We start from the raw sequence: 115,343 nt of genomic DNA, 5'->3' as shown, positions 1-115,343 counted from the left end.
ACGCTGCTTGAAATGACTGAGTATGACACTACCGGCAAGGTGCTGAACAAAGTGAAACTAAAAAACGGTACCGGTAAATTCACTTCATTGTATATAACCGGTAAATTGTGCAGCGAAGGCAATTATGTAAATGGCAACCTCGAAGGTTTGTATAAACATTATTATTTCGATGGAAGTACCCAGGTGCTGCAATACTTTAAAAATGGCTTGCGCGACAGCATTTACAGATCCTATAATTATGGCGGAAAGCTGAGTGCAGAAGGGATGTACAAACTGGGCGATAAAACCGGTACCTGGAAATATTACCACGAAGACGGCTCGCTGTCACGCACAGAAGAATTTAAAGGCGGTAAGTTGCATGGCACACGTACCTACTTCTTTAAAAATGGCAAGCCCGATACGGAAATAGCTTATAAGAACGGCGACCGCGATGGGCTCTACAAAAAATACAGTGAAGAGGGCGTGCTGGTATACCAGATGCGTTATGATGAAGATGTGTTGGCAGGGTATAGCTACCTGGATAAGAACAATCAGTTAGTGCCTGAAATTCCGCTGGTGCAGGGGAATGGCGCCGTAAGATCATTTTACCCGAATGGAAATGCCGCCGTAGCAGTAGAGTATGTAGAAGGGAGCCAGCATGGCAACTATAAACTGTATCATACGAACGGAAAACTGAGCCTGGAGAATACAGAGAACTATGGCAACTCGGAAGGCCAGTTGAAAGAATATTATGCCGATGGCACGCTTCGTTCAGTATACAGTTATCTGCACGATAATACGCATGGGCCGTATAAAGAATACAATGAGAAAGGCGTATTGATAGAAGAAGGCGGTTCGTATAATGGCAATGACCATGGCGAGATCCGCTATTATGATGAGAGCGGTAAATTGAAACAAACAAGGATCTATTATTACGGAAACTTATTAAGTGTAAAATGAGAAGTGAAACAGGCCTGAAATTCTTATTGATCGCAGCCACATTGATCGCATCGAATGCAACCATTGCACAGAGTGTCGATGAGTTGAAACGTAAGTATCCCGGCGATGAAGCCGTTATGCTCAATTCATCGGCCCAGTATAAGATCAAATTAAAGGATGGGGAACCGTATGTGGAAAGCAAAGAGTCGCAACAGCTGATGTTCCTGACCGCCAATGCCGCAGCGTACCTGAGCCAGTATGGTTTTGGCCATAGCAGTTTTCATGAAGTGAAGGAATACGAGGCCTATACCCAAACGGCCGATAACAAAAAAATAAAGGTCACTAATTTCAAGACCAGCAGCAGCAATTCGTCGGGCGTTTTTTATGACGATGTAAAGGAAACCCTATTCGACTTCCCGGCCATTGGCCAGGGCGCCACCGGTAACCTGAACATGCAGGTGGTCCATAAAAAGCCCTATCTGCTTTCGCCCCATTATTTTGCCCGCAGCATTCCGGTGATCAATGATGAGCTGCGCATCTCTTTCCCGAAGGATATGTCGGTAAAATACATCCTGAAAGGACAGGATACCGATAAGATCAAATTTACGCAGGACAGCAGGGGCGGGGAGATCACCTATTCCTTTAGGGTAACCGATCAGCCGGCTGAAAAAGATTATGCCGATGCACCGGGCGTAGCTTACTATTCGCCCCATGTGGTCTTTTATATTGAGAAATATAAAAATGACAAGGGGCAGGAAATATCCTACCTGGCCGATACAAACGATCTTTTCAAACTGAACAGCAGCTTTATAAAGGATATTAACAAAACCGCAGGGCCTGAACTGAAACGGCTCGTTGACTCCCTGACAACCGGCGTTTCGTCGCAGGAAGAAAAAGCCCGGCGCATCTACAGCTGGGTGCAGAACAATATCAAGTATGTGGCATTTGAAGACGGCATGGAAGGGTTTGTTCCGCGTGATGCCAACTTTGTTTGCAGCCGCCGTTTCGGCGATTGCAAGGATATGGCCAGCATCCTGACCCTGATGTTGAATACGGCCGGGGTACCAGCCTATCATACCTGGATAGGTACCCGCTCCCTGCCATATACTTACCGCGAAACACCGCTGCCAATTGTCGACAATCATATGATCTGCGCCATTCAATTAAAGAAAGGAGAATTCACTTTCCTCGATGGCACCGACCCTACCTGTGTATTTGGCATTCCTTCCGGCCATATTCAGGATAAGGAAGCGCTGATAGCACTGGAAGATGGCAGGTACACCATTGCCAAAGTGCCTTCACCGCCCAAGGAAACCAACCAGCTGGTTGATTCCTGTTTTCTGCAGCTGACCGACAAAGGGATCACCGGCAGCATAAATATTCATTTGAGCGGCTATTATGCCATGAACACCAACGCCACGCTGAATTATATCAATGGAAAGGAGAAGGACAAATACATGCGGGCGCGCTTCTCGCGCGGTTCCAACAAATTTCAGCTCATCAGCTATGAAACCGGCGACCGCAGCGATAAGAACAACATTGCATTAAGCGGAAAATTCGAGTTGCAGGATTATGCCCGCCGCATTGGCGACGAATGGTACCTGAACATCAACCTGCTGAAATTATATGAACACGAAGAGATCGATTATCCCAAACGCAAAATGCCGGTGGAATACGATTTCCGGTTCATAAAAAAATACGTGACCGTACTCACCATACCCGATGGCTATAAAGTGAGCTATTTGCCACAAAGCAATTCGTTCAAAAACGATGTGTGGGGCTTTACCATGAACTATGAGCAAAAAGGGAACACGATCGTCCTTAGCCAGGAGTTTTACAACGATCACCTGTTGCTGACAGCAGATATGTTCAAAGCCTGGAACGAAGTACTGGAACATCTTTTTCCCCTGTATAAAGAATCTATCAGTCTTTCAAAAAAATAGACCTTACATGTTACATTGGAATAAACAAGTAATAGCCGCCTGTTTCCTGGTATGTAGCGTACCGGTATTGGCCCAAACGGCTCCGGCCATTGAACAGGAGCAATGGAATGGCCAGCCAACGATACAAACCCCCGATGCCAGATACAGCAGTGAATCGGCCGTCATCCTTTTCGAAAAACGGCGCATAGAATATATTGATGAAAAAACCGACCTGGCGTCTTATAAAACCTTTCACACCCGCATTCATATAAACGACGACAAGGGAATTGAAAGTTTCAACAAGATCTACCTGCCGGTAAATAATAACGCCGATATCGTTGACATCAGGGCCCGTACCATATTGCCCGGCGGCAAGGTCATTGACCTGGATAAAAAGAATATCAAAGACATGCAGGAAGATGATCAGCTGTACAAGATCTTTGCCATGGAAGGGTTGGTGAAAGACTGTGAAATTGAATACTATTATACCTATAAGGCCAATGTGTCGTTCTTTGGCCGCGACGTGATACAACGGCATTTTCCTGTGCTGGATGAAAAGGTGGAAGTGGTATCGCCGGCCCGCCTGATCTTCGAAGCAAAAGGATATAATGAGGTGAACGCGCCTGTTGATACGGTCCTTGGCACCAAACGGTTCATCACCGTTCATCAGCAAAATATACCCGGCGCTGTAGATGAAAAATACGCAACGCTCACTGCCAACCTGAAACGGGTAGAATATAAATTATCATATAACAAAAGCAACCAGACCGATAGCCGGCTGTTTACCTGGAATGAACTGGCCAAACGGGCTTATTCCATTTATGCCACGTATACCGATAAAGAACTGAAAAAGGTTGATGGATTAATAAGCAGCAATGGCTGGAAGAACACCGGCAATGAAGCCGCGGTTGTAATAGCAGTTGAACATTACCTGAAGACGAACATCAGCACCCGCGAAGATATTGCCGACGATAATGCGGAAAACCTGGAATGGATCATTAAGAATAAAATTGCCAGTTACCGCGGCATTGTACGCCTATACGGCGCCATCTTTAAAGAGCTGGCCGTAAATTATGAGTTCGTAATGTGCGGTTCGCGCGATGATTTTTCGGTTGATAGATCATTTGAGAACTGGAACAACTGCGATAACCAGCTGATCTATTTTGCAAAACTGAATAAATATATTGCCCCAACTTTATTGCAAATGCGTTACCCGCTCATCGATCCATCGTGGGTGGGCACCAATGGCATACATTGTAAAGGCACGGTGATCGGTAATTTTGCCACAGCGGTTGCGTTTATTCGCCCGGTAGCAGGAGAAGACTATACCCGTAGCGGCAATAATATTGAAGCAAAGATCCGGTTGAATAAAACCCTCGATACCCTGGTTGTAAACAGCCGCCAGTTGTATTCGGGCTATTCGGCCGTGTACTACCGCACCAGCTTTAACTTCACCTCAGAAGAAAAACAGCGGTTGTTGCTGAAAGAGCTGGTGAAATTTGGAACCAGTTCAGAACAGGTGGTTTCCTCAAAGATCGAGAACAAGGAAATGGAAAGCTACCAGGATAACAAACCATTTATACTCGATATGGTGGTAAATGCCAGTGAGCTGGTTGAGAAGGCCGGTAACAAGATCCTGGTAAAGATCGGCGAGATCATTGGGCCCCAGGTAGAGATGTACCAGGAAAAGCCCCGCCAGTATGGGATGGATGTAAATTATCCGCATGTGCTCGACCGCACCATCGAATTCACCATCCCCGACGGATACAAGGTAAAGAACGCCGACGATCTTAAAATGAGTAAAGTGTATAAAGATAATGATGAGCTCGCCATGGGTTTTGAATCGACGTATACCCAGGAAGGCAATGTGATCAAAGTGCATGTGGTAGAGCAGTACCGGAAGATCCAATACCCATTGGCCTGGTACGAAGACTTCAAGAAGATCATCAATGCCGCAGCGGATTTCAATAAAGTAACGCTGGTGCTGGAGGCGAAATAAGAAGTAAGAAGTAAGAAGTAAGAAGTAAGAAGTAAGAAGTAAGAAGTAAGAGGTAAGAAGATCCTGTATTTCCTACTTCTTACTTCCTACTTCGTATTATTAAAAAGTAAGAAGTAAGATACAAAGGGTGGGCCCTCTTTCAAAGAGAGCTCACCCTTTGTATTAATATACGGTTACCCGCTCCAGTAATACCGGAACCAGCGCTGTTAATTTTACCGGCAGTCAATTTTATTTAATCATCTAAAACTCAAGTCACATGAGTAAAAAAAATTTATTCTCCCTTATGGCCGTACTGGCCATAAGCTTTGCCGCGTGTAAAAAAACGGGCACCACCGAAACACCGCAACAGGATGATAATGCTGCAAAGGTATATGCGTACATCCTTGACCTGGGCTTTCCCGCCAGCCAGATCGTTGAAAAACCTGGCGAGTTCATTGTAGAGGAAGATATCGTATTCTCCAAGAATATGATTGTGCCGGCTGAAAAGGTTAAGCCCGAGCAGTATTACACCGGCAGCCTGGTTAACAGCACCAAAGTAACAAACATTAGATTAAAGGTAGATGCGTCCATGACCTCGATGCAATCTGAAATTAATTCGGCCATCAGCCAATGGAACAGCGTGTCTGGCTGCCGTATTCACTGGACGGTGGTTACCGGAACCTCTTATGATGTACTGATTGTAAACTACAACCTGGGAACGGGCGTATGCGGACAGGGTACTTTCCCTTCTGGCGGAAATGCCGGTGGTACTATCCGGATCAACAAAAACTACATTGCCGGAAATAGCTTTGCACAACGGGCACGTACTATTTGTCATGAAATGGGCCATAACGTTTCATTCAGGCATACCAACTGGGCAGCAATTGGCGAGTCTTCTGCTACTGCTGTGCCAGGGGTAGGGGGTACCGATGCGTCATCGATCATGAACGGCGGTCAATGCGGAAGCGGGGCTACGGTGTTATCAACGAAAGACAAGCAGGCTGCTGCGGTTTTATATCCGCTGTAGTGTGTAAATGATCACGTTGACCTGTAAGGTGCACCGCAGCAATTTACGGGGCTGGTTGGCCCATGTGCACCTGACAGGTCAACCTTTTGCAGGTTGGCTTATAAAGCGCAGGTTAAATCCACCCTGGCATTCATAGTAATAACTTCTACGGTCTTTGCAATAAGCGATCGGCGCTCCCTGTTCCTTCATGAACGACAGGTATTCATACAACAGACTTTCAGAAATATGAAGCCGTTGCGCCAGTTGTTTGGGCGTTCCGGTACCCCTCACGCGAATAAGGCGGTCGATGTTTTGTAAACGGTTGAAATAATGTTTTGGCATATTTTGAATATTACGTCTTTCTGGAATAAGAAGTAGCACATAAGTGATTACCCGCACTAATAATAGAAATCATCTATCCCTTACCGTTGTTTACCTTTGTCTGAATATCCCACAAACTTTCCCGGTTCCCAAATTATAGATTATAATCCTGATTTGGGACGTTTTCCCGCAGAATACCCACTTGCCAGTTGAGCACAGCTGAATTTATTTTAACTACTAAGGTTTTTTTATTTGACTGTATTTGAAAGGTTTATAGGTGTGAGTTGTGCAAATGGCATGCTGGAAACCGTTCCGTGCCAAAAACAGGTATGCCGTTGGAAACAGTTACCATGAATTCAGCAAACAAAAAAAGTTTACCTTATGAAACAGATCTACACCCTCATCGCAATCCTCTTCATCACATTTTCTGCAGCAGCGCAGTCAAGAACCCTTATTACATTTACCGCTTCATCGGGCGACTGGTCAAAGGCTTCCAACTGGAGCCTGAACCGTATTCCGCAGTCTAATGACTCAATAGTGATCCCGCAATCAAAGAGCGTGAGTTTCGATAAACCCGATACACTGGCCAATGTATATATTAAAGTGATGGGCGTGTTGACCATCCAAAAGAAAATGAGATTGAGCATTACCTCGGTTATTGAACTGTCAGCAACCGGTAGCATCAAGGCTGATGGCGCTCAACGCAATGTGGAGCAGGTTACGATAGATGGTGTACTTAAATATGATGAAAATGCACCTGCCATTCAATCCGGACTCGGTTATGCATCCAAAGCTTCGGGCATTTCCCCCAATGGTTTTAATTTAAGCATTTTGCCTGTAGTCTTTAACAGCTTTTATATAACAAGAAATAATAACAACGTTATACTGAACTGGAGCACTGCCCAGGAATTGAACAACAACAGTTTTGAAGTGCAACGGAGTTTTGATGGCAGCAATTGGTCGGTAATGGCCATCGTACTGGGCGCAGGAAATTCGAACACAGTACAACAATACAGTTTTACCGATAAGAATATGACCGCGGGGGTGGCTTACTATCGCATCAGGCAGGTTGATATGAACGGTCAGTTTGAATATACAACCACAAAGAGCATCAAAGCAACTGAAGCTGCACCGGCTACCCGCATTTATGCCAGCAACAATACGGTGAACATTGAGTTCAATAAAGAAGTAAAAAATCCCATCACCATACGCATAATAAGCATGAATGGACAGGTAAAAGCACAACGCGACCAACAGCAGGCTGCCTACCGTATTACCATGCCGGTAAATAATTTGAAAGGAGTATACGTGGTACAATTGAATGATAATGCAGGATGGAATGAAGTAAGAAAAGTAATTTTTTGATCAGGGTACGTTTCATTGAGTGTTTGCATTTCCCTTCCGGTTCGCCGGGAGGGTTTTTTGTTTTATTGACTTTAACGAAGGCGAGCTGAAGGGGAGAGCGGTTGGCTAAAATAAAAAACCACATGCCTTGTGACATGTGGTTTCAAAGAATTTTATTACGGTTGCTTATTTCTTCTTTTTAAAAGATTCTGGTAATCCATGTTTCTTTAAAAACTTAATAGCATCTTCAGCCTTTTTCTTAAAGACGGGATCGTTACTATAATCCCTCAATTTCTTGACGATTGTAATATTATTTATTTGATCCTTTTTTATAGATGCTGCTGGCATAAAACCTCATTTTCGATTAATTCAAAATTACAATATTTATTTGAGCCTCACCAGAAAAGCCTGGTAATTCTGTAGTTTTTCAAAGGGGTGCCAATCGTCGTTCATATACCCCTCTACCACAAATATTTGACTGATTTCGTGTAAGTTAGCAAAAATTCCTATTTGATAAAGTCTTGTCCTGGCTTGCGTGCTCCCTTTAGCAAAGATCCTTGCATCAGGATAATGGGTTATGAAGTCCAAAACAGCAGATGCCACCGTTGCCATCACTTTATCCCGGTCATGGTTATTACTTCTGGCTTTATCATCAATTCCCTGCTCGTTCTCATTCCAATCACCAAACGCCAGGTTAAATAGATTTTCTTCTACTTCCTGAAAATATATTACTTTCTTAATAGTACCATTTGGACCTTCACTTAAGAATTCATATGTCCGGTGTTCATTGGTTGATATTACAGGATATTTTTTAAGGTTCATTTCTTATGTATAGAAAAGGCGCTTTCTTGTTTGAAAGTTCAGAGTTAACAATAAAAAATATGCGGGGGGAATCTTTATTAGAATGGTTGGAATGGGAAAGATACAAAACTGTTTTGGGATAGGCAAAAAGGATATATTTATTCTGATAGAAAACATTCTATCATAAAACGTTTAACATTCCCATAACCCCTTATCCTTATCTTAGCAACTTTGATTAAACTTACGCTTATGATACGCACCTTCTTTGTTGCCGGGCTATGTGTTGTTTTGACCTCTTTTCTGTTCATTGATATAAACGATTTGCCCATCAATAAGATCCAGGTGATAGGGTCGCACAATAGTTACAAACAGGCTATTGATCCGCCTTTGTTCAACCTACTTAAAAAGGAGGATTCTGCACTGGCCCGTCATATCGACTACAGTCATATTCCCATAACAGACCAGTTGAACCTGGGACTGCTGAACCTTGAAATAGATATCTATGCCGATACAAAAGGTGGCAAATACGCGCACCCGAAAGGGCTCGAGTGGGAAGGGCATGCCAGCAATTTACCACCCTACGATCCCGGCGGCATAATGAAAGAACCGGGTTTTAAAGTGTTGCATATCCAGGATATTGATTTCAGGAACCATTGTCTCACCTTCAGGAATTGTTTGCAACAGCTTAAACAATGGTCCGATGCGCACAAAGATCATTATCCGGTCTTCATTACCATGAATGCCAAAGACGATACCATCAAAAAGCCTGATTTCACCATACCCGAAAAATTTACGCCGGCTATATACGATCAGCTGGATAGCACCATTGCGCATGACCTCGGTATGCAACATGTACTTACCCCCGATGAAGTAAGAGGCAGTTATGCAACGCTTGAAGAAGCGGTGCTGAAAGGCAACTGGCCTTTGCTGAAAAACGCCAGGGGTAAATTTATTTTCATCCTCGATGAAAAAGGGGATAAAGTAAAGGACTATGTACAGGGACATACATCTTTACAAAAACGCCTGCTATTTGTGAATGCGAAGCCGGGTTCGCCCGAAGCGGCGATCCTGATCATGAACGATGCCATAAAAGATGGAAAAGCCATAAAGAAACTGGTGAAAAAAGGATATATAGTACGTACCCGAGCAGATGCTGATACCGAAGAAGCCCGTAGAAATGATAAGAGCCGGTTCTTCGCAGCCTGCCAGTCGGGCGCGCAGATCATAACGACCGACTATTATGCGAAGAGCACGCATTTCCCTTCTGATTACATGATCAGTTTTGATGGCGGGAAATATTTAAGAGAGAATCCGGTGATAAAGTAATTGTTAGATATTCCAGGTTTTTATGGTGCCGTCATACGAAGCGCTGAGCAGGGTATGGTTGTTCAAATACGATGAGGTCGCCCTGTTTGGGAATATAGGAGGCCCACACCTCATCGGTCTCTTTTGTTTTGAAGAATAAGGTTCGTCCGCCCGTGAATTCTGTGGCGTTGTGTTTGTCTTTATGACGATCGACTTACAATTTTGTTAGTCTCTTACATTAATTACAGGTGCCATAAAATTAACTGCTGCAAATTACTTTTGACAGCAAATTAATTACAATAGTATGGATTTGTATTTGAAAGGAAAAACAGCAGTGGTCACCGGCGCCAGTCAGGGTATGGGCCGCGCCATAACAAAAGAACTGGCATTGGAAGGGGTAAAAGTACTGGCAGTAGCGAGAAACGAAAATTTATTGAATGAACTAAAGGAGGAAGTGGTTGCAGCGGGTGGGGTAGAGCCGGTTACGCTGGTGCAGGATCTTATAGCCATGGATGCGCCGCAAAAAATAGCAGCAGCAGCGCTGGCTGAGTTAGGGAATGTTGATCTGCTTATTAACAATGCAGGCCGAAGCCGTCCGCTCGATGTAGTGGGACCCGAAGAAGAATGGCAGGCCGCACTCACGCTCGACTTCGACCGGCACCGGCAGCTGACGCAACAACTGTTACCACATTTTATGGAACGGAAGCAGGGTTCCATCCTGAATATTATCAGTACCTACGAATTGCGGACCATCAATGCCTCGGCCGTTTTTAAAGCAAGCGTGGTGGCATGGTCGAAACAGCTGGCAGGGGAGTTGGGCCGTTTGGGCATCAGGGTAAATTGCCTGCAACCCGGATTGATCGATACCGAGAACATCCGCCGGTTCTTCCCGGGCGATGAACGCCGCAATTTTGCAGAACGCGAGATCCCGTTAGGTGATTTTGGTGAATCGCAAGACGTTGCCAATATGGCTATCTTCCTGTTATCGCCCCGGGCGAGGTACATTACCGGAACAGTTGCGGTAGTAGATGGCGGCTGGCGGCATTATGCGTTTTGATGCGCATAGTTTAGGCGCGCTGAAAATTTCTGCCGTAACAACAGGTACCTATAGCCGGGTACCTGTTGTTATGGCAAATCCTATTACCGGGTTACTGACCGGTGTGTCGATCACTGTTACTGATTAATTACCCCCACTACATTGCTTGGCTGGTCGCGCCGCCACTGCAGCGGGGTGAGCCCGAATTCATTTTTGAACGATTTTATCAAAGCGCTCTTGTCCTTGAAGCCTGTTTCCTGGGCAATGGTCTTTAAAGGTTTATCCTCCATCAGAAGGCCTTTGACTTTATTCCACAGCAATCCATACCGGAACCGGAAAGCGCCCGTATGAAATAGATACTTGAAACCTGCTTTTAATTTTTTTTCGGGAATGTCGACCAGTTCGGCCAATTCCGGGATGGTATAATGATGCTCTATCCTGTCGGTAATGATCCTGGCGGCATCGTGGATCTTATCCAGATCCTTTACGGATAAGTGAATCTGATACATGGAAAAGGTTTAATTGATTTATTAACTCCCTTCGTAAGGGCTAATGAAGGAAAATTAATGAATCCGCCAAATTTGCCGTTATGAAATCAGGAATAAATTTTGGCGCGTGATCAGTGACCAGTAACCGAACATGGGCCTGAGTGTCACGGTATTGCATCAATCAGATTGAATTACAGTGAAATTGTGAGCAAATGCGATGACTTTTAACTTTGTTTACGAGGTGCAAAGTATGTACCTTTATCCGGCTTCAAATATTTTACTGTTAAATATCTTCTTGGTAGCGGTTTCCCGGTTATATAGTGCATCCTGATCCCTGATAACAAAGTTGGTTAATTAAATCATTGTTTAAAACTTCACATGATGGTCAGCGCCATTCAAAGGGAAGATAATGCGCCGGCTGAGATCTCCATCAGGCCAGTAGCGATCCCGGATGATATCCGGTGGTTACAACAATGGACAGGCGTAGCAGCCGAAGCCCTTACCACTTTTTATGAGAACACTGCATCGGGCAGTTTTATGCAGTGTATGATGGTATGGGAAAATGAACAACCCATTCTTCAGGTAGACATTTGCGAAGCCCTGTTCGATGACCTCGGCGCCGGCGATGCCGTTGGCCCCGGCGATTATACCCTCCGCCTGCAATTTGCCCCCAATGCGGCCGACAGCTCCATTTGGCGTGGCTTATATAACTGCCTGGATTATGTGTTTGTGACCAGGAAAGCCAACCGCATATTGATACCGGTATATAAAAGCAACCACATGCTGCTGGAATGGGTGAAGGAAGCCCACTTCACGTTATCGGCCGGTACCATGAATACCCCATTACATAAGCTGTATATGCTCACGAAGGCGAGCTGAGTGCCTCCAGCCGGAATAGTCGTAATTTGCAGCCATGAAATGGATAACAAGGGAACGGCCTAAAATTGACCGCATTGCCTGTCCCTGGCTCATCAGGCGGTTTATTGATAAGGAAGCCGAATTCATTTATGTTCCTTTTGACCAGGTGCTCCCCGAAGCAGCCAAACAAAATGCCATTCCATTTGATGTGCCCAATGTTCAATTTACCCACGCCGGACCACTTTGCACATTTGACGCCCTGATAAAAGAATATAAAATAAAGGATGATGCCGTTCATACCATGGCCGTGATCGTAAGAGCCGCCGATACCGACCGGCACGACCTGGCTGTTCAGGCCTCCGGATTATGGGCTATATCAGCAGGGCTTGCGTATAATTATCCCAATGATCATGAATTGCTGGAGAAGGGAATGCTTCTGTACGATGCGCTCTACAGCTGGGCAAAACACCTGCAGCAGGAAAAGCATACCCAGCAACCCTTTGAAGACCTGCTGATCTCTGTACTGAACCGGTATCTTAAAAATAAGCCGGGCTCAAAGAAGAAAACACCCGCCTGGGCGCAGGAGTTAAAAGATATTATCCAGGACCATATCGATGCTAATTTGAGCCTGAAAGAATTATCGAAAGGACTCGACATCAATCCATCCTATTTGTCAAGGGAATTCTCCCGGTATTTCGAGAACATGAGTTTTGGCGAATACATCCGCAAACAGCGTATTGAAAAAGCCATAGCGCTCATGAAGCAGCCATCGTATTCATTAACGGAAATTGCCTACCTCACCGGTTTTTCAGACCAAAGCCATTTTACGCGCATCTTTAAAAAGCACACCGGCCAAAACCCTTCGGTATACAGGAAAAAGCTGGTAAAAAAGTAATCCCCGTACAAATAGTTATATCCATTCTATTTCAGGCATTGCGGGTTAAGGAAATTGCACAAAACTTTCGGGTATGAAGTGGATAACAAGGGAAAGACCCAAAATAGACCGCATAGCCTGTCCCTGGCTAATTAAAAATTTTGTAGACAAAGAAGCGGAATTTATTTACGTTCCCGCAGCGCAGGTGTTTGATAAGGCGGCGGAACTGCAAGCCATTCCTTACGATATACCCGGGGCGGAATACTCCCATTATGGCGATCACTGCACATTCGATTATATAGTTCAGAAGCATGCCATCACCGACCCGGCCGTATTGCAGATCGCCACTATTGTAAGGGGCGCCGATACGGCCTCATTTCACCTGGCGCCACAGGCGGCCGGGTTATGGGCCATTTCTGCCGGATTATCTTATAATTTTACAAACGACCATGAGCAGCTGGCCATTGGTATGAAAATATATGATGCGCTGTATAGCTGGGCAAAATATGTGCAGGCAGAAAAACATACCTGGGACCCCGATCTCTTAAAATAAGAACTTTGTAATAAATGAATGGACCTAATTATACATTACGCGAGCTGACATTGTATTTTCTGAAACTGGGCGCCATTGGTTTTGGCGGACCGGTTGCATTGGTAGGGTATATGCATCGCGACCTGGTTGAAAAACGCAAATGGATCACAGAGGAAGATTATAAAGAAGGACTTGCGCTGGCGCAATTGGCGCCTGGTCCGCTGGCGGCGCAACTGGCGATCTATCTGGGCTATGTTCATTACCGGATCATCGGCGCCACCCTGGCTGGCATCGCATTTGTGCTTCCTTCATTCGCAATGGTACTGGCGCTTGGCTTCGCTTATGTAAAAGCCGGCGGCCTGCCCTGGATGCAGGCGGTTTTTTACGGTATTGGCGCAGCGGTGATCGGCATCATTGCCATCAGCAGCTATAAACTGTCGAAAAAAAGCCTGGTTAAAGACTGGTTATTATGGACCATTGCCATTGTGGTAGCAATGGTTACGTTTTTAACGGAAAGAGAAAACCTTTGGCTGATCCTTACAGCCGGAATTGTTGTGTGGTTGTATAAGTCGCCCCCTAAGTTGAGTAAAAGATTGCCCGTTGTAGTGCTTGTTCCTGTTTTACTGCAAGCCAGTGCTGTGCTGCTCAATGAAAAGCTGATCCAGATCGCCTGGTTCTTTTTTAAAGCCGGCGCATTTGTATTTGGCAGCGGACTGGCCATTGTGCCTTTTTTATATGGCGGCTTGGTAGCCGAATATCATTGGTTGAATGAACAGCAGTTTTTAGACGCCGTAGCGGTTGCCATGATCACCCCGGGACCTGTTGTAATAACTGTAGGCTTTATTGGTTACCTGATAGCCGGTACACCCGGCGCCTGTATAGCGGCCCTGGCCACATTTTTACCCTGCTATTTGTTTACTATTCTTCCGGCCCCTTACTTCAAAAAATATGGAAAGCATCCAGGTATCAGGGCGTTTGTAGATGGCGTTACTGCTGCAGCTGTAGGCGCTATAGCCGGCGCGGTTTGTGTACTGGCTAAGCGGCAACTCACTGATATGATCGCTGTGGCAATGGCTGTTATCACCATGCTGCTATTGTTAAGGTTCAAAAAAATTCAGGAACCGTTTGTTATATTAGCAGCTGCAATTTTGGGACTGATCATAAAAAATTACCTGTAAATACAACATCATGAAACGTAATTTCATATTAGCATGTAGCCTTGTTAGTTATATGGCAGCTTGTAATGATCCGGAAGTGCAAATCAAAAGCGCTACCAGTTCAGCACCGAAAAAAGATACCATATCCTGCTTGCCCGGAAGCAGTAAACTGGATATTCAAAAGATAGAACAGATCACGGGCATGAAAGGAACGGCGAAGAATAATGAATACAAGATCACTGTTCCGCAACATGATCTGAAAGTAGTGGTTGATGGTTTCAAAATAATTCCACCCATGGGGTTGGGCAGTTGGGCTGCATTTACACCCTGTGCCGATAGCGCCATGGTAATGGGCGATATCATTGTAACGGAGAATGACCTGAAGCCGGTGCAACAGGAAGTGATCCGCCAGGGCATGATGATAAGCGCTATCCATAACCATTTTGTGCGGAACCATCCCAATATCCTGTATATGCATATAGATGGAAAAGGCACGGTAGAAAAGTTGTCGGCCAACGTAAAAGCGATCTTTGATAAAGTGAAGGAGGTAAGAGGCAAGGACCCGAAAGAAGGCAAGCCCGACAGTGTGGTGAATACGATCGATATAGCGAAGCTGGATGCTGTTATTGGCGCAAAAGGGGAGATGAGCAAGGGCGTGTATAAATATACCATCGGGCGGCCCGATGTACAATTACAGGAACATGGTATACCGGTGAGCACGTTTTTAGGATTCAATACCTGGGCCGCCTGGCAGGGAACACCCGAGAAAGCAGCTGTATGTGGCGACTTCACCATGCTCGAAAACGAAGTGGCGCCCGTGATAAAAGCGCTGGTTGAAAATGGGATAGAAGTAGTGGCCGTGCATAATCATATGGTTTATGAAACGCCCCGCATTTTCTTCCTGCATTATTGGGGTGTAGGGCCTGCAGATCAACTGGCGAAAGGATTAAAAGCGGCGTTGGACCAAACGGGGAAGAAGGGGATGGGGCATTAATGAGATGGACCTTTAAATTTCTGAAAGCTTCCCGACTTGTCGGGAGGCTTTTTTATTTAGCGGAGATGCCAATCCGCAATTTATACCGGGTGCAACCTCTATAATCTTTACACAATAAAGCGTTCGGATATCCGGATGGCATTCAAAGTCCTACTGTGCTTCTTTTTTTTGACTTTACAGAAATTATATATATTTATGCATTTCCGGTATCACGGAAGTTTTGTTAACCCAATAATTAACTTTTATCAACCTTCATTAGCTTTATGCAAATTTATCTTTTCAGATTCCTTATCGGGAGTCTTATTGTCATTTCTTTTTCAATAAATGTAAAAGCGCAGGATTTTCCCGGAAAAGGGCAAATCGGTAGTATGCTCCCTATTGATGACAACACAGCTGTTGGACATGTAGTTTATGGCTCTTTAAATGAGGCATTTTTAGTTGTGGATCAAAAAGGCCAATTATTGTGGAGTGAACATGTCAGGGGTTATATAAAAGGTGAAGGCAAATGGAATGGCAATGTTATTTTTTTCTATACTGAAAAATCAAATGGTGGACCATTACATGCAACAATTGTTGATCTAAAAGAAAAGAAGATCAGCAAAGACAAGATTATTTATGATATTCCAAAGGATGGTAACATATCTGTTGAAAATGACTCCCGTTATAATTTTAGCAGTCTTTTATTTCGAAGTAATCGGAGTGAACCGCTGATCAATATGATAACACTGTCTGCAGATCTGGAAATTTACACGAAAATGCTAATGCCTGCTGATAGCAGAACTTTTATTGACATTCATACATCAAAACAGGGCGACATATTTCTTACCAGTATGGTTAATAGTAAGTTGATTGCTGAAAAATTCGACAAAGAAGGCGAGGTAAAGAGCAAACTGCAAGTTGACATTGACGTAAGAAATAAAAGCTATTTTACGGCTGTAAGCCGGCTCGATACGTTTGCTAATAATACACTGGTTGCCATACAATATGTGAATACGGATAAAGACAAAGCAATCAGTTTGTACCGCTTTGATTTTGACGCCGAAAAGGTGAAAACGGCGCCTCCTGTATTGCTCGATAAAGTATATGCCGGAACTTTAGAAGAAAAGGAGCCTGATGCTAAAAAACGATTAAAGTCGATAGATGAAATGGTACCGGTCGATATTTTGACCACCCATGATAAGGTTATACTGGTAAAAGAAATCCGCACTTTATATAGCACCCCCAACGCTGTGGCAGCGCTCAATAACGCAGCCGTTGTTTCTGTATTTAATAAAGAGTTGAAACCTTTACATGAAACCGTTCTGAATAAATATTATCAGGCTTATGCCTCCTTTAATTCGCATTTGGTCAGCTTTATTTATAATGAAAAGTTATACGTTCTTTGCGAGGAATCGGAAGGCTTAGCAACCTTTTACGATTATTGTTATATTATTGATTTATCAGCTAATAAAAAAGAGAAAAAGAAGCTTCCCCAGACAGGAGGCCTTATCGATGCTGCCTCCACCGTTTGGTTTAAAAATAGTTGTATCCTTGGATATTTGGATAAAGAATTCGGTGGAATGAAAGGGAAAACGAAGTTAAAGGCAATGACGTACGAAGAGATTGATAAGCTGGTAAATGTTGAGCGGTAAAGTAACATAATGGCGCTAGAGTTAGCTTGTGCTGTGCAGGATTATATTAATATCAAGTGCTGCTTATCAGAAATTGTGATAGCAGCACTTGGTTTTTTGTTTTCTACCAGTCGGTTGATCCTGGCTTGTTGGAGATTTAGATAAAGTCGCATCTGACAATGCTTTTTTAATGGGCAAAAAAGATCTTGAGGTATTAATTGGAAAATTTATTTCTCATGGAGCAATTTCAATATTAAATCAATGAAACAAGAAATCATTCAACAATTAGAGGATGTATGGGAAGTTGATTCGGGCTTTTTTTGGAAATTACGTCAAGGTGATTTTGACAAAGAGCTGTATAATAAGTTTTTAGTCTTGCTTAAATCGATTTCTTTTGAAGGAAGAGTTAATTTCAAGCCGAGTCGTTTCATTATTATGGTACATACCATTATTTATGGTATGGCAAAAAGAACGGGTACAAAACGATATAAGTCTTGAGGAATATAGTATTCTAAAGACAAATATTGAGAATGAATTAGAGAGAATACTTGGAGTTCCATAAGACTATGTGTCGTCCATCTCCACGATTTTTCCACAATATAGCCTCCGGATAAAATTCGACAGATTGCAAAAGAATTGACATGATCAGGTTCTAAAGCACCAAAATAAATTATTCAAATGAAAACTGGAATTTATAAAATTGCTGAGCAAATAGGCAATTATGGATTTTATGGAGAAATTGAAATTGAGGTTGAAATAACCAGTAGGTATCAAAAAGTTGAGTTGGAGTTCGATGATGAGCTCGAACGCTGGCAGTCAGGTGTTTTATTTGGGGCTACTTATTTTCTAGAACATTGCATGAGCAGAATAGGGCTAAATATTAGGGTGAAAGAAATAAAATATAATGAATTAGATACTAGCAATACAATTGTGGCGTATTTGACTTTTAAGGCATTAGTAAGTGCCACTAATTTGGAACTAAAATCCGATATTCTGTTTGATAAGGAATTCAAAGCTTTTGTTTTCCCTAAGTAAATAGGGGAATGTATCAAAGTAGTTGGTGTGTGACCTACGCGAACGCAAATCAGGTTATGGACCTAAGGGATAGAGGAAATTTCCTTAATCTAATGGTCTGGCACAAAAGGATTATAAGAGGGTAAAGCAAATCAAAAATGAGGATAATAATGAAGTGTGGTTGGTTTTTCTGCATAATTGGTGTTTTTTTCATTTGTTGTAATTCGAGTTATCAAAAAATGGAAATTGACAAAGACGAGTATAAGTCCTTCTTCGGAAAAAATATCAATGAGTTTAAAGCTATAGGTTTTAAAATAGATAGTTTAAAATCGAAAGATCCTGCAATTTCATCAAGAAAGCTTTCTGAGTATTTAAATGCTGAAGTAGATTTAAAAAATCTGGATGGGACTAATTCTATTTGGTGGGTCAAGTTTGATTCAATTAGTAACAATAGAAGTATTACTATTATTGATATAAATATGCCAGGTTTAAGAAGTAATTGCACTTCATTTAGCTTTTGCTATTCTGATGCTGGTAGTGATTTAAAAACGAGGTCAAAGAGAAATATAGAATATGAAGCACTTGAAAGAAAATGGTTTTTATTGATCGATAATTCAAATCCTTGTGTTGATTAATAGCGCTGTAACTTCCACGAATTATAGATAGTCGAGCGTCAGGAGTCGGAGCAGGGCTTAGTAGGAATAAGCGAAATTGCCAGGCTGGAAAGGGGACTAAATGACATTTTATGGGCTATGACTTACATATTACCCGAAGAGAGCACTGGAGTGATGAAGATCCAGCTGGGATGCCTAAATAAAGTGATAGGTTCCTGATCTTTAGCATTTGACTGGCAATAAAAAAACTGTATATTAGTGCGGCTACTCAATATTGAATGCCGTAAACCCTATTTTTATCATGAACTCTATTACTTATTTTGCCTTTTTGCTTCCTTCTTTTTTCTTGTCATGGTCTAATGCATCGATCAAAACAAATTATACGCCTCAACCTGCTTTTGGGTGTACAAGCTATTATGATACGACGCTTAAACTAACTGTTTATACCGGCGTAGAAAAAGAACCTGAATATCCTGGCGGCGCGGCTGCCTGGGCACGGTATATAGATAGAAACCTCAGAACTGAAAATATTGATGCCTCAAAGTACTGCAATGTCAGGATCAAAATGATCATAGATCCTACCGGCGAGATCAGAAAAGTAGTACCAATGCGTGGCGATACCGAGGTAAAGGAGCCGAATGCTAATGAAAAGGAAGTATTGCGCGTTTATCTTAAATCAAAGTTTTGGGCGCCGGGTATATGCAGTGGAAATAATGTAACCACTGAATTTTTTCAATCTTTTAATCCTTGTAACAGGTAAAATAATCTTTGTTAGCGAATCAATTGGAGGAGGTCAATACGGCCTCTTTTTTTATGTGCGTCAGGTATATATATCAGCTATAGGGAGCCTGGAAACCTGTACGGGGCAAGGCCGATATAAGGAGATCTTAACAGCGAATTTTCGCCTGCTTCTGCACGTCTATTGGCTTAATTGCACGGTTATTGAACAAAACGACGCAGTTATCGGCTTTTAACGTTTTGACAATAATTATTTATTACCTTTGCCCCTCTTCATTTTAACTGCATCCAATCTTCTATAAAAAGGCACCGTTGTTTTTACCTGTTCAGTTATCACAAAAGCATAGAAACTAATCTTTTATTATTAACCAGATATACGTCTGTCTTTCAAAACAGAGGAATGTCATTGTACATCATTATGCGTAAACCAGTTTCCTTATTAATTATTTTCTTTTTTACGGCTGTTTATTATTGTAATGCCCAGCGAAATGCCCCAGTTATGAAATGGCAAAAGATCTTTGGAGGAACAGCTACTGTAGCAGAGTATATCGGGCCTGGTAAAACATCTTTAATTGACAGGGATGGCGGCTACCTTGTCGCAACCACCAGAATTGGCAGCGGAGGATATGGTGAAGTCGACTTTAAAGTTTACAAATTGGATACCTCAAGAAATATAAAATGGTCTGTCTTGTTAGGTGGATCAGCCTCTGACAAACTTGGTACTTTGCAGTTGGCCCATGACAGCGGTTATATCCTGACTGGTTATACAAAATCTAATGATATCAATGTCTCCGGAAATCATGGCGGAGAGGATGCCTGGGTGGTTAGGTTAAACGACAAAGGAAATATTATCTGGCAAAAATGCTACGGCGGTACTAGTGATGAAACCGGAACGTATATTGAGAAAACAAGCGATGGGTATATACTATTAGGAGAGGCTAAATCTAACGATGGGGATGTTTCCGGCGTGCATCAGGGAAGTAGAGATATATGGGTAGTGAAGCTCGATAAAAATGGCAACATTCAATGGCAAAAATGCCTTGGTGGTAGCGGAGTGGAATTTCCCACTGCCTTAAAACAAACACCTGATAGCGGTTTTATCATAACCGGAACAACAAAATCAAACGACGGCGATGTGCAGGGGCTTCATGGAACAGTAGAGGATATATGGGTTGTTAAAATTGATAGAACTGGTAACATAGAATGGCAAAAATGCCTGGGCGGCACAAACTATGAATATGCAAACGATATAAATATCTCTCTGAACGGAGGTTATATTGTAGTGGGACTTACTGCCTCTACAAACGGAGATGTGACAGGATACCACCCCACGGCACCCGATGAGCAGTACCAAACTAATGATGCGTGGGTTGTTAGTTTGTCTAAAACTGGTCAACTTCAATGGCAAAGGACTTATGGTGGTGATCGGGACGAAATGTTCAGGGGTATTCAGGTATTACCCGATCATACCTATTTGGCAGTTGGCCATACAAGATCTTCCAATGGAGATGTGTCATTTTCATCAGGCGATAACGATTGCTGGCTGGTAAAACTTGATACTTCCGGCCAAATAATCTGGGAAAAGACCTATGTGTCTTCCGGTCCTTACCCAATTGAAAATGGAGTATGCAGTGCAGTAAGGCCTAATGGCAATATTGTTATTGGTGGTAATAACACCAACGGAGGTAATTCTGCCGCATGGCTGTTTGAAGTAGGCTCTAGTAATACTATCGCCGGCTACGCTTTCTACGACGCCAATAGCGATGGCATAAAAAATAATGGCGAATCATTTTTTGACAAGGTTACTATAAAGTCAGGGAAGAATGGCGACACCACATCTGCTATTCCCAGGAATGGGTATTATACAATGGATGTAGATACCGGAACCTATTCCACAAAAGCTGTTCCTTATAACAACTATTATACTATTTCCCCAGCAGCAAAAACTTCTACGTTCAATAGCTATTTCAATACCGACTCCATATATTTTGCGGTTCAGCCATTACCGGGCATCCGGGATGTAACAGTAAGTTTGCTCCCACTTACACCCGCCCGCCCTGGTTTTGCGGTTCAATATAAGCTGGTATATAAAAATGTTGGCACCAACAGTGTAGGGGCAGGTACTATTAAACTTACAAAGGATACCCGGCTTAGTTTAAGCAGCACCGTACCGGCAGCAACTTCTGTTAACGGTAATCTCATTACCTGGGATTACAGTAACCTGGCGCCTAATGCCGAAGCTTCTATTACATTGAATTTTGTACTGGGTACGGCCCCTTCAGTAAATCTTGGCGATACAATAAAGTCAGTAGCAATTATTGAGTCAGATGCTATTGATGTAACGCCCATCGATGATACTTCCACTTTAAAGCAAAGAGTGATAGGATCCTTTGATCCCAACGATAAAACAGAAGCAAATGCCGGTGTAATTACCCCCGCCCAGGTAAGCAATGGGGAATACCTTAATTACCTCATCCGGTTCCAGAACACCGGAACTGATACCGCTTTCAATGTAACCGTTCGGGATACCCTGGAAAGCAGGCTCGACTGGAATTCCCTTCAAATGATCGCAGCCAGCCATGACTATCAGTTGTCTATCGAAGACGGCAACAAACTCACCTGGCAATTCAATAATATCAAATTGCCTTACACAGAACCCGATAGCCATGGATATATAGCCTATCGCATAAAACCCAAATCAACTGTACTGGCAGGGGATATCATAAAGAATACTGCGGGCATTTATTTTGACTATAACCTGCCGGTAGCAACGAATACGCAACAGACTCTGGTATTCCTGTTCTCCCCATTACCGGTCACCTTGTTATCGTTCCAGGCCGCCCTGGATGGCGCTGTGGTAAACGTAAGCTGGACAACCAGTCAGGAAGATAAACTGAAGCGTTATGAAGTACAACGCAGCACCAATGGCATTGATTTCACCACAATTGGTACGGTTCAACCGGGGAAAACGGCTTATCTGTTTAAAGATAAACAACCGGTAGCTGGTTATAATTATTACAGACTGCGGTCGGTTGATATTGATGGATCGCAAAGCTTCTCGACCATGGTGTTGGTGAATGTGAAAAATGGGGCAGACATTATTTCTTCCCTGTATCCTAACCCCGCTACAGGACATGCAACGCTGAAATTACAGGGTAGTGTGGATGGCAATGTATTGGTGCAGGTGCTCGATCAGCAGGGCCGGTTGATCACGACCAGACAATTCGGTGTACAACATACCAATGAATTCAAAATGCCGCTCGATCTGGGAAGCCTGTCAAAAGGAAGTTATGTATTGCGAATAACCGTAGATGATAAAACATACCTGCATAAATTACTGATCCAATAAAAATGAATAACTGATGGTAACTGCCCCGTCTCCAGGCGGGGCTTTTTTTGTGTTGAACAAAGATCCAAACGCACAAGAGTGCGACGCAACAGGTGCTGAGCTGCGATACAACAGCTGACCTCCATCAAAATCAAACCGTTTGTATAGAGGAGTAATGAAATAATATTGTCCATTGGGGTGGATTACCAAACCACCCTGGGCTGGCTGTTGATTTTGGGAGACCTGTTTCTCTCTTACAGCTGGTAATAGTACTGCAAGAATATCGGCTTCGTGCCATTCCTCCTTTAGTAATTGCATGGCCCAGGCGGTTAATTGTTGATAGTAACGCCGGCATTTGTACCGGGAACTTACATGAGCGTATAATTTTGAACCCAATTTTGATGCCCGCGCCAGCAGGCCGGCATTGTACAGTAATTTTTGTTGGTGAGCTTTACGGCGGTTGCGTTTGATGGTCTTGCCCCGCCAATAGGCGCCGGCCGATTTTCGATAGGGCCGTTTGGGTTGAATATGTAATGGGGCAGTAATTGGCTCCTTAAGTTGTTTGCTGGCGACTTCTTCCACATATCGCTGCAACAGTACCTGCTGTATTTCCTGTTCGCTTTTCCCTACTTTTAGCATGGTATAAGCTTCGCCGGTAAAAGACCGGTACATCCAGCCCTGGCGCCAATATTCGGGCAACTCGTTGTAAACCAGGGAGCCAATGCGGGAAGCTTTTGCCAATAATCCGGCATGATAGCGGGTGCGTTCAAATTCAGGAGAACGAAGCACCCGTTTTTTGGTAAGCGAGCTTTTTGTGCGCACAAAGTTCCTGCCCGCCATACTGTAAAATGTAAGGTTATGCATGGTGCGGTTAATGATAAATGGGGCAAAAACTTCGGCCATAAAATAAAGTTCAGAAGTTATAATACCCCCAATTTATGTATTTGACAAAATTGATCCTGATCAACAGCACAGATGCAGCAACAAGGGAACGTTATATGTGCCGTATACACTCAGGCATGTCCAGCCGTACCATAGCTATAAGAAAAGTTATGCTAAGCCGTAGTTGAACGCTGCCAGCTCCGGTGATGCTTCTACCACGCGAGGTATTTAAAGCGCATTTTCTAAAATGGTGGCAGGGTGGGGCAGCCGCTTTAAAGATTCTATGATGTTGATTAACAATACTCAGATTCTTCTTTGATTGTGTAGGCTTATCTCATCCAAAAATAGCTAGGAGATCAATGGGGCTAAGAATTGATTCATTGTGGTAATTGGGTGTATTGCGTACGCATTTGGGGCGGAAAAGTAGGAGTAGATCTGGCGTTTTGGGGGGACTTGACAAACGGTTATCATTATGTGCCTGAGAATCAAATTGTTTCGATTTTCGGCGAGCTCAATTCAATTAAACGATTTGCCTGTTCCGTTTAACGCCAAACACTTTTAATTAAATCGAAAGTCAATTCCGTTTAATTCAAAGGACTTTCGATTAAACGATTTGCCCGTTTCGTTTAACGCAAAACACTTTTAGTTAAATTGAAACACGATTTCGTTTAATTGAAGGATTTGTCCGTTTCGTTCAGGTTGGTTTGCCCGAATCAGATCTAACCAACGCAAAAGAACTCCTCCACCATCATGAATTTGGGTTAGGCCTTGACACAATTGTTACCCAGCTTTATGACTATAACATAGAAATCGACCGGGAGACTTATGAATTGATCGAGCGCATTGCCCACGACTTGCACCTGCCAACTGAAAGCTATTCATTTTTAAAGGAGTTGATAACAGATAATGGCTCATCCTGAGTGTGGATAATAGCATACGCAATAAGGGTTATGTTTTTATAAATCTTACTTACATTCGTATAGCAGCAGCCGGCAAATGAAAATGTAAGTTGTATGAAATCATTAAAAAAAATTGAGGCTACATATACCCCTGCAGAAATTGCCCAATCGTTTGTTTTTCCCGGGTCCAAAAATTCCAGGGAACGGGAGGCTTTGTTAGAAGCGTTTCGTGAACATAGAAGAAAAGTTTCCAGTAAACATTCTGAAAAAACAAAGCTCATTTCTCAACTGCTTCAATTAAAATTCAAGATTGAGGATCATTTGAAAGCAAATATGTGAACCAAAAACCTAACTTTTCTTTATAATTCACAACACATAGTAGTTTCTGGTTTTATCTGTATTTTTACCCCGCAATCACTATTACCATTAACCCCTTGCGCTTAATTCAGGTGACAATCGATAATCTTTCCGCTAAGGCAATCTTTACAGGCTTTTTATTGTCAATAACCACTGCTTCCATCGCACAGCCTCAACCGGTTGCTGATAATTCCACCCCAACAGGCAGGGCCGCCAACCGGCGCGTGGTGTTCAAACTGCATTATTAATTGCCACCATTTCTTTGTATTTTCAGGTAATCAGGTAAAATGAAAACAATCAAACAAGCGGCGCCAACCAGTAAAACAGGATTGGTGCTTATAAGTATAGCCATTTTGCTTGGGTGTAAACACCCGGTGACTAAGGTGACTAACTTGTCTATTGAAGGTGATTTTGTAGTAACCGCCGCCTCCATTTTTCTTACCGATGCTGTAGCTGAAAAGGAAGTGCTGTTCAATACCTGTGTTTCCAGGAAGTTTATTATAAAGGCCAATAAATTATATGCTGATACAACCTGTGTGTTTGAAGGGGTAAAAGATATTACTATAGTCGACAGCTTTCAAACGACCGTTGACAGCTTCCCGGTTAAGAATTCTACCTCATTTGCTTATTTTGTTGATGGCGATATTGAAAGCCATCGCCGCATCTGGGTTTACAGAGCCAGCCAGGTTTTTTCGGATGGAACCAGGGACTCCTTGTTTATCGTAAAAAAAACGATGGATACCATCATTCTCGCCCAGGACCCTTATTTTATTAAGCTGGTCAGGGTTAAACAATAATTCCCCACTTACGCCGCTTTCTTCATCCGTTGTTCCAATTGTGCTATCTGTTCTATAAGCGCCGCTATTTCATAAATAGCCTGGTGATGGTGTATCGCCAGCTGTTCTTTATACGATGGATTGCTGATGATCTCATTTACCCTTGCGGCTATACCTGCCGGCGTTGCTGAAACAATACCCGTTCTGGTTTTGGTGAGCCAGGCTTCATTGCCTTTGTGCAATGCGTTTTTGCTTTTTTGAACTATAAGCGGCGTACGGGTGATCAGTGATTCGGTAATGGTCATGGCGCCGGGTTTGCCTATGGCAAAATCGGCCAGCTGCAGATATTGCACCGGTGTTTGCGGCAGGTAATAATAAACGGCAGTAGGGAAGGGAATTTTCGTAGTGGTGAGCTGCCTGAATAATTTCTTGTTCTTACCGCACATAATGATCAGGTTCAGCTGTTGGTGCTGTTTGGCCAGTGCACGGGTTATTTGTAAAATATCCGGGCTGCCTTGTATTCCAAACGATATAAAGCCTACCGGCCATGCAGGGTTCAGCCCAATCGCTTTCAATTGCCAGTCGCGGTTGCGGGGGCGCGGTTCATAAGCGCTTTCTGCCACCGGCAAACCACTTATGCGAAAACGATAGTCGGCTGGTATACCTGCCTCGGCTGCCTGTTTATCTAACAGATCGGTGGCATTGAGGTAATATTGTTTTATTGATGGGGTGAACCAGGTGCGGCTGCCCACTTCTTCCAGATCGACCGGAATGGTGATGCATTGAACGGCCGGGTTGGCCAGCTGCGCACTGCGGTACAACACCGGATTAAAAATGGGCGCTACCGAAATAACGATATCTGGTAAAAACAGCTTCCAGTAAGCGGCTATTTTTTGAATGCCTTTTTCGCCAACCAGGTCATGGGCCAGGCTGCTCATCCGGTTCATACCGGTACGAACAATGGGGCCAAACACCCGGTGGTAATCAAAAAAGCTGGTAATTTTCACCAGGCGTACCTGGCATTGGGGCTGTCGTAATTGTAAAGCTTTTTGTAAAGCAACAGCGGCGGAACGGGAAGCGGATGCTGATTCAGCATACACGATGGCAATGTTGCGGGCGGCTTTCATACTAGCTGCTTGCATAAGCTGGTAGATATTGGGTACAGGATTATGGATGTCAATCAAAAATAACACTTCTGATTTCTTATGCAAGTTTTTACGCAAATTATTTGCAGGGAACGCCATTTGCGCCTGCAACGCCAGCCTGTTCCTTTTATTATAAATACCGGAAACTCTTCAAAAAGTCATCTTTGTAATTGCGGCCAATGGGGATCTGGTGCGGCCCAATGATGATCTCTTCCTCGTTAAAGCTGTCGATATTTTTGATGTTCACAATAAAACCGCGGTGCACCCGCACCAGCGCGGGATGATTGAACTTCTCTGCAATATATTGCAGCGACACCCGCAACGCGATCTTTTTACTGGTGGTCACCAGCTTTATATAGTTATTATCACTTTCGGCAAACAACAGTTCATCCAATGAAAATTTGTTGAACCGGTAATTGTGCTTTACAAAGAAATAATTATTGAAGAACAACAGGGTTTCCTTCCCCGTGTCGTCCCTGCTTTCGGCAGCCGGTTGGGGATCGGTTGGTTTGTTTACCAGGGCAAAATTGTGAATGGCGATCTGGATGCTGGTATGCAAACTGTCGTTATTGAACGGTTTTACCAGGTATGCCGAGGGATTTACCGATTTGGCCCGGCTAACATATTCATTCTGCGAAAAAGCCGTGAGAAAGATCAGCGGTATTTCCTGCACCTTCTTTAATTCTTTTGCCGTTTCAATTCCATCCTTGTTGCCCTTGATATTGATATCCATCAGCACCAGGTCGGGCTTTTGTTCGTTAAACAAGGCAAGGGCATCGTCGCTGTTGCTGGCAATGCCCACCACTTCATATCCTTCTTTTTGCAATCGCATCGACAGGTCCAACGCTACAATTGATTCATCTTCCACGATCAGGATCTTTACTTGGTCGTTCATGCGTGTACAGGTTTAACAGGAAAGGTGAACGTAAAAACAGCTCCGGCATCGCAATTCAATTGCATGGAACCTTCCAGTTGCATAGTAAGCGAGGCGATCAGTTGCCGCCCGAACGAGGCGGATTGTTTCCAGGCTTTTTCTGTAAGTTCCCGGCCATTGTCGGCGATGGTCAGTTGCAGCTTGTTCGCATTTTCCTGTAATGATATATATAATGATGGTTCGTTCACATTTTTGAATGCATATTTAAATGCATTGGTCACCACTTCATTCAGAATAAGGCCTACGGGAATGGCCATATCAGCCTCCAGCTCCTGCACCGTTACCTGTAATTGCAGGTTAAAATAGTCGTGCTTGTACCCATAGGCGTGCATCAGGTTCTCCGACAGTTCGGCAATGAACTCCCGGATATTCACCCGGCTGCTTGTTTGGGTTTGATACAGTTTCTGGTGTATCAGGCTCATGGCTTCTATGCGGTGCTGGCCTTCCATCAGCGCCTTTTGCGCTATGGGATCTTCAATGCGGGTGCTTTGCAGGTTCAGCAGGCTGCTCACGATCTGCAGGTTGTTCTTCACCCGGTGATGCAACTCTTTCATCAGGTAATTCAGGTGTCCTTCCTGTTTCCTGATCTTTTTATTCTGCTGCCATACCCAAAACAGCAATGCCAGGAATACACCCGAAGCGGCGAGTGAACTGAACAATAATTTTTTTCGCAAACGGTTTTCCTGGTCCAGGTCTTTTATCTGTGCATCTTTTTTACCCGTTTCGTACCGGGTGGCCAGTTCCTGCGCATGTCCGCTCTTGATGACCGAGTCCTGCATATTCTTCAGCTCCTTGTATTTCTCCAATGCCACAGAAGCTGAATCAAAATGGTTCAAACTGAATTCGAGCAGCGAGCGGTTGAGGTAATAATCTACCAGGTTGTCTTTACCGGGCGAGGTCACCGTCATCAAATGCTTCATGCTGTCGAGGTACATGGCCGCCAGTTGGTGTTGGGGCGAACCATGCCGCAGGTCGAGGTTGGCGATCACGGTATAAATAAGTCCTTTGGTAAGTGGTGTTACTTCGGCCAAACTGATATAAGGCTGCATTTCGGAAACCGTTTGAAATGCTTTTGGATAATCTTTCTTGCCATTATAGCAAAGGACCTTGTTCATATAAGCGCGGGCAAGCACATCCTGAAAATTACTGGACCGGGCTATTGCGATCGATTTATCGAGGTACACCAGCGCGCTGTCGTATTCGTTGAAGGCATTAAAGACGTTCCCGATGTTGAAGGCGGTGATGGCCATATCGTAGGGTTTGCCCGATTCGGTTGAATAGAACAGGGCATTTTTATTTGCGGCAACGGCTTCGGTATAATTTTCATTGTTGCGGTATACATAGCCTAATTTCCGGTACAGCGATCCCATGAGGTCTGCAGGCAATGGCGTGCGTTCACTGATCTTCAGTCCGTTTAATGCATACTCCAGTGTAAGGGCATTGTTGTCGCGGGTGAGCTGTACCCCGCTTTTAAGGGCATACACCATGGCCATAGCCGTATCATTGCCACTGCTTTCGGCAATGCTTTCAGCCTGGCTGCTCAACATTACCGCCGTGTCGGGTTTTTGCAGCAACATAATAAAGCCTGCGTCGGTGATCAGTTTCACTTTTTTTACCGTACTGGTAGCTGTTTTGGCCACCTGCAGCATGCTGTCGGTTTGGGTACGCCAGGTTTGTGCAATGCAATGGGGAGTGAAGAATACAATTCCTGTAAGCAGAACCAGTTTTTGGCAGCGGCGCATCATTGGTTAAAAATAAGAAATATGTACGTTATTTATAACATAGCTCCATTGAATAGGGTAGCATTTGGTTTCATAGGATTGTGAAATAGGAGGTAAGAGGTAAGAAGTAGGAAAACTGAAGTAGGAGGTAAGAGGTAAGAAGTAGGAAAACTGAAGTAGGAAGTAGGAGGTAGGAAGTAGGAAAACTGAAGTAAGAAGTAAGAGGTAGGAAGTAGGAAAACTGAAGTAAGAAGTAGGAGGTAGGAAGTAGGAAAACTGAAGTAAGAAGTAAGAGGTAAGAAGTAGGAAAACTGAAGTAGGAAGTAGGAGGTAGGAAGTAGGAAAACTGAAGTAAGAAGTAAGAGGTAGGAAGTAGGAAAACTGAAGTAAGAAGTAGGAGGTAGGAAGTAGGAAAACTGAAGTAAGAAGTAAGAGGTAGGAAGTAGGAAAACTGAAGTAAGAAGTAGGAGGTAGGAAGTAGGAAAACTGAAGTAAGAAGTAAGAGGTAGGAAGTAGGAAAACTGAAGTAAGAAGTAGGAGGTAGGAAGTAGGAAAACTGAAGTAAGAAGTAAGAGGTAGGAAGTAGGAAAACTGAAGTAAGAAGTAGGAGGTAGGAAGTAGGAAAACTGAAGTAAGAAGTAAGAGGTAAGAAGTAGGAAAACTGAAGTAAGAAGTAAGAGGTAGGAAGTAGGAAAACTGAAGTAAGAAGTAAGAGGTAGGAAGTAGGAAAACTGATGTAAGAAGTAAGAGGTAGGATTTACCTCAAATTCGAAACTCGGCACAAATTACAAAACCCGAAACCCCGAAATCTCAAAATCGCTATTAGTTACGAGCTACAACATTCGGCATTTTCTTACTTCCTATCTCTTACTTCCTACTTCGCAGACCTTGATTCACAGCAGTTCCAAATTTATCAGATATGACTTTGTTTGCATATGTTGACTTGTATTTAAAAAATGTTAGATTTACAATTGTTAAATAGCACCATCTTCCTGCGGCCGTCCTGCAGGAAAGCCGCGCGAGCGGCTCTAACGATTGAAACCAGCTAGCGCTTATGGGTATCTTCTGCAGATATATATTATTTGCCGTTCTGTCATTTTTAATTACCTGCCCGGCCGGGGCCTACACCGGTGCAACCATCACGCATTTAGGTATTCAGGAGGGATTATCGAACAACTCGGTTCAATGTATTTACCAGGACCATAACGGCCTCATGTGGTTTGGCACCTACGATGGCCTCAACAGTTATGATGGCTATGCCTTCAAGGTTTTCCGGAACCGGATCAACGATACCGCCTCTATTCCGCATAATTACATTTATACCATTCATGAAGACAAATTCAATAACCTGTGGGTGGGTACGGGGCTCGGGGTGGCGGTATACAACCGCATAGTTGACCGGTTTTCTCCGGTATATTTTCATCCTAATTGGGACGTAAAGCGCCGTGACCGCATCACCTGCAGCATCAATACCATTAAATCAGATGCAGGTGGCACTATTTATTTTGGCACCAATGGCTGGGGACTGTTCCTGAAAAAACAGGATGCCGATGCGGCCATTCAGATCCCGGTTAACACGGGCACTAAAGAAAGCTCTTATTATAATGTGCAGTCCATTTATGTCGATAAACCGGGTAATGTATGGTTGTTTATTGAAACAATGGGGCTTTGTTTGTTCGACCGCAGCCACAATACCATTCGTTTGGTGAATAATTCGTTGAAGTCGGTCATCCGTCTCGAGGCAGATAATGCCGGTAACATCTGGATGGGCACCGAAGGCGGGCTGTACCAATACGCCATTGCATCGAACACGATCGTCAATCATTTTATAGAAAAGAAAGGCCAGCTCACCAGCAATATGGTGGTAAGCCTGTGCAGCGATGCGCAGGATAATTTATGGATCGGCACCATGAACAGTGGCGCCAATATCCTCAACAAGACCACCGGCGCCTTTCAATACCTGATGCCCGGCGAAAGCAGGGACCAGCTTTCGAGCGAATCGGTGTATTCCATTTTTGTTGATAAGGAATCGCGGGTGTGGATGGGTACTTTAAAGGGCGGCATAAACGTCCTCGATGTACATAAAAGCAGGTTCCAGACAATTACGCACAATCCGTTCGATGCCAACAGCCTCATCAGTAATTTCGTTTATTCCTTTTATGAAGCCCCGAACGGTGAGCTATGGGTGGGAACCGATGGCGGCGGCCTCAGCATCTGGGACCGGCAAAAAAACACCTTCACCAATTTCAAACATCGGGTAAACGATAACAGCTCCCTCAGTCATAATGCGGTGAGCTGTATAAAGCAGGACTACCTCGGCAATACCTGGATCGCCACTTTCGGCGGCGGCATCAACCGCTACAACGCGGCTACCCGCAGCTTTGCCCATTACCAATGCATCAATGAAAAAAACGGGGAAGAAAATAAAAATGTTTGCCTGTTGTACGAAGACCATGATAAAAACCTGTGGGCAACCACGTTCGGGAATGGCCGCCTGTACCGCTTCAACCGCGAACAGGAACGGTTCCAACAATTTGATGCGCATTTAAACGATCTCATCGCCATTGCTGAGGACCATACCGGCGCTTTATGGGTGGGAAGTGCGCGGCAACTGATACTGCTCGATAAACAAAACGGCCAACACACCTATTATGAGACCGGTAAACCGGTGCGGGCTATTTTTGAAGATAGCCATCAGAACCTGTGGGTGGGAACCGAAGGCGGCGGCCTGCTGTTGTTCGACCGTAAAAAAGGAGCCGTGGCTACCCGCTATTCCATGGCCGATGGGTTAACGAATAATGCGGTGCTGAATATTTTGGAAGATGCAAACGGCCAGCTGTGGGTAAGCACCTTTAACGGCGTATCGAAATTTGACCCCGTAAAAAAAGTATTCCAGAACTTTTATCAAAGCGATGGCCTGCAAAGCAACCAGTTCTCGTACAACGCGGCGCTCAGGCTGCAATCGGGCGAGCTGGCTTTCGGCGGTATCAATGGGTTTAATTTGTTCTTTCCGCAACAGGTGAATACCCGCCGCTTCATGCCCGCCTTGTTGTTCTCGGGCATTTGGGTGAACAATAAACCCCTGTCGGAAGTGCCCAACTATATTGAGCAGGCCAGTCAGGACCGCATTGCCACGTTGCGCATACCTTATAATGAGGCGATCCTTTCTTTTCATTTTACGGCACTGGAATATTCTTCGCCCGAAAAAGTGCACTACGCCTATTTTCTGCAGGGGTGGGATAAGGACTGGAACTATAGCGGCAACGTACGCAACATTAACTATAATAACATCAGCGAAGGCACTTACTGGTTACGCATCAAATCAACCAATGCCGAAGGTGTATGGAATACCCGGGAAGCCACAATAAAAATAATCGTGCTGCCGCCCTGGTACCGTACCTGGTGGGCCTATGCGTTGTATTTGGCTATTGTGTCGTCACTCATTTATATGTATTACCGGTACCGGGCACGCCAGGCGAAACTGGAGTATGAGATCAAACTGGCGCACATCAATGCCGAAAAAGAAAAAGAGATCAATGAAAAAAGGCACTCTTTCTTTACCAATATCTCACACGAGTTCCGCACGCCTTTAACGCTTATCATCAATCCCATAAAAGATATGTTGCGTGAGAGCGGGGAGGGGGAGCCTTTGCCCGGGAAGGACCTCGGCATCGTATACCGCAATGCACGGCGTTTACTGAGCCTGGTTGATCAGTTGCTGATCTTCAGAAAGGCCGATGTGGAAGCCGATAAAATGACCTTTGCCCGGCATCATTTCTATAATTTGTGTAATGAAGTATATCTCTGTTTTGTGCAACAGGCGCGAAGCAACCACCTCACCTATACTTTTGAATGCAATAACCCCGACCTGGAGTTGTACGTTGACCGCGAGAAAATGGAGATCGTGTTGTACAATCTTATTTCAAACGCCATCAAGTTTACCCCGCCGGGTGGCGCCATTGCATTTAAAGTACAGGAGTTGAACGATACCGTTGTGCTGCAGGTGCAGGATACCGGTTGCGGTATTCCGGCCGAAGCAACCCCCCGCCTGTTCGAAAAGTTTTACCAGGTTACGGCGTCAAAAGCGCCACTTAAACCGGGCTTTGGCATCGGTTTGTACCTGGTGCGGCATTTTATTGAAGCGCATAAAGGCTTGGTGACCTTTGAAACAGCTGAAGGGAAGGGCACTACTTTCACCATCACTTTACAAAAAGGAAAAGCGCACCTGGCTAATGAAACCATTCTGGAAGCAGCGCAAAAAGAACCGGTGATCCTCGAAGAGCTGCTCGAAGAACCGGTTGAGGAACAACCAGCCGTTGATACCGTTGACAACAAGACCCTTTTGCAGGTGACTGACCGGCACAGCGTGCTCATTGTTGATGACGACAAGTCGATAAGGCATTACCTGCAACAAATGCTGAAAGATAAATATGAGGTAATGGAAGCCGTGAACGGACAGGAAGCGTTGGCCATGGTTCAAACAAAATTGCCCGACCTGGTCATCAGCGACATCAGGATGGATGGCATGGATGGCATTGCCTTATGCCGCACCATAAAAAAAGATGCGGCCCTGAACCATATTCCCGTGGTACTGCTGACCGCTTCGCAGAACACAGACACCGAATTGCAAAGCATTGAAGAAGGCGCCGACCTGTATATTACCAAACCCTTTGATAAAGACCTGCTGCTGGCGAAGGTGGAGAACATCTTTAAAACCCGTAACGAGCTGCGGAACTATTTCTTTAACGAGATCACGCTGAAGCAAAACAGCCAGAAAGTTTCTGCAGAGTATAAGGAGTTCCTCGATACCTGTATTGCCATTGTAGAGCGCCACCTTACCGATGAAAATTTTACCATCAAGGTGCTGGTGAAGGAGATCGGCATGAGCCATTCGAACCTGTATAAGAAGATCAGGCTGCTTTCGGGCCAGTCGATCACCAATTTTATTCGCTACATCAGGCTGCGCAAAGCGGCAGAGCTGATGCTCAAAGGCGAGTGCAATGTGAACCAGGCGGCTTTTGAAGTGGGCATCAGCGATATCAAGTATTTCCGCACCCAGTTCAATAAATTGTTCGGCATGAACCCTTCGGAGTATATTAAAAAGTACCGGCAGTCTTTTAATAACCAGTATAATGTTACCGGAAAGAATGTTAATAAGGAATAATATTACCAATTACACCCTCATTTAAAGCAAAATACCCCCTATATCTCCCGCTGAAAGGGGAATATTTTAGTACGACTGTATAATTATCCGAAACATCTATAGAAAAAGTTTAGCAATGTACAAGAAAGGAATGCATGGGACAGTCGTGTTCAGTTTATTGCTGTTCGTAGTACCGGTTACCGGTTGTTTTGCCCGGCAAAGTGCAAAAAGCCCAGTTCATGAGCGCTACAATGGATTCAACCCCGGCCAGTCCTGGTACGACGACAGGGGAGAAGTGATCAATGCGCATGGCGGCGGGTTGTTGTACAGCGGCAATACTTACTACTGGTTTGGGGAACGCCGCGGCCGCCAGGGCACCAGTGGCGTGAATGTATATTCTTCGCAAGACCTGTATAACTGGAAGTATGAGGCCCTGGCTTTACAAACCGATAGCGCCAATGAAGCCAGCGATATAGCAACCGGTTGTGTAATGGAACGCCCAAAAGTGATCTATAACGCCAAAACCGGTAAGTATGTAATGTGGTTTCACCTGGAGCTAAAAGGGAAAGGTTACAGCGCCGCCCGCGCAGGCGTGGCCGTGAGCGACCGGGTTACCGGTCCGTATAAATTTGTCGGTAGCTTTCGCCCCAATGGGAATATGTCGCGCGATATGACCCTGTTTGTCGATGACGACGGGGCTGCCTGGCAGGTGTATTCTTCCAAAGAAAATTACGACCTGCGTATTGTGCGGCTCACCGATGATTATTTACAACCCACCACCGAAGATAAATTGCTGTTCAGCGCGCATCGGGAAGCGCCCGCGCTGTTCAAATACCGGCAGGCCTATTATTTGATCACCAGTGGTTGTACCGGCTGGGCGCCCAATAAGGCAACGGTACACAAGGCTACCTCTTTAACCGGGCCCTGGACGAAAATGGACCATAATCCCATGACCGGCGCCGGCGCCGATAGCACCTTCGGGGCGCAATCGACCTATATACAACCGGTGGCCGGTAAAAGCGATGCCTTTATTTTCATGGCCGATAAATGGAACCCGCATGACCTGCGCGATAGCCGCTATTTGTGGCTGCCCCTGCATATGCGCGACGAACAACCGGTGGTTGAATTTATACCTGCCTGGGACCTGAACCAGTTTGCAAAAAATAATCCCTATGAAAAGGAAGGCTATCAACTGGTATGGGCCGATGAGTTTAACCGGGATGGACAACCGGATGCCGGTAAGTGGCGGTATGAAGAAGGCTTTGTGCGTAATGAAGAATTTCAGTGGTACCAGCCACAGAATGCCAGTTGCCGCAACGGCCAGCTCACCATTGAAGCAAAACGCGAACAAAAAGCAAACCCTAACTATACAGCCGGTGATAAAGACTGGCGAAAGAACCGCCCAGCGATCGATTTTACTTCTTCGTGTATGCTTACAGAAGGCAGGGCTTCCTGGCTATATGGCCGCTTTGAGCTGCGCGCACGTATCGATATCCGTAATGGCATTTGGCCAGCCTGGTGGACGCTGGGCATCAGCAAACCCTGGCCGGCCAATGGCGAGATAGATATTATGGAATATTACCGCGGAAAATTGCTGGCCAATATTGCCTGCCTTGGCAATAACAACCGGCCCGAATGGTATAGCAATACCTTCAACATGGATTCGCTGGGCGGTTCAACCTGGGCCGGTAAATTTCATGTGTGGCGAATGGATTGGACGGCCAATGAAATTGCCCTGTATGTCGATAACGTGTTGTTGAATAAGGTGCGTGTAGAAGCGTTGACGAACAAAGACGGCAGCGGGTTCAACCCGTTTAAACAACCGCATTATATGCTGTTGAACCTGGCCATTGGCGGGCAAAATGGCGGCGACCCGGCCCAAACCAGCTTTCCCTCGTTGTTTGAAGTGGATTATGTACGGGTTTATCAAAAAAAATAATCTGCACAATTTTAAAATACGTGTAAAAGGTTTATGCATTTAAGGCTGAAGCTATTATCGTGTCCTGAAAAAGTATGCATTTAAACGTAAAAAGTACAGTACAGAACTTTCTTCGTACGCATTGTACTATTATGCTTTAGATTGAAACATAATTATTTTCTTTGGTCATATGAACAAAGAAAATCGGTATAATATTGTCCGCATATTTATAGAAAAAGGAGATATTAAAACGATTCCCGAGATCTTCGATTACATACCCAAATCGGTGGTGAGTACAGAACTGAGAACGAACAACAACCGCTTTACCCGGCTTATAAATGATCCGCTTGAATTTAAATTGATAGAGCTGTCGAAGATAGCCCGGGCCATTGGTATAGAAACCAGGGTGCTGGTGAATATGGCTTTGCAGGATGAGCACCGGCGGCCCGGCCGGGGTAAGCGAACCGGTAAGTAACAACCTTTGTGTATTACTTTGTTAATTCGAACGAAAGAAAAAAAATACAAAATGAACTATCGGATGTCCTGACGGAACAAAAAAAATACGAACCGGTGTTTTTTGAGAATTAATGCATAATTCTTTTTTTCTTTGAATAATGAGTATGGATAAACGATATGAAAGTATCAAGTTCATGATCGAGACCGGACACATAACCGAATTCAAACAAATTTTCCATTACATTCCAAAAAGTTTACTGGGCAGGCATCTTCATACCAATAATCCCCGAATGACCCGCCTTGTAACAAATGTTGATGATCTTACCGTACAGGAGATCGTTAGTATCAGTACGTTGTTCGACGTTGATTATACCAAAATAACACACATCGTATTTGCGCAATACCTGAAAGATAATAAGATACCCCCCAGCCCCCTAAAGGGGGGGTAATTACCAGTTACTGGTTACCGTATCATTCGCCCCAGGCGCACCTGCTGTTTCGCCCCATGGGATTCCTGAATACCCGGAGGGGAGTATGAGCCATCCTGTAAACCAGCGATGGCTCTATTCTTTATACGGGATGCCAGTTACCAGGTGCCAGTTTCCGGTCCTTTAATTTCGATCACTCTGGTTGTAGTTAATATCTCCGAATTTTTTGTCCGGCAACCGGGACCCGGCAACCGGCAACCGGCAACCGGGACCCGGTATCTGAAACATTGCCCATTGAACACTAACCTTTAACCAATGTTAATTATAGGTTATGTGACCCTGTAAGATAAATTTGTTATTGTTCGTATATAATTTATTACTTACATTCGCTGCCGGTTAATCAATTAAAGCCCGGGATCACTGAAAGCATCATTTGAACTCTCATTTTATACGGCCTGGTTACTAGCAGATAACTGATACATACCCGTTCCACTTATTGATACGCAGGTGATCGTAAAGCCTGCACGAAACGAGATTCCCACATAGGCCGTAAATAATAATCAAATTTATCGGAGTGCTGACATTTGTCAACAACTGCAACGCATTACCCTCAGAAAGCCATTCCTCCTATCTGAACTAAAGCAGTGCTCTTTTGCATGCCCGTATGTGGCATGTGATCACTGATTGTTGTCAGTTATTCTGACGACCGGGGAAGGTTATTGAAATGATTAGCCGCACGTAGCTCTTGTTCCATTTCTTAATCTTTAAAAATTCTTTTTTATGAGAAAAGAGAAACAACATCAAATGCCGGTGGGCGGCATGTCGCAGGAAGAAACTGCCGCCATGGGTAAAATGCCTGGTGAAGCCATTGAAAAACAAACCCCGGGTGGTATGGTTGCGTCGGGTATGGAGGGAAGCTCCAAAGCCGACACTACTACACCTTCCACGGGCATGCCTATGTCTGAAATGTCTGCTTCAGCCAGCAATGGCGAAGGCGACATGCGGAATGTAATTGTAGAGATACGCATACCTTCTGCCAAAACAGCCTCCTTTGGTTTGCAAATGGGCGCCGGATTAACTTCTTATGGCTTTCAGTTAGATTATAACTATGAACCGGTACCCGTTAGCGGTGGTCCCAATGCCCAGGCCGGTGCAACTGAACAGGAAGGACAGATTGTGCTGGTACGCGGCACGGTTCCATCTTCGCGTATCAATGAGCTGGAACAACAGCCCAATGTTATAAAAGTATGGAACGATACCAGGATCGAACATTTTGAATATGATGCAGATGTGCTGGTTGAAGAAGAGCAGAAAATAAAGATAATGCCCATGGAAGGGCTGGGTACCTGCCCCATAGGCACCTGCGATTGTGCGCCCGGAACACCGAAGGGCACTATTGCCGATGTAGCCAATTACCTGGGCGTTAACCAGATCTGGGCTGCCGGCTTCAAAGGCGATGGTATTGTGGTAGGTATAGTCGATGGCGGTATAACCGCACAGGGCCGTACCATTAATAATAATGATACAAGCGCGCCCGGCTGGCCTAACAAACTGGTTCCCCGGGTTATTGGCGGTTTTCCTGCCGCTAACTGGGGCACTACCGGCGCCAGCTGGGGCTGGCATGGCAACATGACCTCAACCGATGTATTGGGTATGGCTCCCAATGCGCAGATCTATGATATTCGCATTGCCGCGCCCGATATTGGCGCCACCATTTCAAATGCCATTGCCGGTTTTCAATGGGCAATAGATCAACATAAAGCCAATGGCACCCCGCAAATTTTAAGTAACAGCTGGGGTATCTTCCAGGATAACTGGGACCCCGATTATGCCACCAATCCCAATCACCCATTCACGCGTAAGGTGGTAGATGCATTGAATGAAGGCATCATCGTATTATTTGCAGCCGGTAACTGCGGCAGTAGCTGTCCCGATGGCCGGTGCGGAACCGATAACGGTCCGGGCAAGAGCATTTGGGGAGCTAACGGTCATCCACGGGTTATGACGGTGGGCGCCGTTAACAAGAACGAGCAGTTCATCGGTTATAGCAGCCAGGGACCGGCAGCGCTCGATCCGCAAAAACCTGATTTCTGTTCTATCTCGCATTTCACCGGTTTCTTTACCAGCGATAGTGGTACCTCTGCAGCCACCCCCATAGCAGCGGGTTGCGTGGCCCTGTTGAAACAGGCCAAGCCTTCCTTAACCCAAGACCAGGTGAAAACAGCTTTAAAAAATACGGCCAAGGATATTGGTCCGGCCGGGTGGGACCAGCACTCCGGCGCCGGTATCATAAGGCCCAAACAGGCGCTCGATACCATTGCCGCATCACCATCTGCATCGGGACCTGTAGTGGCCTGGGGACCTAACCGGTTAGATGTATTCGTTGTTGGCTCCGATTCAGCGCTGTATCATAAATGGTGGAATGGTGCGGCCTGGGGCCCATCACTTACCGGTTATGAAAATATGGGCGGCGTTTGCATTAGCTCGCCCGAAGTAGTATCGTGGGGACCCAACCGGCTCGATGTATTTGTGGTGGGCACTAATTCAGCGTTATACCATAAATGGTGGAACGGCGCGGCCTGGGGGCCATCGCTCACGGGTTATGAAAACATGGGCGGTATTATTCAGGGACAACCGAAAGTGGTATCATGGGGGCCCAACCGGCTCGATGTATTTGTGGTGGGCACCGACCGTTCACTGTATCATAAATGGTGGAATGGCTCGGCCTGGGGGCCTTCGCTTACCGGTTACGAAAACCTGGGCGGAAAGATCGTTGGCAATCCCGAAGTGGTTTGCTGGGGACCCAACCGCATCGACATCTTTGTGGTGGGAACCGATAGCGCCCTGTATCATAAATGGTGGAATGGTTCGGCCTGGGGCCCATCGCTTACCGGTTGGGAAAATATGGGTGGAACCATTATCGGCCAGCCGAAAGTGGTATCATGGGGACCGAACCGGCTCGATGTATTTGTGGTAGGCACCAATTCGGCGTTGTACCATAAATGGTGGAACGGCTCGGCCTGGGGCCCATCGCTTACCGGTTATGAAAATATGGGCGGCATCATTAATGGTTCACCCGAAGTGGTATCGTGGGGACCGAACCGGCTCGATGTATTTGTGGTAGGCACCGATAGTGCCCTGTATCATAAATGGTGGAACGGCTCGGCCTGGGGCCCATCGCTTACCGGTTATGAAAATATGGGCGGAACCATTATTGGTCAGCCAAGGGTTGCCAGCTGGGGTTCGAACCGGTTAGATGTATTTGTGATAGGCACCAACTCGGCGCTGTTCCATAAATGGTGGAACGGTTCGGCCTGGGGCCCATCGCTCACCGGTTATGAGAACATGGGCGGCATCATTACCAAATTTTAGAGACTAGTAAATAGTAAGTTCCAGTATGAGAAATGGATCCCGCTAATAGCGGGGTTCATTTTTTTTTGTTACCGGTTACCTGTTTCCGGTTACCGGGACTTGAATTTCGAGAACTCTTGCAAATCGTCGGGTTTTCCGAATTTTTTGCCCGGCAACTGGTACCCGGTATCTGGTAACTTTCTTTCACCCATTTAACAAAAAATATATCGAAACATTTCGATCTATCTATTTATATTTGTGCTGGCAAATCAAACAAGCCGGTATGGACAGTAAAAAATTTGAAAAGGTTTCGCGGGCACTGAGTGATCCCAACAGGATCGTGATACTGCAGAAATTCAAAAAGAAGAAAGACTGTTTATACTGTTCTGAAATTCATGATATGCTTGATCTTGCCCAGCCCTCTATATCTCACCACCTGAAACAGCTGGTCGATGCCGATCTGCTGTTGCCCGAAAAAGAAGGCCGCAACCTGAAGTACCAGTTAAACGAAGCGGTGGTCAACGATTACATTGCTTTTCTCAATGCCCTGAAAGGGTAGAAAGCTCAAGGCTGAATGGTATACGCGCTGCGGCGAAACAAATGTTCGCCAGGGCAGTGCACGCGCTTCAGGCAACAAGCCACATAGTATTTTTTCCCCCGCATAGCGGGGAAGCCGGGGGCGAGGCCCCCATCAACAGGAAACTGCGGCAAACCAGGTTTGCCGGGACATTGCTTTGACTGAAAATATCGAAACATTTGAATATTTAAATTTATGAAGAAGTCGATCTACATTATGGCATTAGGGGCCTTTGGTATTATCACTACCGAATTTGGCATTATTGGAATTATGCCCGCCATTGCAAAACACTTTGGAATATCTATTGACACGGCCGGCTGGTTATTGAGCGGGTTTGCCCTCACCATTGCGCTTACCGGACCGTTCACCGTTCTACTAACTTCTAAAATAAACCGAAAATGGATGATGAGCCTGGTGTTGTTCATTTTTGTGCTATCGAACATGCTTTCGGCGGTAGCGCCCAGTTTTACGGTATTGATGATAGCGCGTATACTACCGGCGTTTTTGCATCCGGTATTCTGGGCAGTGGCTACGGTGGCGGCAGCCAAACAGGTTGAGCCGAAAGATGCACCAAAAGCCGTTTCGGTTGTGCTGGCCGGTTTAAGCGTGGCTACGGTACTGGGCGTTCCGCTTACAACTTATGTATCTGAATTAATAAACTGGAAGGCTTCGTTCTGGGTATCGGGTGTTATTAACCTGATCGCATTTGCGGCCCTGTCGGCCTTTGTACCTTCCATGCCCGTTACCGAAAAGCAATCGGTTAAAAGTCAACTGGTGATCTTGCGTAAAGGACAAATGTGGGTGAACCTTGTTGCCACCATGATCATGATAGCGGGCATCTTCGCCACCTATAGTTACCTGGCCGAATACCTGGGAAAGATCAGCAGCATGAATGGAAAACAAATAAGCATCATGTTGTTGTTGTTTGGTACAACCGGAATAGCCGGTAACTGGGTTACGGGGCTGGCATTAAGTAAAAATGTGATGCTCACCACGCGTTTCTTTTTACTTTCTCTTATTGCAGTACACGTTATGGCTTATTTATTCGGTGGCCTGTTTGTACCCATGGCATCCATTGTAGGGATATGGGGTTTTATTCATACCGGCGGGTTTTTAATTGGTCAAACCCGTTCTACTTCCGAAGCGCCCGAAGCGCCGGAGCTGGCAGCCAGCTTAATGGTATCGTTTGGAAATGCCGGGGTAACCCTGGGAACGTTTTTAGGGGGTATCATTATCGCGGGTTTTGGTATTCACCAGGTTATCTGGATAAGCATTCTGTTATTACTGGTATCGCTTGCCCTTACGTTTGTGGTTCTCAGTAAGCGGTCTGCTGCTGCCGGGGAAACAGCCGTTGAGCAACAACCAGCTGAAGAGGCATTCATACCCGAAGAGGAATGTGTGCTGGAGGTATAAAACATTTATTGGGGCCGGTAATCGTGCACGCTTATTGGCAAAACTGCGCGGTTATCGGCCTTTTCTGCACGGTTATCAAATGGAGCTTATAAGATTTCCTTTTCGGAATAATGAGTATTATTTTGCTTGTTAATTTAAAATAGTCTCGTTATGTCCAAAACCCTTTACTCGCTGGCAGTTCTTTCCATGGTGTTGTTCGTGGTAAGCTGTAAGAAAGATTTTGAAGAGAATAAAGTACCGGTTGCCGATGCCGGTCAGTCAAAGACGATTACATTTCCCGATTCAGTAGTGCTTTCAGGCACAGGAACAGATGCCGATGGTAAAGTGGTGGCTTATTTGTGGAGCCAGGTTTCGGGGCCTACCAATACTACCATTGTAAACCCGGGTTCGGCGTCTACTGCAATTAGATTCGTTGCACAGGGAAGTTATGTATTTCAATTAATGGTTACAGATGATAAAGGGGCTACTGGTGTTGACACGGTGGCGGTTTTGGTTAACCCGCCGGTGGTAACCACAAAAACGCTCACCTTACAACCCAATAACAACCCATTGGAATATACCATAGCCACATTAAATGGCAGTGATGCATCGGGTTTAACCCAGGCCTCGCTTGAAGCAGATGCATGGACCTCGGGTGGTCCTTTTACGCTGCGGGGAGTTGTAAAATTTGATTTAAGCAGCATTCCGGCCACGGCCACCATTAAAAGTGCTAACCTGTATTTATATTCAAACCCGGCGCCTACAACCGGTGACCAAATTCATGCGAATTATGGTACGGCCAATGCAATGTATGTACAACAGGTAACTTCAAACTGGTCAACTTCAACCGTTTCATGGAGTAATCAACCGACTGTAACAACCACTAACCAGATACTGGTACCGCATACCAATTCAAGCACGCTTGACCTGAACCTGGATGTAACGGCGATGGTTGGTTCAATGGTAAATAACAATGCCAATTATGGGTTTTTTTTAAAACTGCAGAACGAGGTTACTTATAACAGCAGGATCTTTGTAGCCAGCCACAATGCTACCTATCCTGATAAGCACCCCAAACTGGTGGTGATCTATCAATAACAACAGTTTTAATTGACGAATAAATACGCGTCCCGATTCATCGGGACGCCTTTTTTTTGCCCCGCGCGTGCGCGGGGGAATTAAAAACTTGTAAGGGGTAAATTTTGTATTGTATTCATTTAATCCCGATAATTGCGTATTAGTAAAAAACAATTATCTGCATGGAAAAGATCTATCTCAGCGATTCAGGACCCAAGGTATCACCGGCCATTTATGGTTTTTACAGATGGAATGAAGTAACAGGCGATGCTGCCCAAACCATGGAAAAGATCGTAAATCTTTGCCTGGAATTAGGTATTAACACGTTTGATCATGCAGATATTTACGGCGATTACCAGTGCGAAGAACTGTTTGGAAAGCTCATCAGCCGCAAGTCGTTCAAACGGGAAGATATTGTGTTATTCTCCAAATGCGGGCTGGTTGTACCGAATGCCGGTAAACCAGAAGTGCGCGTAAAACATTACAACACCTCCAGGGAGCATATTCTCAAAAGTGTTGATAATTCATTGCGTAAACTTAAGTCTGATTATATTGATATTTTCCTGCTCAATCACCTCGATCACCTGTCGAATGTAGAAGAAACGGCTTTGGCCTTACAACGCCTGAAAGATTCGGGCAAGGTGAAGAACGTGGGCGTGGTGAATTTCACTGTGTTCCAACACCAGCTGCTGGCTTCTCTATTAAAAACGCCTATTGTAACCAATCATATTGAACTGAGCCTGTTGAACACGGCGGCGCTCGACAATGGCCAGGTTGATTATATAAAACAACGGTATATGCGTCCGCTGGCTTCGGCGCCGCTGGCTGCCGGCCGTATTGCGAATGGCACCGATGCGCAGGCGGTAAAAGTGCGTACAAAGCTGGAAGAAATTGGCAAAAAATACAATGCTGATATAGAATCCCTTGCTGTTGCCTGGCTGGTAAAATTAGGCGCCCTGCCGCTTATTGGCACCATCAATGAACAACGCATTCGCAATATCGCCAATGCATTCACCATTGATCTCGATCACCAGGATTGGTACGAACTTTATGCCGCTTCACGAGGTGAACTGTAACATTGATTAACAACAGATAAATTACAATTAACAATACGTCGCCAGTTACCAGTTTGCGGGTCCCGGGAACCGGTAACTGGCAACCGGTAACTACAATTGAACTATCTTTGTGGCGTTTATGAGAACGTTTGAAGATACTTACCGGCATAAGGGATTGCGAAAACAACTGGTTGATCAATTAAAACAGAAAGGCATTACCGATGAACGGGTGCTTACAGCTATTTTACAGGTTCCCCGGCATTATTTCCTCGATTCAGCTTTAGACAGGGTCGCTTACGAAGACCGGGCTTTTCCCATTGCAGAAGGACAAACCATTTCACAACCTTATACCGTTGCTTACCAAACCCAGTTACTGGAGGTAAAGCCTTACGAAAAGGTGCTGGAGATTGGTACGGGCAGCGGCTATCAGGCTATTATCCTGGGCGAAATGAACGCCCAGGTATACACCATTGAACGGCAGAAAAAATTGTTTGAAGAACACCGCGGTTTTATTCTGCGGAGCAAATACCCCAACATAAAATATTTTTATGGTGACGGGTATGAAGGCCTGCCCACCTATGCGCCTTTCGATAAAGTGATCGTTACCGCAGCGGCGCCGTATATTCCGCCAAAACTGATAGATCAGATGAAAGTGGGCGGTAAAATGGTGATACCGGTAGGCGAGGGGCATGTTCAACGCATGTTACGCCTTACCAAACAACCGGATGGCAGTGTGGCCGAAGAATTGTACGATAAATTTTCGTTTGTGCCAATGGTTGAAGGAAAAAATCAATAGAAGTTACCAGTTACCTGGTACCGGTTACCGGGGCGCAAATCGATAGCGTTCGATTATTGGCGGGCATTCTTCGGGGAAGCCCTGGGAACCAGAAACCCCGGCAACCAGAAGTTAAAGAACTCAGGAATGTATAAATCATAGAACAAAGAATCAAGAAATTGAGAGTAGTCATCATAGGTACTGGAAATGTTGCCACAATATTGGGAAAAAGATTTTTGGCGGCCGACCACGAGATAGTGCAGGTTTGTGGAAGGAATCCCCTGCATGCCGAGGAGCTGGCCGATACGCTTGCTGCCTCCTTTACCGCCGATGTGAAACAGCTGACACCAGATGCCGATCTGTATGTGGTGGCAGTAACCGATACCGCGGTGGCCGGCATAGCTGCGAACCTGCGGCTGAATAATAAACTGGTTGTGCATACTGCGGGGGCGGTGTCGAAAGACGTATTAAGCGCCTGTAGCAGGAACTACGGGGTTTTGTACCCCCTGCAAAGCCTGCGCAGCGAATTAAATGAATTGCCCGATATTCCCTTCCTGGTCGATGGCAACACCGAAGATGACCTGGCCTTCATCACTGAGTTTGCAAACTCAGTTTCTCACCAGGTACAACAGGCCGGCGATGAAGAACGCCTCAAAATGCATGTAGCGGCCGTTATGGTCAGCAATTTTACCAACCATTTATATGCTTTGGCCAAAGCTTATTGTTTACACGAAAAACTGGATTTTACTATGTTGCTGCCACTGATCACTGCCGTGGCCGACAGGCTGAACGAATATGAACCGGCGGCTGTACAAACCGGTCCGGCCATAAGGAACGACGACGCTACTATTCAAAAACACCTGGCGCTTTTGCAGCAACATCCTTCACTGAAAGCCTTATACGCGTTGTTTACAGATAGTATCCGGAAAATGTATAAAGGATAAATGCCTGCCCGTCCATAGCGGAGCGAAGGCGGGGCAATGGCGAAGGTGGCTCGAGCATTCCAATGCGTTACAAGCCAGTACTACAAAAGATCAGGGGCCTTGTGTTCCTACCTAACAGTTCTCTTCTTCTTTTTCTTCTTCTCAATTTTTACTTTTTCCCTGGCCTTCACTTTCTTTCCTTTTACGGCAGGTTTCACCGGTTCTTCTTTTGCGTTTGCCGGCTGATCGTTCAAATACCTTTCCCTGATGATGCGCATGTGATGGGCCACATGACCCGCGCAAACAAATGCCAGTCCGGCCACGCTGATGGTATTGTTGTTTGCAGAACCGGTTTGCAGCAGCTGGTCATCGTCGAGCGAATTCAGGAACAGTTCATTGGCGCTGCGCAGGGCCTTGAATTCATCGACCAGGTCATTCCATTTACGTTTGGGCGCTTTGGCGGTAATGGCCCAGTTGTTCTCATCAAAACCGGGCAGGGGAGCGGGGTCCATACGGGCAAAGGTAAGCGCCCGGTAAATGAATACCCGTTCGGCATCGATGATGTGTTGCAACAGTTCCTTGATGGTCCATTTGCCTTCGGCGTACGCGTAGTTGATCTTTTTGTGGGGTATTTGTTTCAGTAGTTTGCGAAATCGGCGGGTGTTGTTGGCGAGGGCTTCGGGCAGGTTGTCTTCCTGCAGTGCGTTGATATAGGTTTTGTAAAAATCAGGTACGGTAATTTCCTTTTTATTAACCATACTTTTTGCTAAATGTACTTAAAAGTTGCCAGTTGCCAGTTACCAGTTACCAGTTACCGGTTACCGGTTACCGGGGCTCAAAAATTATTAGCGGTCTGATTATTGGCGGGCATCCTGAGCTGAAGGCCTGGAAACTGGCAACCGGTAACCGGCGACTGCATAGAATAGCAAAGGGCCCAAATAAGTGGTCATGCCAGTTATTTGAGCCCTGTTGTATATATCGGAAAACTATCCTTTCTTATTCTTCAACGTTGGTTTGGGCGATGGTTTTTTGGGGGTGGTTTTACCCGAAGGATCAAGCGTAGCTGCTACTTTAGCGGCTTCATACGCATTGATGATACCACCGCTTTCGCTCAGGTCGCTCAGGGCAACCAGCTCATCGGTACCTGGTTTTTTAACCTTGCCATCGGGCACCTGGGCCGATTTGGTGATGCAGTATTTTAACTGCTGCGGCGTGAGGTAAGGGAAATATTCCAGCAAAAAGGCGGCTGTTCCAACAACAACCGGGCAGGCCATACTGGTACCCTGTGCATTTCCATAGGTATTACCACCGGGAATGCTTGAGTAAATTTTTACACCGGGTGCAAATACATCTACCTCTTTTTTACCGTAGTTCGAGAACGAAGCGGTGAAACCGCCGGCCCTTGGGTCGCCACTGGCGCCTACGGTGATCCAGTTAGAGGCCTGGGTGTGCGTGCTTCTCATAATGGGGTTCGGGAAATTATCAGCGGTATCAACGTTCTTGGCATCGTTACCAGCTGCATGTACCAGCAACACGCCCTTGCTTTCGGCATATTTAACGGCCTCATCTACCCATTTTTTCTGGGGCGAGAAGTCTTTACCAAAGCTCATGTTCACCACTTTGGCGCCGTTATCAACTGCATAGCGAATGGCCAGGGCAATATCTTTATCGTGCTCATCGCCATCGGGCACGGCACGGATCATCATTATTCGTACGTTATCGGCCACGCCATCCATACCCTTGCCATTGTTGCGAATGGCGCCAATGATACCGGCTACGTGCGTACCGTGGAATGGGGTAGAAGCCATTACATCGGGGTTACCGTAGCTGCGGTCGTTGATATCCTGCTCGTTATCGTGGGTAATATCGCCGCGGTAGTTTTGGGGCGCTTTTTCCTTGGCTTCGGCCTTTCTTTCTTCACCGCTTACAAACTCTTCAAAACCATCGATGAACTCTTTGTTGGTGGTTTCCATCATTTGGTTGGCCTTGAATAAATACAGCAGGGCTCCTTTGGCCGATTTATCGGAACCTGAAACGGCATTGAAGGTATCTACATCGTTACCGGTGTAGGTTTCTTTATTCAACGCTTTACGCATAACGCTGTCGCTTTTTTGTGCGCTGATCAACGCTCTTTTCAACATTACCAGGTCGACCCCTTCCTCATTACCATCGCCTTCAATTTTCTTTTTGGCTTTCAGCCACATCGCATATTCGTCTTTATCGTCGGCCGAAAGTTGGGTGGTGTCAATGGTTTTGCCTTCATACTTACTTTTAAACATATGGTAAACCCGGGCTCCTTCGTAAGAGTCCTGTTTTACGTTCTTGCCATCTTTACCGCCAATAAAGTTCCAGCCGTGTACATCATCGATATAGCCATTGCCATCATCATCAATACCGTTGCCGGGTATTTCTTTGGGGTTTACCCAAAGAATGTCTTTCAGGTCTTCGTGCAGGGTATCGATGCCCGAGTCAATAATGGCCACCACTACGGTTTTGCCTTTGAGGTTTTTGCTATGAATAAACTCATAGGCTTTATTGATACTGATCCCATAGTATCCGTCTTTGGTTTTGTCGAGCAGGTGCCATCCCTTCGGCACATCTCCTGTTTTTATGCTTTTCTCTTGCTGCGCAAAGGAGGTATGGTCAGCAATCACAAGGGCAGTTACTAATCCTGCTACTTTTACCAGTTTGTTCATTTACGAGTGTTTTTTTCTTTACAGATGTGTAACGTAAGTTTATTTTTATTGCGGGATATAAGGTCCAAATATCTGGTTTTTTACTAATTCTTAACATTTTGAACCTTTTAACGCCTTAAGGCAGGAAAGCTGTTGTGTAAATTATCCCCTTTCGGGCTTTAACTAACGTTCATTTTCCCCCGGCACAAAATAAAAAAATTAAAGCCACACATGTATGTTATTACATGAGTGGCTGATAATTTGTTCATAAGTATTAGCTACAAATAGATTAAAATCAAATTATAACTCCTCCTCATCCCTATTGCTGTGAAACCCTCAGTTCAACCCTGCGGTTGGCTGCCCGGCCTTCGGGTGTGCTGTTATCGGCAACGGCTTTTTCCTGTCCATAGCCGGTAGCCTGTAACCTGCTGGCGTCAAGGCCTTTTTGAACCAGGTAATTTTTCACGGCATCAGCACGCTGCTGCGATAAGGTCAAATTGGATGCCGGTTTACCTACATTATCGGTATAACCTTCTACTACCAGTATCAGGGTACCATTGGCTTTCAGAATGTTCGCAACATTATTCAGCGCGGGATACGAAGCTGGTAATATTTTGTCGCTGCCGGTTGCAAAGAATATTTTTTTAGCAGCATAGTTCACTTTTTCAATGATCTCCTGCTTAATGGCCGGACAACCATTGTTTTCTTTCGTGCCCGCTAAGGTGGGGCATTTGTCGTCCCTGTCATTTACGCCATCTCCATCACTGTCGGGGATGGGGCAACCATTAAACTCTTTGGGACCTGGTTTATCGGGACAAAGATCTTCTTCATCGTTCAGGCCGTCGCCATCGGTATCGGGCGGCGGGCAACCATGGTATTTAACAAGCCCGGGCACATCGGGGCACTTGTCTTCGTCATCTATAACACTGTCGTGGTCGCGGTCGGGGACGGGGCATCCTCTGTAGCGGGCTTCTCCCGGCACATCGGGGCATTTATCAACTGCATCGGCAACGCCGTCGCCGTCTTTATCGGGGCAACCGCCAGCTTTGGCCGAACCCGGCACATCGGGACAGGCATCTGCTTTATCGGGAACACCATCTTTATCCCTGTCGTTGGTCAATACGGTCTTTTTGTTCAACCAGAAACCAAGAGAGGCGCCAATGACCTGATGTTTGAACGTGCCTTTGTACGAAGCATCGTAAAAGTTGGTTAACCCCTGGCTAATGAAACCGGTCAATAGTACATTGCCCAGTTCGAACCCGGCCCTGAAATTCACGCCCAAATCAAAGGTGGTAACTTTATTATCGTCCTTACCCACCTGTATATTCGATTCGTTGCTGGTATATTTAACGTCGGTACCATTAGCTACCCTTGTTTCGGTAGTTTGTTTTCCGCTATAGAAGAACGACAGGTAGGGACCGGCGCTGAGCAAAAAACTGGCTTTCCTGCTCATGTGTAATTTCAACGTTATGTTCAGCGGAACATCAATATAATTGGGTGAAAAAGTATTGTTGTGAAATAAGGTATCGGTTTTTACAGCGGCCGTGTCGAAGTAACGCTGGTATTTACGGCCCTTGGTCGAATAAAAAATGCCGGGCTGAAAAAAGACCTTATTCGAATAACCGAGCGGAATTTCGCCGATGATACCCAGGTTAAGGCCGCTTCTTTTTGAATAGAAGGGCTTAACGGTTGTTTCCCAGCCTGGTATGAAATTTTTTTCAATTACTGACGACGATTGCGGACCTCCCATGATCCCCAGCCGCATTTGTGAATTGGCGGCATACGTGATACTGGTCAATAACAACAGGGCGTAAAGTTTCTTCATACCGGTTTTTCAGCTTGTCAGACAGGTAATAACGTTTGGGAAACTGTAATATTGTTTGATTGGAGGCCTGTGTACAGGTAAGGGAAAAGAAATAGGAAGTAAGAAGTAAGATGTAAGAAGAGCTCGAATTTCAATGCTCGCGATTAATTAGGAAGTAGGAAATACAGGTTTCTTCTTACTTCGTACTTCCTACCTCTTACTTCGGTGTATTATACATGGAATTTAATTCCCTGCGCTAAGGGTAATTGTGTAGAATAATTGATCGTATTCGTCTGGCGCCGCATATATGCTTTCCAGGCATCGCTTCCGCTTTCGCGGCCACCGCCGGTTTCTTTTTCGCCACCGAATGCACCGCCGATCTCGGCGCCCGATGTACCAATGTTCACATTGGCAATACCGCAATCGCTGCCGTTGGCCGACAGGAATTGTTCTGCTTCGCGCAGGTTCAGGGTCATAATACTGGATGACAAACCCTGTGGCACTCCGTTTTGAATGGCGATGGCATCGTCGAGGGTATTGTATTTCATTAAATACAGGATGGGCGCAAAGGTTTCCTGCTCCACGATCTTAAAATGCGATTCCACTTCAGCAATACAGGGTTTTACATAACAGCCGCTTTCGTAACCATCCCCATCGAGCACGCCGCCTTCTACAATAAACCGGCCGCCTTCTTTTTTACAGGCTTCCAGGGCCTTATTATACATAATAACAGCGTCTTTATCGATCAGCGGTCCTACGTGGTTGTTTTCATCGAGCGGGTTGCCGATACGCAATTGCTGGTAAGCGGCCACCAGTTTGCTTTTTACCGAATCGTACACTTCATCGTGTATGATCAAACGCCGGGTGGTAGTGCAGCGCTGCCCGGCCGTGCCTACGGCGCCAAAAACCGATCCGCGGATGGCAATATCCAGGTCGGCATGTTTTGAAATGATGATGGCATTGTTGCCGCCCAGCTCCAACAGAGCCCGGCCCAGGCGGGCGCCCACGGTTGCCCCCACGGCTTTGCCCATACGCGTTGAACCGGTTGCCGAAACCAGCGGAATACGCGCATCGGCCGAAAGCCATTCGCCCACTTCACGGCCGCCAGTTACCAGTCCGTTTATGCCATCGGGCACATTGTTGCGTTTTAGTACTTCTGCAATAATATGATGACACGCCACTGCGCACAGGGGCGTTTTTTCAGAAGGTTTCCAGATGCACACATTGCCACAGATCCAGGCGAGCATGGCGTTCCAGCTCCATACTGCCACGGGGAAGTTAAAGGCGGAAATAATGCCTACAATGCCTAACGGATGCCATTGTTCGTACATGCGGTGCGAGGGGCGCTCGCTGTGCATGCTTAAGCCGTACAACTGGCGGCTGAGGCCAACAGCAAAATCGCAGATATCGATCATTTCCTGTACTTCGCCATAACCTTCCTGCAGGCTTTTACCCATTTCGTAGCTAACCAGTTTGCCCAGCGGTTCTTTATAGGTACGCAAGGCCTCGCCAATTTGGCGAACCACTTCGCCACGTTTGGGCGCCGGCCAGGTGCGCCATTCCAGAAATGCAGCCTGGGCTTTGGCTATTACGGTTTCATAATCATTTTTATCGCCGCCCTGTACAGTGGCAATGAGTTTGCCATCAACGGGGGAGTGTGAAGCTATGCGTTCGCCATGGGCGGTAAGGATGGTGTTTCCTGTTGAAACGCCCGAATTCAGTTCGTCTATTTTCAGCGGAGCCAGAAAATCCATATGGTGCATTTTTGGCCAAAAGTAACTAACATTTGTGAATGTCGTGGGGAAGAAGCTGCAAGCTACCCGCTTCAAGCTGTACGCTCAAGCTTCAAGCTGAACGCATAAAACGGCAGTCGGTTGTACCATCGTTGGCAAACACAGGCTGGCTTCTGGGCCAATTGTTATTTGCAGCACTAATTATATCTTTATATTTGTCATTTTTTATGTTAAAAGCCGATCTAAATTCTAAACCAATTCCGGTCATTGGGAGCCTGAGAGGAATAGCTGCTTCAATGGTTTGTTTCGATCACTTTATTTCAACGGTTGGATATATAGAGAATGAAAAAATAAAAAGTGCTTTTGCCCTTGGCAGAACTGGCGTTTTTATTTTCTTCGTGATATCGGGGATTGTGATACCGCTTTCAATGATCCGGGGCGGTTACACAATCGGGAATTGGGGAAATTTCATGCTGAAACGAGTAGCCAGGCTTGAACCTCCTTATCTGGCTTCAATTATATTAGCGCTTTGTTATTTTAAGATCAGAATGATAATAGCGGGCTCATCCGCAGTTCATTTACCTGTGTTTCCTTCCTCTAAGGATGTTGCGCTGCACATAGGTTACCTGGTGCCATTTGCAGGGGCTAAATGGATACAACCTCCGTACTGGACGCTTTGTATCGAATTTCAATATTATATTGCCTTATCACTATTATTACCATTGGCGCTGAATGGAAATAGTAAGAGCAGGTATTGCTTTTATTTTATATTTCTTGCAATCCCTTTTATTTTGCCTCATGATGCTTTTTTTCCTTTGTATGCGCCGCTGTTCCTGATCGGAATATTATATGCCTTTTCAATAATGAATATCATTGAAAGTAAGGAGTATCTGAATGTAACTGCGCTTTGTATTGTGGTAAGCTTTATAACATTACCTTTTGTAGATACTATTGCGGCAGGGTTACTTACTCTTCTTATTGTTCAGTATCTGCCCGGCCTGACCAATAAAGTGCTCAAATTTCTCGGAAATATTTCTTATTCAATTTATTTGATCCATAAGATAACAGGAAGTGCTTTAATCAATATCCTGTCGCACAGGTTCAGGGCCGGATATCAAAAGCCAATTGTAATTATGACAGGTTACCTGTTTACCATAGCTTGTTCATACGTTTTTTACCGGATTATTGAAAAGAATTCTCAAAAACTGTCTTCAAGAATAAAATATAAAAAGCACGACCCTTCTTTAAGTGTAGATGGAAAGATGGACCAGGTTGTTTGATTGTAATAGCGATTTAGTTGTTTAACTGTTTTCTGCAATAGTCATTGAACTCATCTTCATCTGCATCATCATCTTCATCGTCTTCCACTTCGCGTTGCAGAATTTTGTTATTGGCAAAGTCGAGGGTGAGCAAACCATCTTTCAGCACAATATTGGTGAATTGTTGCCAGGAGTATCTTCTTTTGAACAGGGAGTTAAAAACGATCTCATTATCGGCAAATCCGATCTCAATGGAGTATTTAGCCTGGTATTCGAGTAAGGCGAGAATGATAAAGATAAATGCCAGCCATTGAAACCAGGGCATCTTCATCCAAACAAGTGCGGCTATCAGTAAAGCGCGGCTGTAATACACTTTCCGGTTTTTTCGCTGCAGCACCAGGTTCCAGATAACAAAACCCGGCACGGCAATAACGCCGATAAGGCAGGCCAGGCTCACAGAACTGGCTTTCACCAGTTCAAACCCAAAACAAAACGCAGAAAAAACACTCAGTATCAGTCCCAGTATATCAATATACCGGCTTGTTTGATTTTTAAGGGTGACAACATATTGATATACCATAGGCCATTTATTGGTTGCTGGCCACCAGCAGATTGGCTAATCTCCATAAAATATGCGCGCCCACATTGGCATCCCACTCATTATTATCGCCCACGCCTATTTCAACAAGATCGAACCCGATGAACTTTCGACCGCTTTGCACTATTTTTTTAAGCAGGTAAAAGATCTGTTCGGTTTCAAATCCGCCCTGTACGGGTGTGCCTGTATTAGGACACAATTTAGGATCAAGCCCATCAATATCAAAACTTACCAGTACTTTTTCAGGTAATTTATTCACGATCTCATCGGTGATCTGTTTCCAGGTTTCGCCTTCGAACTGGCGTTCTTTTATATCCTTATCAAAATAAGTGATCACGCGGCCCTGGTTATTCTGTATATATTCATATTCCTGCTGGCAATAATCGCGTACGCCCAACTGTACCAAATGCGTAAGCGAGGGAATTTCAGTTAGCGCATTGTACATAACACTGGCATGGCTGTACGTAAAAAATTCATACGATTGGCGCAGGTCGCAATGGGCATCGATCTGCAAAACGCCAAAATCGCCATGCAGTTCGGCAATTGCCTTAAAGAAACCCAGCACAATGCTGTGGTCGCCGCCCAGTACGGCTACCAGTTTATTGCGGTTAAGGAGTTGTTTTGTTTGTTCGTATACCCATTTGTTCAAATAGGTGCCGCCTTCATTGATATCGCGCTGCGATTTACACATGAAGAGGTTTTTCTCGAGCTTTTCGCCATGACAAATGTAGTCGATGTACAGCTCGGCTTCCTTGCGCAGGTAATCGCTTTTCAGCAGGATCTTTTTATCGGGATAGCGCATAAAAAAGCCCTGTTTCCACGCATCATTGTTGTCAGGGTCAAAAAGGTCAACATGCATGCTGGCCTTGAAGATATGATCCGCTGCACGGGCGGTACCGGCGTTATAGCTTACTGTTACTTCCCAGGGAACAGGTAATATAACCAGGCGGGCATCTTCTTCGGTGAAGGGCAAACCAAAAATATTATTATTGGGATTACTTGCCGCGTTGGGATCAAAATGTGATAGATCTGTCATATATCATACACTAAAAAACGGGATGCAAGTTAGTGCAGGAATAGAAAGCAGCAAAAAAATTATGGTTAACGAGCTTACGTTTGTTAGGAAATGAGGTTCAAAGTTCTTAGTTCTCAGTTTAATGTTCACAGTTCCTGGTTCTCAGTTTACAGTTCAAAGTGCACAGTTTAAAGTTTACAGTTTACAGTTTACAGTCCAAAGGTTACGGTTCAACGCCCGCCCTTCGGGGTTCCCGTACCATTTTCCGGTTCCGCCCAAATTTTCCCGTTTGCGGCGGTAACTTTTTTATATAGAAACTGTTAACATTTGATCAGGCACCCATATGATGAAAATCATTCTGTACCTCAAACCATTTTTGAACTAACTTTGCGGTGCATAATACACTTGTAGCTCGCCTGCAAGCTGTTACAATAAAAATTTCAGATGAAAAAGATCCATATTGTTATACTGGTAGGCATAGCGGTTTGTATCATGATCCTTTTGAGCTTTATGGCCGATCTGTCGACCTATGAAACCCTTGCCTCAGCCCGTCAGAAAGCAGGAAAAACAGTAACTGTTATTGCGAAGCTCGATAAATCGGTGGCTACCCCCATCGAATACGACCCCGCTAAAAACCCCAACCTCACCCAATTCTTTGTGATCGATTCACTGGGTAACAGAGCGCAGGTGCGTTACTATTTTGAAAAGCCTATGGATATGGAGAAGAGCGATCGTATTGTGCTGAAAGGAAAAATGCAGGGCGATATTTTTGTGATCACCCGTAAAGATGGTATCCTTATCAAATGTCCTTCCAAGTATAAAGACGATCCCAAAGCAGCGCAGAACAACCTGACTCAAAATTAAAATCCTGTAATGAAGTATATCGGTGAACACCTGTTACCCGGTCAGTTGGGACATTTCCTGGTAGTGCTTTCGTTGGTAGCGTCCCTGGTGGCTACCATTGCTTATTTTAAGGCCTCCAATGCCTCATTACCTACTGAGCACGATAGCTGGAAGAAATTGGCCCGAATTGCATTTATGATCGATGCCGGCTCGGTGCTGGCCATATTCAGCATCATTTTTACCCTCATTGCCAATCATTTTCACGAATATTTTTACGCCTGGAACCACAGCGACCGGTCCCTGTCGCCCAAATACCTGCTCAGCAGTATCTGGGAAGGGCAGGAGGGCAGTTTTTTACTGTGGACCTTCTGGCATGCCGTTATTGGTGTGGTGTTGATACGCACGGCCAAAAAATGGGAAGCCCCCGTTATGACGGTGATAAGCTTTGCCCAGCTTTGCCTGGCCACCATGATATTGGGCCTGTATATTTTCAATGTAAAAGTGGGCAGCAGTCCGTTTTTGTTAACTCGCCATCAGTTTGCCGATGCGCCGATCTTTTCGGGCCCCGATTACCTGAGCCTGCCGAAAATTCATAATGGAAATGGCCTTAACCAGTTATTACAGAACTACTGGATGGTGATCCATCCCCCAATTCTGTTCCTGGGTTTTGCGAGCACCATCGTTCCTTTTGCTTATTCTATTGCCGGTTTGTGGAAGAAAGATTTTAGCTGGACCAAACCCGTGTTACCCTGGTCGCTGTTCTCGGGTGGCATTCTGGGACTGGGTATTATGATGGGCGCCGCCTGGGCTTACGAAAGCCTCACATTTGGCGGTTACTGGGCCTGGGACCCGGTTGAGAACGCATCGCTGGTGCCCTGGCTGGTACTGGTGGCGGGTATTCACACCCTGCTCATTTACAATTCAACCGGTCATTCCTTACGCGCCACTAACGTATTTTTTATACTCGCCTACCTGCTGGTAATGTATTCAACCTATCTTACCCGCAGTGGCGACCTGCAGGATACCTCGGTGCACGCCTTTGTTGATTCGGGGATGAACTGGCAGCTGCGCAGCTGGGTATTCATCTTTGTAGTTCCGGCGCTGGCCCTGCTGATAGCCCGGTATAAAAAGATCCCGCATATTGCCAAAGAGGAAGAGTTCAACAGCCGGGAATTCTGGATGTTCATCGGTTCGCTGGTATTGTTCCTGTCGGCCATGGCCATTATCATTCCCACTTCATTCCCCATCTTCAATACCCTGTTCGGTACCAAGCTGGTGATCGGGGAAGACAAGGAGTTTCCCTATAACCGCATCCAGATCTTCGTAGCGGTGGTTATTGGGGTATTAACGGCCATCAGCCAGTACCTCAAATACAAGAACACGTCAAAAGCCTATTTCACGAAGAAACTGCTGTGGGCAACGGTGGCTGCTATATTGATCTCGGCTTCAATCAGTTATTTCGGCCATATCAATTATAATAAATATGGTATTGGTTTTCTTTCGGCCATTCACCTGGCGCTGTTTGCAGCGGTGTATGCCGTTGTTGCCAATGCCGCTTACATATATACGGGTTTGAACGGCAAGCTTAAGGCAGCGGGCGCTTCGGTAGCGCACCTGGGTTTTGGCCTGTTGCTGGTGGGCATCCTGATCTCTTCTTCCAAAAAAGAAGTGCTGTCGGTGAATACTTTCAACCCACTGAATTTTGGTCCCGATAAGCCAAAAGAAGGTTTTGAGAACCTGACCCTTTTTCGCGGCGTAAAAACCGATATGGGCACTTACTGGGCAACGTATGTGAAAGATTCGGTAAGCACGAATGGCCGTATGACCTGGTTCCAGGTTGATATGGAAAGAAAGGATGGAAAAGATAAATTCACCCTGTATCCCGATCTTATCAGGAACACCAAGGGGCAGGAGGGGATGTCGAACAACCCCGATTCGCGCCATTACCTGCATAAAGATATTTTCAGTTATGTGAACCATGCCAGCTCGGTACAGGAAGGCACCGATACGGCGCAGTTCAAAAATCATGTGGTAAAAACCGGCGACACGCTGTTTTATTCAGAAGGCTTTATGATCCTGGATAGTGTAACGGTGAACCCGCACGACGGCAAACACCAGTTTACCCCCAGGGATACGGCTATTATGGCCAACCTGAGCGTTTACACCAAGGAGCAGCAGAAACTGAGCGCCAAACCGGTATTTTATGTGCGCAACAACAGCGCCCAATATATATTAGATACATTGTATTCGCAGGGACTGGCCATCAGCCTTACCCGCATTGCCGACGATAAACACCTGGAGATCAGTGTGAAAGAATCTTCGCGCCTGGCGCCTTTCCTGGCGTTGAAGGTGTTGCAGTTCCCCTTCATTAACCTGGTTTGGCTGGGAACCGTTCTTATGATCGCAGGGTTTGTAATGGCTCTCATCAGAAGAATTAAATTGCTATAGTTGCTGGTTACCGGTTTCCTGGTGCCAGGAATTGCGTTACAAGTTACAGGTTGCAAGTTGCAGGGTTCGAATTTTGGGCTGCCGACATAATTGAAGGGTCTTAATATTTAAAGCCCTGAAACCTGGAACTTGTAACCTGAATCCTACTCAACTCCTGACATCCTAACATGACAGGAATCTATTTCTGCATGCTAAGTGATTTATCTTAATTTAAAAACTTCCCTTCCCCAACTGTTTTCCCATATTTGGACGTACAGTAACTTTACTGTAGATCTTAAACTTTTTTTAAGAAATTGTTTTGCAACGGGACGGGTTACGTTCTGGTCTTTTGGGAATTATTATTACAAGTAAATTTGTATTATATTAGTAGCACTCGAATGACTGCAAAGAGAAAAATATTCAGGAATTTGTTAGCAGTTTGGGCATTGGTTGCTGTAGCGGTTACTCAGGCAAATGGCCAAACGGCCCCTGATTCAATACCCTTACCTCAATTAGGTCCGAATGATACTATCCCCGTTCCGGCACAGGTTGTCGGTAATGAGTATGTGCCTGCACAAACCCTCGAATGGACCTGGGTACAGGCGCCCTATCCCAAACATTTACTGAAAAGAAGACAGGAATGGACGCGTTTGCGCAATGCCGTTTATGTTACCTATCCGTACGCCCGCCGGGCCGGAGCCATCATGAACGACATCAATGCGCACATTGCCAATTTGCCTGAAAGTGAGAAAAAGAAATATATTAAAACCCGCGAAAAAGAGCTAAAGAAGCAATTTGCTGAGCCGCTGAGCGAATTATCAATTTACCAGGGAAAGGTATTGATGAAGCTCATTAACCGGCAAACGGGTAATAACTGCTACGAGATCATCAAGGAATATAAAGGTGGATTTACCGCCCGGGTATGGCAAACCGTTGCCTTTGTATTTAGCAGCAACTTAAAGCAGCCGTACAATGCACAGGGCGATGAGCGCGACATAGAAATGATAGTGCAGGAAATTGACAGAATGCAGCGATTATAATGCCCCCAGCCCCCTAAAGGGGGAGTAGTAAAAGAAATTAAGAAAGCCCTGGAATGACCGGGGCTTTTTACTTTAAGGCCTGATTTTTTTTGATTTTGCCGACTGCTGATTCACGATTTCATTTTCCCAATGATCCCCGTAGTCGAAAACCCTTCCACAATAGGATTGATAATAACTTTTCCCCCCGCCGCCATCACTTCTTTGGCGCCAACAATTTGTTCCAGCGTATAATCGCCCCCTTTTACCAGCACATCGGGTTGCAGTGTTGTGATCAGATTTAACGGCGTGTCTTCTTCAAAGATCACGACCATATCAACCATAAGCAGGGAAGCCAGTACCAGTGCCCGTGATTGTTCATCGTTCACCGGGCGGCTATCGCCTTTTAACCGTTTGGTGCTGGCGTCGGAGTTTAAACCCACTACCAGGTAATCGGCTTCGGCTGCAGTTTGGGACAATGAAAATATATGACCGCGGTGCAGAATATCAAAAACCCCATTGGTGAACGACACCGTTTTACCGGTTATTCGCCATTGATTGATCCGGTGCACTGCTTCATTTAAGGTACATATTCTTGCAGGGATGATATCAGCTTTTCTCATTAACAGAAATTCTTTTATTGAAATAAGGTAATAAGCTCAGGGCAATGGAACCGCTGAGCAGGGCAAAGAAGAATTGCACTGACCACATAAGGTTACCAAAGGCTAAACCAATTGTTTCTTCAAGCCCATAGGCATGCATGGTATTTTTAACAGCCAGCGCATAAATACCAATACCGGCGCCCGGTACCGGCACAATCATCGCCAGGCTGCCCATCGTTAAAACTGATAAAGCATGGGGTATGCCATAACCCGCAGTTTCTTTCATGGCCCAAAAGCCGATCTGCACGCTCAGCAGGTACATTGACCAAATAAAAATGGTATGAAATACGAACCAGCCTTTGTTCTTTAAGTAACGCACGCTGATAATGCCATGCCATATGCCTTCAAAAATGGTCTTTATCTTTTGAATGAACCGGATATGCGTGAACTTTTTAAAAACGACAATTACGGCTCCCACACCCAGTAACAAAATGGCCAGCAGGATGATTATTTTGGAAACAGACAGCGAGCTGGTCTTTGAATTTACGATGGTGTTTAATGCTTCGTTGACGTAGCCGCCTATTACATCGGCCTGGGTAAGTATAGTGATAATAATAACCAGTACAAGACAAAGCACATCAAACGCGCGTTCGGCAACAATGGTGCCTACGAGCTTATCGGCAGGAACCTTTTCATAACGGGCCAGTATGGTGCATTTCAATACTTCGCCAAGGCGGGGAACGGCCAGGTTAGCCATGTAACCGATGAGCACGGCCATATACGTATTAAAAAGGCGGGGTTTATAACCAAGCGGCTCCATTAAGATCTTCCACCGCATGGCCCGGCTCAAATGGCTGAGCAACAACGTGATCATTACCGGAATAATGAGCAGGTAATTCGCGTTGCGAAAAGCTTCTTTGATCTTTTTCCAGCCCTCATCATTAATACCCCGTACCGACCACCATACCAAAAAAACACTGAGCCCCAGAAACAGGATGTACTGTAATATGCTCAGGAGTTTTTTATTCATATGGAGGGCTTATTATGTTGTATTGCAAATTTAAGTTAACCCGTTAACAAGTTAACAGCTTTACGGGTTAACAAGTTGACAACTTTCAAATTATGCTGTCAATATAAGGTCTTATTAACATAAGTTCCGCCTGCCCCGGTTTATTGGGGGTAATTTCTCTTAGTTACAATTTATTTCCCGTTTGAGGAAACACTACGGAGGGTTTGAAAGATTTTGCTTTTTCAAAATCCATGGTAGCGTAAGAAATAACGATCACAATATCGCCTACGGCGCCCTGGCGGGCTGCGGGGCCATTCAAACAACAAACGCCTGAGCCGCGTTTGCCTTTTATGAGATAGGTTTCAATACGGGTACCGTTATTTACATTCACGATCTGCACTTTTTCGTATTCGATCATGTTGGCGGCTTCCATCAGGTCTTCATCGAGCGTTAAACTACCCACATAATTCAGGTTGGCTTCCGTGATGGTTACGCGGTGGATTTTGGATTTCAGTATTTCTATCTCCATGTCTTGTTTTTGTTATTCGGGATTATAAAACGGGCGCAAGTTAGGTATTTAATTGATTTTTTGATGGCTGCCCAATTTAGCCCATTACACCCGCCCAAACGCGGGGCAGCCGGGCAGGTTTAAACCAGTATATTATCAATTAACCGAACCTCGTGTAAAAAGGCGGCTATTAAAGCCACCCGGGGGCCCTGGTAAATGGTGGCCATGGTAGCATGGGCGGGTTGCAGGGTAGTGGCATCGGCCAGTTCCACATAATCAATAATAAAACCGGCCCCGGTCAGTAGCTGCTCAGCTTTTTCTTTAATAACCGGCCAGGTTATGCCCTTGTTGCATTCCTGTTTTATGGTTGTAAGGCATTTATAGATGGTGGTGGCTATTTGCCTGTCGTGGAGCGATAAACGCATGTTGCGGCTGCTCATGGCCAGTCCGTCGGGTTCGCGCAGGGTGGGGCAGGTGATGAGTTCGGTGGCAGATTGCATCAATTGCAGCAACCGGCTTACCACCATACATTGCTGGTAATCTTTTTGTCCCATGAACAACTTATGCGGCTGCACCATGGTAAGCAGCCGGAACATCACCTGGCAAACGCCCTGAAAATGGCCGGGGCGGAATTTTCCTTCGAGCAGGGTTTCCAGATAACCGAGGTCGTAGTGTTCGAGGCCGGCAGTGCCCTGGGGGTACATTTCGGCTATGGAAGGCAGGAACAGCGCATCGCAGCCGGCGGCTTCCAGCTTCATAATATCCGGTTCAATGGTATTAGGGTATAACTGGTAATCGGTGGCGTTATTGAACTGGGTGGGGTTTACAAATATGCTGCAAACCGTTACGGCTGTGTCCTGTTTCGACCGGTCAATAAGGGCAATATGTCCGTTGTGCAGGGCGCCCATGGTAGGTACAAAACCTATTTGTTTTTGGGCGGCCTTTTGTTGTTGAATATACCGGGCAAGCTGGTCGGCATATTTGAAAATGATCATTTAACGAAATTTTAAGTTTTAAAGATGCGCTATTATTGTTTCTATGGGTGAATGGCCTCTTATTTCTTCGGCAGTAAGGATTCCATACCAGCCTGCCCCGGTTAGTTCCCGGGGCTCCCAAAACATTGAATTGAGAGCCCGGAATCCCGACTTTGTAGGGACCAGGACTTACAACTAATAAAAAAACCTTAACTTTGCACCCTGATTTTTAAAAGTTAGCTCATCAACTATTATCTATAATGCTGACAAAGAAAAGAATTTTATTTATTGCTAACGAAATGTCCCCCTACCTGGAATTAACGGAATTCTCCGAAACGGTTAACCGGTTGGCAATAAAGGCAAATGAAAATGGCTTTGAAGTGCGTTGTATTATGCCCCGGTTTGGGGTCATCAACGAGAGACGTCATCGCCTGCATGAAGTGGTTCGTTTGTCGGGCATTAATGTTTCGGTAGGTAATGATGATTATCCCTTACAAATTAAAGTAGCCTCTTTACCCAATGCGCGGTTGCAGGTTTACTTTCTGGATAATGAAGACCTGTTCAAACGCAAGTTCATTTTCCACGATGAAGGCGAAAAATGGTTCGATGACAATGACCTGCGTACCGTATTCTTCTGTAAAGGCGCCCTGGAAACGGTTAAGAAATTCGGCTGGCCGCCAGATATCATTCATTGCAGCGGCTGGATGACCGGCCTGATCCCGCTTTATCAAAAAACGGCCTACAAAAAAGAACCGGTGTTCTCGCACAGCAAGGTTATTTACACCATTGGCAATAACACGGTGAAAGAAAAGCTGGGCGATGATTTTCTGAAAATAGCTTCTATCAGCTCTTTTGTTAAAGAAAAAGACCTGGAGCCTTTTAAGGAAGGCACTACCACTGCCATGATGCGGGGTGGGGCTACTTATGCCGATGCCATTACTTTTGGCGCCGATAAGGTTGATAAAAAGCTGGTAGAGGAATTCGGAAAAGTAAAAGGCAAAAAAGTGCTCACTTACAACGCCGAGTCGGATCTTACTGATTACCTGCAGCTCTATCACGATCTAACCAAATAATAAGATTGTAATGTCTATGTTTAAGGGCCAGTCCTTTTGAACAGCAATTTCTGATTTTGGAATTTCGGGATTTTGAGATTTGTTCATTATGCAAACTCAAAAGAAATCTCCAAATCGCTAAATCCCGAAATCAGAAATCTTATATATTTACCCATTATTTACTAATTCAATTCCTCAAACAAAAAGTAGTATGCCTTACTTATTTACTTCTGAGAGTGTTTCGGAAGGTCATCCTGATAAAATAGCTGACCAGATATCTGATGCCCTGATTGATAACTTCCTGGCATTTGACGCCCAATCGAAAGTAGCCTGCGAAACGCTGGTTACCACCGGTCAGGTAGTGCTGGCTGGAGAAGTAAAGTCAAAGGCATATCTTGATGTACAGGAAATAGCCCGTGAAGTGATCCGCAAAATTGGTTATACCAAATCTGAGTATATGTTCGAAGCCAGCTCTTGCGGGGTGTTGTCGGCCATTCACGAACAATCTTCAGACATCAACCAGGGTGTCGACAGAACAAAAAAAGAAGAACAGGGCGCTGGTGACCAGGGTATGATGTTTGGTTACGCTACCAACGAAACTGAAGATTATATGCCCTTGGCATTGGACATTGCACATAAATTATTGATTGAACTGGCTGCACTGCGTCGCGAAGGCAAAAAGATCGAGTACCTGCGTCCTGATGCAAAGAGCCAGGTTACGTTGGAGTACGACGATAACAACAAACCCGTTCGTATTGATGCTATCGTAGTGAGCACCCAGCACGATGATTTTGACACTGAAGCCAAAATGGCGAAAAAGATCAAGGAAGATGTTGTTAACATCCTGATCCCCCGTGTTAAGTCAAAATATAAAAAATATGCCCACCTGTTCAACGACAAGATCAAATATCACGTAAACCCAACCGGTAAATTCGTGATCGGCGGTCCGCATGGTGATACAGGTTTAACCGGCCGTAAGATCATCGTAGATACTTATGGTGGTAAAGGCGCTCACGGTGGTGGTGCTTTCAGCGGAAAAGATCCTTCAAAAGTTGACCGTTCTGCTGCCTACGCTACCCGTCACATTGCCAAAAACCTGGTTGCTGCCGGTTTGTGCGATGAAGTACTGGTACAGGTTTCCTATGCAATTGGTGTTGCCCAGCCAATGGGATTGTACATCAACACGTATGGTACTGCCAAAGTGGAGCTTACCGATGGCGAAATAGCCAAACGCGTTGCTCAGATCTTCGATATGCGTCCTTACTTTATTGAACAACGCCTGAAACTGCGTAATCCTATTTACAGCGAAACAGCTGCTTACGGACACATGGGCCGTCAACCTGAAGTAGTAGAAAAAACATTCACTGCTCCTGATGGTAAAACCGTTAAGAAGAAAGTAGAGCTGTTTACCTGGGAGAAACTGGATTATGTGAGAAAGATCAAGCAGGCGTTTGGAATCAGATAAGAGATTTCTTCCCGATAGCTGGCTATCGGGACCAAAATAACATTATCCCGCTTTGGCGGGATTTTTTATTTTCGACAAATGAACGAACAAGACAATCCCTGGAAGATATTAGTAGAAAAGGAGATCTACGAAAATCCCTGGATAAAGATCACGGAGTTTGATGTTATTAATCCCTCGGGCGGCAAAGGCATTTATGGCAAGGTGCATTATCAATCTATTGCCGTAGGCGCGCTTGTATTGGATTCAACGTTGAATACCTACCTGGTTGGTCAGTATCGTTTTCCCCTTAATCAATACAGCTGGGAGATACCCGAAGGCGGCGGCGCTTTTGGCGTTGACCCCGTAGAATCGGCCAAACGCGAGCTGTTGGAAGAAACCGGACTGGTAGCCTCAGCATGGACGAAAATAGTGGAGATGTACCTGAGCAATTCCGTCTCCGACGAATATGCGGTTATTTACCTGGCCCGCGAACTGAGTCAGCATACGCCCAGTCCCGAAGAAACGGAACAATTGCAGGTAAAAAAGCTGCCCTTTGAAGAAGCATACCAAATGGTAGAGCGGGGCGAGATCACTGATTCGATGTCGGTGGCAGCAATTTTAAAAGTAAAACTTATGTTGGCAGATGGACGGATTTCATAAGAAAAGACCCGGTATTAATAAAGCGTCGCTGATCATTGGCCGGCAACCTATTATTGAGGCCATTGAATCGGGCCGGCCCATTGATAAAATATTCTTTCAGCGCAATGTGAGCGGTGATGCCATTGGCACCATCCGGCAACTGGCCCGGGAAAATAATATCCCTATTCAACAGGTTCCGCCCGAAAAACTGCAATCTTTTACCAAAGCCAATCACCAGGGTTGTATTGCCATTGCCGCACTCGTTCAATATATGGACCTGCAACAGGTTATTGATCATGTGCTGGGTAATGGTGAAACGCCGTTGTTTGTGATACTCGATGGTATAACTGATGTACGCAACATCGGGGCTATCGCCCGCAGTGCGGTGTGTTGCGGGGCGCAGGCCATTATTATACCCGACAAAGGAGTGGGGGCCCTGAACGAAGAGGCCATGAAATCATCGGCCGGCGCCCTGGAAAAGATCAATATCTGCCGGGTGAACAGCCTGATGAAAGCGGTGGATACCCTGCACCTGAACGGGATAAAAGTATTTGCCACCGAAATGACCGCCGATAAGTTCCTGTACGAAGTGGATTATTCAGAACCCTGTTGTATAGTGATGGGCAATGAAGAGAATGGTGTGTTTCCGGCGCTGATGAAAATATGCGATGAAAAAATAAAGATACCCATGGCAGGTAATTTTGAATCGTTCAACGTATCGGTAGCAACGGGAATCGTTTTGTATGAAGCAATGAAGAATAGAATGAACAATGGGGTATAAAGGAACTGTTACCAGTTACCAGGTTCCGGTTACCAAATTTTTAATGCAGCTTTCACTGCATTTCCCGGAAACGCCGAATGCTGATCCGTCGGGTACCTGGCAACGGGTAACTGGTAAACGGTGACTGCAACCTATAACTTCAAATTATAAATTCTTGAGCACAAATAAACCTATACAACTTGTCGAATGCCCCCGCGATGCCATGCAGGGCTGGCCGGTCTTTATTCCAACTGAAAAAAAGATCGAATACCTGCATGCTCTTTTACAGGTAGGGTTCCATACCCTCGATTTTGGCAGTTTTGTTTCGGCCAAAGCCATTCCGCAACTGGCCGATACTGCAGAAGTATTGAAAGGGTTGAAAAGCATGCCGGTTGATACGGCCACGAAATTGCTGGCCATTATCGCCAATGTACGGGGGGCAGAGGAAGCTGCCGTTTTTGACGAGATCAGTTACCTGGGCTTTCCCTTTTCGGTAAGTGAAACCTTTCAGCTGCGTAATACCAACAGCACCATTGCGCAAAGCCTGCAACGGGTAGCCGAAATACAACGCATTTGTGAACAGAGCCGCAAGCAACTGGTGATCTATATCTCCATGGGCTTTGGCAATCCGTATGGCGACCCCTGGTCACCTGAGATCGTTTTTGACTGGGTGAACAGGATCGCCGACCTGGGCGTGCCCATTATTTCGCTGGCCGATACCGTGGGGCTGGCAGATGCCGGACAGGTGGCCGACATCACCAGTTACGTCACCGGTAAACTACCCAATCACCAGATCGGGGTGCATTTGCATAGCAGCCCGCACAACCGGCTGGCTAAAATAGAAGCGGCCTGGCAGGCAGGCTGCCGGCGGTTCGATAGCGCTTTAAAAGGCATTGGCGGCTGTCCTATGGCCAATAACGACCTGGTTGGTAACATAGATACCGAATGGCTCATATCATATTTAGAACAATATGAGAATTTGAATGGATTAAATAAAACAGCGCTGGCTAAAAGTCTTAACTTAGCTAACGAAATATTTACCTTATGAAGATCACCCTGGGGAAACGATCATCCCGCGAAGCGGGATTGCGCTCTGCACACAGGCTGATTTACCATAATTGCCCTTCATCATAACTACGCCTATTATCAAGTACTGGCCACTGGTTGATAGTCTCCTTTGAATATACCTTATCTTATAATGTATAAATCAGATAACCGTGATTATGGACCTACAGATACCGATCCAGATCTCAACTTTGTCGACACCGGTCAATTACCAGGACAATATCATGTTGATGGGATCGTGCTTTACCGAACATATTGGTGAAAAGCTCGAAGAGCTTAAGTTCAGTGTGCTGCAAAATCCCAATGGTATTTTGTTCGATCCCGCCAGTGTCGTGAGCAGTCTGGTTTCGTATATTCAGAACAAACAGTATCAAACCGAAGAGCTTTTCTATTATAACGAGGTATGGCAAAGCTGGCAGCACCACAGCCGCTTTTCCAAAACCGATCTGCAGGAATGTTTGCGCGGCATCAATGCTTCGCAACAGGAAGCACATGCTTATTTAAAGACCGCCAACTGGCTTATCATTACCCTTGGTACTTCATTCTCGTACCGGCTTACCGATCAGGTGCCCATCTCGTTCAGGCGGGGCGCTGTACGTGGCGGGGTTGCCAACAACCATCGCACACCGGCCGGCTGGTTCAATAAACACCTGCTTACGATCGAAGAAACCACCACCATGCTCGACAACTGTTTACACCAGTTGTTCCAGTTCAATCCCGGGTTGAAAGTGATCTTCACCGTAAGCCCCGTGCGGCATATACGCGATGGCGTTATTGATAATAACCGCAGCAAGGCGCGGTTGATAGAAGTGGTGCATCACCTGGTGAATAAATTCGACAAGCTGTATTACTTCCCGGCCTATGAGCTGGTGATCGATGTATTACGCGATTACCGGTTCTACGATATCGATATGGTACATCCCAACTACCAGGCCACGCAATTTGTGCTCGACAAATTCATGCGGCATTTTGTTGATGAAAAAGCGCAGCAACTGGCAGAGGAAATAAAAAAGATCGTGATCGCGCGCAAACACAAACCTTTTCAGCCTTCAACTGAAGCGCATAAAAGGTTTTTAAAAACGCATCTGGAAAAGGCGCAGGAGTTACAGAAGAAGTACCCATTTCTTAATCTGGATGAAGACATAAGATACTTTCTTCAGTGATAAAACTTATAGAAGTAAGAGATAGGAAGTAGGAAGTAAGGAAAACATAAAAGTTGAAACTTTTTAGAAATATCAACAATCGGGTTCTTCATACTTCTTACCTCATACTTCCTACTTTGTATAGTTATCACCAATATAGTCAAATGTTACCACTTAATATTCATCTGTAAGCGCAAACGAACTCTTCCGGTACATCCATTGCCCGCCTGTAAAATCGGGGAACTCAACCGTTTCATTACCCAGTTCAATACTTTTTTCACTGAGCGGCGTAATGGCGCTCCAGGCTGCCCCATCATATACGTCCATAGGAGTGGGGGTTTTGCGCTTTATAGATTCTACAAAGGCATGCAGTACAAAGAAGTCCATACCGCCATGACCGGCGCCTTCGGTTGAAGCGCTCCAGCGTTTCCATAAAGGATGATCGTATTTATCGAGGTAAGCTTTGGCATCTTCCCAGGCGTCGTTGGTTTTACTTACGCCTTCAATATACAGGGAGTGGTTCACATCCATCCAGATGCCCTTAGTACCCTGCACCCTGAAGCCCAGTGAATAGGGGCGGGGCAGGTTGGTATCGTGTTGCAAGAAAACGGTTTCCCCATTGGCGCAGCGGATCTGGGTGGTAACAATATCGCCCAGTTTAAATTCAACTTTTGCATTGGGGTGTTGTTCGCCGCCATTCTTTACTATGTAATCATGTAAGCCACGCGATTTGGTAGCAAAGGAGTTCAACGATACAAAGCGGTTGCCATAATTGATATTGAGCATTTCCGCAACGGGGCCAATGCCGTGTGTGGGATATAAATCACCGTTACGATGAACGGAATGTTCTGTTCTCCAACGTGCTTCAGAGAAAGCCTTCTCCCCAAATTCAACACCGCCGCCATAAGCATTTTGCCCGTTATTGAATTTTACCTGGCGCAGGTCGTGCTGATAACCGCCCTGCAGGTGTATGAGTTCGCCAAATAGTCCCTGCCGCACCATATTCAATACGGCCATTACATCGCGGCGATAGCACACGTTCTCCAACATCATTACGTGGCCTTTATGTTGTTCGGCTGCTTTCACAACATCCCAATGGTCTTGCAGCGTAATGCCCAGTATTACTTCGGTTCCAACATATTTAATACCCGCTTCGAGCGAACCAATGATCATGGGCGCATGCCATTCCCAGGGCGTTGCAATAATGACGGCATCCAGCTCTTTCAGTTCAAGCATTTTTTTCCAGGCATTTACATCGCCTTTAAAGACTTTGGGCTGTAGTTTGCCCGCTTTTTTAAAAAGCTCACCGGCCATATCAAGCATTCGGTCATCAATATCACATATGGCTATTACATTTACATCTTTACGCCGAAGTGCATTATCGAGGTGGTTTTGTCCGCGCAGGCCAACCCCAATAAACCCCAACTTAACACTGGGTTCGGGTGCGGAGAAAAAACGGGCGGTTGGAGATATGGCAAAACCGGCTGTTGCGAGGCCGGTATTTTTGACAAACGTTCTTCGGTTCATAGCCTTATTTTTATGTGAAATTTGGTGACGCCAAAATAGTAAATAAGCCAACATGAAGACCGCCGGTAATAAAATCACGCAATCGTATGCAATCCTGAATTTCTATAAAAACCTGTCGCCGAAGCTCAAATTGCCGGCTGGTGTGGCTATTATGAATCCCTTTACCGATGCGGATTCCTGGCGGTTGGCCGAAACGTTCTACAACAAATTTTACAACGATACTCATCAGCGCACTTTCATTTTTGGCATTAACCCCGGGCGTTTTGGTGGTGGGGTTACAGGCATTCCGTTTACTGACCCCATAAGGCTGAAAGAAGTGTGCGGTATCGATAATGAGCTGCCTAAAAAAGCGGAGTTATCTTCTCATTTTATATACGCAGTGGTAGAAGCGTATGGCGGGGCGGAAGCCTTTTACCACGATTTTTTTATTACCGCCTTATCACCGTTGGGCTTTACAAAGAATGGCATCAACCTGAATTATTATGACGATAAAGAATTGCTGAAAGACAGCGAGCCGTATATTATACAATGTATAAAAGACCAGTTAAGCACTATTGCTACGGACAGGGATGTATGTTATTGTTTGGGCGAGGGCACCAATTACAAGATCTTTCAACGCCTGAATGCAAAACATCATTTCTTTAAGGAGATCATTCCATTGCCGCATCCAAGATTTATTATGCAATACCGGCGGAAGAAGGTAGAAGAGTATGTGAAACTTTATATTGAGAAGCTAAAGACGCCGAAGTAGGAAGTATGAAGTAAGATGTAAGAAGAACCCGAATGTCGAAGTTTATAATGAAGTACAAAACTCAAGCTCTTCTTACTTCCTACTTCTTACCTCTTATTTCTCGAACCTAATGCATCCTATCCCCCCTCACTTCCAGCTTCTTCATTAATTCCGCTTCATAAGTGAGCCATTCCTGCCAGCGTTTGCGCACCATGGTTTTCTCAACATAGGTTTCGGCCAGTTCAATGAACAAATGATAATGGCCGGCTTCGCTTTCCATAAAGCGGCGGTAAAAATTGCGCAGGTATTCATCATCGAGCCCTTCGCTCAGGCGTTTAAAGCGTTCGCAGCTGCGGGCTTCTATGAGGGCGCAGATCAGTAATTTATCGAGCAGGCGTTGTTGTTCGCTACCGCCTTTTGTTTCAAATTGAAGCAGCTGGTTCACGTATTCATCTTTCCGCTGTTTGCCCAGCTTCAGGTTACGTTTTTGCAGTTCGGCCAGCACCAGTCTGAAATGGCCCCATTCTTCTGTAACAATGGGCGCCAGTTCGTTCACGAGCTTTTCCTTATCGCTGTACCGCTGTATCAGCGAAATGCAACTGGTAGCGGCTTTTTGCTCGCAATAGGCATGATCGGTAAGAATATGTTCCAGTGACATTTCGGCCAGGTTCACCCAGCGCGGATCGGTGGGCAGGTGCAGCCCCAGGATATTCTTTGTTTCGTTGGTAGTGCTCATAAAGTGCACAAAGTTAACACGTAAGTGCGATATTTGGGCCTGAGCGCAGTCGAAGGCGCTGCATTAAGGGCTCCTGCGTAACCGGGGGCCAGACACCAATTTAAACCATGAACGACGATTTCTTACTCAAAAAACTCAACGAGCGGCAGCAACAGAATGCGTTCCGCCGGCTCACATTGCCCGGTGGCAAAATTGATTTCTGCTCGAACGATTACCTCGGTATCGTGCACAATGGACTGATCGAAAAAAAATTGCTGTTGGGGGTCGAGGGGTCGGTTGGGAAAACGCCGCTTAACCGGGTATATAAACACGGATCAACCGGGTCGCGGTTGTTGGCGGGAAATTATGCGCTGGTAGAAGAAACGGAAAAAATGCTGGCGGCCTTTCACCAGGCTGAGGCGGCACTCATCTTCAATTCAGGATATGATGCCAATTTGGGATTATTGAGCAGCGTACCCCAACGCGGCGATACTATCATATACGATTATCTCAGTCATGCCTCCCTGCGCGATGGCATTCGCCTGAGTTTTGCGCAGTCCTTTTCTTTCCGGCACAATGACCTGGCCGATCTGGAGAAAAGGCTGCAGGCCGCTACGGGAACAATATTCGTGGTGACTGAATCTGTATTCTCCATGGATGGCGATAAAGCGCCGTTAACCGCCATCAGCGCATTGTGCGAAAAATATGGTGCGCACCTGATTGTGGATGAAGCGCATGCTACGGGGGTAGTGGGTCCCAATGGGGCCGGACTGGTTCAGGAGCTGAACCTTACGGCAGCATGTTTTGCCCGGGTTCACACCTTTGGCAAAGCAGTGGGTTGCCATGGCGCCATTGTGCTGGGAAGTGAGCGGCTGCGGAATTACCTGGTGAATTTTTGCCGGTCCTTTATTTACAGCACGTCGCTGCCCGAGGCCAGTGTAGCCGCCATCCGTTGTGCATATGAGTTATTTCCGGCTATGCATGCCGAACGGGCCCACCTGCAACAACTGATCAGCACCTTTCAACAGGTAACGGGAAGCTGGGAAAAACTGGTTTCCGATACGCCTATACAAATAGTTATTATCCCCGGTAACGACCAGGTAAAAAAAGTAGCCAGTGATTTGCAGGCATCCGGATTAGACGTACGTGCTATTTTATATCCTACGGTTCCGGCAGGTGGGGAGAGATTACGGATAGTGTTACACGCTTACAATACTATGGCCCAACTGCAGCAGCTGATTGATTGTTTAGGTGCGTGAACCTACGGTTTCTTTGTTTCATTCTCCGGTAAATAATATGTTTCATTAGGGCCAATACCACTCACCTGCATAGTACATTCCTGCGTGAACCATTCGTAGTGCGGTTGATCGGCTTTGATGATTACAAAACTTCCGGGACCATACGCCATGGAAGCTTCTGTGGTATCAAACACCTTATTCATTACAATATGGGCTGAACCGCTGATAATGGTTACATACAGATCAGAATTGTGCACATGCGGCATGCCTTTATAACCGGGCGGGAATATGTAGCGTTCAATAAAGAATCCGGGTTGCAGGCGGTTTCCGGTGAGGTAAATATTCTTTCTACCACTTTTAAGCAGGGTATCTTTCACGGGCGGGAGTATCATTTTTGCATTTTCACCTTTTTCTATAGGAGGATTTGCAAGGTTCTGTACCGGGTGATTGGTGCAGGACAGCCATGGAACCAGCAGCATTGCCATGGCATAATGGGCTGTCTTTTTCATAGCAAACAATATTTAGGTGACGAATAAATGAAAGAACTGATAAGTAAGTTACTAAAATTTGGACAATTACATATTAGTTTTGCCCACCCGTACCGAACGGAACGTTCGGGCGGGGAGCTTTGGCCAGGAAGGGTGATCAGTGTCAGTATTTTGGACCGGGATTTATGGGATGAATGGGAGTTATGGGATGGGGAAAGGAAAACTGCCGGCTTTGCGTTTCTTTTAATTATCAAGTTATCTCATCATCGCACTAATCCCATTGATCCCTGTAAAAAAAGAATCCCGCCAGTTGGCGGGACTCGGTACCACGGACTGTAACCTCTAAGGTTGATGAACTAAACGATTGCTGATGACTACTGAACTGCGAACTATTTTAATGTATACCTGCTATACAAATAATGCGACTACTATTAACCCGGTAAATAATAACGCCAGCACTAATTTCTTTCTTTGATAGGTCCGGGCTTCCATCTCATTTCATTTTTTTAAAGCATGTATCGCTTTGACTGCACTACAAAATTCCGTATAAGTAGCAATCCTCACAATACAACTTTGTGGTAGTTTTGCTGCCACGAATTGGAAAAAATATAAATGAATCGGGTGCTAATAGCTTCTAGCATTAACTTTAAATGATCGTGAAGTTTCTGCCTGCCGCCTGGTGCTTTCCCTGCACCGCTGCTTTCTGTATTAAAAAATACACTATTTTTAAAAAATCCTTCTAACCCCGATGTTGAACCAAGCCATATGCGCATTATTCCATTTATTGTTACCGTAGTTATTACTATTGGTTTACTCATCACACTCAGCAAACCTATAGCAAGCATTCCCCCTTTGGGTAGTTTTCTGAGTCCGCAAACGGGTTTCTGGCAAAATGCCGAGCCGGTTGATGCCCATCCCAACCCTGACCTTCATTTTCCGCAACTGAAAGACAAAGTGCAGGTGTACTTCGATGAAAGAATGGTGCCGCATGTATTTGCGCAGAATGATGAAGACCTGTATTTCGTACAGGGATACCTGCATGCAAAATACCGCCTGTGGCAAATGGAATTTCAAACACATGCAGCTGCCGGCCGCCTGTCAGAAGTGCTGGGTACGGGCCCCAACAACGCGTACCTCAATTATGACCGCAATATGCGCCGGTTAGGCATGCAATATGGTGCGCGGCATTCGCTCGATACTATGGAAAGTGACCCTGTCACCAAAACCATGCTCGATGCGTATACTGCCGGCGTGAATTGTTATATCGATCATTTACCGGCCAATGAACTGCCGCTCGAATACCGGTTGTTGAACTATGGGCCCGAGCACTGGAGCAATTTTAAAACGGCGCTCTTCCTGAAATATATGAGCTTCGACCTTACCGGTTCGGAAAACGATTTTGAATATACCAATGTGCGCAATGTATTGAGCCGCGAAGATTTTGAATTGCTGTATCCCGTTATGCAGGATTCGCTGGACCCCATCATCCCCAAAGGAACCGTTTTAACGCCGCCACAGGTAACCCGTCCGCAAATGCCGGCTTCTACCGATTCCCTGTATTTCAAATGGAACTCATTTTCGAACCTGATGCCAGCCGCCATCAATAAACCCGATAAAGACAATGGCAGTAATAACTGGGCGGTGAGTGGCAGCAAAACCCAAAGCGGCCGGCCCATATTATGCAACGACCCGCACCTGGGGCTGAACCTGCCCTCGCTTTGGTTCGAAATGCAATTGCATACGCCGCAATACAATGTATATGGCGTTTCTTTTCCCGGATCACCGGCCGTTATAATCGGGTTTAACGACAGCTGCTCCTGGGGCGTTACCAATGCAGGCCGCGATGTAAAGGATTACTTTAATGTGCGGTTCAAAGACGGGTCAAAAGAGCAATACGAGTTCAATGGCGAATGGTTAAAAAGCGATCTGCATGTTGATACATTTAAGATAAAAGGTCAGCAGCCTTTGCTTGATACCGTGGCCTATACCATTTTTGGCCCGGTACAGTATGATAATTCCTTTACCGGTAACAACCGATCTTCGGCCAACAACAATTACGCCGTACGCTGGAAGGCGCATGATGGTTCCAAGGAGCTGAAAACATTTTACCTGCTCAACCGCATGAAGAATAAAAGTGATTATGAGGAAGCCATTAAATATTTTTCCTGTCCGGGCCAGAATTTTGTCTTTGCCTCCAAGAGCGGTGATATCGCTATTTGGCAGCAGGGAAGTTTTCCGGCCAAATGGCGCAGGCAGGGCGATTTTATTATGCCCGGAACCGATTCTTCTTACATGTGGCAGGCACAAATTGATCAGAAATACAACCCGCATATTGAAAACCCTGTACGTGGTTTTGTAAGCAGCGCCAACCAGACTCCCGTAGATACATCGTATCCATATTACCTCGGTAGCAGCTATCCCATTTACCGGGGCATTATCATTAACCGGTACCTGCAACAATTGAGTGGTATTACCATCGACGATATGAAAAAAATGCAGACCGATAATTTCAATGTGTTTGCCGAAACTGCATTACCCATTTTGATGGCCAATGTTGATGAAAGCACCCTGAGCAGTGAAGAGAAGAAGTACCTCGATATTTTACGTGGCTGGAATTTGCGCAGCGATGCCACCGAAAAAGCGCCGGCTATATTTCAGGTTTGGATCGACAACCTGGAAAAAGAAGTATGGAGTGATGAACTGGATGTGGCAAATAAACCAATAATAATGCCCGAAAAGGCAACACTGGTAAAATGCCTTGCCATGGCGAACTTCAAGTTTGCCGATAATATTAGTACCACCCCCATAGAGACTACGCGCGATGTGGTGACCGCAGCGCTGAAAAAAGCAGTGCCGGTTGTTTCGATGGCCGATGCCGAAGGCGCGCTCAATTGGGGTAAATACAAGGATGCCGGCATCAGGCATTTGTTGCGCCTGGCGCCATTGAGCCGGTTTCATTTAATGACCGGGGGTGGCGAAAACATCATTAATGCCACAAAACAATTTCATGGGCCCAGCTGGCGCATGATCGTTGAGTTAACCGATACAACGGAAGCCTGGGGTGTTTATCCCGGCGGACAAAGTGGTAACCCCGGCAGTAAATACTATGATAATTTTATTGATCAGTGGGCCGCAGGGAAGTATAATAAACTGTGGGTGATGGGCGAGAAGGATGCGAAGGATAAGCGCATATTATTTGCCATGAACTTTAGTAATTAGAATCAAACAAAACATTCATGAAATTCGGAGTTGCCATATTACTAACCATGATCGTGAGTTTCGCAATCGGTCTTTATCTTCCTTTCTGGAGCGTAGCGCTGGTGTCGTTCCTGGTTGCTGTATTCATTTATCAAAAGCCGGGCATGGCCTGGTTAGCCGGCTTCCTGGGCATCTTATTATTGTGGGGGGCACTGGCCTGGTGGATCGATGCGCAAAACGACAGTATTCTGTCGCACCGCATGGCAACCCTGTTTCCATTAGGCGGTTCTTCTGCATTATTGATACTGGTAAGTTCGGTGGTAGGCGCTATCATTGGCGGTTTGGGGGCTTTATCGGGTAGTTTTTTACGCAAGTATATTGATAGCCGCGAAAGGCATTGATCGCCTTATGGAAGATATCCTGAACGACTTTTATGATTCCCCCGTGCCAGCATCCAGATTAAAGCGCTGGCTGGCCAGTTTTATTGATTACCTGTTTTGTTTTTTATTAACCGGCATCATTCAATATTTTCTTGATGGCCGGCCCATACATGGCGAAATAGGTATGTTCGACCTGGAAGGCCTGGTACGAATTGGGATGTTGCTTATACCCTGGTTGCTATTATTACCGGGCATTGAAACAATCAACGATGGTAAAACCTTTGGCAAAGCCTTTTTCAAAATAAAAGCCATAAAATCCGATGGTTCAAAGATTGATTTTGGACGCAGTATCGTAAGACATCTGTTGGATTGTATAGATTTTCTTCCCCTTGCCGGAATTCTCGGATTGGCACTCACCACCAATAACAAAAAGGCGCAACGATTAGGCGACCGGGTTGCACAAACAATGGTAATAGATGCCAGCAAATGACGGGCTGGTTTTCAGGGGAATTACTGGTTCACCTCGTAAAAAGGACGGTTGGTCTATTTGTACGGGTGTTTTAACTATTTTACTGAGTAGCTAATCAACAATTGGCCTTATTTTCGCGTTCGTCGCGAATATGAGATTACTGACCTTACTTACCCTCTTTATTGGAATTTATAGATCCGGGCAGGCCGCGCGAATCAGCGGCAAGGTCACCGACGAAAAAGGGCAGATGCTGGCATACGCTTCCATTCTCATAAAAGGCACCACCCAGGGCGCCACGGCCAATAAGGAAGGCGGGTATTTCATGCAGCTTGAACCCGGTACCTACACCATCGTGGCACAATATGTAGGGTATAACCGCCAGGAAAAAACAATTACGGTAGGCACAGATAACATCATTCTCGATTTCCAGCTTTCCATACAACAATTAAGTCTGAAAGAAGTGGTGGTGCGGCCCGGCGCCGAAGACCCCGCGTATGAGGTCATTCGAAATGCCATTCAAAAAAGACCCTATTACCTCAACCAGCTCAAGACATTCCAGTGCGAAGTGTATATAAAAGGGCAATTGCAGTTGCGGGCCTATCCCAAGAAGTTCATGGGCGAAACAATAGATTTTGAAGATGGCGATACCAGCCAGAAAAAAATGCTTTTTCTCTCAGAGACCGTTGCCCGCTACTCAGTGGAAAAGCCACGCCGCAGCAAGATCGAAGTACTGAGTACCAAGGTAAGTGGCCGCAGCGATGAGTTTGGCTTAAGTACACCGCAGATCATTTCGTTTTATGAAAACAATATTCAGGTGGGGCGCAACCTGAACCCGCGCGGATTTATTTCGCCCATTGCCGGCAATGCCCTGAATTTTTACCGCTATCATTACGAGGGAAGTTTTATTGAAGATGGCCGCGAGATCAATCGTATTAAGGTTATTCCCAAACGGCGGTATGAACCGTTGTTCAGCGGTTATATCAATATCACCGAAGGCGACTGGCGAATACATAGCCTGCAATTGGGCCTCACCAAAACATCGCAGATGGAGCTCATTGATTCGTTGAATATTGAGCAATTGTATGTTCCATATAACAAAGATGTTTGGGTTATTAAAACACAGGTATTATACCCCGCAGTAAAGCTGCTGGGCTTTGATGCGTTCGGCAGTTTTGTGAATGTGTATTCCCGGTTCAATATAGCGCCCTCTTTTGAGCACAGGTTCTTTAACAATACTTACCTGAAGATCTATGAGGGCTCTAACAAAAAGCCGGCTGTTTTCTGGGATAGCATCAGGCCCGTGCCTTTGCATGCAGAAGAAATAGCCGATTATCAACGGAAAGATAGTTTGGAAGAAGCGCATAAAAACCCACATTATCTCGATTCAATCGACCGGCGGCGCAACAAAGTAAATTGGTTCTCCCTCCTTGCTACCGGCGAAAATTTCTATCATGAAAAAAATCGCGAAACTTATGGCGTTAACCCGCTGCTGCAAACATTTGCCTATAACACCGTGGAAGGCTGGGTGGTGAATTTGGGTGGCCGGTATTCAAAACGGCTCGATACCATTGCCACGTCGCGGCGGGCCATGTATGTGGAACCGGGATTACGTTATGGATTCAGCAATCATCATATCAATTATGCCGGAACATTTACCTATACGCATGGCCGAAAATATTTTTCATCCTTCTCCTTTGGCGGCGGTAAATGGATCTTTCAGCTAAACAATGCCAACCCCATCAGCCAGTTCAGCAATACCATCCGCAGCTGGTTGTTCGAGCGTAACTATGCGAAATTCTATGAGGCCTGGTATGCTAAGTTCAATTTCACAAAAGAGGTGGGACGCGGGTTAACTTTTTTTGGCGCACTGAAATTTGAAGACCGCTTACCGCTGGAGAATACCACCGATTATACGCTGGCAAACAGAAAGAACATTGAATTCACCCCGAATTATCCGGAAGAGATCATGGGCGAGAACTTTAAGCGGCACCAGGCATTGATCGGCAATGTGGGTATAAGCTGGCTGCCCGGCACTAAATATATTGAGTATCCTGAAAGGATCGTGAACGTGGGTTCCCGGTATCCGCTGTTTACATTGACGTACACGCAGGGGATCAACAAATGGCTGGGCAGTGATATCAATTATTCAAAATGGCGTTTTGATGTGAGCCAAAGCCTGAACCTGAACCTGGGTGGCAATTTCAGGTATAAGCTGGCACTGGGCGGGTTTTTGAAACGTGATAGTGTGGCAGTGATCGATTATACCCATTTTAACGGAAACCAGATCCTGGCTTCTGCCGATTACCTGAGCGGTTTTCAGTTATTGCCTTATTATAAATACAGCAATAAGAACAAGCTGTATGCCGAAGGTCATATAGAACACCATTTCAATGGACTGCTAACAAATAAAATACCTGTGTTGCGCAGCATTAACTGGTACCTGGTCATGGGCGCCAATGCGTTTTATATCAGCAGCAATAAAGAGTATGTAGAAGTATTCACCGGTTTTGAGAATATCCTCAAAATAGCCCGGTTCGACTGGGTATGGGGTTTTGAACAGGGCCGCGTATCTACCATGGGGGTACGCCTGGGAATCAGGGGATTTGGGAAGTTGTAAGGCAGTTGTTCAGTTATTCAGTTGTTTTAATTGCTGAGTTTTAATCTTTTATAAAGCTTTCTGAATTTCGAACTTATGAACTGAATAACTTAATAATAATGAACTAAATTTGCCCCGTTTAAAAATTTTTGACTGCCCTGCAAGCGGTCGCAAAAATTCAAATATGGCTATTTTACACAACCGCGTCTCCCAGAAGGAGCTGAAAGAACGTTTGTACCAGGAAACTGAACCCCGTACCACTATTTCTTTCTATCAGTATTTTCCCATTGCCGAACCCGAGCAATTCCGCAACGAGCTCTACAAACATTTAGAAGTATTAAAAGTGTTTGGCCGCATTTATGTGGCGCATGAAGGTATTAATGCACAGATCAGTGTTCCGCAAAGCAATTTTGAGGCGTTTAAGAATTATTTATATACCATTGAACCGCTGAACGGGCTGCGGCTGAATATTGCCGTAGATGATGATGGCAAATCGTTTTGGGTGTTGAAAATAAAGGTGCGCGATAAGATCGTGGCCGATGGCATTACAGATGAAACCTTCAACATGGAAAACAAGGGAAAGTATGTAAATGCCCGGCAAATGAATACCCTGTTGAACGATCCCGAGACCATTGTGGTTGACATGCGCAATCACTATGAGTACGAGGTGGGCCATTTTGTAAAGGCCCTTGAAGTGCCCAGCGATACGTTCCGCGAGCAGTTGCCCATGGCGGTTGACATGCTGAAAGACCGCAAAGACCGCAATATCATTATGTATTGCACCGGCGGTATCCGGTGTGAAAAAGCCAGCGCCTACATGCTGCACCACGGGTTTCAGAACGTGTTTCACCTCGAGGGCGGTATTATCAATTATGCCAAACAGATCAAAGAACAGGGGCTCGAAAGCCAGTTCATTGGGAAGAACTTTGTGTTCGACAACAGGCTGGGGGAACGCATTACACCCGATGTGATCGCCCGCTGCCACCAGTGCGGAAACCCGGCCGATACCCATGCCAATTGTGCCAATGATGGTTGCCACCTGTTGTTTATACAATGCGAGAACTGCCGCCAGCAATATGAAGGTTGCTGCAGCAAGGATTGCCAGGATTTTATTCATTTACCCGAAGAAGAGCGAAAAGAGCTTCGTAAGGGCATCGATAAAGGCCGTAATATCTTCAATAAATCACGCCATAGATTAAGGCCGAGGTTGGGAGAATAGGCCCCGGGGCATTACTTTTCACCCACCCATTTCAAACAAACCGGATTGCCCGCTTCAATGCGTTTGCCGGTATCGGTCAACAGACCGGTTTCTTTGTTGCGTTTGAAGATCACGATATTATCGGTTTCCTGGTTGGCAACAAGCAGAAAGTTCCCCGTGGGGTCGATCGTGAAATTGCGCGGAACATCGCCTTTGGTTGATTCATAGCCCAATGCCTTCAGTTTACCACTTTTGCTGTCGATGGAGAAAATGGCGATAGTATTGGCCGGCGTACGGTTACTGGCGTACAGGAATTTGCCATCGGGCGAAATATGAATATCAGCCGACCATTTCTTGCCGGTAAAATCGGCCGGATATGCAGATATGTGTTGAATAAAGGTCAATTTTCCGTCCTTATACTTATAGGCTGCCACAGCGCCACCCATTTCTTCAACCAGGTAAGCCAGTTTGCCATTGGGATGAAAAGTAAAATGCCTTGGACCATACCCTTCAGTGGCTTTCACAAAAGGCTGTTTGGCCGGTTCGGGTTTGCCACTGCCCGCATTGAAGGAATAGATCATCACTTTATCGATACCCAGGTCGGGAACGAAAATATATTTATCGTCGGGCGAAAAAACGGTGGAGTGCACATGCGGTTTTTCCTGCCGTTCTTTATTAATGCTGCTGCCGGTGTGTTGAATGGTTGTGGGTGTGCCAAGCGTTCCATTGGCCATAATGGGCAGGGTAGAAAAGCTGCCGCCGGTATAATTGGCCACAGCCACCCATTTGCCGGTTTTATTTACCGCCACATAACAGGGATGGTCACCACCGCTTGTTTGTTTATCGATGTATTTGAGGGCGCCATTGCTTTTATCGAATGCAAAAACCGATACGCTGCCTTTGTCGTTGGCATCTTCGTTCACCGCATATACGAATTTTTCATCGGGCGACACATCGAGATAGGAGGGGTTGGCCGCCGTGGCTTTGCTTATGGCTACCACATCGCCGGTTTCGGTATTCATTTTATACACGTATAGCCCTTCACTTTTTCCTTTGGTATAGGTTCCGATCAATAAGTAGTAATTCATTTGACATTCACCGATTACAGGAATTGCAAGCAATAAAATAAGGCGCCAGATGTATTTCATACATGGAAGATACGGAAAAGCACCCTTGAGCAATTCACAAATTGGTAAGTTGACAAGTTAGCTTATTGAGAAGCTAATGTTACGTAATTAAATTAATAGATGAGCTCAACAAGTAAAAAGCCCGAACATTCAGGTAATGCCCGGGCATAATTTTATAATTCTTAACCTCATCAACTTATTTCACCTTCTCCAGCTCTTTCACGATGCGGCTGTAAGTTTCTTCTTCCGATAAATCTTCGGGTTTAAATGACGACCCAATCACTTTTTCATACAGCTCAATATATCTTTTCGAAATGGTGTTTATCCATTCATCGCTCATTTCGGGAACGGTTTGTCCTTCCTTGCCCATAAAATTATTTGCGATCAGCCATTCGCGTACAAATTCCTTGCTCAGTTGCTTTTGCCGTTCGCCGGTTTTTTGTCTTTCTTCAAACCCGTCGGCATAAAAATAGCGGCTGCTATCGGGCGTATGGATCTCATCCATCAAATAAATGGTATCGCCGATCTTGCCAAACTCATATTTGGTATCTACTAATATAAGGCCCTGTTTGGCGGCAATTTCCTTGCCCCGGGCAAATAATTTCCGCGTATAGTCTTCAAGTATAGCCCAATCTTCGGCCGTTGCCAGCCCCGTCGCAATAATTTGTTCTTTTGAGATATCTTCATCATGACCGGCTTCTGCCTTGGTGCTGGGCGTTATAATAGGTGTGGGGAAATAATCATTTTCTTTCATGCCTTCAGGTAGTACAACTCCACATAACTCGCGTTTGCCACTGGCATAAGTACGCCACGCATGGCCTGTTAAATTGCCACGCACCACCATTTCTATTTTGAAAGGCACACATTTTTTTCCTATTGATACATTGGGAGCAGGTACCGATACTAACCAGTTGGCACAAATGTCGCGGGTGGCCTGCAGCATATATGCAGCTATCTGATTTAATACTTGTCCTTTATAAGGAATGGGGCGGGGTAATATTACATCAAATGCAGAGATGCGGTCACTGGCTATCATTACGAGCCACTGATCGTCAATGGTATACACATCTCTGACCTTACCTTTATAAAAGTTCGTCTGCTGCGGAAATTGTAATGATTTCATGGGCCGAAGATACCAGCGATGGGGAAATTGATGAAAAAAAAGAATTCCCGAAATATCAACAAAATCAACAAGATGTGATTAAATAAAATTTTCTGTTAAAAATTACAAGTCGTATTTTGCTCAATAACCATAAAAACTCCATGCTATGAGTAAATGCCCTCGTTGCCTGGCAGCTTTATCCTTGCTCTTATTGTTTACGATTGCTGCTAGCGCTCAAACCACTACTATTTCGGGCAATGTTCGAAGTAGTACGAACAAAGAAACCGTACCCTTCGTTTCGGTGGCTATTAAAGGAACAAGCACCGGGACCTTTACCGATGAAAATGGTAATTTCAAGTTGACCACATCCCATGCGCTTCCCCTAACGCTTGTATTTACATCCATTGGTTTTACTTCACAGGAAGTATCAGTATCCAGCGCCGGATCGCCTGTTCAGGTTGACCTTGTGCCTGGTTCCAGTTTAGGTACCGAGGTGGTTATCTCGGCCAGCCGCGTGCCTGAGCGTATCCTGGAATCGCCTGTGTCGATCGAACGCATGAATGTGGGCGCCATAAGGGCGGCAGCTGCTCCCAATTATTATGATGGAGTAGCCAACCTGAAAGGGGTCGACCTTACAACATCGAGTCTTACCTTCCGCACCATCAGTACCCGCGGTTTTAACGGCAGCGGTAACCTCCGGTTCAACCAGTTGGTTGATGGTATGGATAACCAGGCCCCCGGGTTAAACTTCAGCGTGGGTAATATCATCGGGCTTACCGAGCTGGATGTTGATAACGTAGAATTGCTGCAGGGCGCTTCTTCGGCCCTGTACGGTTCGGGCGGTATGAACGGAACACTGCTGATGACCAGCAAGAGCCCGTTCAAGTACCAGGGCCTGAGCTTTCAGGTAAAACAGGGTTTTATGCATTTTAGCGACCCCGCTCAAAAAAATGCCACGCCGTATTACGACTGGTCACTACGCTATGCCAAAAAGATCGGCGAAAAGTTTGCTTTCAGGATATCGGGGCAGTTCATTAAAGCCGATGACTGGCAGGCTACCGACTACAGAAATCTGCAACGCAATAATGTGTTCAGCTCATTAAAAGGCGGCGATCGCACTTCTGACCCCAATTATGATGGCGTAAACGTATTTGGTGATGAAGCCAGCGCCAGCATGCAGGCTTTTGCCCAGGTAGCACGTGCTCAGGTAGGTGCTACGGCACAAGGTCAGGCCGCGCTGGCAGGAATAGATCAGCAAATTGCACTTGGATGGACGCCACAACAAATGGCCGCTTATTGGGGAACCGCAAGCCCTGCAATTCAACAGGCCCTGCCTTTCCTGATACCAACCAGTACTGTTGCCACTAATCAATACCGGGGAACTTTTATTAATTCAATTAGTCAGAATGTAAGCCGCACCGGCTATAATGAAAATAACCTGGTTGATTATAATACCTACAATGTAAAAGTATCCGCCGCACTGCATTATAAGATCACCGAAGACATAGAAGCTATATTAGCGGGTAACTGGGGTACTGGTACTACAGTATATACCGGCGCCGACCGCTACAGCATCAAGAACCTGAAAATGGGCCAGTATAAACTGGAGGTAAAAGGGAAGAACTGGTTTGTAAGAGGCTTTACCATTCAGGAAAATTCGGGCGATGCGTATACTGCCACCACTGCGGCGGTGGCTATTAACAGAACCTGGAAATCGGATGCTACCTGGTTTCAGCAATATGCAGGGACTTACGGGGCTGCCAGATTGGGCATTCTGCCTACGGCTCCGGGCACAATATTGCCAGATGCCAACGCCCACGCAGCTGCAAGAACAGTTGCTGATCAGGGTCGTTATGATGTCAGTGATCCAAGGTTTAAAGCGGCTTTTGATAGTGTAGTGAATGTTCCCATCAGCAAAGGCGGCGCTAAATTCGAAGACAGGAGCGACATGTACCACTTCGAAGGACAGTACAATTTCTCAGACAAGATAAAATTTGCCGAAGTACTTGTGGGCGCCAGTTACCGCCTGTACTCATTGAACTCCAATGGTACCATATTTGCCGATTCAACCGGAAGAATTAATATCAGTGAAGTGGGGGGATATGCGCAGGTATCGAAATGGGTGATCAATGACCTGTTGAAATTGACAGTGTCGGGCCGCTATGATAAGAACGAAAATTTCAAAGGACGCTTTACACCCCGCGCCACGGCGTTAATAAAAGTGGCGAAGGATAACAGCTTCCGCTTATCGTATCAACAGGCTTATCGTTTCCCATCTACACAGGACCAATGGATCAACCTGCGCACACCGGCCAGCATACTTATTGGCGGCTTACCTGATTTTTATTCTTTTTATCATTTTGATGCCAGTCCTGCATATACAGCTGAAAGCATAGTTGCTTACCGCAATTCAATAAGTACTGGTGCTCCTAATCCAACTTTACTGAAAGTGGCTGATTTCGGTACGCTGAAACCCGAAATAGCCAACTCATATGAAATTGGGTATCGCGGTTTGCTTACCAGCAGCCTGCTGGTTGATGCCTATGGGTATTATAGCGAATACAAAGATTTCCTGGGCCGTAAAGCGGTTGGCAGAGGGGCAAGCGCCGAGCAAGCGAAAGCATTTACTGAATTGGCCAGTCCGTTTACTACTACCAATTACTCTTTTATATCCAATTCAGCCAATACGGTAAAAGCCATAGGCTGGGGGGTAAGTGTTAACTATCGCTTCCCCAAAGGATATGATTTTGGCGTGAACGTTTCGGGCGATCAATTGCACAATGTAGATTCAGGCCTTGTTACCTTCTTCAATACACCGAAAGTTCGTTTTAATGTTACATTGGGTAATGAAAAGGTGAATGGTACAAACTGGGGCTTTAATATCCTGTATCGCTGGCAGGATAAAATGTTATGGGAAGGAACCTTTGGAACCGGAGACGTAAAATCCTTCGGATCGCTGGATGCACAGATCAGCTACCGGTTACCGAAGATCAAGAGCCTCATCAAGCTCGGCGCCACCAATTTGTTGAATAAATATTATACCAGTGCGTTTGGGAATCCCAGTGTGGGCGGTTTATATTATGTGAGCTTTGGGTATAATGTGTTTTAGTGTAATAACTTCTTAAAACAAAAATGCGTCCCGATGCATCGGGACGCATTTTTTATTGGAAAAAGCTGTTTTATTTAATATTCCCTTCCATCACATCTTCTACATATGAAACTATTTCAATGAAGCGCGAATCTTTACGAATGGCTCTGTCCCTTGTATTAGGTAACTCAGGTTTCAGATGTTTGATAACCCTGCCCGGGTTTGCGTCCATAATGTAAATGTCATTACCGAGCAGCACCGCTTCACGCGGATCGTGGGTAACAAGCACTACGGTTGGGTTAAGATCGGCCACTTCACTTTTTTGGAACAGATCGAGCAGGAAGAATTGCATTTTAGCCCTTGTAAACCCATCCAGCGCCCCAAAAGGTTCATCCAACAAGATCATACTCGGGTTGGCTACAAGGCTCCTGGCGATGGCTACACGCTGTAATTGCCCGCCCGACAGTTGCGGCGTTTTTGCAAATTTATTTTCATGCCCTTCCAGGCCAACGACCTTGATCATATCCATGGCTTTCTCATGCGCTTCCTTTTTTGATACGCCTTTCAATGTAAGCGGTAAGGCCACATTTTCAAGTACTGTATACCACTCCAGGGAAGAGTACTGTTGAAATACCATTGGGATACTCTGCTTGTCTCCGATAGGCTTGCCGCTGATCAGCACTTCCCCTGCGGTAGGCTTTTGCAAGCCCGACCAGTAGCGCAGCAAGGTAGATTTGCCACAGCCCGATTTGCCCATTATTACTACAAACTGGCCAAGGTTGGTATAATCTTCAATTGCCAGACTGAAATCGTTGAAGACGACAAAATCCTGTTGTTTTTTGTCATCAAAATATGTTTGATGGATACCACGTAGTTCCAGTATAGGAGGAAGGTCGCTTGACTGGCTCATGCCGTTATTGGTATTTGAATTTGAATAATAATCTGTCTATGAGCTTGAAAATAATATCCTGGATGATGCCAATAGCCACAATGATAAAGATCACTGCATATACCTTTCCAACGTTACTTTGTCTTTCGCCCAGGAATATAAGACTGCCCAGTCCGCCCTGAATACCGGCCAGCTCAGCAACGATGATATAGGTCCAACTGATGCCTACGAGAATGCGAATGTCATCCGACAGGCGGGCGATCACCGATCTCCATTGTACATGTATCAGTGTTTGCCAGGCAGAGGCGCCAAGGGTTTTCATCATTTGAAGGTGAGTGACCGATACTTCATCGATCCTTTGCACCACCACCGGTACAAGATATACCCAAATACCAAAGGCCAGGAAATTGATCTTGGTAGCGATTGTTAGTCCGCTTATCGCAATAAATATTCCCATCATGGCAGTAATAGGTACAAAACGTAGCGCATTGATCTGGTGGCTGAACATTTTCCTCAACGTTGGGTTCAATCCTATGGCAAAGCCAAAGGCAATGGCGCCAACAATGCATTTCAAATAACCTATGACGTTGATGCGTACAGAAAAAAGAATGTTTTGGCCAAGATTGTCATCTTTTTGCAACTCCCTGAAAGCACTAAACGTTTTTTGAGGAGTGGGTAATACGTGTGTATTGATGAGGCCAAAATTCGTGATCAGGTACCAGATTATGAAAATGACCAGCCATCCCGCTGTTTGCAGCAATGAAAGATGATCGCGCAGAAATTTCTTTACGAGTATGTTCGATTTATTTTCCGGGCTGTTTGTCATAAATAAACAATAAGATGTTTCCGCATGCCTGATTGCATCAGGTGGCCGGGATACAAAGAAATTGGTTACTCAGTTTCGCCTGGTTTTTTCCAGATGAACTGAAATTCTGTGCGGCGATTGCGGGCTTTGCAGGCTTCATCCTGGTTCCCTTCGCAGCCAGCTACCGGTTTTTTTGAACCGTTACCGATAACGATAAACTTGTTCTTATCGAGGTGTTGCTCACTTACCAGATAATTGACAACGGCGTTCGCCCTGTCGAGCGATAAGCGCTCATTGGTTTTTGCCTGTCCGGTATTATCTGTATTTCCTTCTACACGTACATATGCTTTTTCAAAGCCCTGGATCAATTCTTTTACTTCCCTGTCGAGTGTTACAATATTATCTTCTGTAAGCTGTGCCGAATTAACCGGGAACTCCAGTTTTACGATCTTGCTGCTTTGTGCCTGTTGGGTTTTAATTTCCTGTGTAGCCGGCTGAAATGCTTCAGGTTTTACAGCTCCCTGCTTGGCGTCGTTGGCAAAAGCCTGGTCGTTCATCAATTCCTGTATAACCGAAGGATCTGAAATGTTTCTCCAGGGAGCCGGCGATTTAGCCAAACCGATCTCGGTATATTTCACCGCCATTCTTCCATACATTCTTTCACCCGTCATACCGGTGTAGGTACTGTTCAGTCCGAAGAAATTGACGTTGTCACCAAATGTCGAAAAATATACTTTGTCGGCAGATTTTGCCGCAATGTCTTCGGGGAATTTGAATCCTTTTGCAAAAAGCGCATTGGCCTCTTTTTTGGCTGCGGCATCTGTATTGATCTTTGCATTGCCCTGCAACCAGGCTTTTACGAGTTTTGTGATAACCGCTCTTTTTTGGTCGAGCACGGTTTTCTTTACCAGCAATCCATCGGCAATGATCTGGCTTGCCACGGCACTGCTTACCAGCACTTTTGAACCGGCTGAGGCCGCTACGCAATCTTCATCATCGGGAGCCCACACAAGCGCTGCATCACATTGCCCGTTTTTAAATGCATTAGCCGCTTCAACGCCATCTGCTACCTGGTAACCATCAATATCCGACATCTTCATATTTGATGTTTCGAGCACATTTAATAACAACGTATGCGATGCTGTTCCCACTGCATAAGCAACCTTCTTTCCTTTCAGGTTGCTAACCTCGTCTATACCTTTACGAACAACAATAGCATCGGCCCCATGGCTCTGGTTCACCTGCATGATCTGCACTACGTCATCTGAGCGCAATTCGCTGCCTGAGCCCATTTCAACCGGGAGGGCGTCAGTGGTGCAATAAACAAGGTCCAGATCTCCTGCGTGCAGGCCCGACCTGGTATCCTTTACCGCGTCCATTTGTTTGATCTGGAGTTTTATTCCGTAATTTTTATACAGCTCACTATTTTCATTGGGGTCCATTCCACCGTTCATTAATACGATCCCTTCCACACCGGTAAACGTGTTATAGGCAAGTACAAGATCTGGTTTGCCGCTTGTTCCGCCAATGGTCAGTTTTCCATCTTTTGAGGAGGGGCCCCAGGCACGAATAGCAAAATAGCCTATAGCCAGAACAGCGAGCAGTATTGCCAGGTTGCGAACTGCTTTTACGGCCTGGCGACCTTTTGGTGTTAATTCCATGACAAATTGATTCGGGTTAAAACGATCGAAAAATAGAAAATAGAGTTTATGAAAACGAATGATTTATAAAAATTATTTGAGCAGGTCCTGGTTGGCAGATAACCAGGAGGTATCAAGACCCGAGTCGCCACCACCAGAGGGGCGGTCGGTTCCTTTGTTTTCCATAAAGGCAAACACATCTACCTTATTGCTGTATTGCTCCAACAGTTTTTGACCTGCATCGTCCATAATACCATTTTCGGCTTCCATTTTCATGAGCAATGTTTCATGATCGTGGATCATCATCATAACTTCTGCTTCGTTCTGGGCAATACGGTTACGGGTTTCCTCCAGCGTAATAGTTTCAAATTCTGATACCCCAAGCAGGCTCGATGCGCTTTGTGCGGCTTCGCGCCAGGTGTCTGAAGTCTCCAGTTGGTCCTTCAGGCGGCCAATTGTATTGGCGACCGACTCTGTGCTATTTTGAAGGTTGTTGTACAAACGATCAAAGAAGTTGTAGCTTTTGAGCATTTTCTCCTTATCGGCCTGCATGCTTTCGAGCAATTTTTTATCTTCAGCAGCTTCGCGGCCAAAATGTTTCGCCTGGTCATCGGCTTTTTCTTTGGTATGCTGATCTGCTTTTGGATTTTCAGCCTGCTTCCTGAATTGCGTAGCATAATCAAGGTTGTCCTGCATCGACTTTTTCCTTTCCGTCATTTTCCTTTCATGCAGCGTGATCGCATTCATCATTTTGTGAATGCTGTCATTGAATTTGGCAAGAACCGCCCGGCGGTTGGCTACCACTACTTCAAGCAGGTCGGGCAAATTTGTTTTAATAAGCCAGCGGGTCATTTTTCTGACCAGGGCTTTCCATAAATTGAGCAACACATTACGCATGACAAACAAGGTCCCGATTATCACAGCAATAATGAATAGTTGCATTAATGCAATGCCAAAGTCGATCCAGTTGTGGATGATTTGGGTGATCCTTGGCAGGAAAAAGAACCCTATTCCAAGGAATGCGATGATAGCTACCGCGGTAATTATCATTCGCATTTTTTTTTCGTCAGTTGTTTCCAGTGTAAAGATGGAAGAACTTTTATCCAGAGTGCTCATATAATGACAGATAATTGTTTAGGAATTAGTCGCGAAAAGTAATAATATATTACAAGATGTGCAATTAATGACCGGTAGAAATAAGCTGGGAAATATCAGTGTCTATGGCAGTGATCATATACTTATGTGCCAAAGATATTTGTTTTTCAGCGCGTTCAATCTTTTCAATGCTCTCTTTCCCCAGTGTTTTATTGACTTCCAGCTGGGTTTGCTCGCGTTTGATCATATCCTGTAATTGTTTCTCCTGGTTTTGCAATTGCAGCAGCTGGTCCTGCATTTGTTTAAGGTTATTTTGTTGGGTTTGCAAAACCTCCTGTCTTTTTTTAAGCTGCTTGTCTTTTTCTGCCGCCGCGCCGTTCAGGAAGTCGATTTTTTTCTTTTCAAGGACGTCTTTGTATTGTTTAGCGGTTTCGAGCAACCTGGCCGACGGAACGTTCATTGCTTCAAAACTCGTTAACACCGCCTGAAGGATAACGTTAGGAGGGGTGCCTTTCCCAAGCTTCTGATACATCGCCTGCATTTGTTTACGAAACTCGAAATAGTCCGGCCCCGGGAAGTTTGATTTTGTTAATTCATCTTCAAAAAATTTAATAAATGCCGGATCAACACTTTCTGCCGTATTAGTGATATTCACGGCGGCGCTATCTGCCACAACGAACGATTTGGGTTCAGTGGTGGTGGCGCCTGATTTGGGTTCTGCCGGTGCTGTTTCACCGCTATAAAGAGGGAAGTAAGTTGGTTCTATCGTTTGCTGGTCTTGTTTTCCCGAACTGCCGGTCTTTTTTTCGCCCTCGCTTTTTTCAGTTTCCTCTTCTTTTTCAATGAAGCCTTTTTGTTGCAGGAATTTTTTAAGTGACATGGTGTTGTATTGTTGAATTATTTAGAACGGGGTATACTTTGGAGAAAGATAAGAACGCCTGGGTTCCCATCAAATTTATGGCATTTTTTAAACGCTAATTTCGAACATTTCTTGAAATTGGTGATCATTTTCAGCTAATTTTGGCGTTTAAAGGACTGCCGGCCTGCATTTTACCCAGTTTTACCGGAAAAAAATAATTATTTGCGAATATGTCGATTTCTCCCCAGCGATTTACAGACGTATTAAAAAAAGTACAGCTCTATGCCGATAAGCGGCTCGGTTTAAAGATCGTTGATACTTCTGACCTGGACCCTTATTTTAAGGGCGACCTCGATGGGGTAAGCATCTGGATAGCCAGTGCACTTGACGATGAAGAAGAATTGTTCAATGTGCTTCACCTGGTAGGGCATTCCATTCAATGGAATGTAAGTAATGAACTACGTTCCTTAGGTTCCGTATTACATGAGAAGCCCGACGATGGTACATTGTTGAGGTTACAACAATACGAATGGGAGGCCAACTGTTATGGAATTCGCATACTTCATGAACTGGAGGTATTTGATTTGGACGAATGGCTTGCGGCAAAATACACAGAGGACATGTGCTACCTCACCCATTATTATAAAACAGGAGAAAAACTGAAAGAGATCACCGACGTTAGCCGGGCTTACAAATTCAACCGGGCACTGCAGGAAAAAGTAGTTCCAGGTATTACACCGTGGGCAAATCCTGAAAAAAGAAATGGTATTGTCATTGATTTCACCAATGCTGTTGGTAAAAAAGCCTGATGGTGGCTGTTATTCCATACTCGCCGCCACCAGCTCGGCTACATCAAGCACTTTCACCGAATCTTCTTTCTCTTTTTGCTTTACGCCGTCGGTAAGCATGGTATTGCAGAACGGACAGGCCGCTGCCACAATTTGTGTTTCAGTTTCCAGCGCTTCCTGTATGCGCTCCTGGTTAATGCGCACATTGCCTTTTTCTTCTTCCTTGAACATTTGCGCGCCACCGGCCCCGCAACACAATCCTTTGCTTCGGCAACGTTTCATTTCAACCAGCTCGGCATCCAGCGCTTCAAGCACCTTGCGCGGCGCTTCATAAATATCGTTGGCCCGGCCCAGGTAACAGCTATCGTGATAGGTAATGCGCTGTCCTTTAAAGGTGCCACCTTCCTTCAATTTTATTTTGCCTTCATCGATCAGTTGCTGTAAAAAGGTGGTATGGTGAATGACCTCGTAATTACCGCCCAGTTCGGGATATTCGTTTTTAAGGATGTTAAAGCAGTGGGGGCAGGCCGTTACTATTTTTTTGATGCCATAATTATTCAGGGTTTGAATATTTTGGTAGGCCATCATCTGGAACATGAATTCATTGCCGGCCCGCCGGGCAGGGTCACCCGTACAGCATTCTTCCTTGCCCAGTACGGCAAAATTGATCCCCACTTTGGTAAGAATAGTGGCAAATGCTTTGGTGATCTTTTGCGCCCGCTGATCAAAACTTCCTGAACAGCCAACCCAGAACAGGATATCGGGAGTGGAACCAGCGGCAATCATTTCGGCAACTGTACGAATTTGCATGAGTATACCCATTTATGGCCCTCAAATATAAGGGTAAAGATGACTATTTCATACACGCAGCAACAATAGGGCATGCAAACATAGAATATTGACCATCTGTGTATTTGGCAGCTCTTTTAAGGGTAGAACCGTTAAATTTGACCCCTTGAAACCCCAACTACATCATCATGAGAAAAAAACTACTGATCATTGTTCCATTTGCGTGCTTCTTTTTAACTGTACAGGCGCAAAAGAAAACAGGGGGCGAACCGGTGCCACCCAAAGTGGCAAAACCGGCCGACAATAACCAGATCATTCGCCTGGCGCTTGATAGCAGTGTAACCACTTCCAATGCCATTACCATAAAAGGACAGCGGGTACCGTACAACGTAACCGCCGGTTCTATACCCGTATGGGATGAACAGGGAAAACCCCTCGCCGGCGTTTTCTATACCTATTATGAACGGTCTGATGTAAAGGACCTCTCGACCCGCCCCCTGGTGATCTCGTTCAATGGCGGGCCCGGCACCTCTTCTGTATGGATGGAGATCGGTTATACCGGCCCGCGCGTGCTGAAGATCGATGATGAAGGCTATCCCATTCAACCCTATGGCTTGCGCGATAATCCCAATTCAATACTCGATGTGGCCGATATCGTATACGTTGATCCGGTGAATACCGGTTTTTCGCGACCGGCCGAAAAGGATATCCCGGCTGCTACCTTTTTCGGGGTGAATGCCGATATCAGGTACCTCGCCGGCTGGATAAGCACCTTTGTAACCCGGTACAACCGCTGGGCTTCACCCAAATTCCTTATTGGTGAAAGTTATGGCACCACCCGCGTATCGGGACTGGCGCTGGAATTACAGAACGCTCAGTGGATGTACCTTAATGGTGTTATCCTGGTTTCGCCAACCGACCTGGGCATCAACCGCAATGGCCCGGTTGACGGGGCGCTTAGCCTCCCTTATTTTGCCGCCACAGCCTGGTACCATAAAAAATTACCAGGCGATCTGCAAAGCAAAGACCTTACAGCGGTGTTGCCCGAAGTGGAGAATTTCACCGTGAATGAACTGGTACCCGCCCTGTCGAAAGGCGGCAGTTTGCCAGATGCCGATAAAAATGCCATAGCGGCTAAAATGGCGCGTTATACGGGTTTGTCGCAACAATTCATTTTGCAGAATAACCTCGTCATTCTTCCTATGGCCTTCTGGAAAGAGCTGCTGCGCGATAAAGGGTATACGGTTGGCCGGCTCGACAGCCGCTACCTCGGTATCGACCGCATGGATGCCGGTACGCAGCCCGATTATAATGCCGAGCTCAGTTCATGGCTGCATGCGTTTACCCCTGCCATCAATATGTATTTGCGTGAAGAACTGCATTATAAAACCGATCTCAAGTATTATATGTTTGGGCCGGTTCACCCATGGGACCGCTCAAACGACAATACCGGCGAGAACCTGCGGCAGGCCATGGCGCAGAATCCTTATTTGCATGTGCTGGTGCAATCGGGTTATTTTGATGGCGCCTGCGATTATTTCAACGCCAAATACAACCTGTGGCAAATAGATGCAGCGGGGAAATTAAAAGGCCGCCTGTCGTGGGAAGGCTATCGCAGCGGGCATATGATGTATTTACGGAAAGAAGACCTGGCTACGGCTAACCAGCATTTGAGAGAGTTTATTCTTAAAGCAATACCGCAAGCGGGAACACCGGCGAAATATTAATTGCTGATTTTTCGATTTCGGGATTTTGCGATTTGTAGCACCTGCTGCATTGAATGAAATCCCGAAATCTCCAGATCTCAAAATCAGCAATTGTTTGTTTATTGCCTATTGCCTTTTGGCTTCCCGTGCTCCGCAATTAATTTCTTCCTCACCTTCTCAACCCCCTTCGGTAAACTCTTCTTTGCTTCGCCCAAAATTATATCGCGGCCAGGGTTCAGCTTTATATCAGCATACTTTTCTGACCACAAACCAATGCAAAATATCACCGGTAACAGATCAATGCCTTTTTCGGTGAGGGTGTACACGATCTTTTGTTTGTGCTGGCTGTCTTTTTCTTTTTTGATGATCTTTTCTTTTTCCAGCATCACTAACCTGTCGGCCAGCAAATTGGTGGCAATGCCTTCGGCAGAAGTGAGGAATTCATTATAATACCGTTTGCCAAAGAACATAAGGTCGCGGATGATGAGCAGGGACCACTTATCACCAAATATTTCAAGGCCGTAGTTCAGCGGGCAATCAGAGCGCATAGCGTGCTATTTAATACCACTTGCAAATATAAAGTAGTTTTCTTTATCTTTGCACCGCTTGTATTTTGCAAGCGGTCAATATTTTCATATGAACAGAGTGGTTGTTACCGGCATGGGCGCGCTTACGCCCATAGGCAACGATGTATCGGCGTTTACAAACAATCTTTGGAAAGGTACCAGCGGCGCGGCGCCCATTACCCGTTTTGATGCCAGCCGCTTCAGGACCCGGTTTGCCTGCGAGTTGAAACAATTTGATGCTACGGCTTTTCTCGATAAAAATGAATTGCGCAAAACCGACCTGTTCACCCAGTATGCCCTGGTAGCAGCCGGTCAGGCTATCAAAGATTCGGGGCTCGATTTTTCGACCATGGACCCGTTTGATACCGGTGTTATCTGGGGCTCGGGACAGGGTGGTATGCAAACCTTTGAAGAGCAGGTAACTGAATATGTGGAAGGGGACAGGAACCCACGGTTCAACCCATTTTTTGTGCCCAAGCTTATAGTCAATATGGCTTCGGGCATGATCTCCATCAAATACCGTTTGATGGGCATTAACTATACCACGGTTTCGGCATGCGCCACCTCCAATACTGCCATAATGGATGCGCTTAATTATATACGCATGGGAAAAGCAAAAGTGATCATTACCGGAGGTTCTGAAGCGCCCATAACGCCGGCTTCTGTTGGTGGTTTTTGCGCTATGAAAGCCATGTCGGTGCGGAATGACGATCCGCAAACAGCTTCGCGTCCGTTCGATACCAACCGCGATGGATTTGTAATGGGCGAGGGGGCCGGCGCCCTGGTGCTCGAGGAGTATGAACATGCCCGTAAGCGCGGCGCCAGAATATATGCAGAAGTAGCGGGTGCGGCCATGACGGCCGATGCCTGGCATATGACGGCCACCCATCCCGAAGGACTGGGGGCTTACCATGCCATGCGCCTGGCGTTGAAAGATGCTGCGTTGAACGCAAGCGAGGTTGATTACGTGAATATGCATGCCACCTCTACACCGGTTGGCGACCTCAGCGAAATTGCCGCCATCACAAAATTGTTTGGCAACGACCTCGGCAGGGTGCATTTAAGTGCTACCAAATCAATGACCGGCCATTTGTTGGGCGCCGCCGGCGCTATTGAAGCCATTGCTTCCATTGCAAGTATAAACGAAGGCGTTATTGCGCCCACCATCAATACCCAACAGCCAGATCCCCAGTTGCCGGCCGATGTACAGCTGGTATTGAAAGAACCGCTTCAAAAGAAGGTGGAAGTTGCTATGAGTAACACATTTGGCTTTGGGGGGCATAATGGCATCGTTGTGTTCAGGAAAATGTAAGTTATAAGAATTACTTTATCGGTAGTCAATTACTGTTCCTGGTTACAAGTTACATGTTACAGGGAAATGCAAATAACATTGGTTTCCCTGCAACCTGAAACCTGCAACTTGTAACTGCTTGTAGCATTAGAGGTGTATTCAAGCTTTAGCGTTTGGCATTAAGCGTTCAGCGTGAACAATCGTTTGCACAATTTTAGTTTTTCAAATCATCCGTATGGAGTAATTTTTCAGCTTCATTTAACAAAAACGAAGCGGCCCAACTGTATGAATTTGCGTGTTCCTTTTTTGGATGGAGTTGATCAACATACTTCCCTGAGCGATATTTCGCGGGTGCTTGACAAAGCGCCAAAGCAGCAACTGGTGTATGTTCCGTGGAGGGAATACCCTTACCGTCCCGATGTGCAGTTTTCCATGGCGCATGGCAGCGATGCCCTGTTCATAAAATATTTTGTAAAAGAAAAATCTATCAGAGCTGTCAATACTACACTTAACTCACCTGTGTATAAAGACAGTTGCGTGGAGTTCTTTATTGGCTTCCCCAATGAACCGGCCTATTACAATTTTGAATTCAATTGCATTGGAGCCCATTTAATAGGATATGGTGAAGATAAATTAAACCGCACCTTATTGCCAACTGATATTGGTCAGCAAATAAAGTACAAATCTGTACTTACTAACGACCAGAACCAGGAGACCATTGGCTGGGAATTGACCCTGCTGATACCTGTTACCGCTTTTCATTTTCATCATTTCAAATCCCTGAAAGGGCAACAATGTGTTGCCAATTTTTATAAATGTGGCGATGAATTGCCCGAGCCGCATTTTGTGACCTGGTCAAACATACAATGGCCGCAACCTAATTTTCATTTACGCCAGTTTTTTGGCGACCTGGTTTTTGAATAAATAGTTCCGCCAATCACCCCCCGTAACAAAAAACTTTCCCACAGGTATTGACAATGAGTTGGCTGCCTGTTATTTTTGCCATACACTACGCCGGTAGTCCCATGTCCTATGGGCAAAAAACTTAATTTGGCTTAATACTTGCTTACCAACCCCCGGTCCATATTTTTCGTATCTACCCTTTTCTATAATGATTGATTAATCCGGTATCCCCTGGAAACTTTCCCTGAAATCACTCATTAAAAAAATCTTCATGCGAAAACTTTTGCTATTGAGCATTCTATGTCCGGTAGTTGCCTTTTCCCAACAACGTTTCCATGTTACTCTTTTTGGCGGTTTATCGAATTATGCGGGCGATCTGCAAGATCATCAGTTTACCCTGCAACAATCGAATTTTGCTTTTGGCGCCGGTCTTAAATATGATCTTACACCCAACTTTGCATTGCGGGTAGCGTTTACCCACGGCTCTATTGAAGGCGATGATAAAAAAAGTAAAGATGCGGCATTGCGCGCCCGTAACCTGAGCTTTTTCTCAAAGATCAATGAAGGCAGTTTATTGCTGGAGTATACCTTATTAAATTTGGAGGAAAGAAGGTTTTCTCCTTTCATTTACGGCGGTCTTACTGTTTTTCACTTCAATCCATATGCTTATGATTCCCTTGGTAATAAGGTTTTTCTAAAACCACTTAGCACCGAAGGGCAGGGCATTGATCCCGATCGCAAGCCTTACAAACTCACCCAGTTTGCCATACCGGTTGGGTTTGGCGTGAAATTCAGGATCAGCGATAATACCGTGTTGGCATATGAAGTAAGTGTGCGTAAAACGCTTACTGATTATCTCGATGATGTAAGTTCAACATATTTTGATAAAACAGAGCTTGCCGCGGCGCGTGGGTTGAAGGCCGTAGAAATGGCTTACCGGGGGGGTGAAGTAAAAGGCGGTAATACAACCTATCCCGACGGCGGTAGTATACGCGGGGGATCAAAATATAAAGACTGGTACTATTTTACCGGTTTCACATTATACATCGGATTGGGTTCGGGCAATGGCGGTGGCAGTCCGTTCGGCCATACCCGCGGTGGAAGGAACCAGCTGGGATGCCCGAAGGTATTGTAGACCCAAAGACCCTGAGCGAAAGCCTGCAGGCCAGCTGGCGGATCGAAGGGGCGGCAAAAAGCGTTGAGTGATGTTAAAACGCAGTTAACAAAATATAGAGAATATCAATACACAGTCTGGAAGAAATTGGGTTACAGCCCTTTCTTCCGGACTTTTTCATTTCTTCCTACCTTACCTTTGCGGCATGGCATACAAAAATCAGCAACATTTTATTGATACATTGGAACAGGCTGGTGAGCTGGTACGTATCAAAACCTATGTAGACCCCAAACTGGAGATAGCAGAAATTACAGACAGGATCAGTAAAACTACGGGCGGCGGTAAAGCCCTGTTATTTGAAAATACAGGCTACGATTTTCCGGTGCTGATGAATGCGTATGGCAGCGAAAAACGCATGTGCCTGGCCCTTGGTGTTCAACACCTCGATGATGTGGCCCGGGATATTGAAAGTTTATTCCAGTTGCTGGCTTCGCCCAAGGAAAGCATTATCGATAAACTAAAAGTATTACCCAAACTGTCGCAGTTTGCATCCTGGATGCCCAAAGTGAAAACCGGTAAGGGCGCCTGCCAGGAAGTGATCATGGCGAACCCCGATATCACCAAACTGCCGGTGATCACCTGCTGGCCAAAAGATGGTGGTCCGTTCGTGACCCTGCCCATTATTCATACCAAAGATCCCAATACAAATATCCGCAACGTAGGCATGTACCGCATGCAGGTTTTTGGGCCTGTATTAACCGGCATGCACTGGCATAAACATAAAGTAAGTGCCCGGCATTTCAATGAATACAAAAAGTTGAATAAACGCATGCCGGTGGCTGTTGCACTGGGTGGCGATCCTGCCTATGCTTATTCCGCCACCGCCCCGCTGCCTGAAAATGTGGATGAATACATGCTCGCCGGTTTTTTGCGTAAGAAAAAAGTGGAGCTGGTAAAATGCATAACCCAGCCTGAAATAGAAGTGCCGGCCGATGCCGATTTTGTGATTGAAGGGTATGTTGATCCCAATGATGAAATGATCTGGGAAGGGCCGTTTGGCGATCATACCGGTTATTATTCATTGCCCGACTGGTACCCGCGTTTTCATATTACGGCCATTACACACAAAAAGAACCCGGTTTACCCGGCTACTATTGTAGGCATTCCGCCGCAGGAAGATGCCTGGCTGGGCAAGGCTACCGAAAGGATCTTTCTGGCGCCTATAAAAATGACCATGGTGCCCGAGATCATTGATATGGACATGCCGGTTGAAGGCGTTTTCCACAACCTGGTTATCACCAAGATCAAAAAGGAATACGCCGGCCAGGGACAAAAAGTGATGAATGCCATGTGGGGAGCCGGTCAAATGATGTTTAACAAGATACTCGTGCTGGCCGATGAAGGCGTTACTATACAGGATTATACCAAACTGGCTGAATATGTATTTGCCAATATGAATCCGGCCACGGATATCAATTTATCATCGGGTCCTATGGATGTGCTCGATCATAGCTGCAGCAAGCTGGGCTTTGGTGGCAAAATGTGTATTGACGGAACCCGCAAATTTGATGAAGAAACCGATCCCGCGTTTGAATTCCCGGTATTAAGCAGCCGGTTCGATAAAAAATTAGTGCACCAGCAGTTCCCTGAAATAAAGATCATCAACGATGCCCTGCCGGCCATTCATATACCCTGTTTGATTATTTCGGTTGAAAAGAACCGGAAAGGCCATGTACGCGAGCTGCACCAGCAGTTATGCGCTACCGGTATGATAGAAGGCATCAAAATGATCCTGTATGTAGAACATACCGTTAATGCCAATGACCTGCCGGTTGCTTTGTGGCGGTTCTGTAACAACCTCGATCCCCGCCGCGATAGTATACTGGTGCAGGAACCCGCCCGGCAAATGCCCGGTAAAATGTGGGCCTGTATGGGTTTCGACGGAACCATTAAAACGGCCGCGCTCGACGATTTCCAGCGCGACTGGCCAAATATCATTGTCGCCGATGATAAAACCATTGGGGCGGTTGATGCCAAATGGGACCAATTGGGACTGGGTGCATTTATTCCATCGCCATCTTTGAAGTTCAAAGACCAGCTATATGGGGAGGAAGCAGTAGTTCGTTAATTAGTTCACAGTTTAAGGTTAATCCCAGGAAACTGTGAATTGTAAACTTTGAACTGTAAAACTTTGAACTATCTGAACTGGATCGCCTTGATGGGCTGCACCCGTTTAATGATGATCGTTGGTATCAGCAAAACCAGAAAGCAAACTAAAAAAGTAGCCAGGTTTACCAGCGCTATTTGCCACCAAACCACATCAACGGCCGCTTCAGAAATATAATAAGCATCTTCGGGGAGTTTTATAAACCCGAACTGTTTTTGCGCATAAGCAATCAACAGCGCACATACATTTCCCAGCAGCAGGCCAAAGAAAGTAATAATGGCGCCATGGAACAGGAAGATGCCCCGTATGGTGTAATTGCGGGCGCCCAGTGCTTTCAGCATCCCGATCATGCGGGTACGCTCCAGCACCAGGATCAGCAAACAGGTAATTAAATTTAAGATAGCGATGCCGATCATAATGCCCAGCACGATCCAGATCGTTTTATTTTGTAAGGCAAGCCAGTCGAAAATACTGGGGTAAATGTATTTAATTGTATTGCTTTGCAGGCCAATGGGAATGTCGGCCACAATTGCTTCACTGATCTCATCCATGCGGTTATAATCGTGCAGAAAGATCTCGTAACCGCCTATCTGGCTGGCATCCCAGTCGTTCAACCGTTGAATAAGCTTCAGATCACCAATGGCGATCAGTTTATCATATTCTTCGATCCCGGTTTTAAATATGCCGGCCACTTTTAACTTGCGGGGACGGGGCGGGGCGCCGGGTTGAATGAAATAGATCAACACCTGGTCGTTCGGCTTTAATTTTAATACGTTGGCTGTGTAGGCCGACAGCATGATTTCGTTGCTATAGCCACTATCAGTGAAATGCAGCCAGTGGCCATCGACCCTGAACTGGGCGAGATTGTTAAAATCATAATCCTTTTCCACGCCTTTAAACAATACCCCTTCAATGGATTCGGCTGTTTTAAGAATAGCGTTCTTGGTAGCAAAGGCCTGAACCGTTTTTATGGCGGGATATAATTTAGGAAGACCGGTCACCGAATCACTGCGGCGGATGGGTGTTTCTTCCGCAATGGCCACCCGGGCTGAATAATAGCTTTGAATGCGGATATGTCCCCAGAAACTAAAAACTTTTTGGCTGATCGTTTTTTGAAACCCGCTGGCAAAGGCCAATGTCAATATCATTACTGTAACGCTGATGACAGTAGCGGCAATTGACAACCTGATAACAAAACGGGAAAACGATTTCTGCTGATTAAACGCAATTCTCCGTGCTATAAAAGCGGCAATATTCAACCGGCATGATTTTTAGTTCATCAAAATAACACTATAATGCCCCAAATTACAAAAAACAAATTCCAAAAGATTGAAATACTGCTATTTGGTTGGGGTGATTTGTATTTTGGTGTTTTTATTTGCTACTTTTAATGGGACGAAACACTCAATATGAAAAATATTATCCTGTTGTTTATAGGTGGCCTGGTAACTACCCTGGCAGCAAAAGCGCAACTGAAAGAAGCCATCTTTTACCCTAATATAAAGACCGCTCAACTATTCGTTTCGGGCAATCAGCTGGGGTATCCGGTGATGAACCTGAATGGTAGCGAAAGACTTGAACTGCATTTCGACGACCTCGACGCAAATGTTAAGAATTACTCCTATACATACCAGTTGTGCAATGCCGACTGGACGCCCGCCATGCTGAGCAGTTTTGATTTCATAAAAGGATTTTCCTATCAACGCATCAATACCTATCGTATTTCTTCTGTTGCGTTTACCCGTTACACCCATTATTCTGCGGTAATACCTGATAATAACTGTGCCCCTTCGCGCTCGGGCAATTATATTCTGAAAGTATTTCTGAACGGCGATACATCAAGAGTGGCTTTTACCAAACGCTTTCTGGTAGTAGATAATCAAACCAGCATCGCTGCGCAAATACAACAACCTTTTAACGGCGAGATCTTCCGCACGTGGCAAAAGATCCCGTTCCAGGTACAGTTAAGCGATCGTTTACAGGTGATGAACCATTTGCAGCAGATAAAAGTAGTGATCTTACAGAATAGCCGTTGGGATAATGCCCTTACCAATGTGAAGGCTACTTTTTTTGCGGGTAAAAAACTTGATTTCAATACCGAGAACGAGATCGTTATGCCCGGTGGCAAGGAATGGCGCTGGCTCGATCTGCGCAGCTTCCGCCTGCAAAGCGATCGCGTGGCAAAGGCCAATTACTCGCCCCGCGCAACAGAGATCTTTGTAAAGCCGGATGTTGACCGAAGCCAGCAGCGGTTTGTATATTATCGCGATATCGATGGCATGTATACCATTGAAACTACAGAGAGCATTAATCCATACTGGCAAACCGATTATGCAACTGTTCGGTTCACCTATATTCCGCCCGATAATGTGCCTTTTCCCAATAAAGATCTTTTTTTAATAGGGCAGTTGAACGGTTACAATCTCGACGACTCTGCAAAAATGGTTTTCAACAATGATACCCGGGTGTATGAAAAAACGCTTTTCCTGAAACAGGGTTATTATAATTACAATTATGTGACCATTGATCAGAACGATCCTAAAAGAGCGGCATCCTATGATAATACAGAAGGTAATTTCTGGGATACGGAAAATGATTATACTATACTCGTGTATTATCGTGCACTGGCCGGCCGTGCCGATGAGCTGGTTGGAATTACACATGTAAGCTCATTAAATGGTAGGAAGGGGATACAATAGACAATTGGCAATAAGCAATTGGCAATGAGCAATTAAATATAAGCAAATTGAATTTTTTGTCTATTGTCTATTGCTAATTGCTAATTGATTCCTACATTTGCACCCGGCAGGTCTTACACGACCAGCTCCCGCTGAACCCCCCCAGGGCCGGAAGGCAGCAAGGGTAGGTGGTTGTAGCGGTGCGATGTAAATCGCCTGCCTTTTTTTATTTTTTTGGGACTTAAGATCCCGTCAGAACTGCACACGATTAGGTTGAATTTGAATTTGACTTTAGAAAATACTACAGCTCGCACAACTCGTTTCACTCAAATAAGCCTGAAAACACAGCAAATTCGTAAATTTGCATTGCAATTTATAAATCTAAAATAATCATGAAGTTTTTTATTGATACAGCGAATCTTGCCCAGATCAAAGAGGCCCACGAATTAGGAATTCTCGACGGTGTTACTACCAACCCTTCACTGATGGCCAAAGAAGGCATTAAAGGCGAAGATGCCGTAATGCAACACTACCTCGATATCTGCGAATTAGTGAAAGTAGGCGATGTAAGTGCTGAAGTATTATCTACCAACGTTGATGAAATTATTGAAGAGGGCAAAAAGCTGGCCGCTATTCACCCCAATATTGTGGTAAAAGTTCCTATGATCAAAGATGGCGTGAAAGCATTGAAATGGTTTACCGACAACAATATCAGGACCAATTGCACACTGGTATTCTCTGCCGGTCAGGCAATTCTGGCTGCCAAAGCCGGTGCTTCTTATGTATCACCGTTCATTGGCCGTATTGACGACAGTAACTGGGATGGTGTGGAATTGATAAAACAGATCGCCCTGATCTACAAGTTACAGGGTTATAAAACAGATATCCTGGCAGCTTCTATCCGCAGTCCATTGCATATTGTGAAATGCGCTGAGGCAGGTGCTAATGTTGTTACATCACCCCTGGAACCCATTATGGGCCTGTTGAAACATCCGTTGACTGATATCGGTTTGGCTAAATTCCTCGATGACGCCAAGAAAATGCGTGCTGAGCTGGCTACCGCTAAATAAGTTGAAGGATCGAACTACGACAAATATGTCTTACAATAAAAGCCTCCCGATGCATCGGGAGGCTTTGTTTATTTTCAGGTGCCATATACGAGGCCGCGTGAATTCTTTCTGTTCCGCCGCGGCGAAGGTGTATTCAGGATCTCATCTACTGTTCTCAATTTTTCAACCGCTTCCACTTTCTTGATATAGATCGTTGTTTCTTTCCAGATCGTTGAATTGTTTTTCAGTACGGCTTTTACCGTTACAGATTCTCCCCTGAAGGCAGTATCGATCACCAGGCTGTTGCCATCGAATTTTCCGGCAGAAGCCGAAAAGGCTATCTCTTTATTAGTAAGGGGAAGCCAGCGGCCGTTCGATAACTTACCATCCACATTAATATAATTATAAGTGCCTTTCTTAAGGCTGTCGGTATACAGGTGGAAGAAGATACTGTCTACCTGCTGGGCATGGCCGGCCATGCTGCCACTGATGGTCAGCAGCAATAAGAACAACTGTTTGATGGGTACGATGGGCTGTTTCTTCAACATGATGTACTAAGTAAAATTATAGTCAAAAATACGATGGTTTAATACTCGTATTGGAATAGACTATGTAGAACCGCTCCGGGTTGTGCCCCGGAGGTATAATTTGCTGTTAAGAATAGTTTCCGGTTACCAGTTTCCGGTTACCGGGGCGGGGGGGCGGGCCCTGCAAAAATAGCGAGTTACGAATAAAAGCCCGGCAACTGGTATCCGGTAACTGGTACCTGACTTCACCCTTCAACCGGAGCCAAAGTCACTACTTCTTCATAATGTCTTACAACCGGATCGTAGCGCACCATCAATTCCTGTACATTGGGCGGCACCACCGCAATATCGGCTGCCTCGCCGGCAAATTCCTTAATGGCATCCATGGTTTCCCAATAGGTTACCACTAAAAACTCAATTCCGTCGGTCACCACCCTTTGCAGGATGCTCGCATTCACAAAACCCTTTATGGCAGATAATTTTTTCAACGTATCGTTCTGCAGGTGAGCAAGATACTCCTCAGCCCGTTCAGGTTTTACAACGCCTGTCCAGTTTCTGGTGATCATAGTTAAATGGGATTGATTAGTTTTTGGTGAATATGGCAGTCTCTACCAGTAAGTTAGTACAGAAAGCCGAGGTAACAATGGAAAAATAAGGCCAGCCTACCGCTGTGGATAACAGAAAGCTTACCAATTAGTAATCAATTAATTCACACAAAACCATTAATGTGTAAACCTCAAACGGGTATTGGATAGTGAGGCCTTATTCCCGGTGGATACCCACAAGATATTAACATTTATAAACACAATTTCACAGGCCTTATTCCACAAAAGTGCACAACTTTTGAGCCCTAATAGGCGATCCGGCACTATTTTGTATCCCTATTCGTTAATTTTGTTGTTTCCCATAAAAAAATAGATCAAGTGCGCTTAAAAAGCTTAGAAATCAAAGGGTTCAAGAGTTTCGCTGATAAAACCGTACTCCATTTCGATGAGGGTATTACGGGTGTTATCGGACCCAACGGATGTGGTAAGAGTAATATTATTGACAGTATCCGCTGGGTTATCGGGGAGCAAAAGATCAGCCACCTCCGCAGTGAAAACCTGGAAAGCCTTGTGTTTAACGGGTCTAAAACCCGGTCGGCCAGTGGTTTAGCCGAAGTAAGCCTTACTTTCGAAAATACCCGCAACCTGTTGCCTACCGAGTTCAGCACCATCACCGTTACCCGTAAATTCTACAAAAGCGGGGAAAGTGAATACCGCCTGAATGATGTGCAATGCCGTTTGCGCGATATCCAGAACCTGTTCATGGATACCGGGGTGAGCACCGACAGCTACGCCATTATTGAGCTGGGTATGGTTGACGAGATCATTAAAGATAAAGAGAACAGCCGCCGCCGCATGTTGGAGCAGGCCGCCGGTATCACGATCTATAAAACCCGCAAAAAAGAAGCAAAGCAAAAGCTTGACGCCACTGAGCAGGACCTGGCCCGTATCGAAGACTTGTTGTTTGAGATCAACAACCAGTTGAAGACGCTGGAAAACCAGGCTAAAAAAGCAGAGAAATACTACGAAATAAAGAAGGAATACCGTGAGCTGAGCATCGAGCTGGCCAAAGCAGCCCTCGAAGGCTTTAACCTCACGTATCGCGATCTTAACAGCCAGTCAGAAACAGAGACCGACAAAAAGATCAGGCTCGATGCCGAGATCGCCAATGAAGAAGCGGTGATTGAGCAGGAGAAAGTAGGTTTCATTGAAAAAGAACGCGCCCTGCAAAGCATGCAACACGAGTTTAACGACCTGCTGCAAACGCTGCGCACCAAAGAAAATGAAAAGAACCTGGCTTCTCAACGCCTGAACTTCCTGAAAGAGAAAGAAACCAGCTTGCAGGAGTTCCTGAACAAAAGCGAAGGCACACTGAAATCAATTGAAGACAGTATTGAATATACCCGCATACAGGTAGGCGAGGAGCAGGGCAAACTGGAAGGACTGGAACAAATGGTTGAAGAGCATAAAGAGGCGGTGGAAACCAAGCGCAGTGTTTTTGACCAAATGAGAGGAAATGTAGACCGACTGCGAGCCGAGAACCTGAGCCTGCAACGCAACCAGTTCGATGCCGAAAAGAAAGTGGCCGTTGCCGATACTTCTATCCAGAACGTGCAAAAAGCCATCAACCAGATAGAAGAGGAACGCGAAGCCCGCTACAGCCAGTTAAAACAACTGGAAGAAGAAAAGATGGTGAAGGAGCAGGAACTGGAAAAAAGACAAAGAGACCTGGTTCAGTTACAGGAACATCAGGAAAGAACCAAAGAACAGATCTTAATAACACAGGGCGAACTGGAAGGCCTGCGCCAGCAGCTGGCTGAAGAAGGCAGAAAGCTGGATTCCAAAAAGAACGAGCGCGATCTGCTGAAAAGTTTGATCGACTCCATGGAAGGCTACCCCGAAAGTGTGAAATTCCTGCACAACAACCCGGGCTGGAACCATACCGCGCCTATTTTATCAGATATCATTTATGTAAAGGAAGAATTCCGCGCAGCCGTTGAAAATGTGCTGGAACCTTACCTGAACTATTACGTGGTGAACAACCTGCAGGAAGGTTTACAGGCTGTGCACCTGCTCGATAATAACAAAAAGGGTAAAGCGAATTTCTTCCTGCTCGATAAATTGAACGAACGCAGCGATAAGGAGAACGGTCATGCACCCGCCAATACCATCCCCGCTATGGATGTTATTGAAGTGGATGCGCAATACCGTCAGCTGGCTGAATATTTACTGGGCAATGTGTTCATTGCCGAAAGCGATGACGCCCTGAGTACCAGCAATGGCTCAGTGGTGTTGGAGAAAACCGGTAAATATGTAAAAGGCAAATTCTCGCTCACCGGCGGAAGCGTTGGATTGTTTGAAGGTAAAAAGATCGGCCGGGCAAAGAACCTGGAGAAATTGCACGAAGAGATCGTAGCGCTGGAAGGCATTGTACAGGGGCTGAAAGACGGTATTCAGCAAAAGCACAACGAGGTGATCGGGTACAACGAGCAATTGAAAGATACTGCTATTAAACAGGCACAGGCCGATATCAATACGCTTACCAACCAGGTGTTCTCCCTCGAGAACAAAATGGAGAACCTGCACGGTTTGCAAAGTTCATCCCAAAACAGGCTCGAAGAATTGCAGATGAACCTGGAAGAAACCACCTCCTCTATCTCTGGCACCCGCCAGCAATGGATGGAACTGGTGAACCAGTTGAATGAACTAAAAGACCAATTGACGAGTGTAGAGGGCGAATACAAATCGGCTGAAAGCGAATACAACAACGCACAGGCGGTATTCAACGAATATAACCTGCAATTGACCCGGCAAACCAGTAAGATCAATTCATTGAAAACGGAGCTGGAGTTCAAGAGCAAACAGTTGGTCGACCTGCGCAACCAGGTAGAGGCAAATGCATCGCAGTTAAAGCAAACGCTGGAAAATATCACCGAAAGCGCAGAACAACTGAGCACTGCTGAAAACGGCCTGATCGATATGATGCGCCGCAAGGAAGAAGAAGAGAAAAAGCTCAACGAAGCCGACCAGACCTATTATAACATCCGGAATGCATTGAGCGAAAAAGAAAGCGAGCTGCGTCATAAATCAAAAGAAAGAGAACAGACCGAGCATTTGTTGGGCGAAATAAAAGACAAGCTGAACGAGTTGAAACTGCAACTGGCCGGAATGAAAGAGCGGTTGAGCGTGGAGTTCAAGATCAACCTCGATGATATCATCGATCAGCCCCGTACAGGCGAAACGCCGGTTGAAGAATTGCAGGAGAAAGGCGACCGCATGAAGAAACGCCTCGAGAACCTGGGTGAAGTAAACCCCACGGCCATTGAAGCGTTCCAGGAAATGAAAAAGCGGTATGAGTTCATTATGGAACAAAAAAATGACCTGGTATCAGCAAAAGACAGTTTATTACAAACCATACAGGAAGTGGAAGCCACGGCCAACCAGCAGTTCCTCGATACCTTCAACAAGGTGCGCGAGAACTTCCAGAAGGTGTTCAAGGCTTTGTTCACCGAAGACGATTCGGCCGACATGATCCTGGAGAATCCTGAGAACCTGGCTGAAACCAGTATCGATATTGTGGCCAAGCCCAAAGGTAAACGCCCGTCTTCGATCACGCAGCTGAGTGGAGGGGAGAAAACATTAACGGCAACAGCGTTGTTGTTTGCGATCTACCTCATTAAGCCGGCGCCGTTCTGTATCCTCGATGAGGTGGATGCGCCGCTCGATGATGCCAACGTGGGTAAGTTCACGCAAATGATCCGCAAGTTCAGCCAGGAGAGCCAGTTTATCATTGTTACGCACAACAAGCAAACCATGAGCGCCGTGGATGTCATTTACGGGGTAACCATGCAGGAGCCTGGTGTGAGCAAGCTGGTGCCGGTTGACTTCAGGAATTTGAATTAGCGAATTATGGAAGCGCGACAATAGTATTTTCTTAACCCTCCCGGTATACCGGGAGGGTTTTTTGTTCTGAGTGGAGTCGAATAATTACGAACAGTAGTTCGTACGGTTCCGGCTGCACGAATTTTAGCTAAAATTGCACGGATTTTAGCCAAAACGACGCAGTTATTAGTTTGTGCCCACACTTATGATAACAATCTCTAATTTCGCCGCACTTTACTTTACAGTAACTCTCCATAGCCATGAATCCATACACTACTGTAAAGACCACTTTTCAGGAGGCATTACTGAAATAGTGGTTGAAAATTAAAAAGCCCCGGGGATGTATCTACCGGGGCTTTTAATATTTTAGGTGTTATTCGTATTTAATGCCCATGTGCGCCTTTCTTTCCACCACCACCTTGTTGGCCGGCCATGGTTGCCAGGTCGCGATCGAACAGGTACATACCGCCTTTGTCTTCACCGATCAGGTTCAGTTTATCAATGACCTCACGGGCAAGGCTTTCTTCCTCGATCTGCTCGGTAACATACCATTGCAGGAAATTGTGAGTGGTGTAATCTTTTTCCTGGATACACAATTCAACCAACGCATTGATCTCGTTCGATACTTTTACTTCATGCGAATGAACGATATCAAAGATCTCGCGGATGTTTTTAAAATCCTTCTGCGGTGCGGCAAAAGGAGGAACAATAGCATGGCCGCCGCGGTCGTTAATATAGCGGAACAACTTGAGCATATGCATTCTTTCTTCGTCAGAATGGTGATACAGGAATTGCGCCACTCCTTTATATCCTTTTACTTCAGCCCAGGAACCCATAGCCAGGTAATACATCGAAGAATACCCTTCCAGGTCTATCTGCCGGTTTAAAGCTGCTTCAATTTTGCCCGAGATCATCGTGAGTAGTTTTATTCAAATTACTGAAATATTATTAGTTAAAATATTACCGCAATCATCTTTATTTTTGACTTATGCGAACGATCTTATTACTGATATGCTCTAATGTTTTTATGACAATTGCCTGGTACGGTCATTTAAAACAGCAGCATGTGCCTATGTGGAAAGCCATACTGGTAAGCTGGGGCATTGCTTTTTTTGAGTATTGCCTTATGGTGCCGGCCAATCGCTGGGGCTTTACCAATGGCTTCAACGGGTTTCAGTTAAAGATGACCCAGGAGGTGATCACGCTGGTAGTATTTACCGCATTTGCCCTTTTGTATTTAAATGAGCCTTTTCATTGGCGCTACCTGGTTAGCTTTGCCTTGTTGCTGGGAGCAGTGTATTTTATGTTTAAAAAATAGCTGGTAAAATGTAGTGAGTCGCTGGTGGCAAATATAGCCGTTACAGGGTTCAGGTTACAGGTTGCAAGGTGAAGAAGCAGTTTCATTATTTTTCTTGTAACCTGAAACTTGTAACCTGTACCTACAATATCAATTTTGCAATTCGTCCATTACTGCCGGCTAAATAAACAATCTTCCCATTCTTTGCTTTCCGGCATACATGATAGCCGTTCTCGCTGATCAAACGCCAGGTAATGCCGCCATCGGTTGAAAGGTCAACCCCCGAGGTGCCGCAACACAACAGCTTTTTGTTGGTGATGTAGGTAATGCAGCTGCGATAACCATGGGGCGGGGTAGTGGGGCGTATCCACGTATGACCGCCATCATGGGTGAGCACGCAGTTTTGCGTGGTGTCTTTGTCATTGGAGAAATCGCCACCGGCTATAATGAATGTATTGCTTACGCGCGGGCCATCGGAGTTTGCGGCAATGGAGTTGGCGCCCATGCTTTCCTTTCCCTGAATAATAGGTATTATACGGCCACCTGCATCATCGTGTAACCGGCTGAGCGTGCCCCCGCTTACGAACAGGAAATCCTTGTTACGGAAATAATGTATGTTGGTGCCGCTGCTGGCAAAGCAGGCCTCACCCGGCGCAGAATTGGATTGCATAATGGCCGGCGTTTTTTGCCAGGTATTGCCGCCATTGGTTGTTTTGGCAATAAAGAATTTTGAATCTACAGGATCGCCCACCACCACGCCATTTTTCTTATCGTAAAAATCCATGGCATCGAGGAACATGCCTTTGGTTGAATCGGTAAAGACCACTTTCCAGCTTTCCCCCCCGTCTGTGGTCTTTAATATCATGGCTGGTTCGGCAATGCCCATAATGATGGCTGTTTGCGCATTAAAAGCCTCTATATCGCGAAAATCTGTTTTTTCGAATCCTTTTACAATGATCCATTGCCAGGTTTTACCGCCATCTAATGATCTGCCAACAGTGCCATGGCTGCCGCTTACCCAAACTACCTCATCATTGACCGGGGAAAGCCCCCTTATTGATACCGCCTGCCCGCTCGTTAGCTGCTCAATAGTTTGGGCAGAAGAAAAGAAGGTAAGGCCGCTCAGCAGGAACAGGAGGATAGAGAAGCGAATGCTCATGGATGTTGATGTTTTGGGTTAGTTCCCCAATTTAAGAGATTTTGAGATTTACTGATTTAGAGATTTCGGGATTTAGAAATGCGGGAATTCAGAATATTGAAGAGCGTTTGTATAAAAAGTAATCTCAAGATCCCAAAAATCACGAAATCAGCAATCACCTGTTTAGTTCTTTCTCCAACTCTTTCTCATCAACGATACCCGTTTTTCGCCATACTTCCTTACCATGCTGATATAATATGAAGGTGGGAATTTCGCTCACGTTTACCTGTTTCATGAGGTCGGTATCAACGCTGGCATCAATTTTAACCAGCCTGTATTTTCCGGCCATATGCTGCTGCAGCGATTGCAACACCGGTTCCATTTTACGGCAGGGCGGGCACCAGGCAGCGCCAAAATCAACCAGCACCAGGCCAGCCGCCCCTGTTTCGGCGTTAAAGGCTTCCAGGCTCATGGGTTTTGTGTTGGGCATGCCTTCAACCGGTTTGCCGTCGGCCTTCCATTTCACAAATCCGCCGGCAAGGTCATATACTTCCTTATAACCGTTGTTTCGAAACCAATCGGCGGCCTGCTTACTGCGGCCGCCAGCGGCGCAATAAACGTATACCGGCTTCGATTTGTCAATATGCTGTACCCGGCTTTTGAACTGCTCTTTGTTGTTCCAGTCGGCCTGTAATGCCTGGGCTATATGGCCCCCATTATATTCATCGGCTGTTCGTACATCGAGTAATTGTATATTTTTTTGGGCAATCCCTTTTTCAAAATCGGCAGTGCTCAATGGCTGGCAGTATGCGTTGCACGATAAAAGGGTGGTAAGTGTAATTATCAGAACGGTAAGTTTATGCTTCATGGCATGAATTTAAAGAAAAAGCCTCCCGATGTATCGAGAGGCTCTGTAATTTTTTCAGTCGACCTACCAAATGTGAAGTTTTCAGCGGTATCGGATTTCTATTTCAAAGGTAAAACACGTTTTTGGCTACGGGTTTTCAGGATATCGACTGGGTTTTTCTAAGGATTTAACTTGGATCTTGGTTTTTTAAATCAGGAATTGGATTGAACTGTGAACGGTTTTTCGGATACGATCTACATACGTAAATATTACGTTTTTTTGAAATGTTGGTTTTTTCACTTGATATTGGACAGTGGCCGGATATTGGATTTTGAAACCTCTTTTAAAAACTTACTACTATTTACTTTTCGATCATTTGATCGTTAAATCAAAAATATATGTTAAACTCTTTAATTCATAGAGCAAATATGCCCGATTTAAAATCTTCAGTTATTACGTTTTTCATAGTTTAAAGCACATAGGGGCGTGGTGAATAACCAGTTAGTGGTATAGTAAAACTACGATGTCGAGTGGTGGAAAGTGACTTTGGTACACAGTAATAAGGGCTTTGGACCGTCGCAGATTGACCACCCCGCCTTTCCGAAATTTTACGGGCCCTTTTTCGCCGTGACTAATAACATAAAATGATGGTAAGAAAGTACGCACAATGCATGCGGGGTAATTATACCCTGTAATATGTGGCTCTCACTAAGTAGAAATATCGGTTGTGTGATACAGATATAACCCAATTGTACACGCGCTGATCAATTGCTAAATCGATAGAAGAAGTACAATTGCCGCCAAATGCCTGATAATACTCAATTCCCCTTATGCAAACGATTGTGTAGAAATGGTTTTAAGCATAGTATTTTATGCAGAATGAGATAAAAGTACAATTACTGAATAACATGCCAGGTGCAATATTTTGCTGTACTTTCACGATTTAGAGGTAATTCCGTGCATGATTTTGAAAAGTATAATATACCAGATGATCTCTGTTTTGGCGGTGGGCTTGTATTTCGTACCTATGTTAATTGTGATAGGGAAAAAGTTATGGTCTGCAGTGCCGTTCCGGTTATTTGCCCTGTACTGGCTGGTATGTGCTGTGGCAAACCTCGTTGAATTCCTGCCTGTGTCTACAGCTGCTTTAGAGCTGTTTACCGTTATCTATAACCTGTTCGATATTCCTTTGGTGCTTGCGGTCTTTTACTTTTCTTCCGGGGATGCGGCCGTTAAAAAGTTCACTAAAATAGTAGCGCCAGCCTTGCTGGCGGTTTCATTGGTAAATTGTATGATCAATGGATTTACCGCTGATGCACTCAAGTATGTGCTGGGCATTGAGCTGCTCATTGTTTGTGGTGTTATCGTTTGGGAGATCATCCTGAAACTGCAGCAGATCAGGCTCACCGGTCATGCAAAAGGATTATTACTGATCTGTGCGGCCCTGTTGTTCGAATACGGCACTTTCATTGTTATTTACATCTTCGATTACTTTTTACCGGGCACTTCATCTACTGCCGATAATTTCCTTGTGTATTATTTATCTTCCCTGATTGCGCTTCCCGTAGCGATCTGCGGATTTCTGATCAAAGGCATAAAAGCGCCCCCACCTGTCAGTGATTTTATGGAAAATCAGTACAATAAAAGCATTCCTGATTACGTGAGGGGATAGTTTCTGATTATAGCGTTTGTTAGTTTTT

The 115,343-nt window shown here is 45.4% G+C and carries 97 protein-coding genes and 1 other RNA gene (1 of these 98 running past the window's edge); 62 read left to right on the top strand and 36 right to left on the bottom strand.

Translation table 11 applies throughout. The features are described from left to right. The 4 genes from A3860_RS39220 to A3860_RS39205 form a co-directional block, all read left to right on the top strand. Positions 1–939, top strand: the 3' portion of a protein-coding gene (locus A3860_RS39220; RefSeq protein ID WP_081156052.1) for a toxin-antitoxin system YwqK family antitoxin. Its footprint begins 2,355 nt before the window's first position; the window shows 939 of its 3,294 coding nt (coding positions 2,356–3,294); the start codon falls outside the window, past its left edge; its stop codon occupies positions 937–939. Next, positions 936–2,861 (top strand): transglutaminase domain-containing protein, encoded by a 1,926-nt coding sequence (locus tag A3860_RS39215; protein ID WP_081156051.1) that lies wholly within the window; start codon positions 936–938, stop codon positions 2,859–2,861. Before A3860_RS39220 ends, A3860_RS39215 begins: the two co-directional genes overlap by 4 nt. Positions 2,862–2,868: 7 nt before the next feature. Further along, the gene (locus tag A3860_RS39210; RefSeq protein ID WP_081156050.1) at positions 2,869–4,839 is read left to right on the top strand and encodes a DUF3857 domain-containing protein; all 1,971 of its coding nucleotides are present in this window, start codon (positions 2,869–2,871) and stop codon (positions 4,837–4,839) included. Positions 4,840–5,095: 256 nt separating this feature from the next. Further along, entirely contained in the window at positions 5,096–5,845 is a 750-nt protein-coding gene (locus tag A3860_RS39205) for a M57 family metalloprotease (RefSeq protein WP_081156049.1), read from the top strand. Positions 5,846–5,923: 78 nt separating this feature from the next. Here the strand turns inward: A3860_RS39205 and A3860_RS39200 are convergent, their stop codons facing one another. Continuing rightward, positions 5,924–6,166 carry an HTH domain-containing protein gene (locus A3860_RS39200; protein WP_081156048.1) on the bottom strand — a complete coding sequence of 81 codons (243 nt, stop codon included), beginning with the start codon at positions 6,164–6,166 and terminating at the stop codon, positions 5,924–5,926. A gap of 360 nt (positions 6,167–6,526) precedes the next feature. Here A3860_RS39200 and A3860_RS39195 point away from each other — a divergent pair, with 360 nt between their 5' ends. Then, a complete protein-coding gene (locus tag A3860_RS39195) occupies positions 6,527–7,510 on the top strand; it encodes a T9SS type A sorting domain-containing protein (RefSeq protein ID WP_081156047.1) in 984 nt (327 codons plus the stop codon). Positions 7,511–7,675: 165 nt separating this feature from the next. On the opposite strand, the gene A3860_RS41450 is transcribed toward A3860_RS39195, so the two are convergent. Both A3860_RS41450 and A3860_RS39190 read right to left on the bottom strand, forming a co-directional pair. Beyond that, positions 7,676–7,837: a hypothetical protein gene (locus A3860_RS41450; protein WP_158085500.1), complete on the bottom strand. Its 162-nt coding sequence runs from the start codon at positions 7,835–7,837 to the stop codon at positions 7,676–7,678. Between the two features lie 36 nt (positions 7,838–7,873). Then, the gene (locus A3860_RS39190) at positions 7,874–8,311 is read right to left on the bottom strand and encodes a DUF6934 family protein (protein ID WP_081156046.1); all 438 of its coding nucleotides are present in this window, start codon (positions 8,309–8,311) and stop codon (positions 7,874–7,876) included. 228 nt (positions 8,312–8,539) lie between these two features. Between A3860_RS39190 and A3860_RS39185 the strand changes: the two genes are divergently transcribed. After that, the gene (locus tag A3860_RS39185; protein WP_081156045.1) at positions 8,540–9,616 is read left to right on the top strand and encodes a phosphatidylinositol-specific phospholipase C1-like protein; all 1,077 of its coding nucleotides are present in this window, start codon (positions 8,540–8,542) and stop codon (positions 9,614–9,616) included. A gap of 283 nt (positions 9,617–9,899) precedes the next feature. Continuing rightward, the gene (locus A3860_RS39180) at positions 9,900–10,652 is read left to right on the top strand and encodes an SDR family NAD(P)-dependent oxidoreductase (protein ID WP_081156044.1); all 753 of its coding nucleotides are present in this window, start codon (positions 9,900–9,902) and stop codon (positions 10,650–10,652) included. A gap of 116 nt (positions 10,653–10,768) precedes the next feature. Here A3860_RS39180 and A3860_RS39175 read toward each other — a convergent pair whose 3' ends face one another. Continuing rightward, complete coding sequence (locus A3860_RS39175; protein ID WP_081156043.1) at positions 10,769–11,140, bottom strand: helix-turn-helix domain-containing protein; 372 nt, start codon at positions 11,138–11,140, stop codon at positions 10,769–10,771. A gap of 357 nt (positions 11,141–11,497) precedes the next feature. Here A3860_RS39175 and A3860_RS39170 point away from each other — a divergent pair, with 357 nt between their 5' ends. The 11 genes from A3860_RS39170 to A3860_RS39120 all read left to right on the top strand — a co-directional run bounded on the left by A3860_RS39170 (position 11,498) and on the right by A3860_RS39120 (position 22,859). Beyond that, complete coding sequence (locus A3860_RS39170; protein WP_158085499.1) at positions 11,498–11,998, top strand: hypothetical protein; 501 nt, start codon at positions 11,498–11,500, stop codon at positions 11,996–11,998. A 34-nt stretch (positions 11,999–12,032) separates the two neighbouring features. After that, positions 12,033–12,872 (top strand): chromate resistance protein ChrB domain-containing protein, encoded by an 840-nt coding sequence (locus A3860_RS39165; RefSeq protein ID WP_081156041.1) that lies wholly within the window; start codon positions 12,033–12,035, stop codon positions 12,870–12,872. A 73-nt stretch (positions 12,873–12,945) separates the two neighbouring features. Next, the gene (locus A3860_RS39160; RefSeq protein WP_081156040.1) at positions 12,946–13,404 is read left to right on the top strand and encodes a chromate resistance protein ChrB domain-containing protein; all 459 of its coding nucleotides are present in this window, start codon (positions 12,946–12,948) and stop codon (positions 13,402–13,404) included. 14 nt (positions 13,405–13,418) lie between these two features. After that, a complete protein-coding gene (locus tag A3860_RS39155) occupies positions 13,419–14,561 on the top strand; it encodes a chromate transporter (RefSeq protein ID WP_081156039.1) in 1,143 nt (380 codons plus the stop codon). Between the two features lie 10 nt (positions 14,562–14,571). Further along, positions 14,572–15,534 carry a DUF1259 domain-containing protein gene (locus A3860_RS39150; protein ID WP_081156038.1) on the top strand — a complete coding sequence of 321 codons (963 nt, stop codon included), beginning with the start codon at positions 14,572–14,574 and terminating at the stop codon, positions 15,532–15,534. Positions 15,535–15,797: 263 nt separating this feature from the next. Next, positions 15,798–17,165: a hypothetical protein gene (locus tag A3860_RS39145; protein ID WP_081156037.1), complete on the top strand. Its 1,368-nt coding sequence runs from the start codon at positions 15,798–15,800 to the stop codon at positions 17,163–17,165. 240 nt (positions 17,166–17,405) lie between these two features. Next, a complete protein-coding gene (locus A3860_RS39140) occupies positions 17,406–17,642 on the top strand; it encodes a hypothetical protein (RefSeq protein WP_081156036.1) in 237 nt (78 codons plus the stop codon). A 180-nt stretch (positions 17,643–17,822) separates the two neighbouring features. After that, positions 17,823–18,179, top strand: coding sequence for a hypothetical protein (locus A3860_RS39135; RefSeq protein ID WP_081156035.1), 357 nt, complete (start codon positions 17,823–17,825; stop codon positions 18,177–18,179). 218 nt (positions 18,180–18,397) lie between these two features. Next, positions 18,398–18,793: a hypothetical protein gene (locus tag A3860_RS39130; protein WP_143774480.1), complete on the top strand. Its 396-nt coding sequence runs from the start codon at positions 18,398–18,400 to the stop codon at positions 18,791–18,793. Between the two features lie 280 nt (positions 18,794–19,073). Beyond that, entirely contained in the window at positions 19,074–19,532 is a 459-nt protein-coding gene (locus tag A3860_RS39125; protein ID WP_143774479.1) for a hypothetical protein, read from the top strand. Positions 19,533–20,009: 477 nt separating this feature from the next. Continuing rightward, a complete protein-coding gene (locus A3860_RS39120) occupies positions 20,010–22,859 on the top strand; it encodes a DUF7619 domain-containing protein (protein WP_216823617.1) in 2,850 nt (949 codons plus the stop codon). On the opposite strand, the gene A3860_RS39115 is transcribed toward A3860_RS39120, so the two are convergent. Further along, on the bottom strand, positions 22,845–23,741 hold the full coding sequence (locus A3860_RS39115) for a hypothetical protein (RefSeq protein WP_081156031.1): 897 nt from the start codon (positions 23,739–23,741) through the stop codon (positions 22,845–22,847). The two genes, A3860_RS39120 and A3860_RS39115, sit on opposite strands and share 15 nt — an antisense overlap. 683 nt (positions 23,742–24,424) lie before the next feature. Between A3860_RS39115 and A3860_RS42420 the strand changes: the two genes are divergently transcribed. The 3 genes from A3860_RS42420 (at position 24,425) to A3860_RS39105 (ending at position 25,773) form a co-directional block, all read left to right on the top strand. After that, positions 24,425–24,640, top strand: coding sequence for a MafI family immunity protein (locus tag A3860_RS42420; protein ID WP_158085498.1), 216 nt, complete (start codon positions 24,425–24,427; stop codon positions 24,638–24,640). 93 nt (positions 24,641–24,733) lie between these two features. After that, positions 24,734–24,958 carry a hypothetical protein gene (locus tag A3860_RS39110; protein WP_081156030.1) on the top strand — a complete coding sequence of 75 codons (225 nt, stop codon included), beginning with the start codon at positions 24,734–24,736 and terminating at the stop codon, positions 24,956–24,958. A gap of 305 nt (positions 24,959–25,263) precedes the next feature. Further along, a complete protein-coding gene (locus A3860_RS39105) occupies positions 25,264–25,773 on the top strand; it encodes a hypothetical protein (RefSeq protein WP_081156029.1) in 510 nt (169 codons plus the stop codon). 8 nt (positions 25,774–25,781) lie between these two features. On the opposite strand, the gene A3860_RS39100 is transcribed toward A3860_RS39105, so the two are convergent. The 3 genes from A3860_RS39100 to A3860_RS39090 form a co-directional block, all read right to left on the bottom strand. Beyond that, positions 25,782–26,894, bottom strand: a complete 1,113-nt coding sequence (locus A3860_RS39100) for a glycosyltransferase (protein WP_158085497.1) — start codon at positions 26,892–26,894, stop codon at positions 25,782–25,784. A 133-nt stretch (positions 26,895–27,027) separates the two neighbouring features. Then, positions 27,028–27,792, bottom strand: coding sequence for a response regulator (locus A3860_RS39095; protein ID WP_081156027.1), 765 nt, complete (start codon positions 27,790–27,792; stop codon positions 27,028–27,030). Continuing rightward, entirely contained in the window at positions 27,789–29,576 is a 1,788-nt protein-coding gene (locus A3860_RS39090; RefSeq protein ID WP_081156026.1) for a tetratricopeptide repeat-containing sensor histidine kinase, read from the bottom strand. The genes A3860_RS39095 and A3860_RS39090 overlap by 4 nt, the downstream gene beginning before the upstream one ends. A gap of 1,030 nt (positions 29,577–30,606) precedes the next feature. Between A3860_RS39090 and A3860_RS39085 the strand changes: the two genes are divergently transcribed. The 11 genes from A3860_RS39085 (at position 30,607) to A3860_RS39035 (ending at position 46,668) form a co-directional block, all read left to right on the top strand. Then, positions 30,607–34,716, top strand: a complete 4,110-nt coding sequence (locus A3860_RS39085; RefSeq protein WP_081156025.1) for a hybrid sensor histidine kinase/response regulator transcription factor — start codon at positions 30,607–30,609, stop codon at positions 34,714–34,716. 115 nt (positions 34,717–34,831) lie between these two features. Then, positions 34,832–36,634, top strand: coding sequence for a family 43 glycosylhydrolase (locus A3860_RS39080; RefSeq protein WP_216823616.1), 1,803 nt, complete (start codon positions 34,832–34,834; stop codon positions 36,632–36,634). A gap of 169 nt (positions 36,635–36,803) precedes the next feature. After that, complete coding sequence (locus A3860_RS39075) at positions 36,804–37,088, top strand: hypothetical protein (protein WP_081156024.1); 285 nt, start codon at positions 36,804–36,806, stop codon at positions 37,086–37,088. A 145-nt stretch (positions 37,089–37,233) separates the two neighbouring features. Then, the gene (locus A3860_RS39070) at positions 37,234–37,518 is read left to right on the top strand and encodes a hypothetical protein (protein ID WP_081156023.1); all 285 of its coding nucleotides are present in this window, start codon (positions 37,234–37,236) and stop codon (positions 37,516–37,518) included. Between the two features lie 759 nt (positions 37,519–38,277). Continuing rightward, the gene (locus A3860_RS39065; RefSeq protein ID WP_216823615.1) at positions 38,278–40,869 is read left to right on the top strand and encodes a S8 family serine peptidase; all 2,592 of its coding nucleotides are present in this window, start codon (positions 38,278–38,280) and stop codon (positions 40,867–40,869) included. Positions 40,870–41,131: 262 nt separating this feature from the next. After that, complete coding sequence (locus A3860_RS39060; protein WP_081156022.1) at positions 41,132–41,407, top strand: ArsR/SmtB family transcription factor; 276 nt, start codon at positions 41,132–41,134, stop codon at positions 41,405–41,407. A 213-nt stretch (positions 41,408–41,620) separates the two neighbouring features. Beyond that, positions 41,621–42,838, top strand: coding sequence for an MFS transporter (locus tag A3860_RS39055; protein ID WP_081156021.1), 1,218 nt, complete (start codon positions 41,621–41,623; stop codon positions 42,836–42,838). Positions 42,839–42,988: 150 nt separating this feature from the next. Continuing rightward, positions 42,989–43,915 carry a DNRLRE domain-containing protein gene (locus A3860_RS39050; RefSeq protein ID WP_081156020.1) on the top strand — a complete coding sequence of 309 codons (927 nt, stop codon included), beginning with the start codon at positions 42,989–42,991 and terminating at the stop codon, positions 43,913–43,915. Between the two features lie 161 nt (positions 43,916–44,076). Next, positions 44,077–44,970 (top strand): aldo/keto reductase, encoded by an 894-nt coding sequence (locus tag A3860_RS39045; protein WP_081156019.1) that lies wholly within the window; start codon positions 44,077–44,079, stop codon positions 44,968–44,970. A gap of 118 nt (positions 44,971–45,088) precedes the next feature. Next, positions 45,089–45,745: a protein-L-isoaspartate(D-aspartate) O-methyltransferase gene (locus tag A3860_RS39040; RefSeq protein WP_081156018.1), complete on the top strand. Its 657-nt coding sequence runs from the start codon at positions 45,089–45,091 to the stop codon at positions 45,743–45,745. Positions 45,746–45,879: 134 nt separating this feature from the next. After that, on the top strand, positions 45,880–46,668 hold the full coding sequence (locus A3860_RS39035; protein ID WP_317043521.1) for a Rossmann-like and DUF2520 domain-containing protein: 789 nt from the start codon (positions 45,880–45,882) through the stop codon (positions 46,666–46,668). A gap of 107 nt (positions 46,669–46,775) precedes the next feature. Here the strand turns inward: A3860_RS39035 and A3860_RS39030 are convergent, their stop codons facing one another. The 4 genes from A3860_RS39030 to amaB all read right to left on the bottom strand — a co-directional run bounded on the left by A3860_RS39030 (position 46,776) and on the right by amaB (position 52,880). After that, positions 46,776–47,405: a DinB family protein gene (locus tag A3860_RS39030; protein ID WP_081156016.1), complete on the bottom strand. Its 630-nt coding sequence runs from the start codon at positions 47,403–47,405 to the stop codon at positions 46,776–46,778. Positions 47,406–47,633: 228 nt separating this feature from the next. Continuing rightward, complete coding sequence (locus tag A3860_RS39025) at positions 47,634–49,343, bottom strand: S8 family serine peptidase (protein ID WP_081156015.1); 1,710 nt, start codon at positions 49,341–49,343, stop codon at positions 47,634–47,636. Positions 49,344–49,641: 298 nt separating this feature from the next. After that, a complete protein-coding gene (locus tag A3860_RS39020) occupies positions 49,642–51,147 on the bottom strand; it encodes an OmpA family protein (RefSeq protein WP_081156014.1) in 1,506 nt (501 codons plus the stop codon). 209 nt (positions 51,148–51,356) lie between these two features. Then, on the bottom strand, positions 51,357–52,880 hold the full coding sequence (gene amaB, locus A3860_RS39015; protein WP_081156013.1) for an L-piperidine-6-carboxylate dehydrogenase: 1,524 nt from the start codon (positions 52,878–52,880) through the stop codon (positions 51,357–51,359). A gap of 38 nt (positions 52,881–52,918) precedes the next feature. Between amaB and A3860_RS39010 the strand changes: the two genes are divergently transcribed. Continuing rightward, positions 52,919–54,139 (top strand): acyltransferase family protein, encoded by a 1,221-nt coding sequence (locus A3860_RS39010; RefSeq protein WP_081156012.1) that lies wholly within the window; start codon positions 52,919–52,921, stop codon positions 54,137–54,139. 13 nt (positions 54,140–54,152) lie between these two features. On the opposite strand, the gene A3860_RS39005 is transcribed toward A3860_RS39010, so the two are convergent. After that, entirely contained in the window at positions 54,153–54,698 is a 546-nt protein-coding gene (locus A3860_RS39005; protein ID WP_081156011.1) for a hypothetical protein, read from the bottom strand. A gap of 7 nt (positions 54,699–54,705) precedes the next feature. Further along, positions 54,706–55,752: an agmatinase family protein gene (locus tag A3860_RS39000; RefSeq protein ID WP_081156010.1), complete on the bottom strand. Its 1,047-nt coding sequence runs from the start codon at positions 55,750–55,752 to the stop codon at positions 54,706–54,708. 423 nt (positions 55,753–56,175) lie between these two features. On the opposite strand from A3860_RS39000, the gene A3860_RS38995 reads away from it, so the two are divergent. The 3 genes from A3860_RS38995 (at position 56,176) to A3860_RS38985 (ending at position 60,041) form a co-directional block, all read left to right on the top strand. Then, positions 56,176–56,595 carry a cytochrome c maturation protein CcmE domain-containing protein gene (locus A3860_RS38995; protein ID WP_081156009.1) on the top strand — a complete coding sequence of 140 codons (420 nt, stop codon included), beginning with the start codon at positions 56,176–56,178 and terminating at the stop codon, positions 56,593–56,595. A 9-nt stretch (positions 56,596–56,604) separates the two neighbouring features. After that, entirely contained in the window at positions 56,605–59,022 is a 2,418-nt protein-coding gene (gene ccsA / locus A3860_RS38990; protein WP_081156008.1) for a cytochrome c biogenesis protein CcsA, read from the top strand. Between the two features lie 377 nt (positions 59,023–59,399). Continuing rightward, positions 59,400–60,041 (top strand): DUF4294 domain-containing protein, encoded by a 642-nt coding sequence (locus A3860_RS38985; RefSeq protein WP_081156007.1) that lies wholly within the window; start codon positions 59,400–59,402, stop codon positions 60,039–60,041. A 110-nt stretch (positions 60,042–60,151) separates the two neighbouring features. Here A3860_RS38985 and rfaE2 read toward each other — a convergent pair whose 3' ends face one another. The 4 genes from rfaE2 to panC all read right to left on the bottom strand — a co-directional run bounded on the left by rfaE2 (position 60,152) and on the right by panC (position 63,131). After that, positions 60,152–60,640, bottom strand: coding sequence for a D-glycero-beta-D-manno-heptose 1-phosphate adenylyltransferase (gene rfaE2 / locus A3860_RS38980; protein ID WP_081156006.1), 489 nt, complete (start codon positions 60,638–60,640; stop codon positions 60,152–60,154). Beyond that, positions 60,627–61,649 carry a lysylphosphatidylglycerol synthase transmembrane domain-containing protein gene (locus A3860_RS38975; RefSeq protein WP_081156005.1) on the bottom strand — a complete coding sequence of 341 codons (1,023 nt, stop codon included), beginning with the start codon at positions 61,647–61,649 and terminating at the stop codon, positions 60,627–60,629. The genes rfaE2 and A3860_RS38975 overlap by 14 nt, the downstream gene beginning before the upstream one ends. Before the next feature lie 163 nt (positions 61,650–61,812). Further along, on the bottom strand, positions 61,813–62,157 hold the full coding sequence (gene panD, locus A3860_RS38970; protein WP_081156004.1) for an aspartate 1-decarboxylase: 345 nt from the start codon (positions 62,155–62,157) through the stop codon (positions 61,813–61,815). A 119-nt stretch (positions 62,158–62,276) separates the two neighbouring features. Continuing rightward, on the bottom strand, positions 62,277–63,131 hold the full coding sequence (panC, locus tag A3860_RS38965; protein ID WP_081156003.1) for a pantoate--beta-alanine ligase: 855 nt from the start codon (positions 63,129–63,131) through the stop codon (positions 62,277–62,279). A 239-nt stretch (positions 63,132–63,370) separates the two neighbouring features. Here panC and A3860_RS38960 point away from each other — a divergent pair, with 239 nt between their 5' ends. The 6 genes from A3860_RS38960 to A3860_RS38935 all read left to right on the top strand — a co-directional run bounded on the left by A3860_RS38960 (position 63,371) and on the right by A3860_RS38935 (position 69,233). Beyond that, complete coding sequence (locus A3860_RS38960; RefSeq protein WP_081156002.1) at positions 63,371–64,183, top strand: glycogen/starch synthase; 813 nt, start codon at positions 63,371–63,373, stop codon at positions 64,181–64,183. 190 nt (positions 64,184–64,373) lie between these two features. Next, positions 64,374–65,627, top strand: a complete 1,254-nt coding sequence (gene metK / locus A3860_RS38955; protein WP_081156001.1) for a methionine adenosyltransferase — start codon at positions 64,374–64,376, stop codon at positions 65,625–65,627. Between the two features lie 78 nt (positions 65,628–65,705). Further along, a complete protein-coding gene (locus A3860_RS38950) occupies positions 65,706–66,266 on the top strand; it encodes an NUDIX domain-containing protein (RefSeq protein ID WP_081156000.1) in 561 nt (186 codons plus the stop codon). Next, positions 66,250–67,026: a 23S rRNA (guanosine(2251)-2'-O)-methyltransferase RlmB gene (gene rlmB / locus A3860_RS38945; protein WP_081155999.1), complete on the top strand. Its 777-nt coding sequence runs from the start codon at positions 66,250–66,252 to the stop codon at positions 67,024–67,026. The genes A3860_RS38950 and rlmB overlap by 17 nt, the downstream gene beginning before the upstream one ends. A gap of 154 nt (positions 67,027–67,180) precedes the next feature. Next, the gene (locus tag A3860_RS38940) at positions 67,181–68,053 is read left to right on the top strand and encodes a hydroxymethylglutaryl-CoA lyase (RefSeq protein WP_245843721.1); all 873 of its coding nucleotides are present in this window, start codon (positions 67,181–67,183) and stop codon (positions 68,051–68,053) included. A 175-nt stretch (positions 68,054–68,228) separates the two neighbouring features. Next, on the top strand, positions 68,229–69,233 hold the full coding sequence (locus tag A3860_RS38935) for a GSCFA domain-containing protein (protein ID WP_081155997.1): 1,005 nt from the start codon (positions 68,229–68,231) through the stop codon (positions 69,231–69,233). A gap of 153 nt (positions 69,234–69,386) precedes the next feature. On the opposite strand, the gene A3860_RS38930 is transcribed toward A3860_RS38935, so the two are convergent. Further along, the gene (locus tag A3860_RS38930; protein ID WP_081155996.1) at positions 69,387–70,739 is read right to left on the bottom strand and encodes a Gfo/Idh/MocA family protein; all 1,353 of its coding nucleotides are present in this window, start codon (positions 70,737–70,739) and stop codon (positions 69,387–69,389) included. Positions 70,740–70,791: 52 nt separating this feature from the next. On the opposite strand from A3860_RS38930, the gene A3860_RS38925 reads away from it, so the two are divergent. Continuing rightward, complete coding sequence (locus tag A3860_RS38925) at positions 70,792–71,490, top strand: uracil-DNA glycosylase family protein (protein ID WP_081155995.1); 699 nt, start codon at positions 70,792–70,794, stop codon at positions 71,488–71,490. Positions 71,491–71,596: 106 nt separating this feature from the next. On the opposite strand, the gene miaE is transcribed toward A3860_RS38925, so the two are convergent. Beyond that, the gene (miaE, locus tag A3860_RS38920; protein WP_081155994.1) at positions 71,597–72,205 is read right to left on the bottom strand and encodes a tRNA-(ms[2]io[6]A)-hydroxylase; all 609 of its coding nucleotides are present in this window, start codon (positions 72,203–72,205) and stop codon (positions 71,597–71,599) included. Between the two features lie 107 nt (positions 72,206–72,312). Between miaE and A3860_RS38915 the strand changes: the two genes are divergently transcribed. Further along, the gene (locus A3860_RS38915) at positions 72,313–73,443 is read left to right on the top strand and encodes an aminotransferase class I/II-fold pyridoxal phosphate-dependent enzyme (RefSeq protein ID WP_081155993.1); all 1,131 of its coding nucleotides are present in this window, start codon (positions 72,313–72,315) and stop codon (positions 73,441–73,443) included. 2 nt (positions 73,444–73,445) lie between these two features. Here the strand turns inward: A3860_RS38915 and A3860_RS38910 are convergent, their stop codons facing one another. Next, positions 73,446–73,931, bottom strand: a complete 486-nt coding sequence (locus tag A3860_RS38910; RefSeq protein ID WP_081155992.1) for a cupin domain-containing protein — start codon at positions 73,929–73,931, stop codon at positions 73,446–73,448. 744 nt (positions 73,932–74,675) lie between these two features. On the opposite strand from A3860_RS38910, the gene A3860_RS38895 reads away from it, so the two are divergent. From A3860_RS38895 to trhO, 5 genes are all read left to right on the top strand, one after another. Further along, positions 74,676–77,129 carry a penicillin acylase family protein gene (locus A3860_RS38895; RefSeq protein ID WP_081155989.1) on the top strand — a complete coding sequence of 818 codons (2,454 nt, stop codon included), beginning with the start codon at positions 74,676–74,678 and terminating at the stop codon, positions 77,127–77,129. A 17-nt stretch (positions 77,130–77,146) separates the two neighbouring features. Next, positions 77,147–77,509, top strand: coding sequence for a hypothetical protein (locus A3860_RS38890; protein WP_081155988.1), 363 nt, complete (start codon positions 77,147–77,149; stop codon positions 77,507–77,509). Between the two features lie 7 nt (positions 77,510–77,516). Beyond that, positions 77,517–77,978 carry an RDD family protein gene (locus A3860_RS38885; RefSeq protein ID WP_081155987.1) on the top strand — a complete coding sequence of 154 codons (462 nt, stop codon included), beginning with the start codon at positions 77,517–77,519 and terminating at the stop codon, positions 77,976–77,978. A 130-nt stretch (positions 77,979–78,108) separates the two neighbouring features. Continuing rightward, positions 78,109–80,574 (top strand): DUF5686 and carboxypeptidase regulatory-like domain-containing protein, encoded by a 2,466-nt coding sequence (locus A3860_RS38880; RefSeq protein WP_081155986.1) that lies wholly within the window; start codon positions 78,109–78,111, stop codon positions 80,572–80,574. A gap of 163 nt (positions 80,575–80,737) precedes the next feature. Further along, entirely contained in the window at positions 80,738–81,772 is a 1,035-nt protein-coding gene (gene trhO, locus A3860_RS38875) for an oxygen-dependent tRNA uridine(34) hydroxylase TrhO (protein ID WP_081155985.1), read from the top strand. An 11-nt stretch (positions 81,773–81,783) separates the two neighbouring features. Here trhO and A3860_RS38870 read toward each other — a convergent pair whose 3' ends face one another. Together A3860_RS38870 and A3860_RS38865 are read right to left on the bottom strand one after the other, a co-directional pair. Next, positions 81,784–82,839, bottom strand: a complete 1,056-nt coding sequence (locus A3860_RS38870) for a lactonase family protein (RefSeq protein ID WP_245843720.1) — start codon at positions 82,837–82,839, stop codon at positions 81,784–81,786. 235 nt (positions 82,840–83,074) lie between these two features. Next, a complete protein-coding gene (locus tag A3860_RS38865) occupies positions 83,075–84,001 on the bottom strand; it encodes a phosphoribosylaminoimidazolesuccinocarboxamide synthase (protein WP_081155983.1) in 927 nt (308 codons plus the stop codon). Between the two features lie 145 nt (positions 84,002–84,146). On the opposite strand from A3860_RS38865, the gene A3860_RS38860 reads away from it, so the two are divergent. Further along, positions 84,147–87,089, top strand: coding sequence for a TonB-dependent receptor (locus A3860_RS38860; protein WP_081155982.1), 2,943 nt, complete (start codon positions 84,147–84,149; stop codon positions 87,087–87,089). Positions 87,090–87,159: 70 nt separating this feature from the next. On the opposite strand, the gene A3860_RS38855 is transcribed toward A3860_RS38860, so the two are convergent. The 5 genes from A3860_RS38855 to A3860_RS38835 all read right to left on the bottom strand — a co-directional run bounded on the left by A3860_RS38855 (position 87,160) and on the right by A3860_RS38835 (position 92,377). Further along, a complete protein-coding gene (locus A3860_RS38855) occupies positions 87,160–87,978 on the bottom strand; it encodes an ABC transporter ATP-binding protein (protein WP_081155981.1) in 819 nt (272 codons plus the stop codon). Between the two features lie 4 nt (positions 87,979–87,982). Then, on the bottom strand, positions 87,983–88,783 hold the full coding sequence (locus A3860_RS38850) for an ABC transporter permease (protein WP_081155980.1): 801 nt from the start codon (positions 88,781–88,783) through the stop codon (positions 87,983–87,985). A 65-nt stretch (positions 88,784–88,848) separates the two neighbouring features. After that, the gene (locus A3860_RS38845; protein ID WP_081155979.1) at positions 88,849–90,423 is read right to left on the bottom strand and encodes a phosphate ABC transporter substrate-binding/OmpA family protein; all 1,575 of its coding nucleotides are present in this window, start codon (positions 90,421–90,423) and stop codon (positions 88,849–88,851) included. 72 nt (positions 90,424–90,495) lie between these two features. Next, positions 90,496–91,518 carry a hypothetical protein gene (locus tag A3860_RS38840; RefSeq protein ID WP_081155978.1) on the bottom strand — a complete coding sequence of 341 codons (1,023 nt, stop codon included), beginning with the start codon at positions 91,516–91,518 and terminating at the stop codon, positions 90,496–90,498. Positions 91,519–91,582: 64 nt separating this feature from the next. After that, positions 91,583–92,377, bottom strand: coding sequence for a hypothetical protein (locus A3860_RS38835; protein ID WP_081155977.1), 795 nt, complete (start codon positions 92,375–92,377; stop codon positions 91,583–91,585). Between the two features lie 209 nt (positions 92,378–92,586). On the opposite strand from A3860_RS38835, the gene A3860_RS38830 reads away from it, so the two are divergent. Next, positions 92,587–93,165: a hypothetical protein gene (locus tag A3860_RS38830; protein ID WP_081155976.1), complete on the top strand. Its 579-nt coding sequence runs from the start codon at positions 92,587–92,589 to the stop codon at positions 93,163–93,165. A gap of 9 nt (positions 93,166–93,174) precedes the next feature. On the opposite strand, the gene A3860_RS38825 is transcribed toward A3860_RS38830, so the two are convergent. Then, on the bottom strand, positions 93,175–93,954 hold the full coding sequence (locus tag A3860_RS38825) for a (Fe-S)-binding protein (RefSeq protein WP_081155975.1): 780 nt from the start codon (positions 93,952–93,954) through the stop codon (positions 93,175–93,177). A gap of 167 nt (positions 93,955–94,121) precedes the next feature. On the opposite strand from A3860_RS38825, the gene A3860_RS38820 reads away from it, so the two are divergent. Beyond that, on the top strand, positions 94,122–95,660 hold the full coding sequence (locus tag A3860_RS38820) for a S10 family peptidase (protein ID WP_081155974.1): 1,539 nt from the start codon (positions 94,122–94,124) through the stop codon (positions 95,658–95,660). 98 nt (positions 95,661–95,758) lie between these two features. Here the strand turns inward: A3860_RS38820 and A3860_RS38815 are convergent, their stop codons facing one another. Beyond that, the gene (locus A3860_RS38815; RefSeq protein WP_081155973.1) at positions 95,759–96,187 is read right to left on the bottom strand and encodes a winged helix-turn-helix transcriptional regulator; all 429 of its coding nucleotides are present in this window, start codon (positions 96,185–96,187) and stop codon (positions 95,759–95,761) included. Between the two features lie 88 nt (positions 96,188–96,275). Between A3860_RS38815 and fabF the strand changes: the two genes are divergently transcribed. The 4 genes from fabF to A3860_RS38795 all read left to right on the top strand — a co-directional run bounded on the left by fabF (position 96,276) and on the right by A3860_RS38795 (position 101,641). Next, positions 96,276–97,517: a beta-ketoacyl-ACP synthase II gene (fabF, locus tag A3860_RS38810; protein WP_081155972.1), complete on the top strand. Its 1,242-nt coding sequence runs from the start codon at positions 96,276–96,278 to the stop codon at positions 97,515–97,517. A gap of 264 nt (positions 97,518–97,781) precedes the next feature. Further along, positions 97,782–98,420 (top strand): carbohydrate-binding family 9-like protein, encoded by a 639-nt coding sequence (locus A3860_RS38805; protein WP_081155971.1) that lies wholly within the window; start codon positions 97,782–97,784, stop codon positions 98,418–98,420. Between the two features lie 250 nt (positions 98,421–98,670). Continuing rightward, complete coding sequence (locus tag A3860_RS38800) at positions 98,671–99,534, top strand: DUF6089 family protein (RefSeq protein ID WP_081155970.1); 864 nt, start codon at positions 98,671–98,673, stop codon at positions 99,532–99,534. Between the two features lie 184 nt (positions 99,535–99,718). Next, the gene (locus tag A3860_RS38795) at positions 99,719–101,641 is read left to right on the top strand and encodes a menaquinone biosynthesis decarboxylase (protein ID WP_081155969.1); all 1,923 of its coding nucleotides are present in this window, start codon (positions 99,719–99,721) and stop codon (positions 101,639–101,641) included. A 68-nt stretch (positions 101,642–101,709) separates the two neighbouring features. Here A3860_RS38795 and A3860_RS38790 read toward each other — a convergent pair whose 3' ends face one another. Next, complete coding sequence (locus tag A3860_RS38790) at positions 101,710–102,939, bottom strand: ABC transporter permease (RefSeq protein WP_081155968.1); 1,230 nt, start codon at positions 102,937–102,939, stop codon at positions 101,710–101,712. 150 nt (positions 102,940–103,089) lie between these two features. Here A3860_RS38790 and A3860_RS38785 point away from each other — a divergent pair, with 150 nt between their 5' ends. The 3 genes from A3860_RS38785 (at position 103,090) to fsa (ending at position 105,428) form a co-directional block, all read left to right on the top strand. After that, positions 103,090–104,379, top strand: a complete 1,290-nt coding sequence (locus A3860_RS38785) for a type IX secretion system plug protein (RefSeq protein ID WP_081155967.1) — start codon at positions 103,090–103,092, stop codon at positions 104,377–104,379. Between the two features lie 104 nt (positions 104,380–104,483). Further along, positions 104,484–104,583, top strand: an RNA gene (ffs, locus tag A3860_RS38780) — signal recognition particle sRNA small type. Between the two features lie 167 nt (positions 104,584–104,750). Then, entirely contained in the window at positions 104,751–105,428 is a 678-nt protein-coding gene (fsa, locus tag A3860_RS38775; protein WP_081155966.1) for a fructose-6-phosphate aldolase, read from the top strand. Positions 105,429–105,502: 74 nt separating this feature from the next. On the opposite strand, the gene A3860_RS38770 is transcribed toward fsa, so the two are convergent. Together A3860_RS38770 and A3860_RS38765 are read right to left on the bottom strand one after the other, a co-directional pair. Then, positions 105,503–105,955, bottom strand: coding sequence for a hypothetical protein (locus A3860_RS38770; RefSeq protein ID WP_216823614.1), 453 nt, complete (start codon positions 105,953–105,955; stop codon positions 105,503–105,505). Between the two features lie 224 nt (positions 105,956–106,179). After that, positions 106,180–106,500 (bottom strand): antibiotic biosynthesis monooxygenase family protein, encoded by a 321-nt coding sequence (locus tag A3860_RS38765; RefSeq protein WP_081155965.1) that lies wholly within the window; start codon positions 106,498–106,500, stop codon positions 106,180–106,182. A 357-nt stretch (positions 106,501–106,857) separates the two neighbouring features. On the opposite strand from A3860_RS38765, the gene smc reads away from it, so the two are divergent. Then, positions 106,858–110,382: a chromosome segregation protein SMC gene (gene smc, locus A3860_RS38760; protein ID WP_081155964.1), complete on the top strand. Its 3,525-nt coding sequence runs from the start codon at positions 106,858–106,860 to the stop codon at positions 110,380–110,382. A 362-nt stretch (positions 110,383–110,744) separates the two neighbouring features. On the opposite strand, the gene A3860_RS38755 is transcribed toward smc, so the two are convergent. Next, positions 110,745–111,275: a ferritin gene (locus A3860_RS38755; protein WP_081155963.1), complete on the bottom strand. Its 531-nt coding sequence runs from the start codon at positions 111,273–111,275 to the stop codon at positions 110,745–110,747. A gap of 74 nt (positions 111,276–111,349) precedes the next feature. Here A3860_RS38755 and A3860_RS38750 point away from each other — a divergent pair, with 74 nt between their 5' ends. Beyond that, positions 111,350–111,679 carry a DMT family protein gene (locus tag A3860_RS38750; protein ID WP_081155962.1) on the top strand — a complete coding sequence of 110 codons (330 nt, stop codon included), beginning with the start codon at positions 111,350–111,352 and terminating at the stop codon, positions 111,677–111,679. Positions 111,680–111,800: 121 nt separating this feature from the next. On the opposite strand, the gene A3860_RS38745 is transcribed toward A3860_RS38750, so the two are convergent. Both A3860_RS38745 and A3860_RS38740 read right to left on the bottom strand, forming a co-directional pair. Next, positions 111,801–112,817 carry a WD40/YVTN/BNR-like repeat-containing protein gene (locus tag A3860_RS38745; RefSeq protein ID WP_081155961.1) on the bottom strand — a complete coding sequence of 339 codons (1,017 nt, stop codon included), beginning with the start codon at positions 112,815–112,817 and terminating at the stop codon, positions 111,801–111,803. 154 nt (positions 112,818–112,971) lie between these two features. Beyond that, entirely contained in the window at positions 112,972–113,664 is a 693-nt protein-coding gene (locus A3860_RS38740; RefSeq protein WP_081155960.1) for a rhodanese-like domain-containing protein, read from the bottom strand. 946 nt (positions 113,665–114,610) lie between these two features. On the opposite strand from A3860_RS38740, the gene A3860_RS38735 reads away from it, so the two are divergent. Beyond that, the gene (locus tag A3860_RS38735) at positions 114,611–115,315 is read left to right on the top strand and encodes a hypothetical protein (protein ID WP_143774478.1); all 705 of its coding nucleotides are present in this window, start codon (positions 114,611–114,613) and stop codon (positions 115,313–115,315) included. Positions 115,316–115,343 lie beyond the last annotated feature (28 nt).

It is taken from the genome of Niastella vici (assembly GCF_002077945.1).
Lineage (GTDB): Bacteria > Bacteroidota > Bacteroidia > Chitinophagales > Chitinophagaceae > Niastella > Niastella vici.
The sequence above is the reverse complement of the archived record's forward strand: the minus strand, read 5'-3'. Positions and strand labels throughout refer to the sequence as shown.

Coding starts and splice junctions, on each gene's coding strand:
- A3860_RS39215 (WP_081156051.1), top strand. CDS start 936: ATGAGAAGTGAAACAGGCCTGAAATTCTTATTGATCGCAGCCACATTG.
- A3860_RS39210 (WP_081156050.1), top strand. CDS start 2,869: ATGTTACATTGGAATAAACAAGTAATAGCCGCCTGTTTCCTGGTATGT.
- A3860_RS39205 (WP_081156049.1), top strand. CDS start 5,096: ATGAGTAAAAAAAATTTATTCTCCCTTATGGCCGTACTGGCCATAAGC.
- A3860_RS39200 (WP_081156048.1), bottom strand. CDS start 6,166: ATGCCAAAACATTATTTCAACCGTTTACAAAACATCGACCGCCTTATT.
- A3860_RS39195 (WP_081156047.1), top strand. CDS start 6,527: ATGAAACAGATCTACACCCTCATCGCAATCCTCTTCATCACATTTTCT.
- A3860_RS41450 (WP_158085500.1), bottom strand. CDS start 7,837: ATGCCAGCAGCATCTATAAAAAAGGATCAAATAAATAATATTACAATC.
- A3860_RS39190 (WP_081156046.1), bottom strand. CDS start 8,311: ATGAACCTTAAAAAATATCCTGTAATATCAACCAATGAACACCGGACA.
- A3860_RS39185 (WP_081156045.1), top strand. CDS start 8,540: ATGATACGCACCTTCTTTGTTGCCGGGCTATGTGTTGTTTTGACCTCT.
- A3860_RS39180 (WP_081156044.1), top strand. CDS start 9,900: ATGGATTTGTATTTGAAAGGAAAAACAGCAGTGGTCACCGGCGCCAGT.
- A3860_RS39175 (WP_081156043.1), bottom strand. CDS start 11,140: ATGTATCAGATTCACTTATCCGTAAAGGATCTGGATAAGATCCACGAT.
- A3860_RS39170 (WP_158085499.1), top strand. CDS start 11,498: ATGATGGTCAGCGCCATTCAAAGGGAAGATAATGCGCCGGCTGAGATC.
- A3860_RS39165 (WP_081156041.1), top strand. CDS start 12,033: ATGAAATGGATAACAAGGGAACGGCCTAAAATTGACCGCATTGCCTGT.
- A3860_RS39160 (WP_081156040.1), top strand. CDS start 12,946: ATGAAGTGGATAACAAGGGAAAGACCCAAAATAGACCGCATAGCCTGT.
- A3860_RS39155 (WP_081156039.1), top strand. CDS start 13,419: ATGAATGGACCTAATTATACATTACGCGAGCTGACATTGTATTTTCTG.
- A3860_RS39150 (WP_081156038.1), top strand. CDS start 14,572: ATGAAACGTAATTTCATATTAGCATGTAGCCTTGTTAGTTATATGGCA.
- A3860_RS39145 (WP_081156037.1), top strand. CDS start 15,798: ATGCAAATTTATCTTTTCAGATTCCTTATCGGGAGTCTTATTGTCATT.
- A3860_RS39140 (WP_081156036.1), top strand. CDS start 17,406: ATGAAACAAGAAATCATTCAACAATTAGAGGATGTATGGGAAGTTGAT.
- A3860_RS39135 (WP_081156035.1), top strand. CDS start 17,823: ATGAAAACTGGAATTTATAAAATTGCTGAGCAAATAGGCAATTATGGA.
- A3860_RS39130 (WP_143774480.1), top strand. CDS start 18,398: ATGGAAATTGACAAAGACGAGTATAAGTCCTTCTTCGGAAAAAATATC.
- A3860_RS39125 (WP_143774479.1), top strand. CDS start 19,074: ATGAACTCTATTACTTATTTTGCCTTTTTGCTTCCTTCTTTTTTCTTG.
- A3860_RS39120 (WP_216823617.1), top strand. CDS start 20,010: ATGAAATGGCAAAAGATCTTTGGAGGAACAGCTACTGTAGCAGAGTAT.
- A3860_RS39115 (WP_081156031.1), bottom strand. CDS start 23,741: ATGGCCGAAGTTTTTGCCCCATTTATCATTAACCGCACCATGCATAAC.
- A3860_RS39110 (WP_081156030.1), top strand. CDS start 24,734: ATGAAATCATTAAAAAAAATTGAGGCTACATATACCCCTGCAGAAATT.
- A3860_RS39105 (WP_081156029.1), top strand. CDS start 25,264: ATGAAAACAATCAAACAAGCGGCGCCAACCAGTAAAACAGGATTGGTG.
- A3860_RS39100 (WP_158085497.1), bottom strand. CDS start 26,894: ATGCAAGCAGCTAGTATGAAAGCCGCCCGCAACATTGCCATCGTGTAT.
- A3860_RS39095 (WP_081156027.1), bottom strand. CDS start 27,792: ATGAACGACCAAGTAAAGATCCTGATCGTGGAAGATGAATCAATTGTA.
- A3860_RS39090 (WP_081156026.1), bottom strand. CDS start 29,576: ATGATGCGCCGCTGCCAAAAACTGGTTCTGCTTACAGGAATTGTATTC.
- A3860_RS39085 (WP_081156025.1), top strand. CDS start 30,607: ATGGGTATCTTCTGCAGATATATATTATTTGCCGTTCTGTCATTTTTA.
- A3860_RS39080 (WP_216823616.1), top strand. CDS start 34,832: ATGTACAAGAAAGGAATGCATGGGACAGTCGTGTTCAGTTTATTGCTG.
- A3860_RS39075 (WP_081156024.1), top strand. CDS start 36,804: ATGAACAAAGAAAATCGGTATAATATTGTCCGCATATTTATAGAAAAA.
- A3860_RS39070 (WP_081156023.1), top strand. CDS start 37,234: ATGGATAAACGATATGAAAGTATCAAGTTCATGATCGAGACCGGACAC.
- A3860_RS39065 (WP_216823615.1), top strand. CDS start 38,278: ATGAGAAAAGAGAAACAACATCAAATGCCGGTGGGCGGCATGTCGCAG.
- A3860_RS39060 (WP_081156022.1), top strand. CDS start 41,132: ATGGACAGTAAAAAATTTGAAAAGGTTTCGCGGGCACTGAGTGATCCC.
- A3860_RS39055 (WP_081156021.1), top strand. CDS start 41,621: ATGAAGAAGTCGATCTACATTATGGCATTAGGGGCCTTTGGTATTATC.
- A3860_RS39050 (WP_081156020.1), top strand. CDS start 42,989: ATGTCCAAAACCCTTTACTCGCTGGCAGTTCTTTCCATGGTGTTGTTC.
- A3860_RS39045 (WP_081156019.1), top strand. CDS start 44,077: ATGGAAAAGATCTATCTCAGCGATTCAGGACCCAAGGTATCACCGGCC.
- A3860_RS39040 (WP_081156018.1), top strand. CDS start 45,089: ATGAGAACGTTTGAAGATACTTACCGGCATAAGGGATTGCGAAAACAA.
- A3860_RS39030 (WP_081156016.1), bottom strand. CDS start 47,405: ATGGTTAATAAAAAGGAAATTACCGTACCTGATTTTTACAAAACCTAT.
- A3860_RS39025 (WP_081156015.1), bottom strand. CDS start 49,343: ATGAACAAACTGGTAAAAGTAGCAGGATTAGTAACTGCCCTTGTGATT.
- A3860_RS39020 (WP_081156014.1), bottom strand. CDS start 51,147: ATGAAGAAACTTTACGCCCTGTTGTTATTGACCAGTATCACGTATGCC.
- amaB (WP_081156013.1), bottom strand. CDS start 52,880: ATGGATTTTCTGGCTCCGCTGAAAATAGACGAACTGAATTCGGGCGTT.
- A3860_RS39010 (WP_081156012.1), top strand. CDS start 52,919: ATGTCGTGGGGAAGAAGCTGCAAGCTACCCGCTTCAAGCTGTACGCTC.
- A3860_RS39005 (WP_081156011.1), bottom strand. CDS start 54,698: ATGGTATATCAATATGTTGTCACCCTTAAAAATCAAACAAGCCGGTAT.
- A3860_RS39000 (WP_081156010.1), bottom strand. CDS start 55,752: ATGACAGATCTATCACATTTTGATCCCAACGCGGCAAGTAATCCCAAT.
- A3860_RS38995 (WP_081156009.1), top strand. CDS start 56,176: ATGAAAAAGATCCATATTGTTATACTGGTAGGCATAGCGGTTTGTATC.
- ccsA (WP_081156008.1), top strand. CDS start 56,605: ATGAAGTATATCGGTGAACACCTGTTACCCGGTCAGTTGGGACATTTC.
- A3860_RS38985 (WP_081156007.1), top strand. CDS start 59,400: ATGACTGCAAAGAGAAAAATATTCAGGAATTTGTTAGCAGTTTGGGCA.
- rfaE2 (WP_081156006.1), bottom strand. CDS start 60,640: ATGAGAAAAGCTGATATCATCCCTGCAAGAATATGTACCTTAAATGAA.
- A3860_RS38975 (WP_081156005.1), bottom strand. CDS start 61,649: ATGAATAAAAAACTCCTGAGCATATTACAGTACATCCTGTTTCTGGGG.
- panD (WP_081156004.1), bottom strand. CDS start 62,157: ATGGAGATAGAAATACTGAAATCCAAAATCCACCGCGTAACCATCACG.
- panC (WP_081156003.1), bottom strand. CDS start 63,131: ATGATCATTTTCAAATATGCCGACCAGCTTGCCCGGTATATTCAACAA.
- A3860_RS38960 (WP_081156002.1), top strand. CDS start 63,371: ATGCTGACAAAGAAAAGAATTTTATTTATTGCTAACGAAATGTCCCCC.
- metK (WP_081156001.1), top strand. CDS start 64,374: ATGCCTTACTTATTTACTTCTGAGAGTGTTTCGGAAGGTCATCCTGAT.
- A3860_RS38950 (WP_081156000.1), top strand. CDS start 65,706: ATGAACGAACAAGACAATCCCTGGAAGATATTAGTAGAAAAGGAGATC.
- rlmB (WP_081155999.1), top strand. CDS start 66,250: ATGGACGGATTTCATAAGAAAAGACCCGGTATTAATAAAGCGTCGCTG.
- A3860_RS38935 (WP_081155997.1), top strand. CDS start 68,229: ATGGACCTACAGATACCGATCCAGATCTCAACTTTGTCGACACCGGTC.
- A3860_RS38930 (WP_081155996.1), bottom strand. CDS start 70,739: ATGAACCGAAGAACGTTTGTCAAAAATACCGGCCTCGCAACAGCCGGT.
- A3860_RS38925 (WP_081155995.1), top strand. CDS start 70,792: ATGAAGACCGCCGGTAATAAAATCACGCAATCGTATGCAATCCTGAAT.
- miaE (WP_081155994.1), bottom strand. CDS start 72,205: ATGAGCACTACCAACGAAACAAAGAATATCCTGGGGCTGCACCTGCCC.
- A3860_RS38915 (WP_081155993.1), top strand. CDS start 72,313: ATGAACGACGATTTCTTACTCAAAAAACTCAACGAGCGGCAGCAACAG.
- A3860_RS38910 (WP_081155992.1), bottom strand. CDS start 73,931: ATGAAAAAGACAGCCCATTATGCCATGGCAATGCTGCTGGTTCCATGG.
- A3860_RS38895 (WP_081155989.1), top strand. CDS start 74,676: ATGCGCATTATTCCATTTATTGTTACCGTAGTTATTACTATTGGTTTA.
- A3860_RS38890 (WP_081155988.1), top strand. CDS start 77,147: ATGAAATTCGGAGTTGCCATATTACTAACCATGATCGTGAGTTTCGCA.
- A3860_RS38885 (WP_081155987.1), top strand. CDS start 77,517: ATGGAAGATATCCTGAACGACTTTTATGATTCCCCCGTGCCAGCATCC.
- A3860_RS38880 (WP_081155986.1), top strand. CDS start 78,109: ATGAGATTACTGACCTTACTTACCCTCTTTATTGGAATTTATAGATCC.
- trhO (WP_081155985.1), top strand. CDS start 80,738: ATGGCTATTTTACACAACCGCGTCTCCCAGAAGGAGCTGAAAGAACGT.
- A3860_RS38870 (WP_245843720.1), bottom strand. CDS start 82,839: ATGAATTACTACTTATTGATCGGAACCTATACCAAAGGAAAAAGTGAA.
- A3860_RS38865 (WP_081155983.1), bottom strand. CDS start 84,001: ATGAAATCATTACAATTTCCGCAGCAGACGAACTTTTATAAAGGTAAG.
- A3860_RS38860 (WP_081155982.1), top strand. CDS start 84,147: ATGAGTAAATGCCCTCGTTGCCTGGCAGCTTTATCCTTGCTCTTATTG.
- A3860_RS38855 (WP_081155981.1), bottom strand. CDS start 87,978: ATGAGCCAGTCAAGCGACCTTCCTCCTATACTGGAACTACGTGGTATC.
- A3860_RS38850 (WP_081155980.1), bottom strand. CDS start 88,783: ATGACAAACAGCCCGGAAAATAAATCGAACATACTCGTAAAGAAATTT.
- A3860_RS38845 (WP_081155979.1), bottom strand. CDS start 90,423: ATGGAATTAACACCAAAAGGTCGCCAGGCCGTAAAAGCAGTTCGCAAC.
- A3860_RS38840 (WP_081155978.1), bottom strand. CDS start 91,518: ATGAGCACTCTGGATAAAAGTTCTTCCATCTTTACACTGGAAACAACT.
- A3860_RS38835 (WP_081155977.1), bottom strand. CDS start 92,377: ATGTCACTTAAAAAATTCCTGCAACAAAAAGGCTTCATTGAAAAAGAA.
- A3860_RS38830 (WP_081155976.1), top strand. CDS start 92,587: ATGTCGATTTCTCCCCAGCGATTTACAGACGTATTAAAAAAAGTACAG.
- A3860_RS38825 (WP_081155975.1), bottom strand. CDS start 93,954: ATGCAAATTCGTACAGTTGCCGAAATGATTGCCGCTGGTTCCACTCCC.
- A3860_RS38820 (WP_081155974.1), top strand. CDS start 94,122: ATGAGAAAAAAACTACTGATCATTGTTCCATTTGCGTGCTTCTTTTTA.
- A3860_RS38815 (WP_081155973.1), bottom strand. CDS start 96,187: ATGCGCTCTGATTGCCCGCTGAACTACGGCCTTGAAATATTTGGTGAT.
- fabF (WP_081155972.1), top strand. CDS start 96,276: ATGAACAGAGTGGTTGTTACCGGCATGGGCGCGCTTACGCCCATAGGC.
- A3860_RS38805 (WP_081155971.1), top strand. CDS start 97,782: ATGAATTTGCGTGTTCCTTTTTTGGATGGAGTTGATCAACATACTTCC.
- A3860_RS38800 (WP_081155970.1), top strand. CDS start 98,671: ATGCGAAAACTTTTGCTATTGAGCATTCTATGTCCGGTAGTTGCCTTT.
- A3860_RS38795 (WP_081155969.1), top strand. CDS start 99,719: ATGGCATACAAAAATCAGCAACATTTTATTGATACATTGGAACAGGCT.
- A3860_RS38785 (WP_081155967.1), top strand. CDS start 103,090: ATGAAAAATATTATCCTGTTGTTTATAGGTGGCCTGGTAACTACCCTG.
- fsa (WP_081155966.1), top strand. CDS start 104,751: ATGAAGTTTTTTATTGATACAGCGAATCTTGCCCAGATCAAAGAGGCC.
- A3860_RS38770 (WP_216823614.1), bottom strand. CDS start 105,955: ATGTTGAAGAAACAGCCCATCGTACCCATCAAACAGTTGTTCTTATTG.
- A3860_RS38765 (WP_081155965.1), bottom strand. CDS start 106,500: ATGATCACCAGAAACTGGACAGGCGTTGTAAAACCTGAACGGGCTGAG.
- A3860_RS38755 (WP_081155963.1), bottom strand. CDS start 111,275: ATGATCTCGGGCAAAATTGAAGCAGCTTTAAACCGGCAGATAGACCTG.
- A3860_RS38750 (WP_081155962.1), top strand. CDS start 111,350: ATGCGAACGATCTTATTACTGATATGCTCTAATGTTTTTATGACAATT.
- A3860_RS38745 (WP_081155961.1), bottom strand. CDS start 112,817: ATGAGCATTCGCTTCTCTATCCTCCTGTTCCTGCTGAGCGGCCTTACC.
- A3860_RS38740 (WP_081155960.1), bottom strand. CDS start 113,664: ATGAAGCATAAACTTACCGTTCTGATAATTACACTTACCACCCTTTTA.